Below are 115343 nucleotides of genomic sequence, written 5' to 3' on the forward strand. Positions count from 1 at the left end.
CGGACTGTAAATTTAAGGCAATCACTGCTGGGATAAAACTGGCGAATGCCAGTAAGGCGTTTAGTATCGCAAGAGAAGTTCCCCCTTTGTAGATATCCAAAGTCTTAGCCCATACTTTTGATGAGACCATGACACATATACCCAATACTACATAGAAAAGGTGGATAGAAGTGCTGCTCATCCCTAATTGTTTTAGGAGGGCAACGACAAATGTCATGTAGCCTATATAGCCCATCCCAAAACAGCAGTAACCTAAAACAATTTTTCTATAACTAGATATGGCGGTTGGTTGGCTAGTATTTTGTGTTGATGGCGATAGTGCAATGAATAGACTGGGCTTCATTAATGCTATAGAAAAAAGACAGCCTATCAATGCAAGTGCCCACCATCCCAATTGCCATGTATGTACCCATTGTTGACTGGCTGCCCAGTCAACAGTATTGGGAATAATGAAGCTCGAAAGCACAATGCCAATTCCGGTGCCTCCGTAATAGATGCCGAGAATCAATCCTGATTTTGTCGGATGAATGCTACCGAGTTGGGCGGATAAGATACCCCCGCCAACAAATACAAAAGCGCTACAAATTCCAGCCAGCAGTCTTAAAAGAAATAATTCATAGGTACCTGATACTGCCCCTGAGAATCCGAGTAAAGCAGAAGTTAAAAAAGCAGAAATAACAAATATTTTGGAGGGTGATGCCCATTTAAAGAGCCAAGGACACATCAGCGCCCCTAAGAAATAACCTCCGGCATTTGCTGTGTTCATAATTCCAGCAGTGAGGTATGACCAATCTAAATCTTCACGCATAACGGGTAAAAACAGTGCGTAAGAAAATCTAGCTAAGCCAAGAGAAATTGCTGCACCTAAGGCTAATGCAAAAGCAGTCGCTATGGGCTTGTTTTGCGAGAAGTGAGTATTGTGCAATTAAGGCTGCTTAAAGAAATTTAACTTTTGGTTTCTGGGTAGCTGTTTTAATCTTGCCTCTGCTTTAGATGCCTCGGATCGATCTGGATGTGCCTGGGTGGCCAAAAGAATCACTGGCCGACGAGATCTCGTATAGCGAGCGCCTTGCCCTGAATTATGGGCCTCTAAGCGATGCTCTAGGCGGTTAGTAATGCCAGCATAAAAGCTGCCATCAGAGCATTCAAGAAGGTAAACAAGCCAAGTCAAAATGGGTCAAATAAAGGTTAAAAAGGGCTTTAAATCCCTTGAAATTAGCAAGATTGCCCTTATATTCTATAGATAGATATATATGGAGTTGATGGGATATAAAAATGAGAATAGATAAATTAACAACCAAATTTCAAGAGGCTTTAAGCGAGGCCCAAAGCATCGCTTTAGCTAAAGATAATCAATATATTGAACCTGCCCATGTCTTGTTGGCAATGTTGCGCGATTCAGATGGCGGTGCAAAGAGTTTATTAACTCGTGCGGGTGTCAATGTCGCAGGCCTGGAAAAAGGCGTAGAGAAGATCATTAGTAATTTTCCTGAAGTTCAGGGAACTAGTGGTGAGGTTCAAGTTGGTCGTGATTTAAGTAACTGGCTGAATTTGTGTGAAAAAGAGGCCAATAAGCGTAATGATCAATTTATTGCTGGCGAGCTGTTTTTGCTGGTAGTGGCTGATGACAAAGGCGAGCTTGGCAAGATTGCTCGTGAGAATGGATTAAATCGTAAATCATTAGAGGCGGCTATTGACTTGGTCCGCGGAGGAGAATCGGTGAATAGTGCAGATGCTGAAGGTCAACGCGAGGCCTTAAAGAAATATACCGTCGACTTAACGGAGCGCGCACGTGCTGGTAAGTTGGACCCAGTAATTGGTCGTGATGATGAAATTCGTCGGACCATTCAAATCTTGCAACGTCGAGGTAAGAATAATCCCGTACTCATTGGTGAGCCTGGTGTTGGTAAGACCGCCATTGTTGAAGGTTTGGCGCAGCGTATCGTCAATGGCGAAGTGCCTGAGACTCTTAAAAATAAGCGCGTGTTGGTACTGGATATGGCTCTGTTATTAGCCGGCGCTAAATATCGTGGTGAGTTTGAAGAGCGTTTAAAAGCGGTATTGAGTGATGTCGCTAAGGATGAAGGTCAAACTATTATCTTTATTGATGAGATTCACACTATGGTGGGCGCAGGTAAAGGCGATGGCGCTATGGACGCCGGCAACATGCTCAAGCCTGCATTGGCTCGTGGCGAATTGCATTGCATCGGAGCTACTACGCTTGATGAATACCGCAAGTACATTGAAAAAGATCCAGCGCTAGAGCGTCGTTTCCAAAAAGTCATGGTGGAAGAGCCCAGTGTAGAGGCAACTATTGCCATCTTGCGCGGTTTACAAGAGCGCTATGAGCTACACCATGGTATTGAAATTACTGACCCAGCGATTGTTGCGGCCGCAGAACTATCGCATCGCTATATTACCGATCGTTTTTTGCCTGATAAGGCGATTGACCTGATTGATGAGGCTGGTTCACGTATTCGGATGGAGATTGACTCTAAGCCAGAGGTGATGGATAAACTTGATCGCCGTCTTATTCAGTTGAAGATTGAGCGTGAAGCAGTCAAGAAAGAGAAAGACGAGGCTTCCCAAAAACGTCTTGCATTGATCGAAGATGAAATCAAAAACTTGGGCGCTGAATATGCTGATCTAGAGGAAATCTGGAAGGCAGAGAAAGGCGCTGTACTTGGCGCTGCCAACCTTAAAGAGGAAATCGAGAAAGTTCGTGCAGAGATTGCCAAGTTACAACGTGAAGGCAAGCTTGAAAAAGTGGCTGAGTTGCAATACGGCAAATTACCTGAGCTTGAGGCAAAGCTGAAATCAGCCGCTGCTGCTGAGGCTAAAGGTGATAAAGATGGTGTCGTCAAAAATAAACTATTGCGCACACAGGTTGGTGCAGAAGAAATTGCCGAAGTAGTTTCTCGTGCAACGGGTATTCCAGTATCTAAGATGATGCAAGGTGAGCGTGATAAGTTGCTCAAGATGGAGGAGTTGCTACACAAACGAGTGGTTGGCCAAGAAGAGGCGATACGCGCCGTGTCTGACGCTATCCGCCGTTCCCGTGCTGGATTGGCTGAAGAGAATCGCCCCTATGGCTCATTCTTATTCCTTGGACCAACTGGTGTTGGTAAAACTGAGTTGTGTAAAGCATTGGCTGGTTTCTTGTTTGATAGTGAAGATCATCTCATTCGAATTGATATGAGTGAGTTTATGGAAAAGCATAGTGTTGCTCGTTTAATCGGCGCGCCTCCAGGTTATGTTGGTTACGAAGAGGGCGGCTATCTAACTGAGCAAGTTCGTCGTCATCCATATAGCGTGATCCTGTTTGATGAGATCGAAAAAGCGCATCCAGATGTATTTAATGTGCTCTTACAGGTGCTTGACGATGGTCGCTTAACTGATGGTCAGGGCCGTACAGTGGACTTCAAAAATACCGTTATCGTTATGACCAGTAACATCGGTTCGCACTTGATTCAATCAATGGCCGATAAGAAACAGGCTGAGATTAAAGAAGCGGTGTTTGATGAGCTCAAAAATCATTTCCGCCCTGAATTCTTGAATCGCATTGACGAGATCGTCGTATTCCATGGTTTGGATAAGAGCAATATTGCTAATATTGCAAAAATTTTGCTCAAAAACTTGTCAGACCGCTTGGCCAAAGTCGATATGCAACTCGAAGTTAGCGATGCAGCCTTGAATAAGATTGCTGAAGTAGGTTTTGATCCAGTCTTTGGAGCTAGGCCGCTTAAGAGAGCTATTCAGCAGCATATCGAGAATCCCGTTTCCAAGATGATTTTGGAGGGTAAATTTGGACCTAAAGATGTGGTACCTGTTGACGTAGATAAAAAAGGTGACTTTAGCTTTACTCGTCAGGTGCACTAAGCAGTTTCAAAGCAGTTCAGCAAGAATATTTTTGCCCAAGTAAACTCGGAACATGACTGTTGCGCTTAGTAGGCGTGCCAGTGATGTCCGGGTTATTGGTCTCATTAGCCTAGCTCACGGCAGCTCCCATTTCTTTCATTTAATTCTTCCTCCCATGTTCCCATGGTTGAAGAATGCTTTTGCCTTGAGTTATGCCGAACTTGGATTGCTCATGTCAGTTTTTTTTGTGATCTCATGCATTGCACAAGCTTCATCCGGTTTTTTAGTGGATCGTATTGGGGCAAGACCCGTGTTGTTTGGTGGCATTGGCATGTTAATTCTTGCGGCCCTGATTTATTCGCAAAGTAGCGGTTATGTCACGCTGATACTAGGTGCTGTAGTTGCTGGTTGCGGTAATGGGATTTTTCATCCAGTCGATTACACCTTAATTAATCACAAGGTATCACCTCCTAATCTTCCATACGCTTATTCAATGCATGGCGTGACTGGATATTTAGGTTGGGCTGCTGCACCAGCCTTCATGGTTGCTATTGCTCAATTAGCCGATTGGCGTGTCGCATTCTTGTCAGCCGCTTTACTAGAATCTTGCATTCTTGTAATTCTTTGGCTTAATAAAAAATACCTTCTAGATAATGTCAGGGAGCGTCATGAGCAAACGCATACTAGCTTACAAGCTTCTGATCCTGAAATAACTTCTGAAAGTGCATTTGCATTTTTGAAATTACCTGCTGTTTGGTTGTGCTGGATATTCTTTTTCTTCAGTATGGCCTCTACCTCAAGCCTACAGTCATTCGCTCCTAGTGCACTATTTAGTATCTATCAGGTAGCAATGAACTTGGGAAGTTATTACATTACATTATTGGCTCTCGGTAGCGCTGCTGGTGTTTTGTTTGGTGGTTTTCTTGCTGCAAAATTGCGGGCGCCAGAACGCATTGTGTCTTCCTGCTTGACCATCACTATTTTGATGTGCTTATTACTGGGAACTGGTTTTATACCCGTTAGTTTTATCCCAGTTTTGTTCATGGGCCTAGGTTTCGGTTATGGTGTTGTCGCACCTTCTCGCGATCTTTTGGTGAAAAGAGTAACACCCAAAGGTGTTGCTGGGCGTGTCTATGGAATTGTTTACTCTGGCATTGATTTGGGAGCAGCAGTAGGCCCGTTCATATTTGGTTTCTTTATGGATGCAGGTCTTCCCAAGGCGCTATTTTTTGGAATTGCCCTGTTCCAACTCATGATTATTCCAACAGTCTTTAATGTTTCGGCTAGTACCCCTCTCAAGACTGCCTAGCAGGTATCAAAATTTTCACAATATGAAATGTCATTACACTGCGTAAAATGCAGTGCAATATGAGCTCATGACTTTTATTCCAAAAAGTGAATAACAATTTCATATTACAAAAATTATTATCTAAGTTATTGAATTTAAATAACTAAATATTGTTAAAAATTTCTCAGATTCTGCTTGCTTGATTTTTTGAACTGTCTAAACTCTTATATAAGACATAAGACTTAAATAGTCTAAAAGGTCCTCAAATTTTGAAGTACTTGTTTAACTTAGGGAGAAAAACATGGCAGATCGCAAAGCAGAAATTGCAGCAATTCAAAAAGACTGGGATACCAATCCACGTTGGAAAGGTATTAAGCGTGGTTACACGGCCGAGGACGTTGTACGTCTTCGTGGCTCACTCAAGATTGAGCATACCTTGGCAAAGCATGGCGCTGAAAAATTATGGGATCTCGTAAATAACGAAGCCTATGTAAATTGCTTAGGTGCATTAACAGGTGGCCAAGCAATGCAACAGGTTAAAGCTGGTATTCAAGCAATCTACTTGTCTGGTTGGCAAGTTGCTGCTGACGGCAACTCTTATGCGGCGATGTACCCAGATCAATCTTTGTATCCAGTAGATTCTGTTCCAAAGATGGTTGAGCGTATTAATAACTCATTCCAACGCGCAGATGAAATTCAAACCGAAAAAGGTATCAATCCTGGCGATGCGGGTTATATCGACTACTATGCCCCAATCGTTGCTGATGCTGAAGCAGGATTTGGTGGTGTATTGAACGCATTTGAACTGGCTAAAGCACTTATTAAGCAGGGCGCTGCCGGTGTTCACTTTGAAGACCAACTCTCTTCTGTTAAGAAGTGTGGTCACTTGGGTGGCAAGGTATTGTTGCCTACAACTGAGTCAGTGCAGAAGTTGATCGCAGCTCGTTTGGCTGCTGACGTAATGGGCGTGCCAACGATTATTTTGGCTCGTACCGACGCTGAAGCCGCTGACTTGTTGACATCTGACTATGATGCAAACGACAAGCCATTCTTGACTGGTGAGCGCACCGCAGAAGGTTTCTACAAGACTCGCAAAGGTTTGGATCAAGCGATTTCACGTGGTTTGGCTTACGCTGAATACGCTGATATGGTTTGGTGTGAAACAGGTACACCTGATCTTGAGTTTGCCCGTCAATTCGCTGAAGCAATTCGTGCGAAGTTCCCAGGCAAGATGTTGGCATACAACTGCTCACCTTCTTTCAACTGGAAGAAGAATTTAGATGATGCAACGATTGCTAAATTCCAACGCGAGTTGGGCGCAATGGGTTACAAGTATCAATTTATTACCCTCGCTGGTATTCACTCCATGTGGTACAACATGTACGACTTGGCACAAGATTACTCGCAGCGCGGTATGACTGCTTATGTAGAAAAAGTACAAGAGCCAGAGTTTGCTGCCCGTGATCGTGGATACACATTCGTTTCACATCAGCAAGAAGTTGGTACTGGTTACTTCGACGATGTCACTACTGTTATCCAAGGTGGTAAGTCATCAGTAACAGCATTGACTGGATCTACTGAGGAAGAGCAGTTCCATTAAGAATCCCTAAGTAGCACGTAGTAAGCAGTAGCACCAATACTGCCGCGGCACCTAAATTACCCCACAAGGGTGACTTAGGTGCCGTTTTCGTTTACATTCTTTCCATGACAAATTGCCTACTTTGTAAAGAAGAGCTCGCCCCTGAAGAAGGTCAAATCATTTGGCGTGGTGATGATTGTCGGGTCATCCACGTTAACGATCCTGACTTACCTGGGTATTGCCGTGTTATCTGGAATCGTCACATAGCGGAAATGACTGATCTCACCTATGGCGAGCGTGAACATTTAATGGCACTAGTATTTGCTGTTGAAGAGGCTATGCGGCATGTAATGCACCCAGATAAGATCAATGTTGCTTCTTTGGGCAACATGGTTCCGCACATCCATTGGCATGTCATTCCAAGATTTAAGGATGATGCTTTCTTTCCTGCATCTATTTGGTCCGCTAGAAGTCAGCAAACCCCTGCATCAGTTTTGAGTCAGAGGCAAAAAAGAGCGCAAGACCTTCCGCGCGCTATCCGCGAACAAATTTCTCAGTTATATTAGTAATAATAAAAACAGAAGCAACTAGTTTCATCAGTTTCTCAAAATTCTCACTAGGAGACATAAATGAGTCGTTGGATATTGAATAAGTCCAAGTTTTGGATCGTTGCCCTATTGGGTTTTTCCTCAATTGCTGTAAATGCTCAGACTAAATGGGATTTGGCGAGCGCATATCCCGTAAGTAATTTTCATACTGAAAATCTTCAACAATTAGCTGCGGATGTTGAAAAAGCTACCGGTGGTAAGTTGAAGATTGTGGTTCATCCAAATGGTTCATTATTTCCAGCAAATGGTATTAAGCGTGGTGTTCAAACAGGGCAGGCGCAAATGGGGGAAGTGTTAATTTCTGTATTGGCAAATGAAAACCCTATTTTTGGAGTTGATTCAATTCCTTTTTTAGCAACCAGCTATAAGGATTCTGAAAAGCTGTGGAAGCTTTCCAAAAACGCTACGGAAGCAGCTTTGCAAAAGCAAGGCTTGAAAGTGGTTTATGCGGTACCTTGGCCACCACAGGGTCTTTATTCCAAGAATCCTATTAATTCAGGCGCCGATATGAAGGGTTTGAAATGGAGAGCTTATAACCCAGCTACATCCAAAATTGCTGAGTTAGTGGGTGCGCAGCCAGTGACAGTTCAGGTTGCTGATTTAGCTCAGGCTATGGCTACAGGCACGATTAATTCCATGATGACTTCTGGGGCAACTGGTGTAGATATCAAGGCTTGGGAAAGCTTGAGGTATTACTACGAAGTGGATGCATGGCTACCTAAAAATATTTTGATGGTGAATCAGAAAGCATTTGATGCATTGGATAAGCCAACGCAAACAGCGTTACTAAAAGCCTGTGCTGAAGCTGAAAAGCGTGGGACAAAAGTATCCGAAGAAAAAACCAAGCAATATAACGAGACTTTGGCGAAGAATGGTATGGTTGTTCAAAAACCATCTCCTCAGTTGAAGAATGACTTGGATAGAGTTGGGCGCATCATGGTTGCTGAATGGATCCGCAGTGCCGGTGATGAAGGACAAAAAATCATCGAAGAATTTAAAAAATAAGATTTATGCACGCACCACGAAGTTTATACGGTCGTCTTTTAGATGGCCTGATTCAAGGGGCCGCCGCTTTGGCGGCCTTATGTATTCTCGGTATCTGTATTTTGATGGTTTCCATGTCGCTTTCTCGGGAGTTTGGCATCAACCTACGCGGAGCTGATGACCTAATTGCTTGGTTATGCGCGGCTTCAGCCTTCTTAATACTTGGTCAAACATTTCAACATGGAGGCATTGTCCGCGTTGAAATTTTCTTAAGCACATTGAATGATGTATGGAAAAAGCGCTTGGAGATCGCTGGCCTAGCTGTGATGTCTGTTTTTTGTTTTTACGCCTTAGCTGCTTTTTCATTATTTGTGTATCAAAGTTGGGAATTTAATGATGTTTCACAGGGCCAAATTATTGTACCGCTTTGGATTCCGCAAATTTTTACGGCATTTGGTTGCCTTATCTTTCTCTTAGCGGTGATTGATGAATTAATTCGTGTGATTAAAGGCGGTAAACCTCGTTATCAACAAATGGCAGAAGAGCGCTTATCTGCGGGTGATTTTGGGGAGACCTTGTGAGCATTACGTTAATCGCTCTTATCTTATTGGTCTTGATGTCATTCCTGCTCTTGATGGGTATTTGGATCCCAGCTGGGGTGGCAATTACCGCGTGGTTTGGCTTAGCTTTCTTCTCCGATAAAGATACGATGATGAATTTAGCCAATGTTTGGTGGAATTCCAGCTCATCCTATACCTTAGCTTCTTTGCCATTATTTGTTTGGATGGGCGAGATCTTGTTCAGAACTAAATTATCAGAACAAATGTTTACCGGTTTGTCTCCATGGCTCAATTGGCTACCTGGACGATTAATGCATGTGAATATTTTGGGTTGCGGCATTTTTGGCTCTGTCTCTGGTTCATCCGCGGCTACTTGTGCCACTATTGCGAAATCTGCTTTGCCAGAGCTCACAAAGCGTGGCTACGATGAAAAAATCACCCTCGGCTCTTTGTCATGTGCTGGCACCTTGGGGATATTGATTCCACCTTCAATCACCATGGTGGTGTACGCTGTAGCGGCCGATCAATCCATCATTCGAATCTTCTTGGCGGGATTTATCCCTGGCGCAATTTTGATGGGCTTATTTTCTGGCTACATTATTGTTTGGGCTTTGTTAAATCCCAATAAAACACCTCCAGCAGAAAAGTATTCTTGGCATCAGCGTCTTCATTCCATTGGACAATTGATGCCGTGTACAGCATTAATTATTTTTATTGCCTGGTTGATGTTGGCTGGATACTCTACTGCGACAGAGGCAGCTGCTTATGGGGTTGTGGGTTCTCTGATATTGGCAGCGGTAGGGCGTAATCTTTCCTGGTCTAACTTTTGGCAGAGTTTGCTTTCAGCTACTCGTTTAACAGCCATGATTATGTTTGTCTTAGGAGCAACCTCATTTCTATCGATTGTGATGAGCTATACCGGCATTCCAAGAGGGCTGGCAGAGTGGGTGCAAAGTATGCATCTTTCGCCATGGGCACTCATTTTTGTATTAACCATTATTTATATTTTGTTGGGTACTGCCCTAGATGGTATTTCGATGATCGCCTTAACTACGGTGACGGTGTTACCTATGGTGCAGCAAGCTGGTTTTGATTTAGTGTGGTTTGGAATTTTCATTGTGCTATTGGTAGAGATTGCAGAAGTGACGCCACCCGTTGGATTTAATCTATTTGTCTTGCAGAGCATGACTGGTAAAGATAGTAACTACATTGCCAAAGTTTCTTTACCCTTCTTTGCCATGATGGTTGTGGCAGTTGCGATGATTACCATATGGCCTGAATTGGTCACATGGCTGCCAGATCAATTTTTGCAAAAAGAAATTAAGTAGCCTCAATGCAGTTGAAAAGATCTAGGAAAGTCGCTGGCAAGGTTGACATCCTTGATTTGGGTGATGCTGCTTTATTTGTTGATTTCCGGAGCTATCCAGAGCCTTTAAGCAAGATTCACGAATTATCCGATCTCATATTTTCGTTCTCACCAGAATGGCTTTTAGATTTAATCCCTGGCATTGATAGTCTTTTAGTCGCATTAAAATTTTCAGGACCTAGCTATCAAGATACCCGCCTTACTGCTAAAGCAGAAATTGAATCGCTAATTAAAAAGTTATTGAGTGAAAAAAAGCGAGAGCTGAATAATGAGGCGGTACATCGCATTCGGGTCTGTTATGACCCAGAGCTGGCTCCGGATTTATTAGCAAGTGCAGAGAAATGTAGGTTGACGGTAAGAGAATTTATTAATCGTCATAAAAACTCGGAAATTCGTGTAGATATTTTGGGTTTTATGCCGGGATTTTCATACTGCAGCGGTTTGGATTCTAGCTTAAGGCTGCCCCGCTTAGAATCGCCACGAACTGCTGTGCCTGCAGGGTCTGTGGCTATCGCAGAATTGCAGACTGCGATTTATCCTCAGGCTACTCCAGGGGGCTGGAATATTATCGGCCGCAGCCCCGATGTGTTGTTCGATCCCCATAAGTCTGATCCGAGCTTACTGAGGGCTGGCGATCGTGTTGAGTTTATCGAAATTGATTTAGCCGAATTTAGAAAAATTGAAGCGCAAAACTTGACGAAAGTGGCGCAAAAGACATCAACAGAAAATGTAAGCAATCATGCTGTTGAGGTCATATCTCCGGGTTTGCAAACCACGATTCAAAGCTTGCCTCGATACGGTTTTGCACACTTAGCATTGAGCGCTGGCGGTCCAATGGATCTTGAGGGTGCGCGAATGGCAAACACTTTATTGGGGAATTCAGATGATGCAACAGGGCTCGAAATAACAGGCTCAGGTACAAAATTACTATTTCATGAGGATGTGTGGGTTGCCTGGGTTGGGGCTCAGTGCATAGTTCAAGTGAATGGCAATGTTGTTCCAGGAAATCGACCTGTGCATATGCGTAAAGGTGAAACTTTGAGTTTTGGAACAATGCAGTTAGGGTGCAGAATATTTCTAGCGTTAAGTGGTGGCATTGAAAGTGAGTTTATTTTGGGCGGTCAGGGCTCTCATCTCAGTGCTGGAATTGGTGGCGGTGCCTTGCAAAAGGGGGATGCCTTGTATTTGCCTCGTGCACAAGATATTTATCAAAAACCATTCTTTAGAAAAATGAGGGATGCAGAAATACGTTTTCCAAAATGGTCAATTGCTTCGCCAGCTTTGCCGGGAAGAAAGCTAGAAATTATTAAAGTACTACCTAGTATTCATTTGGGGGTATTGAGTGCAGATGAACAAGATGCTTTATGGAAGACCGTGTGGACTGTATCTTCGCAAAGCAATCGTATGGGAATGCGTTTAGAAAGTGATTTCAAAATATCAAGTTCGATAACAGGAATCCCTTCTCAGGGAATCTGGTTTGGAACAGTTCAGCTGCCCCCATCTGGTCAACCTATTTTGATGATGGCTGAGCACCAAACTACGGGCGGATACCCGAGATTAATGGAAACGCTGAGTTCTGAGCGATCTAAGTTAGGTCAATTAAGGGCGGGCGACAAAATACAGTTTTTGCCGATTACACTAGATGAGGCTGATCAAATTAATGCATCATTTTTTAGTGAGCAGAGAAAAACATTTGATAATGTACGAGCAACTCTTTTGGCGACATCATGAAACAAAAAATTGACCTCAATTGTGATATGGGAGAGGGCTTCGGCGTTTGGGAGATGGGCAATGATCTTGCCCTATTGGACTGTATTGACTCTACCAATATAGCCTGTGGGTGGCATGCGGGCGATCCCGAGCGGATGAAAAAATTAGTATCTGCTGCTTTACAAAAGCAGATACTGATAGGCGCTCATCCCAGTTTGCCAGATCTAGTTGGCTTTGGCAGGAGAGAGATGTCAATTACTCCTAATGATGCATACAACTTTGTTTTGTACCAGGCAGGAGCGCTACAAGCATTTGTTCATGCTCAGGGTGGCAAGCTTCACCATGTCAAACCACACGGTGCTTTTTATAATCAAGCAGCAAGAGATTTGAATCTGGCTCGCGCTATTGCACAAGCCGTCAAGGATCTAGGAAGTGACATTATTTTGTACGGCCTTGCAGGTAGCTGTTTTGTTGAAGCTGCAAACCAGATTGGAATTCCCCTTTGGCAAGAGGTATTTGCAGACCGGCGTTACACATCAGAAGGGTATTTAGTTCCTCGCACTCAGGCTGGAGCTTTAATTGAGAGTGAAGATGAGGCGGCTGCTCAGGCTATACGCATGGCTCAAAAAGGTGAAGTGGTCGCCCTAGATGGAAGTATTGTCAAAGTGAAGGCTGATACCCTATGTATTCATGGGGATAGTCCAACTGCTCTTGATTTTGCGAAAAAGATTAAAGCTTCACTGTAATTATTCTTAACTGAAGATATCAAAATAAGATTGAGCGAACTTAAAAGAGTTGCTCTAAAACCGGTGTTGCCGAGTTTGCCTTGGTAAGTAGAATTAAAAACACATTCCAAACGAGGGAAGAAAAAAATGAACAATACGAGACTCACTTTCAAGGTAATGATTGTTCTTGGACTATGCTTGATATTTGGCCGAGTATATGCCGCAGATCCTTGGCCTGACCATCCCATTAAGTTCGTTGTGGGCTTTGGCCCTGGGGGTGCGAACGATACTGTTGCCAGGGTAGTCGCTGAAGCTGCATCAAAACAATTGGGGCAGCCTATTATTGTTGAGAATAAGCCTGGGGCTGGCTCCGTGTTGGGTGCAGATTTTGTAGCCAAGAGTGCGCCCGATGGTTACACATTCTTTGTTAGCGCTGGCGGAATTATCACCAATCCGATGATCAAGACATCGATGCCTTATAAGGAGGGCGACTTAGTTCCAGTGGGTTTATTGACTATTAGTCCATCAATTATTGTTGTTTCAGCGGATTCAAAAATTAATAATTTGAAGGATCTACTGGTGCTAGCTAAAGAGCCTAAAGGGCTTAACTTTTCTACTGCTGGTACAGGCAGTACCCCGCATTTCGTAGCAGAGATGTTAAAAGTTAAAGCAGGCGGCAAGTATGAAATCATTCCTTATAAGAGTGGTTCAGAAGGAATGGTGGCAGTAATTTCTAATCAAGTCGATGCTACATCTGAGGCAAGTGTTGTGGTCATACCTCAGATTCAAGGAGGAAAATTAAAACCCATCGCCTCAACTTGGAATAAACGGATTAGTGCGTTACCAAATGTGCCAACCACTAAAGAACAGGGTTACCCAGAGGTTTTGATTGGTCACTGGGCGGGGGTATTTGCACCTAAGGGCACGCCGGATGCAATCTTGGAAAAAATGAACCAAGCGATTAATGCAGGGTTAAAGACGCCAGCCGTTCAGGCTCGCCTTACTCCTCAAGGTATTGAGCCATCCCCGGGAACTCGCGCAACATTTAGTAAGTTCTTGGCTGATGAAAAGGCAAGGCTCGAGCCTATCGTCAAACGCGCTAATATGAAAGAGGATTAAACCAATCTCTTTAAGGCTTCCAGATACTTCTCTGGGTTCAGTGGCTGACCTGCACGCTGTGCTTCCCACATGACTTGGCCAAGACATTCCATCATGAGGTGTTGGGCCTCATGCATGGACCCTAATTTTTGAGATAGCTTGTCGGCTATTTCCTTAATGCCAGGTGGTTGATTAATCGATATTTGCTCACTGATGGATAAATGCATCGATAGATGTAGAAATGGATTGGTTTCTCCGCGTTCAGGGGTGTAGTCTTGTTCTAGGGCGCCTTCTGGATTGGTGAGCAGGGAATGGTATTCGGGGTGTTCAACTATCCAATCACTTGCAAGTGTTTCCATGGGGTCGAGAATGTGATTTTCGGTTTTCTTTTTCCAGGTATCACAGAAAAAGCGACGCACTTCTTCACGAGTTGGGTTAAATATCGCCACGAACTTTTCCTTTAGCAGTTTTTTGTTTAAAGCCACATAGAGGCTCAACAATGCATAGCCCGCATTCGGGGTTGCGTGCTTTACAAGTATATCGACCATGCAAAATAAGCCAGTGATGGGCGTCTAATAAGTATTCCTTAGGAACACGCTTTAGTAATTGTTCTTCAACTTTAAGAACATCTTTGCCAGGAGCCAGTCCAGTTCGATTGGAAACTCGAAAGATATGTGTATCAACTGCAATAGTGGGTTGACCAAAAGCAGTATTAAGAATGACGTTGGCAGTTTTTCTACCAACGCCTGGAAGGGCTTCTAATTCTTCGCGAGTTTGGGGAACTTCACCACCATGTTTTTCCAAGAGTAATCGACATGTCTCTTGAATATGCTTGCCTTTGGAGTTAAATAAACCGATGTGTTGAATAAAGGGCCTGACACCCTCTTCGCCCAAATCCAATAAGGCTTGCGGGGTGTTGGCAATCTTAAATAATTTACGTGTCCCTTTGTTGACAGACACATCAGTAGCTTGGGCTGAAAGCAATACTGCGATCAATAACTCAAAAGGCGAGTTGTATTCCAATTCGGTTTTGGGCTTTGGATTATTAGCCTTGAGTTGCTCAAAAAAAGCGCGACGCTTTTCTAGGTTCATCATTTCTTTTGTTGAGCTCGCGCAATTGCAGCTGCAATGATGGCGCGTTTGCGTTCTTGTTCTTTTAGTTCTTCTTCGGAGTGAGGTGTTTCACTATTTACTGCCTTGAGTTTTGCCGCTGCTTTTCTAGCCAAACGTTCATCATTATCTTTTTGCTCTCTATCAAGACGCTGCTTACGATCGTGATATCGCTTACGCGAAATGTTGGCCAGATCCGATGACCAAGCATCCCAACCAGTTTGGTTGCCAGTAACATCAATCATGCTGATGCAATCAACTGGGCACGGCGGAATACAGAGATCACAACCGGTGCACCAGTCAGTTAAAACCACATGCATTTGTTTTGAAGCGCCAACAATGGCATCTACTGGACAGGCCTGTATGCATAAAGTGCAGCCAATGCATTTCTGGGGGTCGATGAATGCAACTGGTCGTGGTCGCTCCACGCCGCACTCGGGATCGATAGTTGGGTGGAGATCAAAGGCATCTTGTGGATAGATGGGTATCAGAGCCTTGCTAAGGCGTTTAATGCCCTCAACGCCCCCTGGAGGACAACGATTGGGTAATGCATCGCCAGCGGCCATCGCTTCTGCGTAACCCCGACAATCGGGGTAGCCACATTTGGTGCATTGGGTTTGAGGGAGGATATCCTCAAGTTGATCAATGAGTTTGTCTTTGCGGCTCATGAAATTGCTTTATGGGTATCCTGTCAAAATTAAAGGCTCCGAAGAGCCCTTAATTTACGATGACTTTGAAGTTCTTGTTGCGGTTTTTTTCGTGTTCTGATGCTCACGTATAAAGGTTTTGATTTTTGGATAAACCTTCTCGCGCCAACGGCGGCCAGAAAAGATGCCATAGTGACCAGCCCCAGCAACCTCATAATGATCTTTATTTGCTTTAGGGATACCTGCACATAAACCATGTGCTGATTGAGTTTGACCACTTCCGGAGATGTCGTCAAGCTCGCCTTCAACAGTCAGAAGCGCAGTTTTCTTAATATCTTGCGGCTTCACTAATTTGCCAGCGACTTTCCAGGTGCCGTTCGGTAATGCATAGTCTTGGAAAACCGTTTTGATGGTATCTAAGTAGAACTTGGAATCCAAGTCCAATACTGCGTTGTACTCATCGTAGAAGCGAATATGCGCTTCAGCATCTCCTTCGTCGCCACGAACTAAGTTAGTGAAATAGTCCCAGTGCGATTGCAAATGGTTCTGTGGGTTCATGGCAATAAAGCCGGTGTGTTGCAAGAAGCCTGGGTAAACTTTGCGACCAGCGCCAGGGTAGTTCGGTGGAACGTTATAAATCACGTGACTCTCAAACCACTCATAAGATTTTTGATCTGCTAAGTTGTTTACGGCAGTAGGTGATTTGCGTGCATCAATGGGGCCGCCCATCATAATCATGGATGCAGGAGTTGCCTCACCCGCAGAGGCAAGTAATGAAATCGCGCCTAAGGTTGGCACTGTCGGTTGGCAAACAGAAATTACATGTAAGTCTTTTGCGCCAATGGTGCGTATGAATTCTTGAACATAGTGAACATAATCATCTAAGCCAAACTCACCATCTTCAATAGGAACTAAACGTGCATCGATCCAATCGGTAATGTAAACCTTATGGTCTTGCAGAAGAGTGCGAACAGTGTCACGCAATAATGTGGAGTGGTGTCCAGATAGAGGCGCAACAACCAAAACAACTGGATCATCTTTTAGTTTTTTAATGACATTAACATCGTCGGAGAATCGTTTGAATCGAACTAAATTGCAAAAAGGTTTTGCAACGATTGTTCTTTCGTGGATAGCAACTTCGCGACCATGGGCCTGTACAGCGCGAATACCAAATTCAGGTTTCTTATAGTTCTTGCCCAATCGGTATAAGAGTTCATAGCTTGCCGCTAAACGCTCTGATCCCGGGACCATTGACGCAGGATTAGAAGCGTTAATAAATGCTTCTGATGCAGCGCGTGCCCAAGAACTAACTGGTTGAAGTAAGGCTTTTTGAAACTCGTGTAACTGATATAGCATGGTACCTCCGGTAATTCCGACTATCCGTTTATTGTGCTTTGTTAAGCCAATACGCGGGCGATTGCTTTAGCCACTTTGTCAATATTTTTGGTATTGAGGGCTGCCACACAAATGCGTCCAGTGGAGAGGGCATAAATGCCATCTTCTTTCTGTAAGCGCTCAACTTGCTCAGCTGTTAGGCCAGAGTAAGAAAACATTCCACGTTGCTTCTCAATAAAAGCAAAATCTTGCTTTACACCAGCAGCAGCGAGTTTTTCGACGAGACCATGACGCATTGCTTTAATGCGATCACGCATTTCTGCCAACTCATCTTCCCAGAGCTTGCGCAATTCTGGGGAATTTAAAACAGCGGCAGCGATTGCTGCACCATGAGTTGGTGGATTGGAATAATTGGTGCGAATCACACGCTTCAACTGCGAAAGCACGCGAGTAGATTCATCTTTGCTTTGCGTGACGATAGAGAGTGCGCCAACACGCTCACCATAAAGTGAGAATGATTTGGAGAAGGAGCTAGAAACAAAGAAAGACATGCCCGATTCAGCGAAGAGGCGCACTGCAATACCGTCTTGCTCAATCCCAGCTGCAAAGCCTTGGTAAGCCATATCCAAGAATGGAATAAGACCCTTGTTCTTGCAGATCTCAATCACCTGACGCCATTGTGCTTCAGTAATGTCCGCGCCAGTTGGGTTGTGGCAACAAGCGTGCAACAACACAGTGGTGTTCTTTGGGAAAGACTCTAATGATTTCACCATGCCGTCAAAATCAACACCGCGCGTTTTGCCGTCAAAGTAGGTGTACTCAACAACATCAAATCCAGCGGATTCAAAAATGCCGCGATGGTTTTCCCAAGTAGGGTTGCTGATGGCGCAAGGTGCATTGAGGTTTAAGCGCTTAATAAAGTCGGCGCCAACACGTAAGGCACCAGTACCACCAAGACATTCAGCGGTAACAACACGACCATCCTTAATTAAGGCGGAATCGTCGCCAAACAGTAAGTTTTGCACTGCACTGTTGTAAGGGTTTGGTCCTTCGATAGGGATATAGCTGCGTGGTGAGTGCTTTGCAACAATTGCTTCTTCTGCTTTGATTACCGCTTTTAAAAGCGGGACCTTGCCTTCATCCGTGTAGTACACGCCAACACCCAAATTCACTTTATCAGCGCGTTGGTCAGCAACGTAGGCTTCTGTGAGGCCAAAAATAGGATCTTTAGGGGCTAATTGGACTGAGGCAAACAGGGTCATTTGAGGTCGAAAGTGGTGGTTTTAGGGTGGTTTTGTTCTTAATTAACGCTAAATTCAGTTTAATTGTCGGTTTTTAAGGTCAGAATCAACTATTTCCAAAGAAAAACGGCAAAATCATTGTTTGTACAAAATTCGCTGTGAATAAATCTCACAGGTGAAATGATAGCCGAGATGCTCCCTAAGTTACCTAAAACTGGATCAAATTCTGAAGTAAATGCTGTGAATAAAACCCCAGCGGCTGATCCCTTGGGCGAGGCTGGTCATGACCTTGATCCAGCAAAATTTGTCACCTTCCCAGACTCCCCTTATCAGCTCTATCAACCTTTTCCGCCGGCTGGAGACCAACCTCAGGCCATTGATGCCCTTGTAGAGGGTATCGAAGATGGTCTGACCTTTCAGACCTTACTGGGGGTTACTGGGTCCGGAAAGACCTACACAATGGCCAATGTCATCGCTAGAACAGGTCGTCCAGCCATTATTTTTGCCCCAAATAAGACTCTAGCTGCCCAGCTTTATAGCGAATTTAGGGAGTTTTTCCCAAAAAATGCTGTTGAATACTTCGTTAGTTATTACGACTATTACCAGCCGGAAGCGTACGTCCCCCAGCGTGACCTCTTTATTGAAAAAGATTCCTCCATAAATGAGCACATCGAGCAGATGCGTTTATCCGCAACCAAGAGTCTATTGGAGCGTCGTGACGTAGTGATTGTTGCAACCGTGTCAGCCATTTACGGTATTGGTAATCCTGGCGACTATCACAGCATGGTGATGACATTACGTCCTGGCGACAAAATGAGTCAACGCGATATTTTGATGCGGCTCATTGCCATGCAATACGACCGCAATGAAACTGATTTCAAACGCGGTGTATTTCGTGTGCGTGGGGACACGATTGATATTTTCCCTGCCGAACATAACGAGTTAGCGGTAAGAGTGGAGTTGTTTGATGATGTCGTAGAGAGTTTGCAATTCTTTGATCCGCTTACTGGAAAAATTCGACAAAAGATTCCACGTTTCACTGTGTATCCAAGTTCGCATTACGTCACGCCACGAGATACCGTTTTAAAAGCAATTGAAACCATCAAAACAGAACTGCGTACCCGCTTAGATGAGTTTGTTAAAGATGGTAAGTTGGTAGAGGCACAAAGACTTGAGCAGCGTACTCGTTTTGATTTAGAGATGCTCAATGAATTAGGCTTCTGTAAAGGGATTGAAAACTACTCTCGCCACCTTTCAGGTGCGGCACCAGGCGAAGCCCCGCCTACGCTGGTGGACTATTTGCCCAACGATGCCTTGATGTTTCTAGATGAGAGTCACGTCTTAATTGGTCAGCTTAATGCGATGTATAACGGAGATAAATCTCGTAAACATACCTTGGTGGAATTTGGTTTTCGTCTACCTTCGGCGATGGATAATCGCCCGCTTAAATTCGCTGAGTTTGAAACCAAAATGCGTCAAACCATTTTTGTTTCCGCTACACCGGCTGATTATGAGAGCGCCCATCAAGGTCAAGTTGTAGAGCAAGTCGCTAGGCCAACTGGATTGGTTGATCCAGAAATTGAAGTCTTACCAGCAAGCACACAGGTTGATGATTTATTAGATCAAATTCATGCGCGCGTCAAAGTTGGAGAGCGTGTATTAGTAACCGTCTTGACTAAGCGCATGGCTGAACAACTCACCGATTATCTTTCTGACAATGGTGTGAAGGTTCGCTATGTTCACTCAGATATCGATACTGTTGAACGTGTCGAGATCTTGCGTGACTTACGTTTGGGTGTCTTCGATGTATTAGTTGGTATTAATTTGTTGCGGGAGGGTTTGGATATTCCAGAGGTTTCTCTGGTAGCAATTTTGGATGCTGATAAAGAAGGTTTCTTGCGTTCCGAAAGAAGTTTGATACAGACGATTGGACGTGCCGCCCGTAACGTGAGGGGTAAGGCCATTCTTTACGCGGACAAGATTACAGACTCTATGCGCAGAGCCATGGGGGAGACTGAAAGACGTCGCACTAAACAAATTACTTTCAATAAATTGCATGGCATTGAGCCTAAAGGGGTCCAAAAACGTATTAAGGACATCATTGATGGTGTTTATGACGTCAAAGAGAAGCGTCAAGAGATGCAGGTGGAGCAGGAGAGGGCGCGCTATGAGGATATGAGCGAGAAGGACCTAGCAGCTGAAATCAAGCGCCTAGAGAAGCAAATGAACGCCGAAGCCAAGAATTTGGAGTTTGAAAAGGCTGCTAGCACCCGCGATAGGCTTACCAAAGTCAAAGAAATGGCGTTTGGAGCCAGGTCTAGAGACTCAATCGGCTAGTTTCCTCGCAGTCCTTGGGGATTTTTGGGATAATTCCCGAGCAGATTGCTAGGGATTATGTTAAAGTTGAGCGGAATGGTCGGGTATTACCCGCCCGACTGTTAGCTGTCCATAACAATCCATTACCAAGGTGACATATGAGACTTACAACCAAAGGTCGTTTTGCAGTAACCGCAATGATTGATTTAGCCCTGCGTGAGGCGCATGGCCCAGTGACTTTGGCTGGAATTAGCCAAAGACAAAAGATTTCCCTTTCTTACCTCGAGCAATTATTCGGTAAATTGCGCCGCTTCAACATTGTGGAGAGTACGCGTGGTCCTGGCGGTGGTTATACCCTAGCGCGCCCCTCATCCGAAGTGAGTGTTGCCGACATTATTGTTGCCGTCGATGAACCCCTTGATGCAACCCAGTGTGGTGGCAAAGGAAACTGTCATACCGATGATGAGAATCATGGACGCTGTATGACCCATGATCTATGGAGCAATCTCAATTCCAAAATGGTTGAGTACCTCAGCTCTGTGAGTTTGAAAGATTTGGTTCAACAGCAAGAAGGACGTGGCATTGTCATTCAGGACATGCGCCAGAAGAAAGTCAAAGTAGAAAGTGTTAAAGCAGATAAACCCGCTCCTGTGCTTTCGGCCAAAAAAGAAATTGCCCCTAAGGTGCCTTTAGTGAATTCCGTATTCAATTTAGCGCGACAAAGTTAATAACAGCATCATCAACTAGTAAATAAACCATGAACGCCCCACAAGATCTTCCACAACAACCGGTACCCATGTTTAGTCCGAAGCACTTTCCTGTGTATATGGACTACTCAGCTACTACGCCGATTGATCCTCGCGTGGTGGACAAAATGTTGCCTTATTTGCGTGAGCAGTTTGGTAACGCCGCTTCACGTAGCCATGCATATGGCTGGGCTGCAGAAGAAGCTGTAGAGTGGGCGCGTTCAGAGGTTGCTCAGCTAGTTCATGCTGATCCAAGAGAAATCATCTTCACCAGTGGCGCTACAGAGAGTATTAATTTGGCATTAAAGGGTGCTGCACATTTTTATAAGGATCGTGGCAATCACATCATCACAGTAAAGACTGAGCACAAGGCAACTCTAGACACTTGTCGTGAGTTGGAGCGCGAAGGCTATGAAGTGACATATCTAGACGTTCTGCCAAACGGTCTGATTGATTTTGCGCAATTAGAAGCCGCCATGAAGCCAGGCACGATTTTAGCTTCGGTAATGTATGTCAATAATGAAATCGGTGTTGTACAAGATATCCCAGCAATTGGTGATTTGTGTCGTTCACGTGGTGTTATTTTTCATGTGGACGCTGCGCAGGCTACAGGTAAAGTAGAAATTGACTTAGAAAAAATCAAAGTGGATTTGATGAGTTTCTCTGCGCATAAGACTTATGGGCCTAAGGGTATTGGCGCTTTGTTTGTGCGTCGTAAACCTCGTATCCGTATTGAGGCACAAATACATGGCGGTGGTCATGAGCGGGGCATGCGTTCTGGAACTTTAGCTGTGCATCAAATTGTTGGTATGGGCGAAGCATTTCGAATTGCACGTATCGATATGGCTGAAGAAAATAAGCGTATCCGTGCTTTGCGTGATCGTTTGTTGAATGGCTTAAAAGATGTTGAAGAGGTTTATGTGAATGGCGACATGGATAAGCGTGTCCCACACAACCTTAATATCAGTTTTAACTATGTTGAAGGCGAATCCATGTTGATGGCTCTGAAGGATTTGGCAATCTCATCTGGATCCGCCTGCACTTCAGCTTCTCTAGAGCCATCCTATGTGTTGCGGGCCCTAGGTCGTAATGACGAGTTGGCGCATAGTTCGATTCGCTTTACCTTGGGTCGCTTTACAACCGAGGAAGAAGTGGATTTCACTATCAAACTAGTAAAAGAAAAAATTGCTAAGTTGCGTGAGTTATCGCCACTCTGGGAAATGTATAAAGATGGAATCGATCTGAGTACGATTCAATGGGCTGCACATTAAAGAAACATTAAGACATAAAGAAATAAAGAGGAAATACCATGGCATATAGCGAGAAAGTCATAGACCACTACGAAAATCCCCGTAACGTTGGCTCATTTGAAAAGGGTGATGATAGCGTTGGTACAGGTATGGTTGGTGCTCCAGCCTGTGGTGATGTTATGAAATTGCAAATTCGTGTGAATGACCAAGGTGTGATCGAGGATGCTAAGTTCAAAACTTATGGTTGTGGTTCTGCGATTGCTTCCTCCTCCCTGGTAACTGAATGGGTTAAAGGTAAGACTTTGGATCAAGCGCTTGAGATTAAAAACTCACTTATCGCTGAAGAATTGGCTTTGCCTCCAGTAAAGATCCATTGCTCTATTTTGGCCGAGGATGCGATAAAAGCCGCTGTCGCGGATTACAAAGAAAAGCACCCAGCGAAATAAAAAACGAAGTAAATAAGAAGATTTAAAACTATGGCAATTACCTTAACTGATAAAGCAGCAGCGCACGTGAATCGCAACTTAGAGAAGCGTGGCAAGGGATGTGGCTTGCGCTTGGGTGTGCGTACAACAGGATGTTCCGGTTTGGCATATCAACTGGAGTATGTAGATGAGCCAGCTGCCGAAGATCAAGTGTTCGAGTCTAATGGCGTTAAGGTGTTTGTGGATCCAAAGAGTTTGGCTTATTTAGATGGGACTGAACTGGACTTTGTACGCGAGGGTTTGAATGAAGGATTTAAATTCCAGAATCCAAACGTAAAAGATGAGTGTGGTTGTGGTGAATCCTTCCGCGTCTGACGATTACTTTCGCTTCTTTGGTTTAAATCAGCAATTCAAAATCGACTTGCCTGCTCTTGACCAGGCATATCTAGCAATTCAGAAGGAAGTGCATCCAGATCGCCATGCTCGCGGTAGCGATACAGAGCAACGTTTGGCAATGCAAATGGCTACCTTAGCAAATACTGCTTTTCAAACACTTAGGAATCCAGTGCAGCGTGGGCTCTATATTTGCCAGCTGCATGGTGTTGATGCCAAGTTGGAAACCAATACTGCAATGCCTGCTGCTTTTCTCATGAAGCAAATGGAGTGGCGTGAGAATTTAGACGAGCAAGCAGAAGATTTGCAGGCACTAGAGAATTTAATGGCCGAAGTAGAGCAATCAAAACAAGATACCCTAGCGGAGATTACGCAGGCGATTGATGGCGCTAAAAATTACACGCGTGCCGCTGAATTACTGCGTGGATTACTCTTTATTGATAAGTTTGCTGTAGAGCTAGATGATGCTATTTCTGCTTTGGTATAGCTCATTTAAATTACACTCAATTATTTATGGCTCTACTACAAATCTCTGAACCTGGTAAATCATTAGCGCCACATCAGCGCAGAATTGCTGTTGGTATAGATTTGGGTACTACCAATTCTTTGGTGGCCATTGTGCGCGATGCTTTACCTAAGGTCTTGCCAGATGCGCAAGGGCGCGAGTTGTTGCCTTCCGTCATTCGTTATTTGCCTAATGGACGAACCCAAGCTGGTTTTGAGGCGTTAGAAAGCGTGGTTATTGATCCAAAGAATACGATTGTTTCTGTGAAGCGTTTCATGGGTCGCGGATTGCTCGATGTCGAGCATATTGAAAGTGCTCCATACGATTTCGTAGATCAACCTGGAATGCTTAAGCTCAGAACAGTCGCTGGCGATAAGAGCCCGATCGAAGTTTCTGCAGAAATCTTGGCACGTTTACGTCAGTTAGCGGAAGACTCTGTCTCTGAAGAAATTGTGGGCGCAGTGATTACAGTGCCAGCATATTTTGATGATGCACAACGTCAGGCAACCAAAGATGCTGCAAAGTTGGCCGGCATTGAAGTGTTGCGTTTATTAAATGAACCTACTGCCGCAGCGATTGCTTATGGCTTAGATAATGCATCTGAAGGCGTTTATGCCGTTTATGACTTAGGCGGTGGCACCTTTGATATCTCAATCTTGCGAATGAGTAGAGGTGTTTTTGAAGTACTCTCAACTGGTGGTGACTCCGCTTTAGGTGGGGATGATTTTGATCATCGTTTGTATTGTTGGGTGATTGAGCAAGCCAAACTTCCGCCGTTGTCCATTCATGATCATCGCACTCTCTTACAAGCCTGCAAGCATGTTAAAGAGCAGCTTAGTCATAACCCTTTAGCGCGGGTGCATGAGGCGCTTGCAGACGGTACAGTAGTAAACGTAGGTATAAGCCAAGCCCAGTTTTTTGAAATTACCCAAAACCTAGTTAGCAAAACTATAGTTGCTTGTAAAAAAGCATTGCGTGATGCCGGACTTAAGGCTGAAGACGTTAAGGGTGTTGTAATGGTTGGCGGATCTACTCGGATGCCTAATGTACAACGAGCTGTTGGCGAATTGTTTGGCACTCAACCATTAAATAATCTCAATCCTGATCAGGTGGTTGCATTGGGTGCGGCAATGCAGGCTGATTTATTAGCGGGTAATCAAAGCAAAGATGATGAGTGGCTTTTATTGGATGTGATTCCATTGTCATTGGGCATTGAAACAATGGGTGGCTTGGTAGAAAAAATCATTCCACGCAATACCCCTATTCCTGTTGCTAGGGCACAGGATTTCACAACCTTCAAGGATGGCCAAACTGCTTTAGCTATTCATGTTGTTCAGGGTGAGCGAGAGTTGGCGCAAGACTGTCGTTCATTAGGTAAATTTGAATTGCGTGGCATTCCGGCGATGGCAGCGGGAGCGGCTCGCATAAGAGTGACTTTCCAAGTCGATGCCGATGGTCTGTTATCAGTAAGTGCTATTGAGCAAGGTTCTGGTGTCAAAGCATCTATTGATATTAAGCCTTCATATGGTTTAACAGATTCTGAAATTGCTCGCATGCTACAAGATGGTTTTGCCTCCGCTAAAGAAGATTTGCTTTCTAGGTCTCTACGTGAAGAACAGGTTAATGCTCAGCGTTTGTTAGATGCTGTGCAGACAGCTTTAGCAAGTGATCGCAGTCTTCTTAATGATGAAGAGCAGGCTGCTATTGATCATGAGATGGCAGTTTTGCAGAAGATTCTGAATGAAGAAAAAGACAGCGATATTGTGCGTAAAGCCGTAGATCACGCAGCTAAAGCTACCGATGAGTTTGCACAAAAACGCATGAACGCTAGTATTCAAAAGGCTTTATCTGGCAAGAATGTTGCTGAGATCTAAGCGAGCTCAATTTAAATAGAAAAGAATCATGACTCAAATTGTTGTCCTGCCACATAGTGAATATTGTCCTGAAGGTGCAGTGGTTGAGGTCGCTCCAGGTACCTCAATTTGTGAGGCGCTCCTAGAAAATGACATTCCAATTGAGCATGCATGCGATATGGTGTGCGCTTGCACCACTTGTCATGTCATCGTGAAAGAAGGCTATCAAAGCCTAAATCCACCTGATGAAAATGAAGAAGACATGTTGGATCGTGCATGGGGTTTAAATCCCCAATCTCGTCTTTCATGTCAGGCTATTATTGCCAAAGAAGATTTAGTAATTGAGATACCAAAATACTCAATCAATCACGCCAAAGAAAATCACTAAGCATTCATCATGAAGTCAGCGATTGTTATTCGCCTCTTTGCTTCTTTAGTAATCACTTATTCAATTACATCTTATGCAGATGAGCATCCAAGCGTTACAACTGACTTGATTATTAGAAGTAGTAATGATTGGACTGGCAGCTCCTTGCCGTCCTATTTATCGGATACTCCTGAGATTGCGGTAATGCGCTATGTCATTCCGCCACAAACTGCTTTGCCAGTTCACAAGCATCCTGCAATTAATGCAGCATATGTGGTTGATGGAGAAATCACCGTGGTTCAAGAGGGTGGCATCCAACGCAACTTTAAGAAGGGTGAAGTCATTATTGAGATGGTAGACAAATGGCATTACGGCGTAAATCAAGGCGTAAAGCCAGTTGAGCTGGTTGTTTTCTATGCGACCACCAAAGAATTGCCTCTAGCGATTAAGAAGCCTGTCCCCTGAATTCGAGCAATTAATGCACCAAAATAAAGCATTTAGGTCTAAAGTCATGCATTTGCCCTAGAACTCCGTCCAAGATGCTATTAATATGAAACTGTAGTTCATTCTTTAGGCAGTACCTCCAAAAAATCTTTTAAGCCATCCTTCGGGGTGGCTTTTTCTTTTGACAATTTCATAAATAATATGTTAAATTACATAATGTAAATATACATAATAAATATGGCCAGTAAAGAACAAAAAATTGATTTGAAGAAGATGAGAAATTCAGCAGAGGCAGCTTGCCGTCTGATGAAGGCCTTGAATCATCGCGATCGCTTAATGCTCTTATGTGAAATCAGTCAGGGCGAAAAGTGTGTCGGGGAATTGGAGGAAATATTGGATATTCATCAACCCATGTTGTCACAGCATTTGACTGGGCTAAGAACAGCAAAATTGGTGAAAACACGCAGAGAGGGTAAGCAGATTTATTACTCACTAGGAAGCGAATCAGCACTTGCTGTTATCGAAGTACTTTATCAACAGTTTTGTCAGAAGTAACTTAAAGGAGAATCACATGAAATGTAACGTTGGCGGAATCGATCGTGTTCTACGTATTGCAGTAGGCCTTCTTTTAATTGGATTAGCAGCAAGTAATGTAGTTGGCTTATGGGGATGGATTGGTATTGTGCCTTTGGCAACCGGTTTATTCAGGTTCTGTCCTTTGTATCCAGTATTAGGAATTAACTCTTGCGGTACTGGTGCGGACTGTAAGGGTGGCCGTTGTTGTAAGTAAGAATTAGATATTTAAGGAGTTTAAAAAATGTCAAAGGACTATAAGCAAATTACTAAAGATATTTCTAGTTCTCTTGCTAAGTTAAGGGCGGATGCGCCTGAAATGATGAAGGGCTTTAGTGATTTAGCAGCAGCTGCTACGAAGGATGGCGTATTAGATAAGAAGACCAAAGAGCTTATTGCATTAGCTTTAGGTGTGGCCGCTAGATGTGATGGTTGTTTGGGGTTTCATACACAAGCATTAGTAAGACTTGGGGCGACAAAGCAGGAAGTAGTTGAAACCTTGGGGATGGCTACCTATATGGGTGGCGGACCATCTTTAATGTATGCGGCAGATGCTTTAAGTGCTTTTGAGCAAGCGCAAGCCTGATAGACTGTCATGTAGTTAGTAATCAAAAGGCCTCGCAATGCGAGGCCTTTTGCAATCTAATCTACGCTGTGACTGTCTATGCAATTGCTTCTCGAATCATCCCCGCAGCTACTGTGTGATTAGTGGCTTCATCAATTAAGATAAAGGCGCCCGTACGCTGGGATTGATCAAACAAGTCGGTGGCGATAGGTTTTTGTAACACAAAATCAACAGTGCCGATTTCATTGGTTGATAGCGCATGTATGTCACTAGCGTGCGACAGGGTTTGAACATCCAGCACTCGCCTTATTACCTTTACTTTTGCAGCAACCATGTTGGTTGTATGGCGTAATGCATATTTACGGCTTAATGAGAGGGGCTCTTCATCTAACCAACATAAGTCAGCAGAAATTTGTTTGCTGAGTACAGGTGGATTTAAGTCTTCAGCGTTGATAAAAATAGATCCACGAGAGACATCAATATCCTCACTTAGCTCAATAGCTACTGCCTGACCAGTTTCAGCTAAGTCGGCAACATTGCTGCCGCTACGTTCTTGGCTGACAGAGACATTGCCAAGATAAATTTCTGATACTGTTGCTTCCGATCCGCCTGGAAGAACTTTTATTTTTTGACCTTTGTGAATCTTGCCAGATTCAACTTCGCCAAGATAGCCACGAAAATCATCCGAGGCACTGCCATCCTGCCGAGCAACATATTGAATTGGCAGGCGCAAGGCTAGTTTTTCTGACTCTGGGCTAGTGTCGAGATCTTCTAGCCATTCTAGAAGGGTGGGGCCTTTATACCAAGAGGTATATTTACTTGGATTAACCACATTTGCCCCTAATAGCGCAGAGATCGGAATTAAAGTCGGTTTTGCTAAACCAATTTTTTCGGTGAGATCTTCAATTGATTCTTTGATGGTGTTGAAGATGTTTTCATCGAATTCATAGAGGTCCATCTTATTAATGGCAAAGACAACATGTTTCAGACCTAATAAATGTACGATTGCCGCGTGACGTTTAGTCTGGGCTAGTAATGTAGCTGGGCTAGTTTTGAGGTCCACCCGAGTAGCATCTACCAATATTACGGCCACATCGGACTGAGATGCGCCTGTTACGAGATTGCGTGTGTATTGCTCATGTCCAGGAGCATCGGCCACAATAAATTTACGTTTAGGGGTAGAGAAGTAGCGATAAGCAACGTCAATTGTGATGCCTTGTTCACGTTCAGCCTCTAAGCCATCTGTGAGGAGTGCTAAGTCAACTCCGGCATCTGAGGAGGTAACGCGCGCATGCTTTGTCTTCGATAGTGACTCTAATTGATCTACTAAGATAGATTTAGTGTCGTAGAGCAGGCGTCCAATTAAGGTGCTTTTTCCATCATCAACGCTACCAGCCGTGATAAATCGCACTACATTTTGATGTTTTTGATTTGTAGTCATTAGAAATAACCTTCTTTCTTACGGCGCTCCATAGAGGCCTCATTGGTTTGATCATCCATGCGGGTAGCCCCACGTTCAGTAATTTCAGTAATGGCAGTTTCCGCAATAATTTCCAGCGGGGTTGATGCAGTGCTTAATACAGGGCAGGTGCAGCTAATGTCACCAACTGTTCTAAAGCGAACACTCAGTATTTCGCTAATGTCACCGGGTACTTTTGGTGTGACATTGGTAACTGGCACTAATAAATTGTTCTTCACCACTACTTCGCGCTGATGCGTGTAATAAATACTTGGAAGTTCTAAGTTTTCACGTGCAATGTATTGCCAGATATCCAATTCTGTCCAATTGGATATTGGAAACACGCGCATATTTTCACCTTTGGCAATAAGGGCGTTGTAGAGATTCCATAACTCAGGACGCTGGGCTTTGGGATCCCATTGACCAAATTCATCGCGGAAGGAGAAGATGCGTTCCTTAGCTCGAGCCTTCTCTTCATCGCGGCGAGCTCCTCCCATCAGGGCATCGAATTCATGTTCTGCGATCGCCTCAAGCAAGGTAACTGCTTGAGCAGCATTGCGCGAATCAGTTTCTTTACGCAATCGAACGGTACCCTTTTTGATTGAATCTTCAACATGACCCACTATCAATTTCACGCCAGTTTTTTTAACCACAGCGTCACGATATGCAATTACTTCTGGGTAGTTGTGACCAGTATCAATATGCAAAATAGGGAAAGGAAGCTTCACGGGGCGATCGCCAAACTGAAATGCTTTTCGAGCCAGATGGAACATGACGATAGAGTCTTTGCCCCCTGAAAAGAGCATTGCTGGATTAGCGCATTGAGCCACTACTTCGCGGATGATGTAAATCGACTCAGCCTCAAGCCAGTCTAAGTGATCATTTAATAATGTTTGTTCTTGCATGCTGTACTTCGTTCTATAGAGGTTAATTATTGATTGACGTGTAAGCCACATTCTTTGCTATCGCTCTGCAGCCACCACCAGCGACCTGCGCGAATGTCTTCTCCTTTTTTCACCTGTCGAGTACAGGGCTCGCAACCAATGCTGGGATAGCCCTTAAGGTGCAGTGGATGAATCGGCACATTTTCTTTTTGAATATAGGCCCAGATATCTGCTTCGGACCAATCAAATAAAGGATTAAATTTAGCGATACCTCTGGCATCGTCATGCTCTTCTAAATTGAGTTCAGTGCGGGTGGTAGATTGCTCACGTCTCTGACCTGATATCCAAGCATCAGCCCCCAACAAGGCTGCGTTAAGCGGCTTGATCTTACGGGCGCCACAGCATGCTTTTTTGGGCTCCTCCCCATCGTAGAAGCCATTCATTCCATATTGATCAACAAATGCCTGCACATCGCTTTCTTGTGGATAAACTCTTTCAATAGCAATTTGGTATTTGTTTTCGGTGGCTTTGATCATATCAATGGTTTCTTGATGTAATCGTCCAGTTGCAAGGGTAAAGAGTTGAATCTTTGCGCCTGATTTACAAATGGCATCTGTTAGTGCCATATCTTCAGCGGCAAGGCTGGTTGCAAAACGCACATCTGAAAAGCGATTTGAAATATTAGTCAAACGCTCCTGGAGTAGAGCAAATTTCTTATTAAGCTCTGCAGACGTTAGATGACGTGGTGGGATAGACCAAAATTCTGGGGAAATCATGACGTAACTAATTTGATACCAACTAAAAATAATGTTGCCGCAAGAGTGGTTCTTGTTGTTCTTTCAGATAGAGCGCTGGAGAGCTTGGCTCCTAACCAAATCGCGGGTACAGAGCCCAACAAGAGGCCGAATAGTAAATCGAAGTGCACATTACCTAACCACCAATGACCCGCACCAGCTAACGCTGTGAGTGGGACGGCATAAGCTATATCAGTGCCTGCAACTTGTGCGGGTTTAAGGTGTGGATAAAGAACCAGAATGAGAGTTGCTCCAATCGCACCTGCTCCAATTGAAGAAACTGTTACTAATACGCCGATTACAGCGCCAACAGTAACTGTTGCAATCCTTAATTTATTTCCACTCGGTAAGAAATTAGGATTGTTTTGAACCCACTTTAGAATTTTTGCCCGATATAAAAGTGATCCAGCGGTAAGCAATACAGAGATGCCAATTGAAATGCTAATTAAATGATTGAAATTCTTAGAAACGGGGCCTACATATTTGAGGGTTAATATTGAAATTACTGCAGTAGTAAGACTCCCAACGCATAGGAGGCGAACAATATCCCATCGTATGTTTCCATGCAATCTATGTGCCGCGGTTCCAAAGCTCTTGGTAATTGCAGCAAAGGCTAAATCTGTTCCTACCGCTGTTGTCGGCGCTACTCCAAATATGATAGTTAGCAAAGGTGTCATGAGTGAGCCGCCACCGACACCTGTCATACCAACTAGTAAGCCAACAAGTGCTCCAGATACTATGAATTGAGAGGAGTCTAAAAAAAATTGAATCATGTTTTATGTTTCCCTTGCTCAGGCAAATGATTGCTCGAACTCTTCGAGTTTGATGGCATTCATGAGAAACAAAATTTGACGTTGAAAACTTTTGCGTTCCTCAATTTGGTCATGAGGCAAGCGATCATGCTTGAGTAATAAATTCCTAATAACTGGGTTTAGGTGGTTTCTAACGTCTGACATTGCAAATCCTTGGTAAATAACTCGTTGAGTAGAATTTACCAATGGGTTCTATATATCCACAAGGAATAAAAAGATATTACTAAATAACTATTAGTAATATAAAGCGATAAGCAGGACCGGTTTAGTGAACTAAAACAGCGCTTATCTCTGTCGGTGGAGCATATTTCTTTAGGCTTAACTCATTGCCTGATGGAATGTTATTAGCCCCATGATGATTTCATTTTTAATGAATCGAAATCACTGATCTAAATCCATCAGCATTGAAAATCGGACAGAAAATTTGCATTTTTACTTAGGTAATTTTTAAGCATTTATTGCGTTGGAATATTTCTTGCCTTAATCACTTTTTCCCAATTAGCTGACTCTACTTGTATTTTGGAATCAACGTCTTTGCTCTTCATCATCATTGGCGTGAGTCCGTTGGTTTCTAGATTGGCTAATAGAGATGGGGCTTTGAATGATTTTTCAGTCGCTACATAAATTTTGTCGATGATCGATTGTGGTGTGCCTGCTGGAACTGCGAGCGCATACCAGCCTGTGTTTTCAAATCCAGGAATAGCTGCTTCAGATACGGTGGGAACATTTGGAAGTTGCTTCAATCTTTTACTGCTAGTAACAGCTAACGCTTTGACTTGACCCGCTTTTGCAAATCCACCGGTAGCAGGAAAGTTTCCAGCCATAAAATCAATTTGTCCGGCAATGAGATCATTTAAAGCGGGGTTCTCTCCCTTATACGGCACATGAGTCGCATGAATACCAGCGGAATAAATAAAATTCTCATTCGCCATGTGAATCTGGCTACCAATACCTGCTGAACCAAAATTTAATTCTTTAGTTTTGGCTAGAGCTATTAATTCTGAAAGAGTATTCACGGGGAGTTTAGGGCTTACCGCAATCACCATCGGTACTGTCGCAATGGTGGTGATGTAAGTTAAATCTTTCACATAGTTGATGGATGACTTTTTGTATATAAATGGGTTGACAGTCATCATGCTTCCAGAGGCTAACAAAATGGTATAGCCATCAGCGGGAGATTTGGCAACCAGTTCTGCTCCAATATTTCCGCCTGCACCACCGCGATTTTCAACAATCACATTCTGACCAAGATTCTTGCTTAGTTCCTGTGAAAGTATTCTGCCTAAAATATCTGCACTACCACCCGCAGCAAATGGCACGATCATCTTGATCGGCTTATCAGGCCAAGTTTGCGCAGCGAGATTGGTAGATCCTAATATGCCTAGTGATATACAAAGCATTACTAGAGATTTGCCGAATTGAATGCGGGCGCTATTAAATATTTGCATATTATTTTTCTCCAACTACTTCGTTAAGAATGTTTTTCGTTAATCAAAGATGCTGTCTTAAATTCATTGGCCCAATTTTTTAGCGTAATCGCAATATTATTGGGCTCTTCATCCCAGCTTAGGCGATGCTTAAAAGCAGGGCATAGTTCGCTGCCGATGCCGCAACCCCACAATTGAAAGTTTGGCTGTTGTTCGCACCAAGCAATTGCCTGTAGTAAATGATTCTTTAGAAACTCTTCTTCGTTTGCTTCTATAGTGGCTCGATCCATCGGGCAGCCATCAGAAAATAGAATTAATGTTTTATGAGTTTGCTTATTGTTATCGTTTCTTTGCAAACGTTCTGTTGCCCAAATGAGCGCTTCTCCATCAATACTTTCAGCATATATCTCGGGTCGTAATAAGGCGGCTATTCCTGCTCTAGATTTGCGCCAACTAGTATCAAAATCTTTAAAAATCCAATGCGCTCGTTCATTTAAGCGTCCAGGATTGGGGGGTTGGCCATTTTTTCGCCACTCTTTGAATGGCCTGCCGCCTTGCCAGCTGCTGGTGCTATATCCAAGCACCTCTGTTTTGATACCCGCCTGCTCCAGTATTTTGGTTAAAGCGTCAGCGCAAGTAGCAATTTTGACGCGCTGTTCTTTCATGGATCCTGAGCAATCAATCAAGAGGGTTACTCTAGTATTTACCTTGCTACTCAGTGCTAGTTGCTTGTAGAGCGCAGGTTGAAGTGGTGAAGTGGCTGCTCGTGTAAGGTAGCGACGATCTAGTAATTCTTCTGTCTCAGTAGTTTGCCAGCGCATGGGCGAGCGACTTGAAAACAATTGTTGGTAAATGCGTGTAAGTTTTGCCCAAGGAATATTTTGGTTGGCAATCTCTATGTTTAGTTGTTCTTGGTAGATCGCTAACTGTGCTGTCCGGATCTTTTTTTTGGCCTCAGACTCAGTGTCATAGCTCGAGTTGTAAACATGATATTTGCTGAGTGAGTTTTTGAGTTGTCGAAGTTTCTCGCTGGGAGAACTTGCTGGACTCTTAAAATCAACCGCGACTTTTCCTGCGTGGGGAGGTATCCATTCAATTTTTAGATGAGTTGAATTTTGTTGTTTACGTTTAGTGCGGATACTAGGATTATTGCGATATTCTTCAGCGATTAAATTGGACACTAGGCTAATAATTTCTAGTGAGGTCTGCGCATAGTCTTCTTGGCGGTAGCGATTGGATTTAAGTTTTACTAGAAGAGGACCCATGTTTTCAGCAATACCAGCCCGGGTCGCTTCGATAATATCTTGCATGAGTTGTGGAGGCGGGCGGCCATTGAGTTTCATCCAAACTGTCGCAAAGATAGTTATCAATAGAAGACCAATGCTGCCTTCAACGCCGCCTGTGGCAATAAATTGCTGCATCCAAGCAATAAATTGTGTTTGTACGTTTTGCTCGCTACCTTTGAGTTCTTCAGGGCAGTTACTTTCTACGCGAATTTGTTCCAAGACTTCAAATATCAAAGACTCGATCATCCCTTCGGGAATGAGGGAGGCATGTAAGGTGGAGTTGGAATATCGCAAACGCAATGCAATACCATCTAATACGCCACGGGGATAAGCCCATGATGATTTTAAGTTTTCCAGATTTAAGTGTGGGGCAATTGCATCAAGGGGTAGTGACTGGTGAAAGAGTTGCCAGTCACGAATCTGCGCACTCGCCTCCCCAGAGAGCGACCGAATCATCGCACCATATTGCTGCTGCTGTTCGAAATCTAGATGGGTTTGGGTTTGCAAGATACTTTTAAGAATCTAGTTTTAGTTTTTATTTATTTCGAGTTCACTAGCAAAGCAGCGTTGGTAATATTCAGCCACCAAGGCTTTCTCCTCTGACTCGCATTTATTTAGAAACGCTAAAGCAAATGCCAGTTGTAAATCTTTAAAGATGCGCCAGTTTTCGCCCCAGGTAATTAATGTTCTGGTGGACATTAGGGTGGAGATGTCGCCTGACGCAAAACCATTTCTTGTTAAATTGGCAAGACCAATCATGGCTTTAGCTTGCGCATCAGAAAGCTCTGGAACTTTGGCTTGCAAAATCTTTTGCTCTTCGGCTGGCTCTAGATAATTTAAGGCGGCGACGATGTCCCAGCGATCCATCTGACCATGATTTAGAAGTTGTGTGCCTTGATACAGTCCATTCCAATTGCCTAGTCCAACCGTATTGCTGGTGGCAAAGATTCGGAAGGCGGGATTAGGATTAATAACTCTATTTTGATCAAGTAAAGTCAGGCAACCTTCGCGTTCCAACATTCTTTGAATCACAAACATCACATCTGGCTGACCTGCATCATATTCATCCAGGATGAGTGCGACTGGTCGTTGCAAACTCCAAGGAATGAGGCCTTCTTGAAAGTGTGTAATTTGTTTGCCATCCTCAAGACTAATTACATCCTTGCCAATCAGATCCATGCGAGTAATTTGGCCATCAAGATTGATGCGTAAGCATGGCCAATTTAATCGCGCAGCAACTTGCTCTATATGGGTTGATTTACCGGTCCCATGCATACCCTGCAACATCACTCTGCGATTAAAGGCAAATCCAGCCAAGATCGCTAAGGTGGCTTCGGGATTGAGTTGGTAACTTGGGTCAATGGCAGGCACCAGCTCGCTTGGGCTTTTAAATGCAGGAATTTGAAAATCGGCAAATCCTTGGCATTCTGGAAAGGCGGTGTGTAGGGAAACCGTCTTATCAGGCTGTAAACCCATTAAATCAATCGAAGAAGTGCTTTCAGCCATTTCCTTGCCTTTATAAGTCTTAATATGTTGTCAAATATATTCCAGATTGGGGTTTATATGCTTGACTTTCCTAAAAATACGCTATTATTATTCATATTGTAGAACAAAATGTTCCGTTTAATTGAATACCTAGGAGAGCTTTATGTCTAAGTCCGGCACTAATTTACCTACTGGCCCACAAAAAATGACGCCATCCGAAGCTTTTGTGGAGACGATGGTTGCCAATAAGGTGAAAGATATATTTGGAATTATGGGATCTGCCTTTATGGATGCGATGGATATTTTTGCTCCAGCAGGTATTCGCTTGATTCCTGTAGTGCATGAACAAGGTGCTGCTCACATGGCCGATGGTTATGCTCGCGTGAGCGGTAATCACGGTGTGGTAATTGGACAAAATGGCCCTGGTATTAGTAACTGCGTTACAGCAATTGCAGCAGCTTACTGGGCGCATAGTCCTGTAGTGATCATTACTCCTGAAACTGGCACGATGGGCATGGGCTTGGGTGGATTCCAAGAGGCAAATCAGCTCCCTATGTTTGAAGAGTTCACAAAGTATCAAGGTCACGTTAACAATCCAAAGCGAATGGCTGAATTTACTGGCCGCTGTTTTGATCGTGCGTTGTCTGAGATGGGTCCGACTCAGCTCAATATCCCACGTGATTACTTCTATGGTGAGATCGAAGTAGAAATTCCACAACCAAATCGTCTTGATCGCGGACCTGGCGGTGAAAAAAGTTTGGATGAAGCAGCAGAGCTCTTAGCCAATGCAAAATTCCCAGTAATTATTTCTGGTGGTGGTGTCGTGATGGGCGATGCGGTTGAGGAGTGCAAAGCATTTGCAGAGCGCCTGGGTGCACCAGTAGTAAATAGTTACTTACATAATGATTCATTCCCTGCAAGCCACCCATTGTGGTGCGGACCTTTAGGTTATCAAGGCTCTAAGGCAGCAATGAAGTTGATTTCTCAGGCGGACGTAGTGGTCGCTTTGGGTTCTCGCTTAGGGCCTTTCGGTACATTGCCACAGCATGGCATGGACTACTGGCCTAAAAATGCAAAGATCATTCAGATTGATGCCGATAACAAAATGCTGGGCTTAGTAAAGAAAATTTCAGTCGGTATTTGTGGTGACGCCAAGGCTGCAGCAGTTGCATTAACTAAGCGTTTAGAAGGCAAGACATTGGCTTGCGATGCCACTAAAGCAGAACGCGCAAAAACGATTGCAGCAGAAAAAGCAGCTTGGGAAAAAGAACTTGATGAGTGGACTCATGAAAAAGACCCATTTAGCTTGGACATGATTGAAGAGCAGAAGAAGGAAGTGACTCCAACAGGTGGTCATTACTTGCATCCACGTCAAGTATTGCGCGAGCTCGAAAAAGCAATGCCTGCTGATGTCATGGTGTCTACTGATATTGGCAACATCAACTCAGTTGCAAATAGCTACCTACGTTTTGAAAAGCCACGTAGCTTCTTCGCTCCAATGAGTTTTGGTAACTGTGGATATGCCTTACCAACCATTATTGGTGCTAAAGCTGCGGCTCCTAACCGTCCGGCGATTGCTTATGCGGGTGATGGTGCTTGGGCCATGAGTATGGTCGAGATTCTGACTGCAGTTCGTCACGATATTCCTGTTACTGCTGTGGTGTTCCATAACCGTCAGTGGGGCGCAGAGAAGAAGAATCAGGTTGACTTCTATAACCGTCGCTTTGTGGCTGGTGAGCTAGAAAGCCCAAGCTTTGCAGGAATTGCGCAATCTATGGGTGCAGAAGGTATTGTGGTTGACCAGTTGGATCAGGTTGGTCCAGCACTCAAGAAAGCCATTGATATGCAGATGAAGGAAGGTAAGACTTGTGTGATCGAGATTATGTGCACTCGAGAACTTGGTGATCCGTTCCGTCGCGATGCCTTATCTAAACCGGTACGTTTCTTGGATAAATATAAAGATTACGTATAAGTAAGTGGGGGCATAAAGAAAGAGTCCGGTTAAGCTGGACTCTTTCTTTTTCGCTAGACTCATTCCATCCATCCTTTGTTGAGGTTTGAAATATGAGCGATCTAGTTAGTAAGATTTTTAAGTATTTGTTGGTTTGCCTTGGCCTCTCTCTGCCATTTGTTAATGCAATTGCAGACACCTATCCAAGCAAGCCAATACGCTTAATTGTTCCCTTCCCTCCAGGGGGACCTACGGATATTGTTGCAAGACCTTTGGCAGTTCTTTTGGGTGACCGACTTAAAGAGCAGGTCATTATCGAAAACAAAGGTGGCGCAGGCGGATCCATTGGTGCAGATCTAGTGGCTAAATCAGCTCCCGATGGTTATACCTTGTTCATGGGTACCGTGGGTACCAATGCGATTAACGGTAGTTTGTACAAACAGTTGTCTTATGACATGACGAGGGATTTCACGCCAATTGCATTAGTTGCTACAGCACCTGTAGTGATTGTGGTTAATTCCAATGATCGCATTAAGACGCTTTCCGAATTAATCACAGAAGCGCGAGCAAAGCCTGACACGATTGCGTACGGAACAGCTGGCAATGGAACACCGGGACATTTAACTGCAGCCTTATTTGAGTCAACTGCTCAAGTGAAGTTCAAGCACATTCCATACAAAGGAAGTGCGCCTGCAGTAACAGATTTGATTGGTGGTCAGATTCCTTTGGTATTTGATCCGATTCAATCAGTTCTTCCACACATTACCTCTGGGAAGCTACGGGCCTTAGCCGTCACTAGTAAAACGCGTTCACCGTTATTGCCTAATGTACCCACAGTTGCCGAACTTGGTTATCCCCAGTTTGAGTCTACAGCCTGGTGGGCATTATTTGGTCCAGCAAAATTGCCCGAGCCCATTACTAAAAAGTTGAGACTCGATACAGAAAAAGTAGCTCAATCTGCTGCCTTTAAAGAGCGTTTGGGAAATTTGGGAGTACAGCCTAATGTGGATTTCAAAGAAAGTTTGGCTAATTTTCAAACTAGTGAAATTGCGAAATGGGCTAGGGTAGTTCGCGACTCTGGTGCCACTGTAGATTAATAGTAGAGAAGAGAAAAAATGAAGCTTAATGCAGAAGAAAAGGCAATGCTAGCTGGGGAGTTTGGTCCAGTCAGACAAACCGCTATCCAGCATCAAATCAAGGTAGGTGAATTTTTTGGTGCCGAAGATTTAGTTCCCGTATCTCAGGCTCATATCATGGCTGACACCGAGAGTCTTGGCGAGGCTGGGGTTGAATGGTTGGAAGGATTAGCAAAAAATTCACCGCAAGATCGTATGGTTCGCATACCAACTATTACCGATCCACGCGGTACGGATTTCACTAAGGCAAAACAGTTAGGTCAAACTGAAAAAATGCTCGAGCTTGAAAGACGAGCAATCGATGCGTTTGTGAAGATGGGTGTATCGATGACAGATACCTGCATTAACTATCAAACTATCATGGCTCCTGTATACGGCGAGCATTTAGCATTCGGTGATACGGGGGTGGTGATTTATTCGAATAGTGTTTGTGGCGCTCGCTCGAATTTCGAAGGTGGACCTTCGGCCTTAGCGGCAGGGTTAACTGGCAGAACCCCACGCTATGGATATCACTTGGATGAGCACCGAAAACCAACTCATCGTTTTAGGACATCGTGGACCCCCCAGACTCTGAATGAGTGGGGCGCATTGGGTGGATTGATCGGAAAAAAATCAGGAAATTATTGGTCGGTTCCAGTTCTAGATGGCATTGAGGGTCATCCTGGGTCTGATGCGATGAAGCATTTCGGGGCGGCGATGGCGAGCTTTGGCTCCACTGCTTTATTTCATGTGCTTGGCATTACACCTGAAGCGCTTCATGCCAGAGATTTGGAGTATTTGCATTTACCTGAAATCCTTATTAGCAAAGAAGAGGTTATGGGATTGCAAAACTCCTATCGAATTGCCGAAGAAATTGATGTGGTGGTATTTTCTGCTCCGCAATTAAGTCTTATGGAGATGAAAAGTATTGCGGAGTTATGTAATGGTAAGAAATTTATTAAGCCTCTATTGGCTATGACAAGTCCACAAGTGAAGCCAGATTCAGATCGAATGGGTTATACCGAAATGATTGAAAGTGCTGGAGGAACGGTGTTTTCTGGAATGTGCTTTTATCAGTCTTATGCCAGAGAAATAGCCGAGACCAATGGATGGAAAGTATTGGCTACCAATAGCGCAAAGATTGTGAATATTTTAGGTGGTTATGGTTATACGCCAATGCTGGCTTCTATGGAAGACTGCGTTCAAGCTGCGGTAACGGGGAGACTAAAGTGAGTACAAAAATTTTTAAGGCAAAACATGCTCAAGGCGAGAGTATCGAGGGCGAATGTCTCAGCGCATCAGATGGGTTTTCAGCTCGCTACGATTTGGATCGTCTGAAGGGTGTGTTCTCACGTCCAGCCCATAAGTTATTCGGGCAATCTTATAAGGATAAGATTTTAGTGTTAGATGCCGCTAAAGGTGGTGTTGCTAGCGCCTGGATGCTGTACGAAATGAAATCCAGAAATCTTTGCCCATCCGCCATTATTTTTAATGCGGTCAACCCAATCTTGGCTCAAGGTGCAGCTCATGCTGGTATACCGATGTTGAGTGGATTTGACTGTGATATTACTCAGGCGATTGCTACTGGTTCTCGTTTGCGGATTGACACTAAAAATCAAACGGTGGAAGTGCTTTAGCTATCACTTAAAAAATTGAGTGATACTCAGATAAGCTCGGGCGAATGCGTCCGGGCTTATTTTTTTGTACGGTACCAATCGTTATAAAACAAATCGGCTCTTCATCTTTTGTAAATCTAAATAGCGTTCGGATGCGATCGCTCTGAAGCGCTCTACCACTGGATAGTCCTGAGCCAAATCCATAAGCATATGCGCTCAGGAGGATATTTTGGATGGCGCATCCAAGTGAAATCAACTTTTCTTGTTTGCTGATATCGTCATTTGGATCTTGGTAGTTCGCTACGGCCAATAAAAGCAAGGGACCACGAAAAGCCTTCTCATAAGCTTCTTGCTGTTGTGCTGCTGTCGCATTCGGGTCTCGATCTAATAATGACAGTTTGAATACTTCTCCTAAGTTTGCACGACTACTGTTTTGTATCTCAATAAAGCGCCATGGAAGCATTCTGCCGTGATCGGGCGCTGCATTGGCAGCCAAGAGTATGGTTTCCTTTTGCGCTTCGGTAGGCCCTGGATCCCCCAGTCTTTTGGGTGAAATATGAGTTCTACCGTGAATCAGTTGTTCGGCAAATTGATCCATGGTTATGCGATGGATTTAAGAGACTCTTTGGTAATACAAATTTTGTGGATGATTTGCCTCAGCAAAGAACATCCATCTTTCGGCTAACAACCCCAAGTAATTAATAAATAAGGCTAAGCCAATCAGCAATACATTTGGAGAGGTAATCGTATATGCCATTAGTACCATTGGAATGACGTAAGCGCAAAGCAAAATAATCTTGCGGATGTTAGCGATGACTCGATCAGTTTGATGATGAAAGAACTCGCGTGTATTAAAACTTCCACCCATTAAACCCATTGAGGTTTGACGAATATTTGAACCTTTAATACCAGTTGCTGAAGAGAGATTGGACTTTGGCTTCAAGTGACGGTTACGTCGCCACATCCAAAGTTTGAGATTAAAGGACAGAAATAACAGAATGAATGCAACGATAGATAAGGGGGCGTCAATCATTTGGAAGGCATCATCGCCCCATAAGGCGATGAGTAGCTCAAGCAATAGCCAGCCTGAAGTCATACCCAAGAGAATAAAGTTCGACAGTGTAGAGGGGTGTGACCATTCCTGAATAAAACGAATGCACTGATAAATTTTTGCAGTACAAATCCAGAGAGCGAATGTGGTGACAAGAAGTGCTAGCCACAGCCATTGCGGAACTTGGCTAGTAGCCGCATAAAAATAAGTGACTAATGTGGCACCCATGAGCGCTGGTAATGCGATGACTTCCCTAGAGAGCCAAGATGTTCTCCACATCATGGCAGCCCGCCAGGCTCTCTCTGGATGACCTAAGTGAAAGAACGATGCCACTAAACCTAAGGCTAATAGTGCAAAAGCTACTGGTAGAGCGAGATGGGTAAGAAAAGCATTTGGGGTTGCTTGGCTATAAAGATTGGATAGGGCTATAAAAAATAGTAGACCTTGTGCCATACCAGCTAAAGTAGTGAAGAAAATAATTGAAAATTGTGGACGCATTATTTGTCATTCCTTGCAGCATCAATAGTTTCCATGATGGAGCGCGGTAAATAGTGATTGGCAGGTTGAGTTTCCCATTCGGGCATGAGTGCATAGCCTGAGCGCTCCTCGATTGCTTTGCTAGCTGCCGATTCAGGATCATGAACATCGCCAAAAATACGTGCGCTTGTAGGGCAGGCGAGAACACATGCTGGTTTTTTCTCGGCTTCGGGCAAAGTCTTGCTGTAGATGCGATCTACGCAAAGCGTGCATTTGGTCATGACTTGACGTTCTTGGTCTAGCTCGCGCGCACCATAAGGACAAGCCCAAGAACAATAACTGCAACCGATACATTTGTCATAATCGACTAAAACAATACCATCTTCTTTGCGCTTATAGCTTGCGCCTGTTGGGCAAACGGGAACACACGGAGGTTCTTCGCAATGTAAGCATGATTTTGGAAAGTGTACGGTTTGGGTATTCGGAAATGTCCCAGCTTCATAAGTTTGGACGCGATTAAAAAAAGTCCCACTTGGATTTGCGCCATAAGCATTGAGATCTGTAAGAGGGCCAGCTGATCCAGAGGTATTCCACTCTTTGCAGGATGTTACACATGCATGACATCCAACACAGACATTTAAATCAATTACGAGAGCGAGTTGTTTATTTTTTTTGCTCACTTTGTCACCCCCGTTTTCTTTAGGGTCATTCCTGGCACTTCAAATGCTTTCACTTGTGGCCACGTTTCTTTTGGCTCGTTTTCATCAGCAGGCGCTAGTCTAACTCTGACGTCATACCATCCAGCTTGTCCAGTGATCGGATCTGAATTACTCACAGTAAAGCCTCCCAACGGAAGCTCTTCTGAGATGAGGTGGTTTAGTAAAAATCCTTTTTTAGATTCATCTGCATCGCTGGTTAAGCTCCATGCGGATTCTGCTTTACCAATCGCATTCCATGTCCAAACTGTGCCTGGGTCAACCGCTTCAGAATGTCTTGCCATGCATCTGACTTTGCCCCATTGAGATTCAATCCACATCCAAGCACCATCAGCAATACCGTTTTTAAGAGCAGTAGCAGTATTGACGTAGAGATAATTGTGGCTATGTATTTGTCTCAACCAGGCATTTTGGGAGTCCCAAGAGTGATACATCGCCATAGGACGTTGAGTGATAGCGTTTAAAGTAAATTTAGTGAGATCAGTAGCCTCATCTTCGAGAGGTGGATACCAGAAAGGCAGCGGATCAAAATATTTATAAATGCGCGCTTTTAAATGCTCTGGGGGTTGCGCGCCAGGGCGCTTACCAGTGGATGCCAGTCTGAAACGTTGCAATACATCGGAGTAAATGGCGATCATGATGGGATCACTCTTTTGCCGCAGGGCATTCTCTTTGGAGAACTCTAAATATCCCTTATTCCAGTTACGCATATATTGATGCTCGGGAGGCATGTGATATTGATGTACGCAATTGTTCTCAGCGTATTTTTGCCATTGATTGGGGTTGGGCTCTCCACGCAAAGGCTTATCACCATCTTTGCCACGCCATCCTGTTAGGAAGCCAATCCCAGAATCGGGAGCTGTCTGAAAACGTGTAATGAAGTCGGGGTAATCCTTAAACTTGCGCTCTCCCTCAGGAGTGGTGAACGCTGGGAACTTTAAGCGAGAAGCGAGTTCAATCAAGACCTCTTGAAAAGGTTTGCATTCTCCAAGTGGCTCAAGAACTGGTATACGAACAGAATCGACTGGACCATCAAATTCGGAAATAGGTCTATCGAGCATACTCATTACATCGTGGCGCTCAAGATAAGTAGTGTCTGGAAGTACTAGGTCAGCAAAGTCAACCATCTCGGATTGGAACGCATCGCAAACAACAAGAAATGGGATCTTGAATTCGCCATCTTCATTTTTAGCATTGAGGTGTTCGCGTACTTCCATGGTATTCATGGTGGAGTTCCATGACATATTGGCCATGAAGATCATGAGTGTATCGATGGAGTAGGGGTCTCCCTTCACAGCATTCGTAATCACGTTATGCATTAAGCCATGGGCCGCTAATGGATGTTCCCATGAATACGCTTTATCAATGCGCAGTGGCTTGCCGTCAGAATCGAGCGCTAAATCTTCTGGCTGAGTTGGCCATCCCAATGGAGGTTTTGCCAAAGGGGTGTTGGGCTTAATGTCGTTTTCTGAAGAAGGCGGTTTTGCGTTTGGAGGAACTTGTCTTGGGTAAGGGGGCTTATGTCTAAAGCCTCCTGGGCGATCGATGGTTCCCAGTAATGACATTAATACTGCTAAGCCACGAGTTGTTTGGAATCCGTTCGAGTGTGCGGATAATCCACGCATCGCATGAAAAGCGACAGGCCTACCCGTTACGGATTGATGTGTTTCACCCCAAGTATCAGTCCACTGAATGGGTAATTCAAACTCTTGCCCAAATGCCGTGTCTGCCATTTCTAATGCAAGTTTGCGAATGCGATCAGCTGGAATGCTTGTAATAGCAGCAGCCCATTCAGGTGTAGTTTCACTGACTTGGCGCTTGAGTAATTCAAATGCTGGAACCACTTTTTTACCTTGATGTGGTCCTGATCCCATGATGTATTCACCTGATAGGGCAGGCGATGTGCCTTGAGCAAAACACGGTTTCGCAGTTTGAGATTTTTCATCCCAAATGTATTTGTTGTGCGGTAAATCTAAATTGAGCGGATCAGAATCGGGGTCATATAAGAATAAGCCTTCCTCTAGACCGGAATCCATACAGACTAGTTGTGCTGAATTACTAAAGCGCTTTAAGAAAGGGGCGTCATATTTTTCTTGGCGAATGAGTTCATGCATCAAGGCCATGAAAAGCGCTCCATCAGTTCCTGGCTTGATAGGTATCCATTCATCAGCAATTGCAGAATATCCAGTTCTTACTGGATTGATGGAGATGAAACGACCGCCTGCGCGCTTAAATTTAGATAGCGCAATCTTCATTGGGTTGCTGTGATGATCTTCAGCTGTACCAATCATGACAAATAATTTGGCTTGATCTAAGTCTGGTCCGCCGAATTCCCAGAAGCTTCCGCCGATTGTGTAAATCATTCCAGCAGCCATATTGACTGAGCAGAAACCTCCGTGGGCGGCATAGTTGGGAGTTCCAAATTGCCGTGCAAACAATCCTGTCAGAGCTTGCATCTGGTCACGACCAGTAAAGAGTGCAAATTTCTTTGGATCAGTAGCCCGTATTTTGGCGAGGCGCTCACTAAGAATATTGAATGCCTTATCCCAACTAATGGCTTCAAATTCACCATTGCCGCGTTCACTCCCTTCTTTGCGTAAGAGTGGTTGCGTAATGCGCGCAGGAGAGTTTTGCTTCATGATTCCTGAAGAGCCTTTGGCGCAAATAACGCCTTGATTTAAAGGGTGTTCAGGATTGCCATCGATATAGACTAATTTTCCATCACGAAGATGTGCTCGAATACCACACCGGCATGCGCACATATAACAAGTAGTCTTTTTTACTTCAGTCGCTGACGCTTGTTTATTGATGGGGTCATGCACGGGTTCGCTAGAAAATTTTTTGAACATAGCCTTCTCAACTATTGAGGATTTTTAGCAAGCAGAATGGCCATCGCAGTCGATGCCACTCTTGAAAAAACAGAATCTGACCGAGAGGTTAAGGTGATCGGAACTTGTGCGCCTAAGATAGTTCCAGCACACTCTGCACCCGCCATATAAACAAAAGATTTGTAGAGAATATTGCCAACTTGTAAATCAGGCATAAGCAAGAGATCAGGATCGCCAGCTACCTTTGAATAAATCCCTTTAGTTCTTGCGGATTGAGCCGATATCGCATTATCAAATCCAAAAGGGCCTTCAATAATTGTGTCTGGAAAAATCGGATGCGCAATATGTTCATCAACAATTTCTTTTGCATCTGTTGTAGATGACATTGCTGGATTGATAACTTCAGTGGCAGCAATAATTGCTACTTTGACGTTGCTAATGCTCAATCTCTTTAAGGCATCTAGACTATTGGCCAGAATTTCTCTTTTGAGTTGGGCATTAGGAGCGATATTGACAACTGCATCAGTCACCCCCAGCAGCTTGTGGTAGCGGGCAAGTTCAAATAAGAAAAGATGGCTTATGCGTTTGTCTGTTCGCAGACCATCGCGACTCACAATCGGCCCCATGAGATCTTCTGTATGCAAAGAACCTTTCATGAGAACTGCGAGCTTTCCTTCTTTCACCATCTCAACCGCCTTTTTAGTGGCTAAGATTGGATCTTTCGGTGTATCCACAATTTGGATGCCATCGAGCGACAGCTCTTCTATGGCGGCAAGTTCTTCAATGTCTTTTTGAGGGCCTATTAGTATCGGAGTGCATAACTGTCTTTTGATAAGATCGAATACAGTTTCTAGAGCTGGTGCACTCAATGGATAGACCACTCCAAGCGGAAGATCACTCTTAGCTTCCTCAATCATTTTTTCTAAGAGCTGGTATTTCACTTTGAGATATGTCCCAATATGGCTGCGTTAACTTACTTACTAGGAAAGTGTTTGAGAAATGCGCTCAGACGCTTCTTTTAACTTGGGAATGTGTTCCATCGCTTGATTTAGTGGGAGTCTAGCGGTAGCGGCATGAACAGCAATAGCTGCAACCACTTCACCCAATGGATCTCTCACTGGAACAGCAACGCAAGAGACGCCTAATACATACTCCTCGTTATCGACTGCATATCCAGTACTCACAATTCTTTCCATTTCTGACTCTAGTAAGTGACGGTCAGTAATTGTTCTGTGAGTAAATTGTTCAAGTGGAAGATTTTCTAAAATCTTTGCACGTTCTTCAGCAGGCTTAAAAGCAAGCAGTAATTTTCCGCTCGCACTACAGTGCGGTGGCAACACTGTGCCAGGTGGTAAATGGAGGCGCAGGGCCCAATTGGCTTCAACGCGGTCTAAATAAAATAACTCTCCACGTTTTAAGACGGCAAGGTTGCAGGTTTCGCCTAAATCAGCAACTAGTTTGCGCAGAATGGTGTGTCTGACAGCTGAAACGGTATCGTGAGTAAGTGTCGACAAAGCTAAATGAGAGAGTCGATCACCGGGAGAATAGGTTCGCCCACCAGGTTCTCTAGCTACTAACCCAGCTTCTTCAAAAATGGCTAAGGTCCTATGCAAGGATGCTTTAGGCATGTTCGTAATTTGCATGAGCTGGGCTAATGTAGCGGGCTGCTGTAAGCCAGCTAAGGCTTCTAATATCACTACCCCTTTAAGCATGGACGAGTTTTCACTTGAGTTATCTCTTTTGGAGGTATCAAGTTGCTCGTTAGTCTCTAATTCAATCATTTGTATTAAATCCCATGAATTGTGCTGTTTTGTTCATTCTAATAGAACAATGTGGTAATTTATAGGAAAAATGTTAGTATTTTTACTTATGCGAAACAACTTGTTCCGTTTAATAAGATCAGTTATGCTGATTCAGGTGGTAAAAAAGGGCTAAAGTAGGTCTGAATGTGGTTTTAACAGGAGATTGGGTATGCGTAGAAGCAATCTATTAGTCGCTGTTTTGTCGATGTTCTTGGCTTTTGCCGGTTCCCTTGGTTGGGCGCAGTTCGCTCTTGGTCAGCCTTATCCCAATAAACCTATTAAATTCATCGTCCCTTATCCTCCTGGTGGCGGTACCGATGTAATTGCGCGCATCATGCAGGAACCATTGGCTCAAGCTCTTGGACAGCAGATCATTATTGATAACCGTGGTGGCGCTGGCGGATCGATTGGAACAGACATTGCTGCTAAGTCACCATCAGATGGCTATACCGTTTTGTTTACGCTGTCTTCACACACGATTAATCCGGCCATTTATCCAAAGCTTGCTTTCGATACTGAGAAAGATTTCTTACCAGTTTCACTAGTCGCATCCTTACCGCAAATATTGGTGGCTAATCCAAACTTTCCAGCAAAAAACGTTAATGAAGTGATCGAGATGGCTAAGGCAAAACCGGATGGCATTGCATACGCCTCAGTTGGTAATGGCTCTCCTGGACATTTAGCTGGCGCCATGATGGCAGGGTCAGCTGGTGTGTCGATGCAACATATCCCATATCGTGGTGGTGGTCCAGCAATCACTGATGTGATCGCCGGTCAGGTTCCTTTGTTGTGGGTTTCGATTCCTGCTGCGGCAAATTATGTCAAGACTGGCAAACTCCGTGCTCTTGCAGTTTCAACGGTAAAGCGCTCCCCAGTTTTTCCTGATGTTCCTACCATGGTTGAGTTGGGTTTTAAAGATTATGAAGTTGATTCTTGGTATGCAATGTTTGTTCCAGCAAAAACACCGCAACCGATTATTGATTCTTTGTATAAGGCTACAGTGAAAGTGCTTGCTGAACCCGCTGTCAAAGAAAAATTATTAGGACAGGGTGCTGAAGCTGTAGGAAGTACGCCTGCACAGTTGGGAGCAATCGTTAAGGCTGAATTGGTGAAATGGAAAAAAGTCACTAAGGAAGCTAGTATCAAAGCGGAATAATCTGAATTAATTCTTTATATATAAGCAAAGATAAGAGTATTTATGACAACGCCAGTCGAAGCCATTATTGAGCGCGGCCGTATCGCTCAAAAGACCTATGAGGCCTATACACAAGCTCAAGTTAATCTGGTGGTTGAAGCGGTAGCTTGGTCGATTCTGGAGCCTAAGCGCAACCAAGAGTTAGCTGAGCTCGCTGTAAAAGATACTGGTCTTGGCGATGTTGCGGATAAATTTAAAAAGAACTTTAGAAAAACTTTAGGATTAGTGCGTGACTTAAGTTATGCAAAAACAGTTGGAATTATTTCTGAGGATTTAAAGACGGGTCTGACAGAATATGCGCGTCCAGTTGGGGTGGTTGCAGCAATTACACCATCAACTAATCCTGGTGCCACACCAATTAATAAGATTTTGAATGCATTGAAATGTCGAAATGCTGTCGTGGTTGCGCCCTCTCCAAAGGGGTATTCCACCTGTGCTCGATTATTAGAATTTGTTCATCAGCAACTCGATCAAGTTAAAGCGCCGAGAGATTTGGTGCAAATGTTGCCATTTCCAATTACCAAAGATTCCACTAATGAATTGATGCGCTTGGCTGACTTAGTTGTAGCCACGGGTTCGCAAGCAAATATTCGTTCTGCATATACCTGTGGCACACCAGCATTTGGTGTCGGCGCAGGCAATGTACTCGTCATTATTGATGAGCATGCTGATGTGGCAAGTGCGGCTAATAAGATTTTGCAATCCAAAACATTTGATAACGCCACGAGTTGTTCTAGCGAAAATGGTGCGGTCATTTGTGGGCAAATTTATGACAAGGCCATTGCTGCGCTTGAGGCAGTTGGTGGCTTAATGCTAGATGCTGCTGACAAGCAACGTTTGCAAGATGTGATGTTCGAAAAGGGCAAGCTTACTTCTGCTTTGACCGCTCAGAGCGCTGCAGTGATAGCTGAAAGGGCTCAATTGCAACACCCAAAAGCAAAATCAGCTAAATTTTTTATGGTGGAAGAGCAGGGGTATGGACCTTCCGCGCCATTTTCTGGGGAGAAATTAAGTCCAGTGCTAACAGTTTGGAAGGTGGAGAACTTTGAAGCCGCCAAAGAGTTGATTTCCAATGTCTACGCTTATCAAGGTGCAGGACATTCGGTTGGATTACATACCGCCCAAAGTGGCGAGGTTCTTGAATCTAGAGCTGCAGCGCTCGCTCAACAATTGCCCGTTGCCAGAATTATTGTGAATCAAGCGCACGCTATTGCTACAGGCGGTAGTTTTGAAAACGGCTTACCTTTCTCTTTATCCATGGGTTGTGGAACATGGGGAAAAAATAACTTCTCAGAGAACATGAATTATCGCCATTATCTAAATATCACGAGAGTGGTAAGACCAATTCCTGAGCATGTTCCGAAAGTAGAGGATTTGCTGAAAGAATATTTCAGTCGCTTTCCGCAGGCTTAATTGATATATGACTGCTTCTTGTAAGAGTTTGGGCGAGGTACTTTCCTATTGGGAATCGGTTCAGCCTAAAAAACCATTTCTATTTGCTCCAGAAATTAAAGCTGAGTTGACTTATGGGCAACTTGCGAAAGAAGCACGTCATTTTTCGACTTGGTTAGAACAGCAGGGTATTTCTGCACAAGGCAATGTTGGTTTGTATATGCAAAATGGACGCCAAACCAGCACCATCTTTTTGGCGACCATGTCATGTGGTCGCGTGATTACGCCTTTAAACCTCTTGGCTCCCACTGATCAATTGGCTTGGGTTTTAGATCATAGCGATATCGAGGTGTTGTTCTACTCTCCAGACAAGAAGCAAAGTTTATTTGCCGCCCTAGAAAAAGCGAAGAGAAAATTCCTATTAATAGAGCTCGATCCAGATGCTGATGCAGGACCTTTTATGCAATGCGATCCTGGCACCCTTCCGGAAGTGGATTCTTCAAGGCCGGCTTTGCTAATGTATACCTCTGGTACAACGGGCACTCCTAAAGGGGTATTGCTTACACATGCCAATTTATTACATGCCGCACGCTCTATGGCGGCTTGGCATTCGTTAACGCAGGCAGATACTGTGCTCAGTTCATTGCCGATCTATCACATTAATGGGCAGGTGATATCCACTATTACTCCATTTGTATCCGGTGGGTCTGTGGTAGCCCCTCATGCCTTTTCAGTCTCAAGTTGGTGGAATTTAGCCATTCATTATCGGTGTACATGGATCAATATGGTGCCAACCATCATTGCGTATTTGATTAATGCTGCAAAGAGCGGTGGCGCATTACCAAGTCGCGAGGAATTAAAGTCCATTCGTTTTGGAAGATCCGCATCTGCACCTTTGCCGCCCGAGCATCATCGCGAGTTTGAAAGTCTTTTCGGAATTACAGTAATTGAAGGCATGGGCATGACAGAATCGGCTTCAATGGTTTTTTGTAATCCACATGATGACAGTAGGCGCTACGGCAGTCCTGGCAAGCCTTGCGGAGTGGAAGCCAAAGTGATTGATCCTGATGGCAATCCTCTTGGAAATAATATTGTTGGAGAAATCTGCTTGCGCGGAGGCAATGTTCTTAATGCCTATTACAAAGCAGAAGCGGAAACTCAGAAGGCTTTTGATAGTGAAGGGTGGCTAAAGACTGGCGATTTGGGTTTGCGTGACGACGATGGTTTTTATTTCATTACTGGACGCCTCAAAGAGCTCATCATTAAAGGTGGAGAAAACATTGCCCCCCGAGAAATTGATGAAGCAGTATTGAAGCATCCCGGTGTACTGGACGCTGCAGCAGTTGGCATTCCTGACTCAAATTATGGCCAAGAGATTATGGTGTGCATCGTACTGAAACCAGGTGCTACATGCTCTGAAGAGGAAATGCGCGCATTCTGTATGAATGAGCTTGGGAAATTTAGAACGCCTAAGATAATTCTTTTTATGGAAGATCTTCCACGTGGACCATCTGGCAAGGTACAGCGCTTAAAGTTGTTAGATGTAGCACCTAAAGTACATTAGACGCTTTATTTATATAGAGTTATCAGCTGAATGAGCGAGCGATAACCCAGATGCCTAAGCTAATCAAATAGCAGCCTAGCAAACGTTGTCGAATTCCATCTTTCATTTTGACTAATTTTCCTGCGGCAAGTGTTTGAGTTAGTGCAGCGCTTACTCCAAGTATCAGTATCAAAATCAGCATGCTGCTGTCAATGCTGTCAGGCCCATGCACACCTACCCAAGCTGTGCTCAAAGTCGCAAGACTCACAATAGATGTAGCCGAGACAAATAGAATTGATATGTCAACGCAAATCGCAATCGGCAAGCCAACCCACATCGTTAATAGTGGCATTAACAAGGTTGCTCCACCAAGACCAAAGAGTGCAGATGAGATCCCAGAGATAGCCCCCACAGTAATCAACTTATAAGTGCTTGGCTTTGTCGATATATTTTCAGATTGGGCAGAGGGAGCTTTGCCAAAAAGAGTCCATAAACCGATTAAGACGATAGTTCCAGAAAAGCCGAGACGCAATGCTTTATCAGCTAGTTGAGTAGCCGCAAAGCTAGCCAAGAGAATAAAAGGCATCGCGCTCAAAATTAGTAGATTGGCGACACCCCGCTCTTTTTTGTCTCCTAATAAAACCTTAATGGCGCGAGGCAAAGCACCAATAACGATAGTGCATAGACTGCCAATAACAATTAATTGGAAAGGGGGGTGAGTATTGTTAGGTACCGCCCAGAATGCTGCATCTAATGCTGGGACAATAAATGCGCCACCACCAATGCCAAAAACGGCCATGAGTAAGCCAGTCATTACTCCAATCAAGGAAAAGATTGCGTAGTGCATTAGTTGGATTGGATCTTTCCTAGAATGAGGTCGGCAGCTCTTTCAGCAAGCATTACTGCGGGCCAGTTGGTATTGCCAGAGGGTAAAGTAGGCATTGCAGAGCAATCCACCACTCGAAGACCTTGCACCCCACGTACGCGTAATGACGAGTCCAAAACAGCCATGGGGTCGTCATCTCTTCCCATTTGACAAGTGCCAGTAGGATGAAAAATGGTTGCGCCATTATTGCGACAGAACTCTAATATCTCCTCATCAGATTGTGGATTATTTGGTTTTACCTCTCGCACTATCAAAGAGCGCAATGGCTCAGTCTGTGCAATTTTTCGAGCATATTTAACGGCAGCAATACTAATCTCACGGTCATATGGTGTCGACAAATAGTTTGCAAACATCTTGGGGGGTATCAAGGGATCAGTAGATTGAATGCGAACATGACCACGAGACTCGGGTCTTAACTGACATACCGACATTGTGAATCCAGAGAAGGGGTGAACTTTACCCCCGGCCATTTCAGCGGAAAGGGTGGCTAGATGAAATTGGATATCAGGTGTTTTCGAGTCCTTCATGACGCGTGTAAAAAGGCCGCCTTGATTGATGCCAATAGATAGGGGGCCACCACGAAAGAGAAGCCAGTCTAAGCCCATCTTCAATTGACCAAACCATGAAGAGAGTTGATCGTTGGTGGAGATAGGTTGGTTTAACTCATAAATGAGGCGATGCTGTAGATGGTCTTGTAGATTTTCTCCAACTCCAGGGAGATCTTGAATAATTGGAATATTAAATTCTTGAAGAAGCTTGGCTGGACCAACTCCGGATAACTGTAGAAGTTGCGGGCTTTGGATGGCTCCTGCGCTTAAGATGACTTCTTTATTAGCGCGCACTACGCTTCTGATGCCATTGCGGGTGTATTCCACGCCAACCGCTTTTTTATTTTCAAATATGACTTTACAGGCTTGGCTATCGGTAAAGATTTCTAAATTTTTTCGTTGCTTGGCTGGTTTCAAATATGCCACAGCAGTGCTACAACGAAAACCTTTATGGGTAGTGAGTTGATAGTAGCCAACCCCCTCTTGAGTCAAATTATTAAAGTCATCTGTTTCGGGTACGCCTAGTGCATTTGCCGTCTTCTTGAATGCCTCCACCAATGGATGTTTTTTTGGAATTGAAGAAGCCTTTAGAGGTCCTTTTTTGGAATGCAATGGTTCATCTAAGCGATCGTTACCTTCCGCTTTTTTAAAGTACGGCAATACATCCTCCCAGCCCCATCCTGTATTACCGAGATCGCGCCAAGTATCGTAATCCTCTTTTTGACCACGGATAAATATCAAACCATTAATTGAGCTAGAGCCACCTAGTGTTTTACCTCTGGGCCAATATATTTGCCGATTGTTTACTCCAGGGTCAGGCTCAGTTTGGAATTTCCAATTGAGCTTGGGATCCCACATTGTCTTTGCATAACCTATTGGAAGATGAATCCAAGGTGAACGATCTTTGGGGCCAGCTTCAATAAGACAGACGGAGTTGCTTGAATCTTCTGAGAGGCGGTTCGCTAATACGCAACCAGATGAACCTCCACCCACAATTACATAATCAAATGAAAGATTAGACATGCTGAATTACTTTCTTAAACCCAAGATTTCTCGGGCTTGCGCTGGTGTTGCTACGGAACGGTTATATGCTGGAGCCATTTCAGCTAAGCGTGCAACCAGCTCAGCATTGTCTTTTGCTAAACGGGTTTTATCAAAGCGGGTATTATCTTCAAGACCCGTCCTTACATGGCCTCCTAATTCTAGAGTCCACTCATTTACCGGCAGTTGATAACGTGCGATTCCAGCTGCAGTCCAGGTGGCATCGGGCATCACTGCTTTTAGTTCTGAAATAAGAAATTCGAGGATCGAGCGTCTAGCGGGCATTGCATTTGGAATGCCCATGACAAATTGCACATGAGCCGGAGCTTTTAAAAGCCCGCGTTCTATTAAATTAGCTGCGTTATAGAGCATGGCTAAATCAAATATCTCAATCTCTGGTTTGATATCGTATTTGAGCATCTCGCTAGCAAGACCATCTACAAATTCAGGTGGATTTTCATAGATGCCTGTTGGGAAGTTGACAGAGCCAGTAGCGAGCGATGCCATGTCTGGTTTATGAAAAAGCATTCCACCTCGGGCGGCTTGATCTCTACCGCGGCCACCAGTAGAAAATTGCACAATCATCCCTGGACAATGTTTTTGGATGCCCGCTTGAACTTGTGCATATAAGTCTGGATCTGAGCTTGGTGTTTCATCTGGATTACGGACATGAATGTGTGCAAGAGATGCCCCTGCTTCATATGCCTTATGCGTTTCTTCAATCTGTTCACTGGTAGTTACTGGTAAACCTGGACAATCCTTCTTGCGAGGTATGGCGCCAGTCATTGCAACTGTGATGATTACGGGGGTGGTCATAAGTATTCCGAGAAATTAATTGCTTGTTTCAGATAGGCTACTTTGAATATCCTTCGCAGCGCGCTTTAAAGGTTTGATATAAAAATCGATGGATTTTTCTTGCATGCGAGGCGCTGGGCCATGAGCGGTAATGGTTGCAAAGGTTTTTTGTTTGGAATTCATCACGGGGACGGCGATACCAATAAACCCCTCTAAAAAGGCGGATTCATCAAGGGCGTAACCGTCATTGCGAATTTTCTCCAACTCAGGAATTAGTTTCTTGTAGGAGGTAATCGTATTTGGTGTGTAGGTCTCGAACGGTTCATCACCAAGGGCGCGTTGTACTTGAAGTTCCGTCATCCCCGAGAGAAATAATTTTCCACTGGCTGTGCAGTGCAGCGGCACTCGCATGCCAAGGTCTACGTGAAGACGGATGGGGGCACTGGTCTCAACACGATCTAGATACATCACTTTATTGCCATCTAAAATATTGAAGTTACAGGTTTCGCCAATTTCTTCAACAAGACGTTTCATGACAGCAACGCGTTGTGAGCGTATGGAATCCACAGAAAGAATATTGATCCCCATTATTCGGAGTTTTGCGCTGGGTTGGAAGCGTCTGCCATTGGGATCGCGTTCTATAAAACCCTGAGCAACTAATGTATTTAATAGCCTAAAGGCTGTGGGTTTTGCCAGTCCAGTGCTAGTGGAAATGGTCTCTAGAGTGAGGGGGAATTCCGATTGAGCAATGGTTTCCAGAATGAGCAGTACCTTCTCCGCCATGCTGGATTTGGAGGATTCTTCCAATAATTCTGTTGGAGGGGTAATGCGCGCGAGCTTTTGTGGCATTTATTCAGGGTTATTTGAAGATTTTTGTGTAATTAAGTGTTTACCCTTAAAGCATTTCATCTGATGATACTTTAAATTTCATTAGAGAAAATATTAACTAAAAATACGAGACAGTGCAAACAAAAAAGAAGGTCGCTTCTAAAGCGAAAGAAAATTTAAAGACGCCAAAAAAAGTGACAGCAAAAAAGGCTGTGACTAAGGTTAAGGTGCCACCTGAGTTCACCATGAAACAGGTGAAAGAGATTGTTGCCCTCATTAAAGATGCGGGCACATTTACTACGTTTGGATATAAGACCGATGAATTCGAAATTGAGATTTCAGTAGGGACGCCAACCACTACTGTACCTGCTGCAAATACAGCCCCTGTATCAGCTGTTTCATCGACGCCTGTTGCCGCAGCTATTCCAAGTCACTCATTGTCGCTCTCTGCATCGGAGCGAGTTATTACCAGCCCAATGATTGGAACTTTTTATCGTCGGCCCAGTCCAAGCTCTCCACCTTTTGTTGAGGTGGGCGATAGTGTTACTCCCACAACTGATGTTTGTATTGTTGAGGTCATGAAATTGCTAAATACTATTGCTGCAGAATGCTCCGGTACGGTAACCCGAATCTTGGTAGAGGATGGAGAAACGATTGAAGTAGGGCAACCCTTAATGGTGATTGAGGTTGCTTGATGGCTAGTAAAAAATCATTCGAGATGATCGATGTCACTTTGCGCGATGCGCATCAGTGCCTTTGGTCTACACGCATGACTACTCCTCACATGTATCCAGCCTTAGCTGATATTGATCAGGCGGGCTATAGCTATATCAATATTTTGGGAGGCGCCGTATTCGATGTAATGGTTCGCTTCCTTCGTGAGGATCCATGGAAGCGCATGGAGTTTTTAAGTAAGCAACTATCAACGCCTACCGATGCATTAACGCGTGGTCAAAGTATTTATACCTTTGAATTATTTCCAGATGATGTAGTTGCTTTAAATATAGAGCTATTAGCTCAATCTGGAATCAGGGTGCTAACTGTATATGATGCGTTAAACGATAACCGTAATGTTGAGTCTTCTGTTAAGGCGGGCAAAAAGAATGGCATGTTGATTAATGCCATGCTGACATATGCTTTAAGTCCGGTTCATGATGACGCTTACTTTATTGCGCGCACTCATGAATTGGTGAAGTTGGGGGTAGATTTCATTTCAGTTAAAGATCCCACTGGATTATTAACTCCTGAGCGTGCTGCAACTCTTTTTCCGGCAGTAGTGTCAGCAGCGGGTGGTATTCCCATTAAATTACATTCGCATTGTCAGTCTGGCTTGGCACCGCTGGTGTATGAGGAAGCTATTAAAGCTGGATTTGCTTATGGTTATGTCGCTACAGATTGTTTGGCAAATGGCGCTTCCTTGCCTTCAGTCTTGGATGTGTATGCCAGTGCAAAAAAATTAAGTAGAGCCCCCAAAATGAATCACTCTGCTTTACAAAAGGTAGATGAATATTTTGATTGGATTTGCGCTCGAGATAATTTTTCGCGCGGAGAGAAGGCGAGTTATGACCCAGCCTTGTACGAACATCAAATTCCTGGCGGGATGATTTCTAATTTGCGCGCTCAACTTGCCACCATGGGTATTTCCCACAAAGAAGCTGAAATTTTGGAGGAGACGGCTAGAGTGCGAGAGGATCTAGGTTATCCCATTTTGGTGAGCCCCTTTGCGCAATACATTGTGACGCAGGCTGTTCTAAATGTTATGCAGGGTGAGCGCTATAAAACGATCCCTGATGAAATTAAGCTTTATCTTAAAGGGCATTACGGAAAATTGGCTGGCACTCCAAGTGCTGAGGTTATGAATCGTGCTAATGTCGACTATGACGCCTCCCGTAGACCTGGCGAGTTAATAGAGTCAGCCCTACCAGGCTTGAGAAAAAAATGGGGGCGCGCAGTAAGTAAAGAGCAGTTGAGTCTGCATGCTTTTTATCCGGAACATTTAGCGCTGGGTTTAAAGGATGGGGCGCAGGTCGCTCTTCAACAAGGACCTACATTGCAGCCTTTTACTGAGTTGGTGAAGTATTTAGTTATGAAAAAAGAATATAGAAAAATTAGGACCAAGTTGGGTGGTATAGAGTTAAGCTTCAGCAGTTAGTTTTTTGGCCTTTGCTTTAGGTATCTGGTACAAGAAATTTCATTCTTAAGGAGATCGTAATGAAACAATTTAGCGCATCACGCCGTATCTTTTCAGTACTCGCTGTCGCAATGCTTTCGGGCGCGCCTATGCTCTCAATGGCACAAAACGCTACCAAGTTCAATGACTATGGATGGCCAGAGGGTGCAGATGAAAAAGTGTCCGAAAAATCGGTAGCTTGGTTAAAGAGCAAGGGTTGGTGGCCATTACAGATCGCCTTCCAGCCACCCTGGTCTGGACAAAATACGATTAACTTGGTGATGGACAAAAAAGGTCTCTTAGCAAAGCGCGGTATTGAGTCTAAGCTGCAAGCTTTCCCATCAGGCCCTGCAATTAATGAAGTCATTATTTCTGGACGCTTCCAGTTTGGTAATGGTGGTAATTTCCCCTTTACTTCTTTAATTGATAAAAATATTCCCGTAAAAACGATTGCGGTAATTAATACCAATTTGATGCATGCAGTGTTGGTTCCTTTGGATTCGAAAATCAAATCCTTCAAGGACTTTAAAGGATCTAATCCTCCAGCAACGATCGGTATCGTCACTGGTTCATCTGCTGAGTTTTATATCCAAGCCGCAGCCAAAGCTAATGGTATTGAGATTGGCAAAGACATTATTTTGAAGAATATGCCTCCAGGCGAGCAAATGGCAATGCCTAAAGGTATTGATGCTGTAGTGCCTTGGGATCCAACTCCAACCATCATGGCTAAAGAGCGTAAGAACGCCAGAATTATTAGCGATAGCTACCCATACAATATTTATGAAGGTACTTTCTATGTACGTCAGGAAGTGATCGATAATGCGCCGGATGTTGTACAGGCATTCACTGATGCTATTGCTGAAGCGACTCTCTGGATTCGAAAAAATCCAGATGCGGCCGTGGATGTCATGCAAGAAGATCCAAACTTGAAGAACTACTCCAAAGAGATCTTGCGTCAACAAATTAGCGCCTATAACCTCTTGTATAAGCCTACCTATATCTATCCAATTCCTGTGTTTTGGGGTCGTGCTAATGAGCCAATCTACACATGGCTTTATGAGAACAAGCGTATTCAGAATAAGTTAACTGGTATCGATTTTGCTCGCGCTGTCGACACTCGTTTTATGGATAAGACGTTTGAAAAATTAGGTTGGGCTACCATCACAAGACCACCATTTTTGCCAGCTGATTGGTCTGCGCCAATGGATAAAACACCTTACCCAACTTACATGAATCCATTGAATACCACTAAGCCTCAGGCATTCCCTGAAAAGGGTGACCTGACTCGGGATTGGTCTTTTGATGGCAAGGTTTACAAGAAATAAAGCACCATGCCAATAATAAATTTTTTCAAGCAATTTCGTAGACTCGCTTTATTAGTTATTTTGCTTGCCGCCTGGGAATACGCTAGTCGGTTTATTCTGGATAAAACAGAAGCCACCTTGTTGCCTCCTCCTTCGGGGGTAGCACAAGGGGGTTTTGAATTAATGCAATCAGGAGAAATCTGGAAGCATTTATTCGATAGCTTATCTAGAGAGTTTGTCGCATTTTGTTATGCCTCTGTTGCTATCCCTTTGGGGATAGTGATGGGTTGCTTTAAATGGGTTAACGAGCAGGTGGATCCGATCGTAGAAATTTTGCGGCCGATTCCACCAATCGCCTGGATTCCATTAAGTATCTTATGGTTTGGTGTTGGTAATACTCAAAACCAATTCATTATTTTCTTGGGCATCTTTTTCCCCATCCTATTAAACACAATTGATGCGGTTAAGAATGTGGAGCCAAATCTAATACGTGCGGCTCGCTGCTTGGGTGCTGGCTCATGGGGTGTGATTACTCGCGTTGTATTGCGTGCTGCCCTTCCGCAGATAGTGACTGGTATTCGTATTGGTCTAGGAGTTGGTTGGATGGCTTTGGTGGCAGCCGAATTGGTTGGCGCCAACTCTGGTCTAGGGTTCTTAATTAATGATGCCCGCACTGTTTTACGGACAGACTATATTTTGGTGGGCATGTTGGCGATCGGATTGATTGGTCTTTGTCTCGATAGATTGATTCGATACACCGCCCAAAAACTCATGCCATGGTCTAGAGCGCTGAATGCGTGAAACCTCAATCGACTAAATATTTGAATAGATAGCCCCATGCTTGCACTCAAAGTAGAAAACGTACAAAAAATTTATCCCTCGATGAACGACGGTGGTCAAGAAGTATTGGCAATCGAAAATGTTTCGTTAGAGGTTCGCAAGAATGAGTTTTGCTCCATCCTCGGACATAGCGGGTGTGGGAAAACTACTTTGCTTAATTTGATTGCTGGTTTTGAAGTTCCCACTTCAGGGCGTATTGAGTGTGCGGGAAAATTGGTTGATGGCCCTGGCGCAGATCGCTCTATGGTATTTCAGGATTACGCTCTGTTTCCTTGGCTTACGGTGTATGACAACATTGCGTTTGGTTTAAAAATCAAAGGCACTAGTGCCGATGAAATTAAGCGAATCGTAACTCGCTTTGCTGCGCTGGTGGGTCTTAGTCAATTTACCAATCACTATCCTCATCAGCTTTCAGGTGGCATGCGTCAGCGTGTATCGATAGCTAGAGCGCTCGTTGTTGATCCAACTGTTTTGTTGATGGATGAGCCATTCGCTGCTTTAGATGCCCAGAATCGAGCCATGATGCAAGCTGAAATGATTCGAATTTTGAATGAAGAAAGTAAGACAGTGCTGTTGGTGACTCATAGTATTGAAGAGGCCATCAATCTGTCGGATGTCATTGTTGTGATGACAAAGCGCCCCGGAAAGGTAAAGGAGATTATTCGCGTTCCAGAACCTCGTCGAATGGTCGAAGATACTCCTGCTTATTTAGCGGTTCGCCGACAGATTCGTGATCTGATTGCGGGGGAACATGATGTCAGTGAGGCTCATTGATTTTTGAAAATTCACTCTCAATTTGTTTGTTGATATTCGCAGCAGTTTTTGGCGGATTCATTAGAAGATTGAGTGGGTTTGGTGGGGCGCTCATCATGACGCCCCTTTTAATGTGGGTGTTCCCCATCCCATTTCTGATTCCGATTGTGATGTGTGCGGAGATCTTTGGGGGTGTCTTGCTCTCTAGGCAATGGAAAATTCATTATGAAGATCGCTCCCGTTTGTGGCGGATGTTATTTTTTGCAGGCATTCTTTTGCCGTTCGGAGTTTGGCTGGGAGGGCACATCGAGCCGATTATGCTCAAGATTGCCACCAGTGCAATAGTTCTCTTTTTCGCCAGCTACCTATTGCTTAAGCCTCATGTGCGATTAAATGCTTCGAGCATCCTTGATGGATTTGCCGCTGGATTATCGGGTCTCTTATTGGGTTCTTGTGGGATAGGGGGGCCTCCAGTTGCTCTGTACCTAAATGCTACTAATCAGGCATTTGATAGATCGCGCTCACTACTATCTCAGTTTGTATCAGGTATTTCGGTATTCGCAATTATCACGACCAGCCTGATGGGGGGTGGTTTGGACTGGCTCCCTTATCTTTTGCTCGCAATTCCTGGCTATTGCCTGGGTCTTAGCATTGCCAAAAGTGTTCTGAGGATGCATGCAGTTTCAGATAGTGCGCTAAAAAGACTCTGTTTATTGATTCTGATTGCCAATGCAGTCTTTAATTTGGTGTTTTTGTTTATATTTAAATAGATATAAGTAAATGAAATATATGTTCTTTTCAAATATAAGAAAACCCCCTATTCTGCAAGCTCATTAATCAAATTTGCTTGTTGGAATCAGATAAGGGAGTGCATGATGGGTTACACAATTGAAAACAAACAAGATGCAGCCATTGAATCAGTTTTGCTAAAAACAGAGAATACCTTCATCCCTTCAAAGAATGCCGATCAAGCTGCCAGTGTGCAAGCAACTCCAGCAAGCACTGAAGTGTATTTTCAAATAGAAGATTAATCATTCTTCATTTAGGGGATTGGTGCTCTAGCTGATCGGAGCGCCAAAATAAAAACCGCCAATTGGCGGTTTTTTTTATTTATTTCTTAATTGATCAGCATTAACTTTGCTTGCTGATATCTAGAAATTTAAGAGAAGGATGTTTCGAACTCCGCTGTTTTGATGGCATTCATCAAGAACAGGATTTGTCTTTGAAAACTTTTTCGCTCTGCAACTTTGTCATGTGGGAGTCGATCATGTTCACGCAGGAGGCTAATGATGGCTGGATTGTAGTGTTCTCTGACGGGTGACATTTCTTGTTCCTTGAAACTAATCTCGTTAGAAAGACTGTATCAAGGACGCTATATATTCACAAGGAATATATAGCGATAACTAAACAACTTTTAGATATATAAATTCCCTTATTTATTTTTCCACAAACGCGCGTTCATATACGTAGTCGCCCAGTTGACCTAGACTTGGGGAAACCTTAAAGCCCTTGGAATCGAGCATCTCAGAGGTTTCTTTAAGCATTGAAGGGCTGCCGCAGATCATTGCACGGTCAACCGCTGGATCTAATGGAGGTAATCCAATATCTTTAAAAAGCTGCCCAGATTCAATCGCTGTTGTTAGACGCCCAGTGTGTTTGAACGCTTCTCTAGTTACGGTTGGATAGTAAATCAGCTTTTCGCGAATGAGTTCACCGAGATATTCATCTTGGGTAAGTTCATTTTTGATGTAGTCGCCGTACGCTAACTCACTCACTAAACGCACGCCATGGATCAAGACCACTTTTTCAAACTTGTCATATGTTTCAGGATCACGAATGATGCTCATGAATGGCGCCAAGCCTGTTCCTGTACTAAAAAGGTAAAGATGTTTTCCAGGATTTAAATCGTCGATGACTAAAGTACCAACCGATTTTTCACTAACCAGAATGGGATCGCCTACTTGTATCTTTTGCAAGCGTGAAGTGAGCGGACCATCCTGAACCTTAATGCTTAAAAATTCGAGATGTTCTTCATAGTTAGGGCTTGCAACACTGTAGGCTCTGACGAGAGGTTTGCCTTCAACCTCAAGACCAATCATCAGGAAATGACCGCTGCGAAAGCGCAGGCCTTTATTGCGCGTGGTGGTAAAGCTAAAAAGAGTGTCATTCCAGTGATGGACGGTTAGGACGGTTTCGGTGTTGTAGGCTGCCATAAAAGCTTAATCTTGATGGGGTTGTCTAAAACCTCAATTATCCTCAATCTTGAGGTGCTTCAGGCGCTAACTAGGCCGTAATGAGCTATTTACTTCTTATAAGTTATGCACTTTTGGTAATAAAACACCCAGTTTAGGGACCCTAGGAGCCAATCTCGTTATCATCTTGGGATGCGCCGCAGTCAATATTTATTCCTCTCATTATTCAGCCTGGGATTGGTTATCTTTGCCGTGATCCTTCAGCAAAAGGGGTATCGAGGGGTCAGTTTTTTGCCGTGCCCCTTGTGCATATTGCAAAGAATTGGATATCTAGGAATTGCGATTAGTTGTTTCTTGGCGGCAGGTATTCCCTTCTTGAGAAAGCTATTTCATTTTTTTGCAGTACTTTCGGCCGGCTTTGGAGTAATTATTGCCGGGAAGCAGGTCTGGTTGTTATCCCACCCAGGATCATCTTGCGGAATTGATCCTCTCGAAGTGTGGATCAATCAATTTCAGTTAGCAAAAGCTTTGCCTTGGATATTTAAGGCTGATGGACTTTGTTCTGCTAAATTGCCTGCGATTTTCGGTTTGCAAGTTCCAGAATGGTCTTTGCTTTGGTTTTTCATCTTGCTAATTTTGCTAACTCTGACTTTCTTTAAAAAGGTCAGGGCAGATTAGCCATCTTTATAAAATTCTCTTTATTTCTCCATGGCAATTCTGACAGTTAATGCTGGCTCTTCTTCTTTAAAGTTTTCAATCTATCCAACCCTCAACGATTCCGTATTGCCTTCTATTTTGGCGGGAAGTTTTGAAGGACTTGAGCCAGGTGGAAAGACTGAATTGCGTTATGGCTATCAGGGTATAGAGCATTCGGAGTATTTTGTGGATGCCGATCAGGATCCATTTATTGCGGCATTAATGCATCTCAAAGAACTATTGTTGGGTATTCCAGATCTTCCGCCCATACAAGCCGTATCTCATCGCGTTGTTCATGGTGGCTCAGAATTTTTTCAGCCGACTATTTCTACTGAAGCTATTTTGCAGAAATTATCTGCCATGAGTGCGTTGGCGCCACTTCATCAGCCGCACAGCTTAGATGGGGTTAAGGCTTTCTCTCAAGTCTTTCCAGGAATTCCTCAAGTTCTTTGTTTTGATACCGCCTTTCACAAAACCATGAGTGCTCTTGAAACTTCTCTTGCTTTACCTAAAGAGATTACGGATCAAGGAGTGCGCCGTTATGGTTTTCATGGAATCTCCTATCAGTACATTATTGGTGAGTTGATGGAAAACTCTGGTAGGGCGAGAGATAAAGTGCTTATGGCTCACCTAGGCAATGGAGCCAGTTTGTGTGCTGCTCTAGATGGTAAGAGTGTTGCAACAACAATGGGATTTTCAGCGCTGGATGGCTTGATGATGGGCACACGGAGCGGCTCTTTAGATGCTGGTGTATTGATGTATTTGGTGGAGCGTGGCTATACGCACGACCAACTTCAGGATCTCCTCTATCGCAAAAGTGGGCTTCTAGGAGTATCTACGATCTCTGCTGATATGAGAAAGTTAAGAAACGACCCCAGTCCTTTGGCAAAAGAAGCGATTGAGCTTTTCATCTACAAAATTATTCGTGAAGGCGGAGCAATGATTGCATGCCTAGGCGGTCTTGATTTGATCTCTTTTAGCGGTGGTATTGGCGAACATGATCCCATCGTCAGATCGGCAGTATGTAAAAAATTATCTTGGCTTGGAGTGGAGTTGGATGAGTCGCTGAATCAGGAAGCAATTCATAACCTCACTTTAAGAATTAGCACCCCCCAAAGTCGGGTAGAGGTTTGGGTTGTGCCGACGGATGAAGGGGTGATGACTGCAAAAGAGGCGCTAAGCTTGCTGCGTTCTCAGGGCTTGGCTAAATAGTTTTTAGTGCTGAGCTAATAACTATCTCTTCTTTTACAAGACTTCCTGTAACCCATAACATCACGATTAATCTACTAGCTTTAAGGAAAGCAAATGACTTACTTTACTGACAACTCCCAAACTATTGGCCGTACACCGCTAGTCCGTCTCAATCGAGTAACCGATGGAGCTAAAGCTACGGTACTCGCGAAAATTGAGGGTCGCAATCCGGCTTATTCAGTGAAGTGCCGTATTGGTGTGGCGATGATTAATGATGCCCAAGAAAAAGGTTTACTTGGTCCTGGCAAAGAAATCGTAGAGCCTACTAGTGGTAATACGGGAATTGCTCTAGCTTTCGTGGCTGCTGCCCGTGGCATTCCGCTGACGCTCACCATGCCAGAAACCATGAGCATTGAACGTCGCAAACTGCTTACTGCCTTAGGCGCAAAGATTGTATTGACCGAAGGCCCTAAAGGGATGAACGGTGCCGTTGCTAAAGCAAAAGAAATTGCCGAGTCAGATCCTAGCAAGTATGTCTTGCTGCAACAGTTTAGTAATCCATCGAATCCAGCTATTCATGAGAAAACTACTGGGCCAGAAATCTGGGAAGACACAGAAGGCAACATTGATGTGTTTGTTGCTGGTGTAGGCACTGGAGGAACTATTTCAGGAGTGGGCCGTTATATTAAAAATACTCAGAAGAAGAATATTGAAGTGGTAGCTGTGGAACCTACTGCAAGTCCAGTTATCACACAGAAGCTTAATGGCGAAGAAATCAAGCCTGCACCACACAAGATTCAGGGAATTGGGGCGGGTTTTATTCCGGATAACTTAGATTTATCGGTAGTCGATAAGGTTGAGCAAGTTTCTAACGAGGAGGCTATTGAATTCGCACGTCGCATTGCCAAGGAGGAGGGTATCTTGGTGGGTATTTCTTGTGGCGCTGCTGCGGCTGTTGCTGTGAGGCTAGCCAAGAAGCCTGAGTACGCTGGTAAAACGATCGTAGTTGTATTGCCGGATGCTGCTGAGCGTTATCTAAGTTCCGCTTTATTTGAAGGCGTATTTGATGAAAAAGGTTTACCAGCTTAAGGCTTGCTGCTTGTAATTAAGCGGATATTAAGAAAACAAAAGGCACCCAAGGGTGCCTTTTGTTTATTTCGGTTATGACTACTCTTCTTCGCGTCGCAGGTGAGGAAAGAGAATCACATCACGAATATTTGGCGCGTCAGTTAGCAGCATCACAAGTCGATCGATACCAATTCCGCAACCACCAGTTGGAGGCATTCCGTATTCGAGGGCGCGAATGAAATCATGATCAAAGTACATAGCTTCTTCGTCACCAGCTTCTTTTTGCTCAACTTGTTTACGGAAGCGATTGGCTTGGTCTTCTGCATCATTTAGCTCAGAGAAGCCGTTGGCAATTTCACGCCCAGTGATAAAGAGCTCAAAGCGCTCAGTAATTCCTGGGCGTGTATCAGATTCCCTTGCAAGGGGGCTAACTTCAATTGGGTAATCAATAATGTATGTTGGTTCCCAGAGATGTTCTTCGGCAACCAATTCAAACAGAGCTAGTTGGAGAGCGCCAATACCAGCATTCTTTAAAGTTGGGGAGTCAGGATTCTCGCCACCTTTTTTGAGTTCGGTACGGATGAAGTTGGCATCTTCTAGTTGGGCTGCATCATAGTTCTTACCTGACTGACCGCAGTATTTGAGTATGGCTTCAGTGATAGTGAGGCGTTGAAATGGTTTGCTCAAATCCAATTCGCGACCTTGATGAGTTAATACCGCAGTTCCCTGAGCATCAATGGCGGCGGCGCGAATCAAGCCTTCTGTGAAGTCCATCAGCCAACGATAGTCTGTATAGGCTGCATAGAATTCCATCATGGTGAATTCTGGATTGTGGCGAGGGCTTACACCTTCATTACGAAAGTTCCGGTTTATTTCAAAAACGCGCTCAAAACCACCGACCACCAAGCGCTTCAGATAAAGCTCTGGAGCAATACGTAAAAACATTTGCATGTCGAGTGCGTTGTGGTGGGTAATAAATGGTTTAGCTGCTGCACCACCTGGGATGGGATGAAGCATCGGAGTTTCAACTTCCATGAAGTCGGCGTCTAGCATATGGCGACGTAATGAAGCAATCGCTTTGCTACGAGCTTTGAAAGTATTGCGACTTTCTGGGTTAACGATTAAATCGACATAACGTTGGCGATATTTAGTTTCAAGATCCGAAAGGCCGTGGAACTTATCTGGCAATGGACGTAAAGATTTGCTGAGTAAGCGTAAGTTGCTGCATTCAACAGAGAGCTCACCCTTATTGGTCTTAAAGAGATTACCTTCAGCAGAGATAAAGTCACCCATATCCCAATGTTTAAAAGCGCCATGAACATCGGCACCGCTGAGTTCATCGTTGATATAAAACTGAATTTGCCCGCTACGATCTTGAATGGTTGCAAAACTTGCTTTACCCATTACACGCTTAAGTACCATGCGTCCAGCGACTTTGACATGAATCTTTTTTGCGGCCAACTCTTCCTTTGTCAAGCTGTCATAGTGTGAGTGCAAATCTGCAGCTAAGTGGGTGGGAACAAAATCATTTGGAAATGCAACGCCACCAGCACGAAGCTTGGCAAGTTTTTCACGGCGCTCCGCAATGATGTGGTTCTCATCAACTACTTCAGTGGCTGGGGCAGTGTCTAAATTGGTTTTATCGTTCATATCTATAGTGACGCGGTAATGGGTGTTAGTTTTATACGCCTTGTTTCAGGCTGGCTTCAATAAAGGCATCGAGATCGCCATCCAATACTTTTTGAGTATTGGAGATCTCAACATTGGTGCGTAAATCTTTAATGCGGCTTTGATCCAATACATAGGAGCGGATCTGATGACCCCAACCTACATCGGTCTTACTAGCCTCTAGTTTGTCCTGCTCAGCGCGACGCTTTTGCATCTCGTGTTCGTAGAGGCGAGACTTCAACATCGTCATGGCTTCAGCACGGTTGCGGTGCTGGCTTCGGTCGTTCTGACACTGCACCACAATCCCGGTGGGGATGTGGGTTAAGCGCACTGCGGAGTCCGTTTTATTAATATGCTGCCCACCCGCACCAGAGGCGCGATAGGTATCGGTACGAATATCGGCGGGATTCACTTCAATCTCAATCGAGTCATCGATCTCTGGATAGACATAAATAGAAGCAAAGGATGTGTGACGTCCATTGGAGGAGTCAAATGGGGATTTGCGTACCAAACGATGCACCCCCGTCTCTGAACGTAAATGGCCGTATGCATATTCGCCATCTACTTTGATGGTTGCACTCTTAATTCCTGCAACGTCACCATCAGATTCTTCGAGAATTTCTGTTTTATAGCCTTTACGCTCGCAATACTTGAGATACTGACGATAGAGCATGCTGGCCCAGTCGCAGGCTTCAGTACCGCCAGCACCTGCTTGAATGTCAATAAAGCAATTGCAAGAATCCATTTCGTTGTGGAACATCCGGCGGAATTCTAGGTCACCAATAATCTTGCTATAACTCTCTACATCTTGTTCGATGGCGGCGATTGTTTCAAAATCACCTTCTTCTTTAGCCATATCAAATAACTCAAGAGCGCTAGTAATGTTCGTGTTGAGATCAGTAAGTGTTGCGACTACGCCATCGAGCAACTTCTTCTCTTTGCCTAGTGCTTGCGCTTTCTTTTGATCATCCCAAATACTGGGATCTTCCAGAATTGAGTTAACTTCAGTAAGGCGACGTGACTTTACGTCGAAGTCAAAGATACCCCCGAAGAGCTTGCTCGCGGGTGAGCAGATCGGACAAGGTATTTGAAATAATGTTTAATTGTTCAGCTTCCATCCCCTAATTATAAGGGGGTTATTGCCTTTGACCTTTAGGCGCCAGCCGTTTCGTCGTGAGCCTCAATCATGAGCTGTACGCGAGCCTGACCTTGATATCGGTCTGTGACTAGACGATAGGCTAATTTGGCTGTGCTTGGGAGGCTTTGGGTGCGATTAAACCAAACCGCGGTGATTGGTTTATTGCCTAAACTCTGGTCGGATCTTACGATAGGCCGAACCATCAGTCGCAAGTGTTTTTCTTTCATGAGGCTTTGCTGGGTAATCTCGAACTCACCATAAAAGATGGGCTGTGGAAATCCTTGACCCCAAATTTCTTCTGCAAGTAGGTCACCTATCTCAGGAGTAAATTCTGAAAGCTCTAGAGCGCCATCATGCGCATGGTGACGTTCAAGCAATTCATCCGTCAGTAGCTCCGAAGCGACCTGCTGAAAGCAAGCGTCAAATTTATCAAAATCACTTTTGCGAATCGTTAAACCCGCAGCCATGGCATGACCACCAAATTTCAATATGAGTCCAGGTTCTTTTTTGGAGACGATATCTAAAGCGTCTCTTAAATGAAATCCTACGAGTGATCGACCAGAGCCACGCAATTCTTCGCTACTAGCGCCATCCGCGGGAGCAAATACAATGGCCGGGCGATTAAAGCGCTCTTTTAGGCGTGATGCAACAATACCCACAACACCCTGGTGCCACTCTGGGTTCCATAAGCAAATGCTGGTGCGCTCTTCCATAGTTCCCGTTAACTGATCTTCGGCAAGGTGGGATAAAGCAGTTTCTTGCATTCCGGTCTCTATGACACGTCGCTCGCGATTAATGCGATCGAGCTCGTGTGCCAGCCTGATGGCTTCATCAGCATCATCGGTAAGCAGTAGGCGAATACCCAAAGTCATATCTGCTAAACGTCCTGCAGCATTGAGTCTTGGTCCAATAGCAAAGCCAAGGTCGAAGGTGTTAGCTTTACGAGGATCTCGTGTGGCTGCTTGAAAAAGTGCTTGTATGCCCGGTTGGGATATACCAGCACGTATACGTTTCAAACCATTGGAAACTAAGACGCGATTATTGCGGTCGAGTTGTGCTACATCTGCAACAGTACCTAATGCAACTAGATCAAGAAGATTCTCTATTTTAGGTTGTGTTTCATTGGTAAATTTACCGCGCTGACGTAACTCGGCACGAAGAGCTACTAGAAGATAAAACATAACGCCAACACCAGCTAATGCTTTGCTTGGGAAGCGACAGCCTGGTTGATTGGGGTTCACAATCGCTAACGCTTGTGGCAGCGTATCTCCAGGTAGGTGATGGTCCGTGATGATGACATCCATACCTAGTTCGCGTGCGCGAATAACACCTGCTTCGCTGGCAATGCCATTATCGACAGTGATGAGGTATTTTGGTTTGGGATTTTGCTGCGCAGCCAATTCAACTACGTCTGGAGTAAGGCCATATCCCATCGTGAAGCGATTGGGAACTAGAAAATGAATGGGGGTATCAGGCCCACCTAGCATACGCAAGCCTCTCACGCCTACAGCGCAAGCCGTAGCGCCATCGCAGTCATAATCAGCGACGATGAGTATGGGGTCTTTTTTCTCCAGAATATCTGCAAGCAAAGAGGCGGTGCTGATGCAATTTTTGAGTTCAACGGGGGAAATTAGTTGTTTTAGATCGAGCGATAGTTCATCAGGAGACTGGAGACCACGAGCAGCATACAGCCTCGCTAATAAGGGATGTAGGCCAGTTTGTGCTAACCAAGTAGCAGTACGTTCTGAGAAGGGCCTTTGAGAAAATATACTCATATGAAGATCATGCTTGCGCAATTTCTTTCCAGGTAAGAGGCTCTGCTTTTTTCCAGAACATCCAAGTGTTTTTATGAAGATCTTTAATAGTGAAGACACGCTCACGGATCTTACCTTTTGGAAAATCAAGGATGAGAACCTCATCTAATTGCTTATCCAATAAAGCAGTACTTAATTGCGGCCATGCTAAATGCGGTTGATCAAGCCAAGCGAAGGCGCCCGCTAAGTCCTGCCCTTCAAAATGAGCGCTGTAACTCAGATTCAAATACTTTGCTAAACCAGCTAACAAGGGATGCTGGCCAATCAGCTGTTTCGATTGCCTTAATACTTCAGGGGTCCGAACATCATTTAGTTTGCCAATACCGCTAATCCAGATCGAGTTAATGCTGGGCAAGCCGCGTTGCTCACGCTCTGCATTGATAGGGTCAATATGCCAAAGCATTTGAATTTCATTTTGGAGTTTGCGCCATTGTTTGGCGACCCCTTCTTCTTGAGAATCACGTGGCATCCACCAGTCAATATTTCGCCCATGGGCTTGATCAACGCTATAGCTTGATAGACTAGAAAATGGCCCCGCATTGATGAACCAGTAATGCTTGTCTTGGAAAAGAATGGGGCTATGAAAGTCTTCTTCAATAAAAGGCAGTGCAACCTTAAGAAGCTGAGCGGATTCTGATGCTGTGAGATCAATCTGATTTTGGCCCATCAAAATGAGATGGTCTCGAGTGGCGTGCAGATGTACCGGTTGTAAGCAGGCAATTACCGCCTCTGGATCCACTGCTTGATCAGATTGACCGAGCAATAAAACCGGGGCAAGAGGTATTTGCTCTCCGAGCAAAAAACGCTCGTGGGGTAAACCTTGGCGAGGCTCATTCCTGCCTTCAAGTTCATCGATAGCATCTTCCCCTGAAATCATCAGGGTAAATCGGCGGATTGCCCTTTTGGGGGAGATCGAAATGGGTGTCATTCCCCTGATTTTAGGTGGCATTTAGGTATTCCATCAGTTTGTCCGCGCGATTCACTAAACTGTGGCTATGTTAAGACTTCCTATAGAGCTAGAAATTGGCCTCCGCTATACCCGATCCAAACGTCGCAAGACTGTTGGGAAACGTGACGGCTTTCTCTCTTTTATCTCCGGCATTTCCACGGCAGGCATTGCTTTGGGTGTGGCCTCATTGATTGTGGTCCTTTCGGTCATGAATGGTTTCCAGAAGGAAGTGCGTGATCGTATGCTCTCGGTACTTTCTCATGTTGAAATTACTTCACCCGATGGCTTGGCAGATTGGGAGCCACTTGCTCTGAAGTTGTCTGCGCAACCTCATGTAGTTGGAGTTGCGCCGATGGTAAGTTCACAAGGCTTGCTGAGCCGTGAAAATATGATGCGCGGTGTGGCGATTCGTGGAATCTTGCCGAGTGAAGAAGGTAAGGTTTCTGATTTGCCAAAACAATTTGTTGCGGGAAATATCAATGATCTCAAGCCGGGAAGTTTTGGGGTTGCATTAGGTGCGCAGCTTGCGGCAATGGTTGGAGCGCATGTTGGAGATCGCATTAATTTAATTGTTCCGGAAAGTGATCTCACGCCAGCAGGCGCAATGCCAAGGATGCGTACTCTGCAGGTGGTAGGCATTGTGGATAGCGGCCATTACGAATACGACAGCTCTTTAGCGATCATGCACTGGAAAGATGCTGCCGCATTGTTGCGCCTCCGAGATCCCTCTGGACTACGTATCAAGGTGGATGATATGCAACGCGCTCCAGAAGTTGCGAATGAGTTGGCTGCCATTGTTCCTCAAGCGCTTTGGGTTACCGACTGGTCAAGATCTAATCGCAATTGGTTCGCTGCAGTCCAGACTGAAAAGAAAATGATGTTCATTATTTTGACTTTGATTATTGCTGTAGCTGCATTCAATTTGGTATCTACATTAGTCATGACTGTGAATGAAAAACAGGCTGATATTGCTATTCTTAGAACGATGGGGGCAAGCCCTGGACTTATCCAGCGAATATTCTTAATTCAGGGTTTAGCTATTGGCTTGCTTGGTTCTTTAACCGGAGTTGCTTTAGGTTTGCTGATTGCATTGAATATCGATGTGATTGTCCCTGTAATTGAGGCAATCTTCCGTGTTCAGTTTTTACCCCGCGAGGTGTATTTCATTAGCGAACTGCCATCTGATGTGCGATCTGGTGATGTCATTACTGTGGGATTGATGGCATTTGGCCTCTCTGTTTTAGCGACGCTTTATCCAAGTCGTCGAGCCGCTAAAGTGCAGCCTGCGGAGGCTTTGCGCTATGAGTAATGTAGATAACTTGGTTTTGAAAGCCAGGGGTTTGGCTAAAACCTATGGTCAAGGCCCTACGTCCGTAGAGGTTCTGAAAGCAATTGATCTGGATGTTGCTCCTTCTGAGAAGGTTGCTATTGTGGGTTCCTCGGGATCTGGCAAAAGTACTTTGTTACATCTCTTGGGCGGCTTGGATACCCCAAGCACAGGCTCAGTGGTTTTGGCAGGTTCTAATTTAAATAACTTATCAGTCAAAAAATTAGATCAGTTGCGCAATCAAAGTCTAGGCTTTATTTACCAGTTCCACCATCTCTTAGATGAATTTAGTGCGGTCGAGAATGTAGCTCTCCCTTTGCGTATTCGTGGTTTGAATAATGATGAGTCGATGGAGCGAGCTAGCGCGATGCTGAAAGCGGTTGGCCTTGCAGCTCGAGAACTGCATACTCCTGGAGAGCTATCTGGGGGCGAGCGTCAAAGGGTTGCCGTAGCGCGTGCTTTAGTTGGTAATCCTGCTTGCGTTCTGGCAGACGAGCCAACTGGTAACCTCGATACTGAGACTGCTGACGCAGTATTTGATTTGATGCTAGACATTGCGCGCGAACAAGGTACTGCTTTTGTAATTGTGACTCATGATCCAGTGCGCGCTAAACGTTGTGATCGCATATTGCATTTAGAGCGTGGAGTATTAAAGCCATTTTTAGAGTGAGTGCCTTTCCTATGTGGATTGATACCCATTGCCATCTTGATGCCCCAGAGTTTGCAGGCGCTTTGCCAGAAATCATTCGTGAGGCTTCAAATAAGAATGTCAAAGCGCTCTTATTGCCTGCTGTTAAGGCTTCCGATTGCTTGTCAGTAAAAAACCTTACTCAACAGCATTCATCTGTCATTCCTGGGCTGGTTTATACGCTAGGAATTCATCCGCTTTATACAAATCAAGCTCAAGAGGGTGATATTGCTATTCTCGAGAAAGAGGTAGTGAGTTCACTTTCTGATCCCCGTTTTGTGGGTGTTGGAGAAATCGGCTTGGATTATTTTGTCGAGGGGCTTGATCCTCGCAAACAAGAATTCTTTTTCAATGCACAACTGGATTTGGCACAACAACATCAGTTACCAGTGATCCTGCATGTCCGTCGCTCACAAGATGTGATTTTGAAAGCATTGCGTCGGCGTAATATTCCTGGCGGAATTGCGCATGCATTTAACGGCAGTTTCCAACAGGCAGAGCAGTTTATTGAGCTTGGATTTAAATTGGGGTTTGGTGGTGCGGCAACTTATGAGCGTGCATTACAAATTCGAAGACTCTTAAAAGACTTGCCACTAGAAAGTATTGTTACAGAAACTGATGCTCCAGATATTCCGCCTGCATGGTTGAGACAAGAGGGTATTGCTTTTAATGAACCTGCATTTCTTCCAAGAATTGTTACAGAGCTGGCAGCAATTAGAGGTATAAGTGATGCGAGCTTTGCCCAAGCGGTATGGGGAAATGCAATGCAAGCATTGCCTAGGTGGTCTACGCTCTGCGCAGACATTCCCAGTTTTAATTTAGCCTCTTAAGTAATTGCGCTTAGCTATTACGGCGTTTATTGCCGGGGGATCGCTCCTTTTCTTTTTGCCGCAGATTCCTGCCAACTGGACTTTGATATGCCTCTGCTTAGGTTTGAGTTGCTTGCTAGTCTTATTCCTTGCACCCCAATTTACCTACTACAACAAAATAGCAATCATTGGATTATTGTTTGTCATTGGATTCGCGTGGAATGCTCGATATGCTGAGAATCGTTTAGAGAATGTCTTGGCGATTGAATTGGAGGGTAAAGAATTTATCCTTGAGGGTAGGGTGGCAGCACTGCCTCAGAGCAATTCATCAGGAGCTAAATTTGCCTTCGAAGTAGAACAAGCAAGCTCTGGAAGCTTGGCTCCAAATCACTTCCCCAAAAGAATTTATTTGAGTTGGCAGCCGGCATGGAGAAATCCGCAGGCGATACCTGAAATCATCCCTGGTCAGCGCTGGAAATTGAGGGCCAAACTGAAACGTCCTTACGGATCTCTCAATCCATATACTTTTGACTTTGAGCGTTGGTCTTATCATCAAGATTTTGGGGCTAGTGGCTCGGTCAGATCTGGTGAGCTATTGCTGAACAAAGTCATTGCATGGCATGAGTTTGAGTTACGTATGGAACTGGCGCGCTGGCAATTGCGCAAAAAGATTCAATCGATGTTGCCAAGTGATGCTCGGTATGTGGGCGTATTGATTGCCTTAGTCATGGGCGATCAAAATGCGATCAATCAAGAAGATTGGCAGGTATTCAATGCGACTGGCATTGGGCACCTAATTTCAATTTCAGGACTTCATGTAACTATGCTGGCTGGTGTTGGCGCCTCACTAGCTGCATTTATTTGGCGAAGACGAAAATTTCCACTGCTTATACCGGTAGGTAAAGTGGCCGCCATTGCTGGATTGATGACTGCATTTCTCTATGCATGGTTGGCTGGTTTTCAGATTCCAGCACAAAGAACGATGTATATGGTTGGGGTGGTGGCATTTGCTTTATGGACAGGTAGAAATCCTAGATCGTTTGATATTTGGTGGTGGGCCTTAGGCTTGGTATTGTTAATTGATCCCATGGCTCCTTATACGCCAGGATTTTGGTTATCTTTTGGTGCGGTTGCTGCGATTTTGTATGCCATGGGAGATTCTTCTAGTTTGTTGGGTATTCCTACTGGAAAAGAGTTGGAAATTCATTGGGCGCAACGAATAATGCAAGCGCTACGTGAAGCATGTCGCGTGCAAGCTGTCGTTACTTTGGCTTTGTTGCCATTGACATTATTTTGGTTTTATCAAGTTTCCATCGTCTCGCCGTTAGCAAATGCATTTGCAATTCCTTTGGTCAGTTATATCGTTACCCCGCTAGCAATCGCAGGCGCCTTGCTTCCAGAATTTGTGGGCCGCTGGTTAATTCTGCCAGCCCATATCTCCATGGAATATCTAGCGAAAACTCTGGAATGGATGGCAGGCTGGAGTTGGTCAGTAGTATGGTCAAGGCAGCCGGCGTGGTGGATGTTACTTCTCTCTGGGGCGGGAATTATTTATTCGATTCGCCCTGGCGTTATCGGTAAAAAATGGCCGTTAAGATTTCTTGGTATTGTTATTAGTGTTGCCTTACTGTTTTACCCAACTTATTTCAGAGGGGATATAAGGCTTGCTCATGGGGAATTTAAGGCTAACGTGTTGGACATCGGCCAAGGCACTGCAGTCCTCATTGAAACCGCAAATCACAAATTGCTTTATGACACAGGTCCAATACAAGGCAAGAATGACGATGCTGGACAAAGAATTATCCTGCCCTATTTACGAGGAAGAGGAATTAATCGAATTGATCGTATGGTGATTAGTCATAGCGACAGCGATCATATTGGCGGGGCGGCAACACTTTTAAAGCATATTCAATTTGATTCGATGATGGGATCTTTGCCTAGCTCCAACCCCTTGTTGCAAAATTTACAATTGAGAAAAGTTCCCGCTATTCCTTGTCGTTTCAGGCAAACATGGGTTTGGGACGGCGTTGAGTTTCTAATTTGGCATCCCCATGAGGAAACGATTTTTACTGAGCAATATTCTGGCAAGCCAAATGAAATGAGTTGTGTGCTCGAGGTGAGAAATCAAAGTAGTTCACTTTGGTTAACAGGTGATGTAGAAAAACACGGTGAGGCTGAGATGGCTGAGCGATTAAGTTCGACGGTGTTAAGAGAGATTGGTGATCGAGAGCTTATTTTTATGGCTCCCCATCATGGTAGCAAAACCTCCTCATCTCTAGAGTTACTAAAGAAGTTAGCGCCAGACCAATCTTTTGCACAAAATGGATATCGCAATCGTTATGGACATCCCCACCCGGATGTAGTGGCGCGCTATCAAGATTTGCAAATCCCCTTTCATCAAACTCCCCAAACGGGCGCCCAGATTTGGTTATTTAAAAACAATGCAAAATCTTCGACACAATTTTGGCGACATGATATAAAACACCTATGGCATCGCTCGATGTGAGTTTTTTAAAAGGATTTCGCATATGAATAAGCTACTTGCTCTCTCTTCCTTAGTTGTCGCAGTAACAGTCGGTTGTGCCGGTGCAAATGTTCGCCCACTCGTGGATATGAAAGGCGTCAATGAGGCCGCATATGAAAATGATTTAAAAGATTGTCAGGCTTATGCTCAACAGCAGTCTGGAATGGGTGCAACCGCCGCCAAGGGAGCGGGTGCTGGAGCCGTTGTAGGTGGATTGTTAGGACTTGTTACAGGTGGAAATGGATCTGGTATTGCGCAGGCGGCAGGAGCAGGCGCAGTGATTGGTGGTGCGGGTGGGGCGTTTACTGGCAACCAAGCTCAAGAGGCAGTAGTCAAGAAATGTTTGAGTGGACGCGGATACAAAGTGCTGAATTAATCTCGCTTGGCAATTAGAAATATAAAAATAATTGAGAGTTAGAAATTAATTGGCTTGCTACTAGTGCTTAGTAGTATTACTGATAAGTGAGCTCAGTTCCTTGTTCTATATAGGTCTAATTTGGCAGTCGATACATTTATATAAAAAGTATAAGTATCTAGTACGTATAGACCATATGCATGTAATGGTTATTGAGGTATAAATAGATTGTGAAAAGCCAATCTAGAACTCGCAAAACAAAAACCCCCGATAGAAGTCCAAGAGTCAATTGCATTTTGCCGGTCGAAGTGGATGGTGCTGATGGTCGCATTAAAGACCTAAGTGCAACAGGCGCTTATCTCGAATTGGATGACTCTTTTGAGCTCAATACTGAAATTAAGTTTTCTCTTGATATGGATACCCCAGGGGGCGTCATTAAGTTTGATTTAACCGGAGAAGTGGTGCGGGTGGTTAAGAAAGATGGAGTGATTGGTGTCGGCGTCAAAATTACCAATCAGATAATTCGCTAAATATCTCTCGCCAATCTCCTATTGGCGTCAATTTCATAAATTAACTTGCTAGGCTTAATTCAGGAAGTGTGAATGAGGGCTTGTGCCAAATGAAAAAGGGACACTGTATCGTATCCCTTTGATTCATATAACATATTTGGTTGCGGGGGCAGGATTTGAACCTACGACCTTCGGGTTATGAGCCCGACGAGCTGCCAGACTGCTCCACCCCGCGTCTGAAGCTGAAATTCTACCATTTTTTGAGGGTCTCTGTCGAGGTATTACTGCAAATAACCTTTAAAAACAGCGTTTTTAAGTAGAAAATCGCTGTATTGATCGTTGCGCTTAAGGAGTAACATATTGCCACGCAACAACACGCTAGGGTTAATAAATGTCAGTTAGCAATCCTGAGTTTTCAGAGTCATCATTATTAAGGCCGGTGGAGATCTCCAGAGGGGATGATCACCATAAGAAGGGTGCTTCCATTTCCCTTATGTTCGCCGCTATTGGTGTGGTCTTTGGTGATATTGGTACTAGCCCTTTGTATGCTTTAAAAGAGTGTTTTAGTTCTGAGCATGGCATTCCGTTCTCACCTGCCGCAGTCTACGGCGTCATCTCAATGGTCTTTTGGGCTTTCACGATTGTTGTATCCCTTAAATATGTATTGTTTGTGATGCGTGCAAACAATCATGGTGAGGGCGGTATTTTGGCTCTCATGGCTCTTGCTTTAAGAACCGTAAAGACTGGTTCAAAGCGCGCTTTAGTAATCATCATGGCCGGAGTGTTTGGTGCCTGTATGTTTTATGGGGATGCAATTATTACACCTGCTATTTCTGTTCTCTCGGCGGTGGAGGGTCTTGAGGTAATTTCGCCAGATCTCACACGCTATGTAGTGCCAATCACTATCATTATTCTGCTAGCTTTATTCTTGATTCAAAAAACAGGTACAGATGTAGTTGGCAGACTTTTTGGTCCCATTATGGTGATCTGGTTTGCGACAATTGGTTTAATGGGCTTACATCAAGTAGTCCAACATCCAGCCATTTTTGCAGCGATTAATCCAATGTATGCCATTCAATTTATGGACGAACATGCATTGCAAGGATTTATTGTTTTGGGTGCTGTCTTCTTGGTGTTGACTGGTGCTGAAGCCTTATATGCAGATATGGGGCATTTCGGTGCTAAGCCCATACGTATGGGCTGGTTCTTTATTGTGATGCCTTGCTTGATCTTGAACTACTTTGGTCAAGGGGCTATGTTCCTTAACAACCCTGAAACTATTACCAATCCATTTTTCTTAATGGTTCCAGATGGTTTTGTATTTCCGCTGGTGATCTTGGCAACCTTAGCGACCGTGATCGCTTCACAAGCTGTTATCTCTGGTGCTTTCTCGATGACAAGCCAAGCAATCTTATTGGGCTTCGTACCGCGCATGAAGGTGCGGCATACATCTGATCGGGAGATCGGGCAAATTTATATGCCGTTTGTAAATTGGATTTTATTGGTCTTGGTGATCGCGGTTGTGTTGGCATTTAAAAAATCCGAGAACTTAGCTGCCGCCTATGGTATTGCTGTTACCACCACCATGATTGTTACTACCTTTTTGGCGGCAATTGTGATGCGCGTTGTATGGCGCTGGAATACTTTATTGGTTACTTTAGTGATTGGTGCATTTCTTGTAGTGGATCTGGCTTTCTTAACCGCCAATCTTCTCAAAATTATGGAAGGTGGATGGTTCCCTTTATTGCTTGGATCTGCCTGTTTCTTATTGTTAATGACTTGGTATCAAGGTCGCAAGATTTTGCGTCACAATGCTATGAACAATGGTATTGCTTTGAAGGGCTTTATTGATGCCTTGATGATGCATCCACCGCATCGCGTAGAAGGTACTGCAGTATTTCTGACGGCACACGTTGACTATGTACCAGTTTCTTTTTTACATAATTTAAAACACAACCATGTGCTTCATGAAAGAGTATTTTTCTTAAAGGTGAGCATTTGGGATGTGCCTTATGTAAAAGATAGTGAGCGCATTACATTGCGTGATCTTGGTAATGGCATCTATGTGGTGAGAGCGGTTTACGGCTTCAATGAAACCCCTGACATGGGTCAGATTATTGACTTGCTCGAGAAATCATCAGACCTTAAGTTTGACATGATGAATACCTCATTCTTTTTATCCCGCGATACGATTGTTTCTACTGAAATTCCGGGTATGGCGATGTGGCGTGAAAAATTGTTTTGCTGGATGTATCAAAACGCTGGGCGACAATCTGACTTCTTCAAAATTCCAGCAAACCGCTTGGTTGAGCTTGGCGCAAAGGTTGAGATTTGAGAAAAGGTCTTTCTATTCGCTCAAAAATATTTATTTCAATATTTTTATTCATTACCGCTTGCAGCGGGGTTGCATTAGCTACCCCAGCTGAGGAGGCTGAGCTTGAGCAGTTAGATAAGATCGAGCAGGAGCTAGAGCTTCAGCGTGAGTGGGCCAAATATCGTTGGGGCAAAGCAGTTTCTGAGTGTTATCAAAACTATTGGGTTAATTACTGCATCAAAAGTGCTCGGGCTGAGTATCGCAAAGAGATTGATCCCATTCGTGAACAAGAAGTGGCTTTGCATGAAGTTCAACGAAAACTTCGTGAGAGCTTGAAAAACCAAGAAGATATTAAGCGGGCAGCAGAACGTGCTTCGCCAGAAAAAGCAGCTGAACGAGCGGCGAATCAGCGCGAGTTTGAGCAAAAGCAAAAAGATGCAGCTGCTAGGGCAGCCGATTTAGAGCAGCGACGCAAAGATGCACCCAAGCGTGCGCAAGAAAATAAATCTGGCACGCAGCTCGATTAATTTTTTTCAATTTACATTTTCATTTATTGGGTAACTCTTGGCCAAAGTCAAAACGATCTATATCTGTCAATCTTGTGGAGGCACATCTGCTAAATGGCAAGGTCAGTGCCCATCCTGTCAGGCTTGGAACACGATGGAGGAGGGTCTACCAGAGACTACAAGCTCCAATGCTCGCTTTCAGGGTTTGGCCCAATCACTACCTAGGCAAAAACTATCAGCAATTACTGCCGAAGATTTACCAAGATTTAGCACTGGCGTAGAAGAGTTTGATCGCGTTCTAGGAGGCGGTTTGGTGCCTGGGGGTGTTGTTTTGTTAGGTGGCGATCCTGGGATCGGAAAATCAACCTTACTTTTACAAGCCCTAGCTGAGATGAGTTCTGCTGGCATGAATGTGCTCTACAGTAGTGGTGAAGAATCTGCTGCACAAATTGCATTGCGCGCAAAGCGGATTGCCTTAAATGCGCCTCAGCTTGAAGTCTTAGCTGAGATCCAACTAGAAAAACTGATTTCCATTATGGATACAGTTAAGCCACAAGTATTGGTAGTGGATTCAATACAGACCTTGTACTCAGAAGTGCTGAGCTCTGCACCTGGATCAGTGGCTCAAGTACGAGAGTGTGCAGCTCAATTAACCAGAGCTGCTAAAGCCAGCGGTATCTGCGTATTAATGGTGGGGCACGTTACTAAGGATGGACACCTCGCAGGACCGAGAGTCTTGGAGCATATCGTAGATACTGTTTTATATTTTGAGGGTGATACGCATTCTTCTTTCCGATTGGTGCGATCGATTAAAAATCGTTTTGGCGCAGTGAACGAGCTCGGTGTATTCGCGATGACTGAGAAGGGCTTGCGTGGCGTTACAAATCCATCGGCTATTTTCTTGTCACAGCATGAACAGATGGTCCCCGGTGCTTGTGTATTGGTCACCCAAGAGGGTAGTAGACCTTTACTGGTTGAGATTCAGGCTCTTGTAGATACTGCACATGTACCAAACCCCCGACGTTTGGCAGTTGGCTTGGAGCAAGCACGTTTAGCCATGTTATTGGCGGTATTACATCGTCATGCTGGCGTTGCTTGTTTTGATCAAGATGTATTTTTAAATGCGGTTGGTGGGGTGAAGATTTCAGAACCCGCAGCGGACCTTGCGGTTTTATTAGCAATTCAGTCATCGATTCGTAATCGGGCGCTACCAAAAGAATTAATCGTATTTGGTGAAGTAGGTTTGGCTGGAGAGATACGTCCATGTCCACGAGGCCAAGAGCGTCTAAAAGAAGCAGCCAAGTTGGGTTTTACAGTGGCGATTCTTCCGAAAGCGAATATGCCTAAGACAAAGATTCCGGGGCTGAAGGTTATTCCAGTGGAGCGAATTGATCAGGCAATCGCTGCCGCTGCTGAGCTTAGTTAAGCTTTAAAACTTCTTTACTTATCGCAAGTCTTCCGCTTGTATTAGCAAGACTTGCTCTTCACCAGCGGACACTTCCATCCAGATTGCTGGTATTTGCGGAAACGCCTTTTTGAAGTTCTCATACTCATTGCCAATTTCAAGCAAGATAGCGCCACGCTCTGATAAATAATCTGGAGCATAGGCAAGGATCCGCCTAATTAAGTCCATGCCATCATCCCCTCCAGCCAGTGCTAACTCAGGTTCGGCTTGGTATTCAGCAGGCAGTGCAGCCATTGAGGTCGCATTTACATAAGGTGGGTTGCAAATGATGAGATCAAATAGGTTATCTTCATTCGGCTCCGGCAAGGCATCCCATAAATCTCCATCAAGTAGCTCGACCTGAGAATTTAGTCCATGACGATCCAAGTTGCGAGCCGCGATGGAAAGAGCGGGCATGCTGATATCACAAGCACTCACATGAATATCAGGGCATGTAAGTGCTAAGAGAATTGCTAAGGATCCATTTCCAGTGCAGAGATCTAGTGCCTTACCATCTGCTGGTAGCCATGGCTCTAGGGAGCCATCGACAATCAGTTCGGCAATCCAAGAGCGCGGGACAATGCTTTGTTCACTACAGAAGAATGGCACCCCCATAAGCCAAGCTTCACCCAAAATGTAGGCAAGTGGTTTGCGTGTGGAAATTCTGGTGTCTGCAATGGTGAAGGCTTTTTGCTGAAGATTCTGCGTGATCGCATCTTCTAGATGATCCAGGGCTTCTGCTGGACTTAGATCGAGTTGTTTGCTAACAATCCACAGCGCTTCACTGTGCGCATCAATTGCTCCATGCCCGTAGTGCAAGTCTGCACCTTCCAGTTTTTGCGCGATCTGTTCGATGCACTGATTTACGGTAAGTGGTTGTTGAGGCTCAGGGTCCATGATGGAGGGATTCTAAAGAGAAAAGGGTGGGTGTGAAAAGTGCGCTCAGGCAAAGATCAAGCGATAAGCTGCTCGAGGGTCTTGCGATAGATATTTTTGAGCGGGACAACATCATCCACAATGACACACTCATCAATTTTGTGGCTGGTGGCATTAAGAGGGCCAAACTCCACAACTTCTTTGCAGATCTTGGCAATGAAACGGCCATCGCTAGTTCCGCCAGTGGTGGAGAGCTCTGTATCGATATTGGTTTCTGCTTTGATGGCTTTGCGTAATGCCCCTGCTAAGTCGCCATCACCAGTAATAAATGGGCTTCCGCCTAATACCCAATCAATTTCAAATTCGAGACCTGCGTCTTTTAGAATTTTTTCTAATCGCTCCCGCAATTGCTCTGGCTTACTCTCAGTAGAGAATCGGAAGTTAAAGTCAATCACCAATTCACCTGGAATGACATTATTTGCACCAGTACCAGCATGGACATTAGAAATTTGAAAACTAGTAGGCTGAAAGTATTCGTTTCCTTTATCCCATTCGGTTTCGACTAGGGTGGAAATAGCTGGTGCTGAGAGGTGAATCGGGTTCTTGCCTAAATGAGGATAGGCAATGTGCGCCTGGATTCCTTTTACTTTGAGCTTGCCAGAGAGGGAGCCGCGACGACCATTTTTAATCATGTCGCCGAGTTGGTCGACCGATGTAGGTTCACCGATTACACAATAATCTAAGCGTTGCCCCTGTTTTTGAAGACGTTCGCACATGATGACCGTGCCGTCGTTGGCGGGGCCTTCTTCATCGCTAGTGAGTAGGAACGCAATTGAACCTTGGTGATCTGGATGTGCTGTTACAAATTCTTCTGTGGCAACCACAAAGCCAGCTAGCGAGGTTTTCATATCTGCTGCGCCTCGGCCATAAAGCTTGCCATCACGAATAGTTGGTGTGAAAGGATTATTAGTCCATTTTTCTAAAGGTCCTGTAGGGACTACATCAGTATGTCCAGCAAATACCAAGACTTTTCCGTCATTACCAGCTTTGCCCTTTTTAATCGCCCACAGGTTGGTGACCCGAAAATTCTCGGGACCGCTAACTACGCTTTCAGTATGAAACCCGATTGCCTGAAGGCGCTTGGTAATTAAGTCTTGGCAGCCACCATCAGCCGGAGTAACGGAATGACAGGCGATAAGAGCTTCTGTAAGCTCAAGAGTGGCGCTCATGGATTTAGTTTAGTCGCGGAGTAATTCGTTGATAGCGGTCTTTGCTCGAGTTTGGGCATCTACCTTTTTCACGATGACTGCGGCATACAAGCTGTACTTACCGCATGCTGAAGGTAGCGACCCTGGAACAACGACTGAACCAGCAGGAACGCGACCATAGTGAACCTCACCAGTTTCACGATCGTAGATCTTGGTACTTTGACCAATATAGACACCCATCGATAAAACAGCGTTTTCTTCAATGACAACCCCTTCAACGACTTCTGAACGGGCGCCGATAAAGCAGTTATCTTCAATAATCACTGGTCCAGCTTGGATCGGCTCTAAAACGCCTCCAATGCCAACTCCGCCAGAAAGGTGTACGTTCTTACCAATTTGAGCGCAGGAACCTACGGTTGCCCAAGTATCAACCATGGTGCCTTCGCCTACATACGCACCAATATTGACGTAGGAAGGCATTAAAACAGCATTTTTCCCGATAAATGAGCCACGGCGAGCTACGGCAGGGGGTACTACGCGGAAACCGCCAGCGGCAAAATCGGCAGCAGTGTAATTTTCAAATTTGCTTGGAACCTTGTCGTAGAACTGGGTATAGCCACCAGCGCTCATAGGCTGGTTATCTTCAAGACGAAATGACAGCAATACCGCCTTTTTAACCCATTGATTTACTTCCCATTTACCAACATCGCGACGCTCAGCCACGCGGATAGTGCCAGCATTAAGACCCTCTAAAACGGCATTTACGGCATTTCGGACATCTCCGGGGGCGCTGTCTGGGGATAGGTTTGCGCGGTTTTCCCAGGCTTGTTCAATGATGTTTTGTGGTGATTGGCTCATGCTTTTTAGTTAACTATCAGATTGTTAAGGGATTTTGTCCCGAAGGGTAGATTTATCATTATATAGATGGGGCAAAAACGCGTCTAAGAGCCTCCAAGCTTGCTATCATCTTCCCACTTTAGCTTTAATTTTTACCCCTTAATTCGAACCTTTTTCCCTGCAAAGTACGCCGTGCAACTGAAATCCATCAAACTTTCCGGCTTTAAGTCTTTCGTAGACCCAACCCATTTTGAAATGCCTGGCCAATTGATTGGCGTTGTTGGTCCCAACGGTTGCGGAAAGTCGAACATTATTGACGCCGTTCGTTGGGTATTGGGTGAGTCCCGCGCTAGTGAATTGCGTGGCGAATCTATGCAAGACGTTATCTTTAATGGTTCAGGTTTGCGCAAACCATCTGGTCGTGCCAGTGTGGAACTTATTTTTGATAATTCCGAGGGGCGCGCTCAAGGTCAGTGGAGTGCTTTCACAGAATTAGGTATTAAGCGTGTGCTCACGCGAGATGGAAACTCAAGTTACTACGTAAACAATCAAGTAGTACGACGTAAAGATATTCAAGATATTTTCTTGGGTACAGGTATGGGTCCAAGAGGTTACGCCATTATTGGACAGGGCACCATCAATCGTATTTTGGAAGCCAAGCCTGAAGAGTTGCGCGTGTTCTTGGAAGAGGCTGCTGGTGTCTCTAAATATAAAGAGCGTCGCAAAGAAACTGCCGCTCGTTTAGAGGACACAGTAGAGAACTTAACTCGCGTAGAAGATATTCTGCGAGAGCTCGAGCAACAGTTAACTCGTCTAGAAAAACAAGCTACGGTTGCAGAACGCCATGCTGAACTTTCTAGTCAAATGAAGTCTCAGCAACAGTTGCTATGGTTTGTGCGTCAGACTGAAGCAGGCAAAGAACAAGAACGCCATGCCAATGGTATTCGCGATACGCAAGTTAGCCTTGAAGAGCAGACCGCTAAGTTACGTCATGCCGAGGCTGAACTAGAAACCATGCGTACAGAGCAGTACGCATTACAAGATAAAGTTTCTCAAGCACAGGGTGACCTATATCAAACCAATGCTGATGTTAGTCAGGTCGAATCACAAATTCATTATGTGCAAGAGGCGCGTCAACGCCTACAACAGCAAACTCAAGATTTGCAAGTCCAATTGCAACGCTGGACTGTTCAGGAAACAGATGCGGCGCAAGCACAGCGAACTACTGAGCATGATCTAGCATTAGCTGCTGAAAAAGAGCAGGCGTTATTGGCGGATTTAAATGGCTTGCAAGAGCAAATGCCGGGTCGTGAAGATGCTTATCAAAACGCTACCCGTGAATTGAATCAAGCGCGTGATGCTTTGGCTTCTATTGAGCAGCGCTTAGCAAGTTTAGGTGAGCGTATCCGTTCCATGTCAGCTCAATCTGATGAGTTAAAAGGGCGCGAGACTCGTCTGGTTGGTGAGTTTGACGGTTTGCGCAGACCAGATGCTGAGGCTTTGCAAATGGCGATTGATCGCCAAGCGATGGCTGCACGTAAAGTTGATGAAGCTAAGCAGCGTGCGATTGAAACTCAACAGCGAGTTCCTGCTGCTGATGAGGCTCGCAATGCCGCACAACAGCAGATACAGGTGGCAAATCAAGATTTGGCGCAGACTGAAGCGAAATTGACGGCTCTGACAGCTTTACAGGCTAGCGTTCAAGCGCAAGGCAAGATTGGTCCTTGGTTAGAAAGTAAAGGTCTCAAAGAGAGTAAGCGTCTTTGGCAAGAACTCAAAGTAGAAAGTGGCTGGGAAGCTGCGCTTGAGTCTGTATTGCGTGAGCGTTTGGCTGCAGTTACTGCCAAGAGCGTTCAAGAAACTTTGGCTTTGGCTAATGATGCGCCTCCAAGCCGTTTAGCCATTTTGCTCACAGAAGAAATTACGCCTGCACATACATCTGCTCCCGCTGATTTCACGCCATTATTAAGTCGCGTTCAAAGCGCTGGGGCGCCTAAACTCACTTCAGTTTTGCAAGAGTGGTTAGACAATATTTATATTGCGAGCAGTCTAGAAGATGCATTGCATCGTCGTGAAAAATTACCTGCAGGCGGTGCTTTTGTTACACAACAAGGTCATCTAGTTAGCCGTGTTGGCGTGCAGCTGTATGCAGCAGATTCTGAGCAAGCAGGTATGTTGGCGCGTGCTCAGGAGATGGAGAGTCTTGAAAAGCAATTGCGTGCTCAACAACTCATGCAAAGCGAACTCAAGGGCGAGTTGGATCAATGTATTGCTAACTATCAAGCTGCTCATCAAGCAGCAGAGCAAGCTCGTGAAAATGCTGAGCATGCCGTTCAAGAAGCGCATGGCTTTGAAGTAGAGAGAATGCAATTGACTCAGGCTGAAGAGCAATACAGTCAACGTGCTGCTCAAATACAGGGTGAATTGAGTGAACTGCGTCAGCAGATGGAGCAATTAAGTCAGTCGCAAGAACAGTCTGCCGCTGAATTGCTGGAGTCGGAAGAATCCAAGCAAGGTTTGCAAGAGGCTTTGCAAGCTGCGCAAGAAACATTAGAGCTTACAACTGAGGAACGTGATCGATTACGCGAGTCACTGCGCGCTGCTGAAATGGCTGCTCAAGAAGCCGCTTTTGCTACACGTTCTTTGCAGCAACGTATTAGTGACTTACAGCGCGACCAAAGCACAGCTCGCACTCAGATCATGGAGATCCAAGATAAGCATGACTCCGCCACTCAAGAGCTCGAAACTTTGAGTGATGAAGAGGCGCAAGATAAATTGCAAGGTTTATTGCTAGCGCGTAGTGCTCGTGAAGCGGCTTTAGCGAATGCGCGAACTGAGCAAGACGCGTTATTGCATCAATTGCGTGAAGCCGATGAGTCTCGCATGCAAATTGAGCGTAGCTTGCAGCCAATGCGTGACAAGGTAGTTGATTTGCAATTACGTGAACAAGCTGCCCGCTTGAATTATGAACAATTCGCTACTTTATTAGCTGATGCAGAAGCTGATCTAAGTGCGCTTGAGGCTAACTTCAGCGCAGACTTGAAAGTGGGCGCGCTGCAGAGCGAAGTCAATCGTTTAAATACTGAGATTCAGTCTTTGGGTCCGGTGAATATGGCGGCCCTCGATGAGTTATCTAGCTCTCGTGAGCGCAAGCAGTTCTTAGATGCGCAATCAGCCGACTTGAATGAAGCAATGCAAACTTTGACTGATGCTATTGCGAAGATTGACGCTGAAACTCGTGATTTATTGCAGGGTACATTTGACCAGGTCAATATGCACTTCGGCAAACTCTTCCCGGAATTGTTTGGTGGAGGTCATGCAGAGCTAGTAATGACAGGTGAAGAAATTTTGGATGCAGGCGTGCAAGTCATGGCCCAGCCTCCTGGAAAGAAAAATAGCTCTATCTATCTTCTCTCTGGTGGTGAGAAGGCATTGACTGCAATTGCTTTGGTGTTCTCTCTCTTCCTCTTAAACCCAGCCCCATTCTGTCTGCTCGATGAGGTGGATGCACCATTGGATGATGCAAATACCTTGCGCTATGCGCAGCTAGTTGCCAAAATGTCAGATAAGACACAGTTCTTATTTATTTCTCATAACAAGATTACGATGGAAATCGCTCATCAACTGATTGGTGTCACGATGCAAGAGCAGGGCGTATCCCGCATTGTTGCGGTTGACATCTCTTCTGCTGTATCAATGGTAGAGGCTGCTTAAGTGTATATAGAACAAATCATGACGATGTTGGGTCTGTCTGATTTGCAATTCGCATTGGCTGTTATCGGGCTCTTGATTTTGGTTTTAGTGGCGATATTAAATTTCAAATATTCCCGAGCCCGTCGGAAAGCGAAAGAGCAAAATGAGTATTCAGATGATCGTTTTGCTCGTGAACCTAGCTTTACACAGGGGTTTGCTGATTCTGAGCAATCTGGTCGTTCCGAGCCTAGTTTTGGGGAGGCGTTTTCAAAAACCATTTCAGCCCCCGAGAAGTTTGCTATTGATCCGCGGATCGATTGCGTCATAACACTACGCTTTGATCAAAGTATTTCTGGCGCAGAAATATTGGAAGAAATTAATGCCTGGACAGATATTGAGGCTCAATCGACTGCGCGTTGGATGTGCGAAGGTCTGAATGCTGATATTGATGCAGCTGAAGATTGGGAAGAATTAAGGCCTGAGGCAAGTTACTCAGAATTGCAGCTAGCGATTCAGCTTGCTAGCCGCAAGGGTGCAATTGGCGTTTTAGAGTTATCTGATTTCTGCTCTCGCTCGCAAGCATTGGCTGAAACTCTTGGCTCCCAAATTGATATGCCAAGTGTGAGCGCTATGTTGGAAAGCGCAAAAGAATTAGATGTAATGGCTGCCGAGAGTGATATTCAGTTAAGCATTAACGTGGTATTTGATGAGCCATGCCCATGGGGTAATTTTGATGCATTAATGCGTCAGCGTGGTTTTAAGTTGGCTCGCAATGGACGCCAGTATGAGTTTCTGAGTAAGGGCGTATTAATTTTCAATAGTACTGATCTTGATCCCAATAAGTCCGTTCCTCAATTGACTCTATTGTTGGAGGTTCCGTTGGTTCCGCAAGAAGAACGTGCATTTGAAAGAATGTTATCCGAGGGTGTTGAGATTGCTCAGGCCGCTCACGGACGCCTGGTGGATGACAATGGTATTAACTTGAGTGGTGCAGCAGTTATTAGTATTCGTCAGCACCTCGATGTTCTCTACGCCAATCTTGAGAAATCTGGCGTTCCTGCTGGATCTTCTACAGCTAGCAGATTATTTAGCTAGGAAATCATTTTGTCGACCAATCGTCCGACAGACTTAGCGGAGCGGTACGTATTTTTGCAAGCTGAGCTTGCGCGTTTAGAGCATGCTTATTATGTTCTTGATAATCCTCTGTTACCTGATATTGAATATGACCGCTTGTATCGCGAGTTACTTGATATTGAGTCAGCCCATCCAGAGTGGATTACACCAAATTCGCTATCGCAACGAGTAGGTGGGGCAGCTCTAAAGGAATTTGATTCAGTCGTACATGCAGTCCCAATGCTTTCTTTGAATAATGCATTTGAAGACGCTGAGTTAATTGCATTTGATCGACGCTGTCGTGAGGCGTTGCACACAGATCGTGTGACTTATGCAGGTGAGCTTAAATTTGATGGTTTGGCGATTTCCCTTCGTTATGAAAATGGCCTGCTCGTTACTGCGGCCACTCGTGGTGATGGCGCTACTGGTGAAGATGTCACGGCAAACATTAGAACGATTCGCGCTATTCCATTAAAGCTAACAGGAAGCAATATTCCAAAAGTTTTGGAAGTGCGTGGTGAAGTCTTTATGTATCTCAAAGATTTCGAGAAGATGAATCGACATGCCGCAGAATTGGGCGAGAAGGAGTTTGCCAATCCTCGCAATGCTGCTGCGGGCAGCTTGCGTCAACTCGATTCAAAGATTACCGCTAAGCGGCCGTTGTCCTTCTTTGCTTATGGCTTGGGCGCTCTTGAACCTCAGTCTTGGTTGCCAAATACCCATGAAGAATTACTAAATGCCTATGTAGACTTGGGTTTGCCTGTTTGTTCAGAGCGGAGAGTGTTGCATTCTGTAGATGAGATTTTGGCTTTCTATAACGAGATAGGTGCCAAACGAGATTCATTGCCTTACGACATAGATGGTGTTGTGTATAAGGTGAACTCTTTTGCCGAGCAAACTAAGCTTGGATTTGTTTCCAGAGCACCCAGATTTGCATTGGCGCATAAATATCCCGCCCAAGAGGCCTTAACTACGGTTTTGGGTATTGATGTCCAGGTCGGGCGCACTGGCGCAATAACGCCTGTAGCAAGACTTGCACCAGTGGAGGTTGGTGGGGTAACCGTTACCAATGCTACGTTACACAATGAGGATGAAGTCAGGCGAAAAGATGTTCGTATCGGAGATATCGTTTCAGTACGTAGAGCGGGGGATGTGATTCCTGAAGTTGTATCTGTGATCAAAGATAGACGCCCCCCAAATACTCAAGAGTTTCAAATGCCTACTCGCTGCCCTGTATGCGACTCTCACATTGAGCGATTGGCGGATGAGGCAGTTGCGCGTTGCAGTGGTGGATTATTCTGTGGTGCCCAGCGCAAGCAAGCTTTAATTCACTTTGCCCACAGAAGGGCGCTAGACATAGAAGGTCTTGGTGAGAAGATTGTGGATCAGTTGGTTGATAACAATCTAGTCCGGACTCCTGCTGATCTTTATCGCTTGGGCTTTACTGCTCTCGCTAATTTGGAGCGTATGGGAGAGAAGTCGGCAGACAATCTCATTCAGGCTATTAATCAATCTAGAAATACCACCTTAGCCAGATTTATCTTTGCCTTAGGTATTCGTCATGTGGGCGAGACTACCGCAAAAGATCTCGCCAATCATTACCGTACGATGCATGCTTTAATGGACGCATCGATGGAAGACTTGCTATCGGTAAAAGATGTCGGCCCAGTGGTTGCTGATTCCATTATTAGCTTTATGCAAGAAGCCCACAATCGTGAAGTGATCGAACAACTTTTGGCGTCAGGCATGCAACTCGCTGTAGATGAAAAGAAAATAAGCGCTGCCGTTGAAGGCAAGACGTTTGTATTAACGGGTACTTTTCCAACACTGACGAGGGATGAAGCTAAGGATCTCTTAGAAAAAGCAGGTGCAAAGGTGGCTGGATCTGTTTCCAAGAAAACTGACTATGTTGTTGCTGGGGCAGATGCAGGTAGCAAACTTTCCAAGGCCGAAGAATTGGGTATACCAGTAATCGATGAGGCGTCTATGTTAGGGTTATTAAAGTAAGATGGGCTGGTTGCCAATAGCTGTCCAATTTTGAAAGGTTTGCATGGATAAGTCTCAAAGCGTATTGAATTTAATTGGGCGTATCGCAATTGCTACTTTGTTTTTGCCGGCTGGAATTCTGAAGTTAGCTGGAATAGAGGATACGGGTTCCTATTTTGGATCTTTACATCGTCCAGTTGTTGCAATTCTTGTATGGCTGGTTATGACCATTGAAATATTGGGAGGCCTAGCTCTCATTGCTGGCTATCGAACACGTCTTGCCGCCATTGTTTTGGCAACATACACCCTGGGTGCGAGCTTGATTGGGCATTCGTTTTGGTCTGCTCCTGAAGATGCGGCCCTGATTGCTCAATTGATATTCGTTAGGAATATGGCGATTTTGGGTGGCTTGTTAGTTCTAGCTGCATCTGGCGGTGGCGCCTATAGTTTGGATGCTCGCAACAAAAAGGTTGAGTGAAAACTTCTAGGCTGCCACCATGAGTAAGGCATTAGATCAAAAAAGCCCTTGTGGTGGAGACAACATCTACTTCGCCTTGAATTATTGGGTTGATTTTAAGAACCCAAAATAATTTATCTACTTAAAGTTCTGCTGTTGAAAATTAATAAAGGTATCGGGCTCAATTCGCATGCTTCCTTGGTAGGGGTGTGCGAATATCACAATTAAAAATAAAGTGGCTGACAGTGATGCGGTAATAAATCCCGTTGAAATCATATGCATTGTGAATGTTTCAGCTGTGTACAGATAGCTAACTCCAACAGTCAAAAAGGCGGATAAGAACATCACTAGCCAAATCACCATTGGGATGTGTTCTTTGGTGGAAAGAATTCGATCGCGCCGCGCATCAAATAAAGTGCTTAGTTGATCAATCGCTTTAGAGTGAATTCTGGATACTACTGGATCATGAGTCTTGAATTTGAGTAACGTATCGTAGCTATCGAGCAAAATTAATCTTCCCTTATCACCTATGGGTTGATTCGAGTTCATTTTGGGCCACTCTTCTTTGATAACTACTTCCATATATTTTTTGACATCATTCATTAACAATGATTTCGTGGGCTCGGTCATTCCTTGTGCGGAGCGATAGAAATCCTCTACAGCATGAGCTTCTTGATTGACGATCTGTTCAACACTGGTATAGAAGTTCCAAGTATTCACGACAATTAATGAAATCAGGACCGAACTAAATAGACCAACAGTACTTAGTGAGAGGCTAATGAAATCGTTATTAGCTTTATTTAATGAATCTGGAAGTAATTTTCTAAAAATCAGCAGTCCAAGCAATGCAACCGCAATTGAAAAACTCATAGCAATTAAACAGATGATCCAAGCGGGCGTATTGATATGATTAACATAGAGTAAGTTAACAAAATACATTTGTTAAGCCCCCAGAGCTTCAAGTAGTTCGGTTTCTAGTTGAATTTGTAATTTTGGATTTTTGCCTAGATTAGCTGCATCTAAGAGCAGGACGTCTTCCACTCTTTCACCAAGCGTATTGATCCTAGCGGAATGAATGGATACCTGATGCTTGGCCAATACTCTGGAGATGGTATAGAGCAGGCCAGTTCGGTCACTGGCAGAAAGTGCGAGAGTGTAATACCTGCCGCGATCATCCGGAACCATATGAACCCGTGGTTGGATTGGGAAGGTACGCGATTGTCTTGATAGGCGTCCCATGCTGGGGGCTGGGAGTGGTTCAGCATTCGTTAAGGCTGCAGTGAGTTCAAATTCGACCAACTGAATGATGTCACGGTAGCTACCGCCTTCATCAACGAGATTGCTTCCGGAGATTTGGAAAGTGTCTAATGCATAACCATGGCGGGTTGTATGAATGCGCGCATCCCAAATAGAAAAGCCATGTCTCTCAAAGTAAGCGCAAATTCTGGCAAATAAATCCTCCTGATCTTTTACGTAGACAGCTACTTGCAGTCCTTCGCCTATAGGAGAAAGTCTTGCTCTCACAATGGGTTGTTCGCTTTTGACTTTGTTGAAGAGATGACGTGTAAGCCATGCAATGTCAGAAGAATCTTGCCTCAAGAAGAAGGCAACATCTAACTGCTTCCACAAATCTTCGTAGGCATTATCGTTAATGCCATAAAGACGCAACTTCGCTCTAGACTCTTCTTGGTGTTGTGCCAGTTCAGAGGAGGCATCAGGCTTAGCTCCGCCGAGTACGCGCAAGGTTGCGCGATAGAGATCTTCGAGAAGCTTGCCTTTCCAGGCATTCCATACCTTAGGACTGGTGCCACGAACGTCCGCCACAGTTAATAAATAGAGGGCGGTAAGATGACGTTCATCTCCCATCTTTTTCGCAAAGGCTCTGACCACATCCGGGTCGGTAATGTCTTGCTTTTGGGCTACTTGGCTCATATTGAGATGTTCGGCTACCAGCCAGACCAGTAACTCAGTATCTTTTTTATCTAAACCATGATCCTTGGCAAACTTACGCATATCTGCTTTGCCTAGTTGAGAATGATCGCCGCCACGTCCCTTAGCTATGTCATGAAAGAGTGCTGCAATTACGAGTAACCAAGGCTTCTCAAAGTGGGCAATTAAGCTGCTACAGAAGGGAAATTCATGAGTGTGCTCAACCACCATAAAGCGTCTTACATTACGTAAAACCATCAGGATGTGTTGATCAACGGTATATATGTGAAATAAGTCATGCTGCATTTGCCCGACAATCTTTCTGAAGGCGGGGAGGTAGCGTCCTAGTACGCTAGTGCGATTCATGAGGTGGAAGGCGCGACTTACACCCTCAGGTTGCTTCAAGATCTCGATAAAAAGCGCTCGGTTAATGGGGTCGGCGCGCCACTTGCTGTCCATCTTTTGCCTGGCGTTATACAAGGCTCTGAAAATAGTAGCCGATAGACTTTTGACATTGGATGTTTGAGCAAAGACCAAAAAGGTTCTCAGAATTTGCTCGGGGTGTTTTTGAAAGAGTTGCGGGTCGGTAATGTCCAGCACCCCTTGTCTTTCAATGAAGTGTTCGTTTCCTTCGCCGGGAATTGACAGAATCGTCTTTGATTCTTGTGGAAAGAGAAGTGCTTCGATGTTTTGTAAAAGCACATCATTTAATTGGGTGACTGCTTTTGCTGCCCAGTAATAGCGACGCATTATTGCTTCGCTAGCCTGTCTGGAGGAATCTTCTTTAACGCCCATAGATGCTGCCAGCGCGGCTTGCAAGTCAAAGGCGAGCACATCTTGTCTTCGTCCCGCAAGTAAATGCAAATTTGCACGTAGCGTTTCTAGGAAACGTTGATTGCGGTTGAGTTCGGTGAGTTCGCGCTGAGTAACAAGGCCAGCCTCGTTGAGATCTTTAAATGTATCGCCCAATAATGCCGCCTTACTAACCCAAGAAATGACTTGCAAGTCACGCAAGCCACCTGGGCTCTCTTTGCAGTTAGGCTCCAGAGAGTAGGGGGTATTTTGATATTTGTAATGACGCTGAATTTGCTCTGCTAGCTTTGCTTGGAAGAAGGCTTTGGGATCCATTGCTGCTTCATAGGCTTTGGCAAAGTCTTTGAACAATTGTTTCTTGCCATAGATAAGTCGCGCCTCTAATAGTGATGTCCGAACAGTGATATCTTGCTCGGATTCTGAGATGCATTCAGCAACACTTCTTACAGATGAACCAATTTCTAGACCAGTATCCCAACAACTGGCAACAAATTGTTCAACTTGCTTTGATAGTGCTTGGGCTTTTTTCTCGTCTGCGGGCAACAGAATCAGAATATCAATATCTGAGTATGGAAATAGTGCGCCTCTACCAAAGCCGCCAACGGCAACTAGGGTTGCCTCCTGATTTAAGCCGCATAAGTTCCAAAGATGAGTGAGCAGTTGATCACTCAGTTTGGAAAGCTGCTTGGTTAATTTGCTAACCGATTGTGTTTTTCTAAACTCCTCATAAGCAATTTCGCGAGCAGCACGCAGACTGGCTGCATCAATAATGTTGCTAACTGCCTGCGACTTATTCATAGCTTAGGCATTTGCTGTTGCGGGTCTAAACGACAGGCCTTTGACGCAATCAGGAGGAGGGTTGCTACCTTCTGACCAGGTGAGCACTTCAACACCAGTTGGGGTGACTAACAAGGTATGCTCCCATTGGGCTGACAAACTACGATCTTTAGTTTTGACAGTCCACTGATCAGGCATGGTGCGAATATCTCGTTTGCCTGCATTAATCATCGGCTCTATTGTGAATGTCATGCCTGCTTCTAGTTTTTCACCAGTACCCGGTTTGCCGTAGTGAAGAATTTGTGGGTCTTGATGGAATACTTTGCCGATTCCATGTCCACAGTATTCACGGACTACTGAATAACCAGCGTTTTCTGCATGCGTTTGAATGACATGTCCAATATCGCCTAGTGAAGCACCTGGTTTTACTTGAGCGATGCCAAGCCACATGCATTCAAAAGTAATTTGAGTAAGACGTTTTGCCATAACGGAAACTTCGCCCACCATGAACATGCGGCTAGTGTCACCGTAGTAGCCATCTGGAGTAATTACTGTGATATCAAGATTTACTACATCCCCAGTCTTCAAAACCTTTTCGCCGGGGATTCCATGACAAATCACATCGTTTACCGAAGTGCAGATAGATGCTGGATAAGGAGGGTAGCCTGGTGGTTGATAGTTCAATGGGGCAGGAATGGTCTTTTGGACATCGCGCATGTAGGCATGGCAAATCCGATCTAACTCACCAGTAGTTACTCCTGCCTTAACGTGAGGAGTTACATGGTCAAGAACTTCACTGGCTAAACGGCCAGCTTCGCGCATCCCAAGGATGTCTTTTTCGGCTGTAAATACACTATTCATGCCTTGATTATCAACGACTTGGATAGTTTTGGTTTGAGGGTTATGCCTAAAAATTAGGCAAATATCCCGTTTTTAGGGCTTCAGAGAGCCATTTTGGGCTTAGATCTCCCTTGTTGAGAAAGGGCGGGGGTGTCTAGGCCATTGATATTTAAGCTATAATTTGGCACTCAGGTCTATTTTGGACTTGAAATCGCGAGTTGAGCCTTCCGGGGTGGCGTTTTTTAGCGCAGCTAGGACTCAACTTTAGAACCAACCCTTAGGAGAAGTTATGTCAGTAACGATGCGTCAAATGCTGGAAGCTGGTTGCCATTTTGGTCACCAAACTCGCTTCTGGTCCCCAAAGATGGCCCCTTATATTTTCGGTCATCGCAACAAAATCCACATCATCAACTTGGAAAAAACATTGCCGATGTTTCAGGACGCCCTGAAATTTGCAAAACAAGTTGCTGCTAATCGTGGCACGATTTTATTTGTCGGTACTAAGCGTCAATCACGCGAGATCATTGCTGAAGAAGCGACTCGTGCTGGTATGCCTTACATCGACAGCCGTTGGTTGGGTGGCACACTCACCAACTTTAAAACTGTTAAAGGCTCCCTCAAACGTTTGAAAGACATGGAAGTTGCTAAAGAAGCTGGCGACTGGGAAAAGCTTTCTAAGAAAGAGGCTTTGACTAATGACCGTGATCTCGACAAATTGCAAAAAGCACTAGGCGGTATCAAAGATTTGAATGGCGTTCCAGATGCGATTTTCGTAGTGGACGTTGGCTATCACAAGATTGCTATTACTGAAGCAAATAAGCTTGGTATTCCGGTAATCGCTGTTGTGGATACCAACCACTCACCAGAAGGTGTTGATTACATCATTCCTGGTAACGATGACTCAAGTAAAGCAGTAACACTCTATGCACGTGGCATTGCTGACGCAATCCTCGAAGGCAAAGCGAACTCTGTTCAAGAAATTTTGACAGCAGTTAAAGAGGGTGAAGAAGAGTTTGTTGAAGAAGGGAATGCTGAATAATGGCTGCTATTACCGCTGCAATGGTTGGCGAGTTACGCGCCAAGACTGATGCTCCGATGATGGAGTGCAAAAAAGCATTGACTGAAGCCGATGGTGATATGGCTCGTGCTGAAGAGATTCTGCGCGTAAAGCTGGGTAGCAAAGCTGGTAAAGCTGCTTCTCGAGTAACTGCTGAAGGTATCGTTGCTTCTTCTATTGACGGCACTACTGGTGCATTACTAGAAGTGAATTGCGAAACTGATTTCGTTTCTAAGAATGATGATTTCTTGGCATTTGCTAACGAGTGCGTCAAGTTGATTGCTGAAAAGAATCCAGCTGACGTTGCTGCTTTATTGGCATTGCCTTTAAATGGTCAAACTGTGGATGAAGTACGTAGCGCATTGATCGGTAAGATCGGCGAGAACATCATGCCACGTCGCTTTAAGCGTTTTGCTGGAAGCAGCAAATTGGTTTCATACCTCCACGGTACTCGCATTGGTGTGGTTGTTGAATTTGAAGGCGATGACACCGCCGCTAAAGACGTCGCAATGCACATTGCTGCGATGAAGCCAGTGGCTTTGTCGATGGCTGATGTTCCTGCTGAAGCCATTGCTGTTGAGCGTAGTGTTGCTGTTCAAAAAGCTGCTGAATCTGGTAAACCACCAGAAATCGTTGAAAAGATGGTTGAAGGTTCTATTCAGAAGTACCTCAAAGAGGTTTCTTTGCTGAATCAAACTTTCGTTAAAAACGATAAGCAAACAGTTGAACAAATGCTCAAGGCTGCTAATACAACAATCAAAGGTTTCACCATGTTTGTTGTAGGCGAAGGCATTGAAAAGCGTCAAGATGACTTTGCCGCAGAAGTGGCTGCACAAGTGGCGGCTGCCTCAAAAGCAACTGCTTAATTAGTCATTACCTGGTTTTGGGCTTGCCCAGCCAGTAGGCAATACCCAAAAGGGCATAGAAACCTTAGTTTCTGTGCCCTTTTCTTTGATCCCCTCTAAGCCCTTTATAATTTGCGTGAGATATTAAAAAGTGCTTAAAGATCAATAAGCTAAGTAAATTAATTACTTGGCAAATTACGGAAAACAAAAAACATGCCAGCCTACAAACGTGTCCTCCTAAAACTATCTGGTGAAGCCCTTATGGGTGATGATGCTTTCGGCATCAATCCAGTCACTATTGATTCAATGGTCAAAGAAATTGCCGAAGTTGTAAATAGCGGAGTAGAGCTAGCAATCGTGATTGGTGGAGGAAATATTTTCCGCGGTGTTGCTGGTGGGGCTGCCGGTATGGATCGCGCAACAGCCGATTACATGGGTATGTTAGCAACGATGATGAATTCCTTGGCCTTGCAAGATGCATTGCGTCAAAAAGGAGTTGAAGCGCGAGTGCAATCAGCATTACGTATGGACCAAGTAGTTGAGCCATACATTCGTCCACGCGCAATACGTGCGATGGGGGAAGGTAAAGTGGTGATCTTCGCAGCAGGCACTGGTAATCCATTCTTTACTACCGATACAGCAGCTGCTTTGCGCGGTGCTGAGATGGGCGTTGAGGTCATGCTTAAGGCAACGAAAGTAGATGGCATCTATAGTGCTGACCCAGCAAAAGATCCGTCTGCTACTTTATATAAAACAATCACATTTGATGAAGCTTTAATTAAGAATCTTCAGGTCATGGATGCAACTGCATTTGCATTGTGTCGTGATCGTAAATTACCCATCAAAGTATTTTCGATTCTCAAGCCAGGCGCTCTAATGCGTGTAGTGCAAGGTGAACCAGAAGGTACTTTAGTACACGTTTAATAGGAGGTCTGATGTCTGCAGCAGAAATTAAAACCAATACCGATCAAAAGATGCAAAAGTCTCTTGAGGCTTTGAAGACCAATTTAGCGAAGATTCGCTCTGGTCGTGCTAACCCAGGAATCTTGGAGCATATTCATGTAGATTATTACGGTAATCCAACACCCTTAAGTCAGGTTGCTAGTTTGGGTTTGGCTGATGCGCGCACTATTAATGTTCAGCCATTTGAAAAGTCCATGGTTGCGGTAATTGAGAAGGCAATTCGGGATTCTGATTTGGGTCTCAATCCTGCGTCCCAAGGTACTGTGATTCGGGTGCCAATGCCCGCGTTGACTGAAGAGCGCCGTCGTGAACTGACTAAGGTTGTTAAGAGTGAGGGCGAGGATGCCAAGATCGCCGTCAGAAATTTGCGCCGTGATGCTAATGAACACCTCAAGCGTTTAACTAAGGACAAAGAGATTTCTGAGGATGATGAGCGTCGTGCTACCGATGATATTCAGAAGATGACTGACAAGGCAGTGGTAGATATTGACAAAATCATTGCTGAAAAAGAAAAAGAGATTATGACGGTTTAAAGCCGGCATGAATTCCACTTTCTGATGACTCAACACTCTAGCTCAACCCTAACTATCCCCGAGGTAAGTGCCTTACCACGCCATGTGGCAATCATCATGGATGGTAATGGTCGTTGGGCTAGTAAGCGTATGATGCCCCGCGTGGCGGGGCACTCAGAAGGTTTAAGTGCGGTTCGAAAGATTGTTCAAGAATGTCGTAAGCTTGGCGTCGAGTACCTAACGGTATTTGCTTTTAGTTCTGAGAATTGGCGTCGTCCTCCTGAGGAAGTTGGTTTTTTAATGAAGCTATTCCTCAAATCCTTAAAAGGTGAAGTATCGCGCCTTGCTGAAAATGATATCGCGTTGCGATTGATTGGTGATTTGAGTCGATTTGATACTGCCATCCAAGAGATGGTGCAGTTCTCTGAACAAAAGACGGCAGATTGCAAAGCGCTCACGTTTACGATTGCTGCGAACTATGGTGGTCGCTGGGACATCTTGCAAGCAATGCGTCAATGTCTCGCTGCTAATCCAAATTTAAAGCCGGAGCAAGTAACGGAAGAGTTGTTGCAACCGCATCTCTCTATGGCTTACGCTCCAGAGCCAGACTTATTTATTCGTACAGGTGGTGAGCAACGCGTGAGTAATTTCTTGTTATGGCAATTGGCGTATACCGAGTTGTATTTCACGGATGTCTTATGGCCTGACTTTGATGAGAAAGAGTTACATAAAGCATTTGACTGGTTTAGTCAGCGTGAGCGTCGTTTTGGTCGCACAAGCGCCCAGCTTGCTTCTCAAGCGATGAGTGATGCTGTTTGACGTAGTACTTTTCAAGACCTTTTTATGTTAAGAACCCGAGTCATTACCGCCCTAGTACTGCTGGCGGTATTACTGCCCACTTTATTTTTGCTACCCCCGATTTATATTGGCGGTTTCTTTCTGCTTGCCTTAATAGCCGCCGCTTGGGAGTGGAGTCGTTTGCTTTCTCCAGGTGCTGAGCGTGCGGCTTGGTTGTATGCCTTATTTTGTTTAGGAATTATTTTATTTTTGCTTGGCATGCAAAATGCTTCTTGGCAATTCGCACTATTACTTCTGGCTGTTATCTTTTGGTTTTTTATCGCACCTTTTATTTTGGCGAAGGGTATGAATCTTGTCTTACAAAAGCTTCGCCCATTTTATGTAGTACTCGGATTAATTTTATTGCCCGCCACTTGGTTCGCTTTAGTGTTCTTGCGAGAACTGGGTCTGATCTTTTTGCTTACCACCATGGCATTGGTATGGGTTGCAGATATTGGCGCTTACTTTGTTGGTAGGGCATTTGGCAAGCGCAAGCTTGCAGTACAAATTAGTCCAGGAAAATCGATTGAGGGTGCGATAGGCGGGTTGATACTTTGTTATGTTTATGCATTTACATGCGTTTACTTCCTGACTTTTGAATCTACATTATTTGGTGCTTGGGCAATTCGGTTTGGTTGGGTTCCAATGTTCATGATGGTGACAGTATTAGTTGCCTTCAGTATTTTTGGCGACCTGTTTGAGTCTCAGCTCAAGCGTTTGGCGGGTGTTAAAGACTCTAGCCATCTGTTGCCAGGTCATGGTGGTGTATTGGATCGAGTGGATGCATTAATTCCGACGATGCCTATCGCTGCATTATTGGCAGGATTTGTGTAATGCCAATGAAGCGAGTTGCTATCCTAGGCTCAACTGGATCGATTGGCGTCAATACATTAGATGTCATTCGGGCGCATCCAGATCGTTTTAAGGTTGTTGCTTTAACTGCAGCAAAACAAGTTGACCTACTGGCAGAGCAGTCTCTCGAATTCAATCCCTCTATAGCCGTAGTGGCTGATCCTGATGGTGCGCTTCGTTTAAAAAAGCTTTTGCTTGAGAAAAAAATCAGTACTGAGGTTTTGTGTGGACCTCAGGGTTTAGTGACTGCCGTTACTGAATCGGGTTGCGATACTGTGATGGCTGCGATAGTGGGGGCTGCTGGCTTAGTTCCTGCATTAGCTGCTGCCCAAGCTGGAAAAAGAGTTTTACTGGCAAATAAAGAAGCCTTGGTAATGTCGGGCGACTTATTTATGTTGGCCATGAAGCAGGGCGGTGGAGAGCTCTTGCCTATCGACAGTGAACATAACGCGATTTTTCAGTGTCTTCCAAGTCAATTTACTAAAGATCCTAGCTCAAGTTTAGGGGTTGAGGAGCTCTGGTTAACAGCCTCAGGAGGACCATTCAGAAATACACCATTAGAGCAATTGGAAAGTATTACCCCAGCCCAGGCTTGTGCTCACCCAAATTGGGTAATGGGTAGAAAAATATCAGTTGATTCTGCAACGATGATGAACAAAGGTCTTGAGGTCATTGAGGCATTTTGGTTATTTGGATTGTCTTTGGAAAAAATTAAGGTATTGATTCATCCGCAAAGCGTTGTGCATTCGATGGTGCGTTATCGGGATGGCTCAGTATTGGCTCAGTTGGGTCAGCCTGATATGCGCACACCGATTGCCTATGGTTTGGCATGGCCGGAGCGGATTGATGCGGGGGTTGCTCCCCTGAGTTTGACTCAGATGGCCGCCCTAAGCTTCACTGAACCTGATCTTAAACGCTTTCCTTGCCTGTCTCTGGCCTTTGCGGCTGCCAAAACTGGCGGTACCGCGCCAACGGTTTTAAATGCCGCCAATGAAGTTGCAGTCGCAGCATTCTTGGATGAAGATTTGCCCTATTTACAAATTCCAGTGCTTGTCGAGAAAGTGCTAAATTCCACTTCCTTTATGAAGGCTGATTCACTGGAGTTGATTTTGGATGTCGATGCGCGTGCTCGTCAATCGGCGCAAGAGGTGGTAAAGGAAATTCTTTGCAAGCTATAGTAACTCTTGCTGCATTTCTGTTGGCCTTGGGCGTGTTAGTCAGCTTTCATGAGTTTGGACATTTTTTAGCCGCTCGCTTTTGCGGAGTTCGTGTACTTCGTTTTGCGATTGGTTTTGGTAAGCCTTTATTTACTTACCGCGCACAAAATAAAACAGAATGGGTGCTAGCCACAATCCCCTTGGGTGGCTATGTCAAATTATTGGATAGGCGCAATAGCAAAGAAGTGGTTGAGCCAGTTGAAGCGCTCCAGGCTTTTGATGGCAAGCCCTTGTGGCAACGATCGTTCATTGTGGCTGCAGGACCTTTAGCCAATTTTCTGTTGGCCATCATTTTCTTTGCCTTTATTTATGTAACTGGCGCCCCTCAGTTACCAGCAGTTATCAAAGCCCCACCCGAAAATTCAGTAGCCGCCAAAATTGGCTTGAATCAAGGGGATAAAGTGGTTGGTTGGCGATATTTAGATGCTAAAGAAGACAATATGCCCCTTTTTGGGGAATTTGAGCCTGTTCCGAGCTGGAATTCATTACGTTGGAGCTTAATGGATGCCATTACTGGGGAGAGTGGGTTTGCCTTGGATGTGCAAAATCCTGCAGGTGTCAGTTCTGTAAAGACCTTTTATGCCAAGGATTTACCAAAAATTAGCCCAGAAAGTGACCCCATTTTGGCGCTTGGGATCTTGCCAATGCTTAGTCCCCTAGGGCAATGGGATGAGCTTAAATTAGGGCCCTTAGATGCATTGGCATTTGCTTCTAAAAGGGTATGGGTTATCACTAAGGTCTCCACAAGGTTAATGTTGGGCTTGTTTACTGGAAATACCTCCATAAAGCAGCTCGGCGGACCCCTAAGCATCGCTGACATGGCTGGGAAAACGGCTCGAGTAGGTTGGCAACCATATTTGGCATTTTTAGCCATGATGAGTATTAGTGTCGGATTACTCAATTTGCTCCCTTTTCCCATGCTTGATGGGGGTCAGCTACTGTATGATGCATGGGAGTTGGTTGCTGGTAAGCCGATTACGACATCAATGCAGGAGCAGCTCCAAAAAGTGGGCTTTATTTTGCTGATTTCTTTGTCATTACTGGCCTTGTTTAACGATTTACAACGCTATATTTCGCCTTGAATTCTCTGACACATTCTTCCCGTTTTTTTGCTCGTTTTATTGCTCAAATCCTCACGATTATTGCTTTGGGTTTGAGCTTGAATGCACTAGCAGCAGATTCTTTTGTGGTGAAAGATATTCGTGTTGAAGGTTTGCAACGTGTCGAGCCAGGCACAGTGTTTAGTTATTTGCCAGTCCAGGTAGGTGAAACATTTACCGATGAAAAAGGTGCTGAGGCTATTAAAGTACTTTATGGCACGGGCTTTTTCAGAGACGTTCAGATTCAAGCGCAAGGCAATGTTTTGATTGTGATTGTTGAAGAGCGTCCGACAATATCTCGCATTGAATTTACAGGCATGAAAGAATTTGAGCCCGATGTAGTACGCAAGTCCTTGAAAGCGGTTGGCGTGGCAGAGGCGCGTTTTTATGACAAGGCTTTAATTGATAAGGCTGAGCAGGAGCTAAAGCGTTCATACGTCGGTAAAGGAATGTATGCCGCTGAAGTTGTTGCCACAGTTACCCCTTTAGAGCGTAATCAAGTGGCCGTTTACTTTAACGTTGATGAGGGTCCAATTGCCAAAATTCAAGAAATCAATTTTATTGGCAATGAAGAATTTAGTGAGAGCACCTTAAGAAGCGAGATGCAATTAAAGACAGGTGGCTGGTTGTCTTGGTATAGCAAAGATAATCTCTACTCAAAACAAAAGCTCACTGCAGACCTAGAAACTATTCGTTCTTATTATCTGAATCGTGGCTATCTTGAGTTCGTCATTGAATCTACTCAAGTGTCGATTACTCCCGATAAAAAAGGTATCTATCTCACGATCAGTATTCGTGAGGGTAAAAAGTTTACGGTTAAAGATGTGCGATTGGCTGGTGAAACCCTCGGCAAAGAAGCCGAGTTAATGCAGTTGGTCACTATAAAGCCCGGTGATACTTTCTCATCTGCCCGCTTGACTGAGAGTACCAAATCAATTGCCGAGGTTTTGGGTTCTTATGGATACGCTTTCGCAACAATTAATCCACAACCTGACATTCGAAGAGATATTGCTGAGGTAGACCTCACATTAGTGGTTGACCCAGGTCGTCGTATTTATGTTCGACAGGTGGCTATTAGCGGAAATGCTAAGACGCGAGACGTCGTTATTCGTCGTGAGATGCGCCAATTTGAAAGTTCATGGTTTGATAGCGACAAGATCGATCTTTCTAAAAAGCGCTTGGGACGACTTGGTTATTTCACTGAAACAGATATCACTACTGAGGATGTTCCAGGGTCTCCAGATCAAGTAGATGTCAATGTGAAGGTGACCGAGAAGCCGACGGGCGCAATCACTTTGGGCGCAGGCTTTTCATCAACTGAAAAACTGATCTTATCGGCTGGTGTTAATCAAGATAATGCCTTTGGTACAGGCACATCGATTGGATTGAATGCAGCTTTAGGTAAGGTAAATCAAAATCTAACTTTATCTAATTATGATCCCTATTTCACCGAAGAGGGTATAAGTCGCTACACTGATTTTTACTATCGCTCTTCCAAGCCTCTTTATTACATTGGCGATCCTGACTATCAAATTAAATCCGTAGGTTCCAATATTAAGTTTGGTGTTCCGTACACCGAGGTCGATCGCGTCTTCTTCGGAACTGGTATTGAAGTATTTAGTATCTACGCCACCACGAATACACCAATTCCTTATCAAAATTATGTTACAAGTTACGGGGGAACGGTACCTGGTCGTTTGCAAACCTATAACGTTCCTCTTACAGTAGGCTGGGCTCGTGATGGTCGTGATAGCGCTTTAATTCCATCAGAGGGCTCTTTGCAACAACTATCGGCTGAAGTTGGAACCCCTATTGGCGACCTTACTTTCTACCGAGTTTATGGCCAGTACCAAAAATACCATTCTTTCTCTAAAGGCAATATCTTGTCATTTAATGGAGAAGTTGGTTATGGCGAAGCATATGGCAATAAGCTTTTTCCTATTACCAAAAACTATTTCGTAGGCGGCATTGGATCAGTGCGGGGCTACTCTCCAGGTTCCTTGGGTCCTCAGTACTACAACACGGTTACTAATTCTTATCAGCCAACAGGCGGTCAATCTAAGATTGTGGCGAACGTAGAGTACACCTTCCCCGTACCTGGTTCAGGGGTCGATAAAACATTGCGTATGTTTACTTTCGTTGACGGTGGTAACGCTTTTGGAGAAAACATTAATTTAGTCCTAAGGTACTCATATGGATTGGGTATATCATGGATATCACCGCTAGGACCTCTAAAATTTAGTTATGGTATTCCGTATAAGTCGCAGCCAACGGATAATATTCAACGTTTACAGTTCCAAGTCGGTACAGCGTTTTAATTGTTTAAGGAAAGTTTTATGAAGCTTTATCAATCTTCTAAATGGATTAAGGTGGGTATATTTGCTGCAGTGTCAGTTATATCTGCTCCACAAGTTTTTGCGCAAGATGCAGGCACACGTGTTGCTGTGGTCAACTCTGAGAAAGTATTCAACGAATCCAATCTTGCAAAAGCTATGCAAACTCGTTTGCAAAATGAATTTACTAAGCGCCAGAATGATTTACGAGATAGCGCTCAAAAAATTAAGTCAGCGGCTGAAAAGTTAGATCGTGATGCGGCTGTGATGAATGAAGCAGAACGCGTTCGTCGTCAGCGTGAGTTGGCCGATCAAGACCGTGAACTCCAACGCAAACAACGTGAATTTACAGAAGATCTTAATCAACGTACATTTGAAGAGCGTGCCAAGATTGCTGAAAAAGCGAATGCGGTCCTCAAACAAATTGCCGAACAAAGAAAAATCGACATTATTGTTCAAGAGGCGGCTTATGTGAGTCCCAAGGCTGATGTAACTGATGATGTCATCAAGGCTTTAAACAGCTTAAAGTAATCTTATGCCGACCGCCATCAAGCTGGCCGAACAGTTTCAAGTAAGCTTGATGGGGCAAGCGCCTCACGATTTCAGTGGCCTCGCTCCTTTAGAGCGAGCGCAATCTAATCAGATTTCCTTTCTTTCTAATCCGCTTTATAGGCAACAAGCCAGCGCTAGTAATGCTGGGGCTCTAATTGTCAGCCAATCTGATTTTGAGTTTTTGCAAGCCAACCCTGGCGCAAATTCAGAAAAGCGGGTGTACTTTGTTTCTAAAAATCCCTATGCCACCTTTGCTAGGATGGCTCAATATTTTGCTAAAGAAAATGGCCCAATTTATACCGCTGGAATTCATCCTAATGCGGTAGTTCATCCTACCGCTATAGTGCCAACTTCATGTCATATTGGGCCCTTTGTTCAAATTGGCGCAGGTGTGACTTTGGGCGAGCGCGTTGTCATTCTGGGTAATACCAGCATTGCTCAGAACAGTGTTATCGGAAATGATTCGCTCATCTATCCATCAGCCTCAATTTATAGCCATAGCCAAATTGGTGAGCGTTGCATTATCCATAGCGGCGCTGTAATAGGTGCGGATGGATTTGGTTTTGCTCCTGATTTTTCAGCAACTGGTGGGGAATGGGTCAAGATCCCTCAAACTGGTCGGGTGGTAATTGGAGATGATGTTGAGATTGGCGCTTCTACCACGATTGATCGTGGCGCTATGACCGATACGGTAATTGGTTCTGGAACAAAAATCGATAATCAGGTACAAATTGCGCACAATGTCATTGTCGGAAATTGTTGCGTTATTGCTGGATGTGCCGGTATATCAGGTAGTACAAAAATTGGAAATTTCTGCATTATTGGCGGTTCAGCAAACTTTGCGGGTCATCTTACGATTGCTGATAGAACTACGGTTTCTGGCAATACGTCCATTATTCGCTCTATTACGGAGCCAGGACAGCATTTCACGGGCGTTTACCCCTCTATGCTCCATGCTGCTTGGGAGAAAAACGCGGCGATTTTGCGCGGCCTAGATAAAATACGTCAACGCTTGCGTTTACTGGATAAAAACAAATCTACAGATTCGTAAAAATCTGTAAACCTACATTCATTCTACTTTTTAGCAGGTTATTTATGAGCACTCCAATTGCAATTGACATCAACAAGATCCTGAAGTTGCTACCACATCGCTACCCATTTCTATTGGTTGACCGCGTGCTGGAAATCGCTCCTCGTGAAAGTATTACGGCATTAAAAAATGTCACCATGAATGAACCGTTCTTTCAAGGTCACTTTCCAGATTTTCCTGTGATGCCAGGGGTATTAATCATTGAAGCGTTGGCTCAAACGGCCGCTTTACTAACTTTTTCAGAAGAGCGCGCTGAAGATGCGATTTACTATTTCGCAGGTATTGATGGTGCCCGTTTTAAAAAACCAGTATTACCTGGCGATCAGTTGATTATGACTGCTAAGTTAGAGCGTGGGCGAGCTGGCATCTACAAGTTTGCAGTGCAGGCAACTGTCGACGGTGAGATTGCCGCTGAAGCTAATATCACTTGTGCGGTTCGTACGAAAGGCGCGTAATGACTCGGATTCATGCATCTGCTGTTGTGGATAGTAAGGCTGAGCTAGCTGGTGATGTTGAAGTTGGTCCATATTCCGTAATTGGCCCAAATGTAAAAATTGGTGCTGGTACTAAGGTAGGCTCTCACACTGTTATTGAGGGTTACACCACTATCGGGAAAGATAATCACTTTGCTCACTTTGCTGCTATTGGTGGACCTCCGCAAGATATGAAATACCGTGGAGAGCCAACGCAATTAATTATTGGTGATCGTAATACCGTTCGAGAATTCACAACGATACATACTGGTACATCTCAAGATGAGGGTGTCACTCGTATTGGAAATGACAACTGGATTATGGCTTATGTGCATATTGCCCATGACTGCCAAGTTGGTAATCACACTATTTTCTCCAGCAATGCGCAAATCGCTGGACATGTTCAGGTAGCGGACTGGGCCATCATGGGTGGCATGTCTGGTGTGCATCAGTTTGTTCGTATTGGCCAGCATGCAATGTTGGGCGGGGCATCTGCATTGGTGCAAGACATACCTCCTTTTGTGATTGCTGCTGGAGATAAGGCTTCTCCTCATGGCATCAATGTAGAGGGTTTAAAGCGCCGTGGATTTTCAACGGAAACCATATCCGCACTACGTCAAGCATATAAAGTTCTCTATAAAGACGGACTGAGTTTTGAAGACGCTAAAGTAGAAATTCAGAAGATGGTCGTTGCGTCGGCGGCAGATCCTGCTACTGCTGAGAAGCTTGCGCAGTTTCATGACTTTATTGCTGCCTCTACGCGCGGCATTATACGGTAACGGAACTACTTTGCCAAAGTTAGCTTGTGTAGCAGGCGAACCTTCCGGTGATTTGTTGGCTGCACCAGTACTGAGTGCGCTCAATCAGATTCCAGATATGGCTGGTCTTGAGGTGTATGGAGTTGGTGGTCCACGTATGCAGGCAGAAGGTATGCGTTCCATTTGGCCAATGGAAACATTAAGTGTACGCGGTTATGTGGAAGCCATTAAACAACTTCCCGCCATCCTAAGATTGCGTAAAGAGCTCATCCATCACCTGTTAAATGAAGGGCGACCCGATGTTTATTTGGGTATTGATGCTCCGGACTTTAATTTAGGCGTTGAGCTGCAATTGCGTAAAGCGGGTATTCCTACTTTGCATTTAGTTTCACCATCAATTTGGGCCTGGAGAGCAGGGCGTATTAAGAAGATTTCACAAGCAGTGGAGCGTATGCTGTGTATCTTTCCTTTTGAAACTGAAATCTACGATCGTGCGGGAGTTGCATCTACTTATGTGGGGCACCCATTAGCAAGTGATATTCCATTGGAGCCAAATACAACCAATGCAAGACAAGCTATTGCAAATACACTGAATCTCGCACCAGTCTCACTTGATGGAATTGTGGTTGCGGTTTTGCCTGGTAGTCGTAGCTCCGAGATTGAATTAATTGCCCCAGTCTTTTTTAAAACAATGCAGCTATTAAGCGAAAGATTAAAGGGTCAGAAGCTTCACTTTTTAATTCCGGTAGCGACACCCCGATTGCGCGAGCCGCTTGAACAACTCTTGCTTCAAACTCAGAGTATTAATCCAGGGATTCAGATTCATTTGCTTGATGGTATGGCTGATGAGGTTCTAGAAGCATCTGATGTTGTCTTAATCGCGAGTGGTACAGCGACCTTGCAGGCAGCGCTATGGAAAAAACCTATGGTGATTTCATATAAGGTGCCTTGGCTAACGGCGCAAATTATGAAACGCCAAGGTTATTTGCCTTATGTCGGCTTGCCGAATATCTTGTGTGGTGAGTTTGTAGTCCCTGAGTATCTGCAGGATGATGCAACCCCAGAAAAATTAGTGAATGCCCTTCAAGACTGGTTGGATCACCCAGCTAAAGTTGCCGAACTAAAAGAGCGCTTCTCCAAAATGCATGAAACCTTGCGCCGTCCTACTGGTCTTCTAGTTGCTCAAGCGGTAGCTCAGACTATCGCAAATAACCGTAAAGCCTAATTAATATGAATATGATTTGGGTCTGCGGAGTCGATGAAGCTGGGCGTGGCCCTTTAGTTGGCGCTGTAGTTGCAGGTGCAGTAGTGCTCGATCCCAATAATCCGATTGAGGGCTTAAAGGACTCCAAAAAATTAAGCGCTGCTCGCCGTGAATTTTTATACAAACAGATTCTAGAGAAAGCAAAAGCTTGGGGTGTGGGTGAGGCTAGCCCTGCTGAAATTGATGAAATTAATATTTTGCAAGCGACGATGCTGGCAATGCGTCGTGCTATTGAGGATATGACCATTCGATTAGGAGCTTGGCCAGATAAAGCTTTAATTGATGGTAATCGGTGTCCAGAGTTACCGATTGCAGCGGAGGCGATTGTGAAGGGTGATGCTAAAGAGCCTGCTATTTCTGCGGCATCAATCATTGCTAAAGTCACGCGTGATCGTCAGATGATGTCCTTGCACGAGAAATATCCGGAGTATGGTTTTGCCCAACATATGGGTTACCCAACAGAGGCTCATTTTGCTGCTCTTGAGCAATATGGTGCATGTGAGCAACATCGACGTAGCTTTTCACCGGTGCGTAAGGTTCTGGAATTCAGAGCAAGTTAAGCCATGAACTTTGATCTCATTACCTCCAAAGAGAATTCTTTATTCAAAGAGATTCGAAATTTACAAGCCACAGGTTCTAAAGGTCAGAAGGCTAGGTTGGCAAGTGGCCATGCATTATTAGAAGGTATCCATCTAGTTCAAACTTGGGTTGGCGACCCCGCTCTAAAAACACTGTTTACTTCAGAGCTTGGATTAAAGAATTTAGAAATCTCTCAAGCAGTTTATGAGCATTTAGAAATTTGCCCTGAGACTAAAGTCTTTCAATTGGATAGTGCGCTGTGGGATTTATTATCGGATTTGGTTAATGCACCGCACATTGCTGGATTCCTTAACCTTCCAAAATCAACCCTCACCCCACCGCAATCCATTGCTACTCTAGAAGGCGATGTGGTGATATTGGATCGCGTACAAGATGCGGGTAATGTGGGCTCTATTTTGCGCACAGCAGCCGCAGCAGGCTTCTCTCAAGTAATTGCTTTATCGGGTTGTGCGCATTTATGGTCCAACAAAGTATTGCGAGCAGGCATGGGGGCACATCGCTTACTAGATTTATATGAGGGCTGGACTAACCAGCAAGTTTTAAGTGCAATTACTGCTCCACTGCTGGCTGCCACAGCAGATGCAGATCAAGATCTCTACACTCTAAAAGAAAAGCTTCTCCATCCTGTTGCTTGGGTGATGGGCAGCGAGGGGCAGGGCGTTTCTGAAGATCTGCTTGCGCAATCCAAAGGCGTATCCATTCCTATTGACCCAAGGGTAGAGTCATTGAATGTTTCTACTGCAGCAGCTATTTGTTTATTTGAGACAGTGCGGATTAGACGTACTTAACCTAGAAACCTCTAAAGCTTTTGAAATTACTTGAGATAGATCAAGTAAAGAATGTTTATATTTCTGAATAACCAGTTCTTAAATGGCGATTATTCGATGCGCTCATTTAAAATGACCACATTCACTCTAATTTATAAAGGCTAATTCAAGTAATGCATGTTTCTAAGGGTGACAAGTCCGCAGAGTCATTTCATTGCAGCGGATTTCATAATTAATGGTTGTTCTCGAATCCTACGGCGTTGCTAGACGCAACCTTCGTATTATTAAAGCCATTGCTATAGCTCTGGCGATTGTTTTGGTTGGTAATGCATTTGTTTCTATTTACCTCCTTCGTAAAAGTAGTATTGAAGATCGATCAGCGCAATTATCCAATCTCACATCTATATTGGCCGAGCATACAGCTCAAACGATATTTTCAGCTAATACCGCGTTAGAGAGTATTTTTGATGCTATTGAAATGGCTCATATTCAAACTGAAATGAGCTATCAAAAATTTGCTTCTCAAAAAGATCTTTATGAATTACTAAAAGAAAAAACTAGTACCAATCCAGTTTTGGATGTCAGCACTTTTGTGGCATCGGATGGCAAGGTATTGAATTTTTCTAGAGAGTATCCTCCTCCCAATATCAATTTGAATGATCGCGATTACTTTAAATACCTAAGTACTCATGATGACCCAGCAATTTTTTATAGCGTGCCAGTGCAAAATAAAGGAACTGGAAAATGGGTTTTTTATCTAGCAAAACGCATTAATGGAAAAAATCATGAATTTTTGGGTGTGGTGCTTGTTGGCGTTTCGGTTGAGATGATTTCTTCGTTTTATAAGGGGGTTAGTTCCAGCTTGGGCGATGGTACTTCAATTATTTTGTATCGAAGCGACAATACCTTGTTAACTCGTTGGCCTTTAGTTACAAGGCAAATTGGCACAGTCAATTCATTGGGTCTGATCGAGCAGTCATTAGCTCATGCAGACCTCAAAAATGGGGTGGTTTTCTCATCCGATCCTGCGTTTACCAACCCTGATGAGAGGGGTGTCACCAGAATGCTTTCCTATAAGAAAGTAAATGGCTATCCATTTATTGTTGGGGCAACACTGCCAGAATCAGTTTATTTATCTAATTGGTACAAGAATGCTATCGGCGTATTGTTGGCTACTACGCTTAGCTTGATTGCTTTAATCATTGGCACATATTATTTGATTAGGTCCTACAGTAAGGGTGCGGAGCATTACTATCGTGCTAATCACGATATTTTGACTGGACTTCCAAATCGTGGCTTATTTTTTGATCGTTGTAGTCAGGCGATTAATCAGGCTAAACGCAACAACACTAATTTAGCAATTTTATTTATTGATCTTGATAATCTCAAAACAGTGAATGACTCCTACAGTCATGATGCTGGTGATGCTTTGCTCATTGAGGTTGCCAATAGATTGAAGTCGAGTGTGCGTATATCCGATACAGTCGGGCGTATTGGTGGTGATGAGTTTGTAGTCTTATTGCTGGGATCGGATACGGATGCCCATGTTTTACAGATAGCTGAAAATATTCGCCAAGCGCTCATGAAGCCTGTGAAATATGAGGGTGTGGAGCTGGCCTCAAGTGCGAGTATCGGTATTGCTTTGCATCCCACCCATGGAGAGGATGTAACGGAATTATTGCGTCGAGCTGATGAAGCAATGTATTTGGCTAAAAGTAGCGGTCGAAATAGTATTATTTTCGCCGGCTAATCTCACTATAAGGGTAATTTCTAGCCCCTTCTTTAGCCCAAAATTGTTTTATCTGACTTGATGGCTTGCAGTACAGTAGTCGCAATCTCTTCAATTGATTTGCTGGTTGTTAGAACCCAAGGAATAGACTGCTTTTTCATCATTGCCGTTGCTTCATTAATTTCATAGCGACAGTTTTCTAGCTTTGCATAATTGCTGCCTGGTCTGCGTTCATTGCGAATTTCAGAGAGACGCTCAGCATCGATCATGAGGCCAAAAATTTTGTGGCGATAGGGTACCAAGTCTTTTGGCAATTGTCCGCGCTCAAAGTCTTCCGGAATAAGTGGGTAGTTTGCTGCTTTGAGCCCATATTGCATCGCTAAATAAAGGCTAGTTGGGGTTTTACCAACCCGCGAGATCCCAATCAGAATCACATCCGCCTCGGCTAGATTTTGGTTGGACTGACCATCATCATGAGCTAGTGAATAGTTAATTGCCTCAATTCGGTTTTTGTATGCCTCAGTATCCGCATTGTGGTGCAGACGGTTCATGGCATGGGTGGATTTCATGCCTAGAGCGGCCTCTAAAGGGGCTACGAAAGTCTGGAACATATCGAGAATGAGGCCATTTGCCTTACTCACAATTGAATTGAGCTCAGAATTCACTAGGGTCGTAAAAACAATGGGTTGCACACCATATTTGCTGGCCGCCTGATTAATGCTGCTGACGGCATCATGGGCTTTGTCAACGCTGTCTACAAAAGGCACCCGAATATGCTTAAAAGTAGCCTCAAATTGAGCCAAAATGGATTGGCTGAAGTTCTCGGCGGTAATGCCGGTACCGTCAGAAACAATAAAAACAATGCGGGTTTCAGTAGACATGGATTTAGCTTAAAAGTCAGGGTCAGCACTACAATAGAATCATATTAAAGCATGCCCTATTTTGAGTGGCCGCTAGACCAGTTTCCTTATCTTTTGAGAGTATTTTATGTCCAACCAACAGCAACAAAATAGCAATATGGCAGACGCCTACGTTTTACCATTTGAGCAACTTCGTATGACTGATGTTGAATCAGTTGGCGGTAAGAATGCCTCCCTTGGCGAAATGATTTCTCAGCTAGCGTCCACTGGAGTTCGTGTACCAACTGGTTTTGCTACTACTGCATTAGCCTTCCGTGATTTTCTAAAGCACAACAACCTCACTGAGCGAATTCAACAGCGTTTGGATGGCTTGAATATTGATGATGTGCGCGCATTGGCCGAGGCTGGTGCGGAGATTCGTAATTGGATAGAAACTGCGCCATTTCAGCCTAGGCTTGAAGAAGAAATTCGTAAAGCATTTGCGGTTTTGGATGATTCAGGCAAAGGATCTTTTGCGGTCCGTTCCTCGGCTACTGCTGAAGACTTGCCAGACGCTTCCTTTGCTGGTCAGCAAGAGACTTTTTTGAATGTCGAAGGTATTGAAGATGTTCTCAAGAAAATTCGCGAAGTGTTTGCTTCTTTATATAACGATCGCGCCATCTCCTACCGTGTTCATAAGGGCTTTGCCCATGCTGAAGTAGCTTTATCTGCTGGTATTCAGCGCATGGTTCGTTCCGATCTTGGCGCTGCAGGCGTGATGTTTACTCTAGATACAGAGTCTGGATTTGAGGATGTTGTTTTCATTACATCAAGCTATGGCTTAGGCGAGACAGTTGTTCAAGGCGCCGTGAACCCAGACGAGTTTTATGTTTTCAAAACAACCTTGGCTCAAGGCAAAAAAGCGATTATTCGTCGCTCTTTAGGTTCCAAGTTAATTCAGATGCAATTTGCGCCGAAAGGTTCTGCTGAAAAAGTGCAGACCGTGGACGTATCTCCAGAAAAGCGGAATCGTTTCTCGTTGGAAGATGCTGACATTACTGAACTGGCTAAATATGCCATGATCATCGAGAAGCACTACGGTCGCCCAATGGACATTGAGTGGGGTAAAGACGGTCAAGATGGTCGTATTTATATTCTTCAGGCACGTCCTGAGACTGTAAAGAGTCAAGCTGCTGGACAAGTAGAGATGCGCTACAAGCTCAAAGGCAGTTCTAAAGTGCTGGCAAAAGGTCGCGCTATTGGTCAAAAGATTGGTGCTGGTCCAGTGCG

Annotated in this window: 108 protein-coding genes and 1 tRNA gene (2 of these 109 only partly in view); 70 read left to right on the plus strand and 39 right to left on the minus strand. The window is 44.5% G+C overall.

Annotated features, from left to right (window positions below; all coding sequences use genetic code 11):
* On the minus strand, positions 1–925 hold the 5' portion of the coding sequence (locus FD973_RS02450; protein ID WP_215324060.1) for a YbfB/YjiJ family MFS transporter. It extends 332 nt beyond the left edge of the window; 925 of the gene's 1257 nt are visible here — the first part of the coding sequence; its start codon is at positions 923–925; its stop codon lies beyond the left edge, outside the window.
* Complete coding sequence (locus tag FD973_RS02455; protein WP_215324061.1) at positions 926–1171, minus strand: GIY-YIG nuclease family protein; 246 nt, start codon at positions 1169–1171, stop codon at positions 926–928. It lies immediately after the preceding gene.
* A gap of 104 nt (positions 1172–1275) precedes the next feature.
* On the opposite strand from FD973_RS02455, the gene clpB reads away from it, so the two are divergent.
* The 10 genes from clpB to FD973_RS02505 all read left to right on the plus strand — a co-directional run bounded on the left by clpB (position 1276) and on the right by FD973_RS02505 (position 13797).
* Positions 1276–3879 carry an ATP-dependent chaperone ClpB gene (gene clpB, locus FD973_RS02460; protein WP_215324062.1) on the plus strand — a complete coding sequence of 868 codons (2604 nt, stop codon included), beginning with the start codon at positions 1276–1278 and terminating at the stop codon, positions 3877–3879.
* A gap of 52 nt (positions 3880–3931) precedes the next feature.
* Positions 3932–5167: an MFS transporter gene (locus tag FD973_RS02465; protein ID WP_215324063.1), complete on the plus strand. Its 1236-nt coding sequence runs from the start codon at positions 3932–3934 to the stop codon at positions 5165–5167.
* 280 nt (positions 5168–5447) lie between these two features.
* Entirely contained in the window at positions 5448–6746 is a 1299-nt protein-coding gene (aceA, locus tag FD973_RS02470; RefSeq protein ID WP_215324064.1) for an isocitrate lyase, read from the plus strand.
* A 104-nt stretch (positions 6747–6850) separates the two neighbouring features.
* Positions 6851–7291, plus strand: a complete 441-nt coding sequence (locus FD973_RS02475) for an HIT family protein (protein WP_215324065.1) — start codon at positions 6851–6853, stop codon at positions 7289–7291.
* Between the two features lie 63 nt (positions 7292–7354).
* Positions 7355–8338 (plus strand): TRAP transporter substrate-binding protein, encoded by a 984-nt coding sequence (locus FD973_RS02480; RefSeq protein ID WP_215324066.1) that lies wholly within the window; start codon positions 7355–7357, stop codon positions 8336–8338.
* A 5-nt stretch (positions 8339–8343) separates the two neighbouring features.
* Positions 8344–8898, plus strand: coding sequence for a TRAP transporter small permease subunit (locus tag FD973_RS02485; protein ID WP_215324067.1), 555 nt, complete (start codon positions 8344–8346; stop codon positions 8896–8898).
* On the plus strand, positions 8895–10205 hold the full coding sequence (locus FD973_RS02490; RefSeq protein ID WP_215324068.1) for a TRAP transporter large permease: 1311 nt from the start codon (positions 8895–8897) through the stop codon (positions 10203–10205). The genes FD973_RS02485 and FD973_RS02490 overlap by 4 nt, the downstream gene beginning before the upstream one ends.
* A 5-nt stretch (positions 10206–10210) precedes the next feature.
* A complete protein-coding gene (locus FD973_RS02495) occupies positions 10211–11974 on the plus strand; it encodes a carboxyltransferase domain-containing protein (protein WP_215324069.1) in 1764 nt (587 codons plus the stop codon).
* Positions 11971–12699, plus strand: coding sequence for a 5-oxoprolinase subunit PxpA (locus tag FD973_RS02500; protein ID WP_215324070.1), 729 nt, complete (start codon positions 11971–11973; stop codon positions 12697–12699). Before FD973_RS02495 ends, FD973_RS02500 begins: the two co-directional genes overlap by 4 nt.
* Before the next feature lie 156 nt (positions 12700–12855).
* A complete protein-coding gene (locus FD973_RS02505; protein ID WP_215324677.1) occupies positions 12856–13797 on the plus strand; it encodes a tripartite tricarboxylate transporter substrate binding protein in 942 nt (313 codons plus the stop codon).
* On the opposite strand, the gene FD973_RS02510 is transcribed toward FD973_RS02505, so the two are convergent.
* From FD973_RS02510 to FD973_RS02530, 5 genes are read right to left on the minus strand one after another with little or no spacing between them, the layout of a single operon-like run.
* On the minus strand, positions 13794–14225 hold the full coding sequence (locus FD973_RS02510) for a DUF1841 family protein (protein ID WP_215324071.1): 432 nt from the start codon (positions 14223–14225) through the stop codon (positions 13794–13796). The two genes, FD973_RS02505 and FD973_RS02510, sit on opposite strands and share 4 nt — an antisense overlap.
* The gene (nth, locus tag FD973_RS02515; protein ID WP_215324678.1) at positions 14212–14868 is read right to left on the minus strand and encodes an endonuclease III; all 657 of its coding nucleotides are present in this window, start codon (positions 14866–14868) and stop codon (positions 14212–14214) included. The genes FD973_RS02510 and nth overlap by 14 nt, the downstream gene beginning before the upstream one ends.
* Positions 14868–15554: an electron transport complex subunit RsxB gene (gene rsxB / locus FD973_RS02520; protein ID WP_215324072.1), complete on the minus strand. Its 687-nt coding sequence runs from the start codon at positions 15552–15554 to the stop codon at positions 14868–14870. The genes nth and rsxB overlap by 1 nt, the downstream gene beginning before the upstream one ends.
* 54 nt (positions 15555–15608) lie before the next feature.
* Entirely contained in the window at positions 15609–16889 is a 1281-nt protein-coding gene (locus FD973_RS02525) for a polyhydroxyalkanoate depolymerase (RefSeq protein WP_215324073.1), read from the minus strand.
* A 41-nt stretch (positions 16890–16930) separates the two neighbouring features.
* Entirely contained in the window at positions 16931–18130 is a 1200-nt protein-coding gene (locus tag FD973_RS02530) for an amino acid aminotransferase (protein WP_215324074.1), read from the minus strand.
* Between the two features lie 159 nt (positions 18131–18289).
* Here FD973_RS02530 and uvrB point away from each other — a divergent pair, with 159 nt between their 5' ends.
* The 12 genes from uvrB to FD973_RS02590 all read left to right on the plus strand — a co-directional run bounded on the left by uvrB (position 18290) and on the right by FD973_RS02590 (position 27567).
* On the plus strand, positions 18290–20446 hold the full coding sequence (gene uvrB, locus FD973_RS02535; RefSeq protein ID WP_251368812.1) for an excinuclease ABC subunit UvrB: 2157 nt from the start codon (positions 18290–18292) through the stop codon (positions 20444–20446).
* A gap of 137 nt (positions 20447–20583) precedes the next feature.
* Positions 20584–21153, plus strand: coding sequence for a Fe-S cluster assembly transcription factor (locus tag FD973_RS02540; RefSeq protein WP_215324075.1), 570 nt, complete (start codon positions 20584–20586; stop codon positions 21151–21153).
* 29 nt (positions 21154–21182) lie between these two features.
* Positions 21183–22442 carry an IscS subfamily cysteine desulfurase gene (locus tag FD973_RS02545; RefSeq protein WP_371816868.1) on the plus strand — a complete coding sequence of 420 codons (1260 nt, stop codon included), beginning with the start codon at positions 21183–21185 and terminating at the stop codon, positions 22440–22442.
* Between the two features lie 38 nt (positions 22443–22480).
* Positions 22481–22867, plus strand: coding sequence for a Fe-S cluster assembly scaffold IscU (gene iscU, locus FD973_RS02550; RefSeq protein ID WP_068322308.1), 387 nt, complete (start codon positions 22481–22483; stop codon positions 22865–22867).
* A gap of 30 nt (positions 22868–22897) precedes the next feature.
* The gene (gene iscA, locus FD973_RS02555) at positions 22898–23221 is read left to right on the plus strand and encodes an iron-sulfur cluster assembly protein IscA (RefSeq protein WP_215324076.1); all 324 of its coding nucleotides are present in this window, start codon (positions 22898–22900) and stop codon (positions 23219–23221) included.
* Positions 23187–23726, plus strand: coding sequence for a Fe-S protein assembly co-chaperone HscB (hscB, locus tag FD973_RS02560; RefSeq protein WP_215324077.1), 540 nt, complete (start codon positions 23187–23189; stop codon positions 23724–23726). The genes iscA and hscB overlap by 35 nt, the downstream gene beginning before the upstream one ends.
* 26 nt (positions 23727–23752) lie before the next feature.
* A complete protein-coding gene (gene hscA, locus FD973_RS02565; RefSeq protein ID WP_215324078.1) occupies positions 23753–25618 on the plus strand; it encodes a Fe-S protein assembly chaperone HscA in 1866 nt (621 codons plus the stop codon).
* A gap of 28 nt (positions 25619–25646) precedes the next feature.
* Complete coding sequence (gene fdx / locus FD973_RS02570; protein WP_215324079.1) at positions 25647–25985, plus strand: ISC system 2Fe-2S type ferredoxin; 339 nt, start codon at positions 25647–25649, stop codon at positions 25983–25985.
* 9 nt (positions 25986–25994) lie between these two features.
* Positions 25995–26429 (plus strand): cupin domain-containing protein, encoded by a 435-nt coding sequence (locus FD973_RS02575; RefSeq protein ID WP_215324080.1) that lies wholly within the window; start codon positions 25995–25997, stop codon positions 26427–26429.
* A 216-nt stretch (positions 26430–26645) separates the two neighbouring features.
* The gene (locus tag FD973_RS02580; protein WP_215324081.1) at positions 26646–26963 is read left to right on the plus strand and encodes a metalloregulator ArsR/SmtB family transcription factor; all 318 of its coding nucleotides are present in this window, start codon (positions 26646–26648) and stop codon (positions 26961–26963) included.
* 16 nt (positions 26964–26979) lie between these two features.
* Entirely contained in the window at positions 26980–27198 is a 219-nt protein-coding gene (locus FD973_RS02585) for a DUF2892 domain-containing protein (RefSeq protein WP_215324082.1), read from the plus strand.
* A 27-nt stretch (positions 27199–27225) separates the two neighbouring features.
* Positions 27226–27567 (plus strand): carboxymuconolactone decarboxylase family protein, encoded by a 342-nt coding sequence (locus tag FD973_RS02590; protein WP_215324083.1) that lies wholly within the window; start codon positions 27226–27228, stop codon positions 27565–27567.
* A gap of 76 nt (positions 27568–27643) precedes the next feature.
* On the opposite strand, the gene FD973_RS02595 is transcribed toward FD973_RS02590, so the two are convergent.
* From FD973_RS02595 to FD973_RS02630, 8 genes are all read right to left on the minus strand, one after another.
* Entirely contained in the window at positions 27644–28987 is a 1344-nt protein-coding gene (locus FD973_RS02595) for a sulfate adenylyltransferase subunit 1 (protein WP_215324084.1), read from the minus strand.
* On the minus strand, positions 28987–29910 hold the full coding sequence (gene cysD, locus FD973_RS02600) for a sulfate adenylyltransferase subunit CysD (RefSeq protein WP_215324085.1): 924 nt from the start codon (positions 29908–29910) through the stop codon (positions 28987–28989). Before cysD ends, FD973_RS02595 begins: the two co-directional genes overlap by 1 nt.
* A gap of 26 nt (positions 29911–29936) precedes the next feature.
* Positions 29937–30665, minus strand: a complete 729-nt coding sequence (locus FD973_RS02605) for a phosphoadenylyl-sulfate reductase (RefSeq protein WP_215324086.1) — start codon at positions 30663–30665, stop codon at positions 29937–29939.
* Positions 30662–31456, minus strand: a complete 795-nt coding sequence (locus FD973_RS02610; RefSeq protein WP_215324087.1) for a sulfite exporter TauE/SafE family protein — start codon at positions 31454–31456, stop codon at positions 30662–30664. The genes FD973_RS02605 and FD973_RS02610 overlap by 4 nt, the downstream gene beginning before the upstream one ends.
* An 18-nt stretch (positions 31457–31474) precedes the next feature.
* A complete protein-coding gene (locus tag FD973_RS02615) occupies positions 31475–31639 on the minus strand; it encodes a hypothetical protein (protein ID WP_215324088.1) in 165 nt (54 codons plus the stop codon).
* A 311-nt stretch (positions 31640–31950) separates the two neighbouring features.
* Complete coding sequence (locus tag FD973_RS02620; protein ID WP_215324089.1) at positions 31951–32943, minus strand: tripartite tricarboxylate transporter substrate binding protein; 993 nt, start codon at positions 32941–32943, stop codon at positions 31951–31953.
* Positions 32944–32966: 23 nt separating this feature from the next.
* A complete protein-coding gene (locus tag FD973_RS02625) occupies positions 32967–34715 on the minus strand; it encodes a hypothetical protein (RefSeq protein ID WP_215324090.1) in 1749 nt (582 codons plus the stop codon).
* 21 nt (positions 34716–34736) lie between these two features.
* A complete protein-coding gene (locus FD973_RS02630) occupies positions 34737–35714 on the minus strand; it encodes an AAA family ATPase (RefSeq protein WP_251368813.1) in 978 nt (325 codons plus the stop codon).
* 142 nt (positions 35715–35856) lie between these two features.
* Here FD973_RS02630 and xsc point away from each other — a divergent pair, with 142 nt between their 5' ends.
* The 4 genes from xsc (at position 35857) to FD973_RS02650 (ending at position 40396) form a co-directional block, all read left to right on the plus strand.
* On the plus strand, positions 35857–37665 hold the full coding sequence (xsc, locus tag FD973_RS02635; protein ID WP_215324091.1) for a sulfoacetaldehyde acetyltransferase: 1809 nt from the start codon (positions 35857–35859) through the stop codon (positions 37663–37665).
* 92 nt (positions 37666–37757) lie between these two features.
* Positions 37758–38741, plus strand: a complete 984-nt coding sequence (locus tag FD973_RS02640; RefSeq protein WP_215324092.1) for a tripartite tricarboxylate transporter substrate binding protein — start codon at positions 37758–37760, stop codon at positions 38739–38741.
* Positions 38742–38759: 18 nt separating this feature from the next.
* A complete protein-coding gene (locus tag FD973_RS02645) occupies positions 38760–39992 on the plus strand; it encodes an aconitase X catalytic domain-containing protein (protein ID WP_215324093.1) in 1233 nt (410 codons plus the stop codon).
* Positions 39989–40396, plus strand: a complete 408-nt coding sequence (locus tag FD973_RS02650; protein ID WP_215324094.1) for an aconitase X swivel domain-containing protein — start codon at positions 39989–39991, stop codon at positions 40394–40396. Before FD973_RS02645 ends, FD973_RS02650 begins: the two co-directional genes overlap by 4 nt.
* A 7-nt stretch (positions 40397–40403) precedes the next feature.
* Here FD973_RS02650 and FD973_RS02655 read toward each other — a convergent pair whose 3' ends face one another.
* The 6 genes from FD973_RS02655 to FD973_RS02680 form a co-directional block, all read right to left on the minus strand.
* Positions 40404–40973, minus strand: coding sequence for a nitroreductase (locus FD973_RS02655; protein ID WP_215324095.1), 570 nt, complete (start codon positions 40971–40973; stop codon positions 40404–40406).
* 15 nt (positions 40974–40988) lie between these two features.
* Positions 40989–41924 (minus strand): DmsC/YnfH family molybdoenzyme membrane anchor subunit, encoded by a 936-nt coding sequence (locus tag FD973_RS02660; protein ID WP_215324096.1) that lies wholly within the window; start codon positions 41922–41924, stop codon positions 40989–40991.
* The gene (locus FD973_RS02665; protein ID WP_215324097.1) at positions 41924–42583 is read right to left on the minus strand and encodes a 4Fe-4S dicluster domain-containing protein; all 660 of its coding nucleotides are present in this window, start codon (positions 42581–42583) and stop codon (positions 41924–41926) included. Before FD973_RS02665 ends, FD973_RS02660 begins: the two co-directional genes overlap by 1 nt.
* Complete coding sequence (locus FD973_RS02670; protein WP_215324098.1) at positions 42580–45468, minus strand: molybdopterin oxidoreductase family protein; 2889 nt, start codon at positions 45466–45468, stop codon at positions 42580–42582. The genes FD973_RS02665 and FD973_RS02670 overlap by 4 nt, the downstream gene beginning before the upstream one ends.
* 11 nt (positions 45469–45479) lie before the next feature.
* The gene (locus FD973_RS02675; RefSeq protein ID WP_215324099.1) at positions 45480–46364 is read right to left on the minus strand and encodes a bifunctional enoyl-CoA hydratase/phosphate acetyltransferase; all 885 of its coding nucleotides are present in this window, start codon (positions 46362–46364) and stop codon (positions 45480–45482) included.
* Between the two features lie 63 nt (positions 46365–46427).
* Positions 46428–47228, minus strand: a complete 801-nt coding sequence (locus tag FD973_RS02680; RefSeq protein WP_215324100.1) for an IclR family transcriptional regulator — start codon at positions 47226–47228, stop codon at positions 46428–46430.
* A gap of 190 nt (positions 47229–47418) precedes the next feature.
* Here FD973_RS02680 and FD973_RS02685 point away from each other — a divergent pair, with 190 nt between their 5' ends.
* From FD973_RS02685 to FD973_RS02695, 3 genes are read left to right on the plus strand one after another with little or no spacing between them, the layout of a single operon-like run.
* Positions 47419–48405 (plus strand): tripartite tricarboxylate transporter substrate binding protein, encoded by a 987-nt coding sequence (locus tag FD973_RS02685; protein WP_215324101.1) that lies wholly within the window; start codon positions 47419–47421, stop codon positions 48403–48405.
* 42 nt (positions 48406–48447) lie between these two features.
* Positions 48448–49857, plus strand: coding sequence for an aldehyde dehydrogenase family protein (locus tag FD973_RS02690; protein WP_215324102.1), 1410 nt, complete (start codon positions 48448–48450; stop codon positions 49855–49857).
* 7 nt (positions 49858–49864) lie between these two features.
* Positions 49865–51400, plus strand: coding sequence for an AMP-binding protein (locus FD973_RS02695; RefSeq protein ID WP_215324103.1), 1536 nt, complete (start codon positions 49865–49867; stop codon positions 51398–51400).
* A gap of 22 nt (positions 51401–51422) precedes the next feature.
* Here FD973_RS02695 and FD973_RS02700 read toward each other — a convergent pair whose 3' ends face one another.
* Genes FD973_RS02700 through FD973_RS02715 form a run of 4 tightly spaced genes read right to left on the minus strand, consistent with a single transcriptional unit; the run spans position 51423 to position 55498 of the window.
* Positions 51423–52226 (minus strand): sulfite exporter TauE/SafE family protein, encoded by an 804-nt coding sequence (locus FD973_RS02700; RefSeq protein WP_215324104.1) that lies wholly within the window; start codon positions 52224–52226, stop codon positions 51423–51425.
* The gene (locus tag FD973_RS02705) at positions 52226–53836 is read right to left on the minus strand and encodes a GMC family oxidoreductase (RefSeq protein WP_215324105.1); all 1611 of its coding nucleotides are present in this window, start codon (positions 53834–53836) and stop codon (positions 52226–52228) included. The genes FD973_RS02700 and FD973_RS02705 overlap by 1 nt, the downstream gene beginning before the upstream one ends.
* A gap of 6 nt (positions 53837–53842) precedes the next feature.
* A complete protein-coding gene (locus FD973_RS02710) occupies positions 53843–54670 on the minus strand; it encodes a 3-keto-5-aminohexanoate cleavage protein (RefSeq protein WP_215324106.1) in 828 nt (275 codons plus the stop codon).
* Positions 54671–54685: 15 nt separating this feature from the next.
* Complete coding sequence (locus FD973_RS02715) at positions 54686–55498, minus strand: IclR family transcriptional regulator (protein ID WP_215324107.1); 813 nt, start codon at positions 55496–55498, stop codon at positions 54686–54688.
* Between the two features lie 113 nt (positions 55499–55611).
* Here FD973_RS02715 and accB point away from each other — a divergent pair, with 113 nt between their 5' ends.
* The 7 genes from accB to FD973_RS02750 all read left to right on the plus strand — a co-directional run bounded on the left by accB (position 55612) and on the right by FD973_RS02750 (position 61575).
* Complete coding sequence (gene accB, locus FD973_RS02720; protein ID WP_251368814.1) at positions 55612–56172, plus strand: acetyl-CoA carboxylase biotin carboxyl carrier protein; 561 nt, start codon at positions 55612–55614, stop codon at positions 56170–56172.
* Positions 56172–57629 (plus strand): pyruvate carboxylase subunit B, encoded by a 1458-nt coding sequence (locus FD973_RS02725; protein ID WP_215324108.1) that lies wholly within the window; start codon positions 56172–56174, stop codon positions 57627–57629. The genes accB and FD973_RS02725 overlap by 1 nt, the downstream gene beginning before the upstream one ends.
* A gap of 59 nt (positions 57630–57688) precedes the next feature.
* Positions 57689–58972, plus strand: a complete 1284-nt coding sequence (locus FD973_RS02730) for an ABC transporter substrate-binding protein (protein WP_215324109.1) — start codon at positions 57689–57691, stop codon at positions 58970–58972.
* A 6-nt stretch (positions 58973–58978) separates the two neighbouring features.
* Positions 58979–59752, plus strand: a complete 774-nt coding sequence (locus FD973_RS02735; protein ID WP_215324110.1) for an ABC transporter permease — start codon at positions 58979–58981, stop codon at positions 59750–59752.
* Positions 59753–59788: 36 nt separating this feature from the next.
* Positions 59789–60565: an ABC transporter ATP-binding protein gene (locus FD973_RS02740; protein ID WP_215324111.1), complete on the plus strand. Its 777-nt coding sequence runs from the start codon at positions 59789–59791 to the stop codon at positions 60563–60565.
* A 29-nt stretch (positions 60566–60594) separates the two neighbouring features.
* On the plus strand, positions 60595–61314 hold the full coding sequence (locus FD973_RS02745; protein WP_256442847.1) for a sulfite exporter TauE/SafE family protein: 720 nt from the start codon (positions 60595–60597) through the stop codon (positions 61312–61314).
* A 102-nt stretch (positions 61315–61416) separates the two neighbouring features.
* Positions 61417–61575 carry a hypothetical protein gene (locus FD973_RS02750; RefSeq protein WP_215324113.1) on the plus strand — a complete coding sequence of 53 codons (159 nt, stop codon included), beginning with the start codon at positions 61417–61419 and terminating at the stop codon, positions 61573–61575.
* Between the two features lie 128 nt (positions 61576–61703).
* On the opposite strand, the gene FD973_RS02755 is transcribed toward FD973_RS02750, so the two are convergent.
* Positions 61704–61868, minus strand: coding sequence for a hypothetical protein (locus FD973_RS02755; RefSeq protein ID WP_215324809.1), 165 nt, complete (start codon positions 61866–61868; stop codon positions 61704–61706).
* A gap of 112 nt (positions 61869–61980) precedes the next feature.
* Positions 61981–62757, minus strand: a complete 777-nt coding sequence (locus FD973_RS02760; RefSeq protein WP_215324114.1) for a ferredoxin--NADP reductase — start codon at positions 62755–62757, stop codon at positions 61981–61983.
* A 171-nt stretch (positions 62758–62928) separates the two neighbouring features.
* Here FD973_RS02760 and FD973_RS02765 point away from each other — a divergent pair, with 171 nt between their 5' ends.
* From FD973_RS02765 to cysK, 3 genes are all read left to right on the plus strand, one after another.
* Positions 62929–63414, plus strand: a complete 486-nt coding sequence (locus tag FD973_RS02765; protein ID WP_215324115.1) for a disulfide bond formation protein B — start codon at positions 62929–62931, stop codon at positions 63412–63414.
* Positions 63415–63444: 30 nt separating this feature from the next.
* Entirely contained in the window at positions 63445–64644 is a 1200-nt protein-coding gene (locus tag FD973_RS02770) for an acetate/propionate family kinase (RefSeq protein WP_215324116.1), read from the plus strand.
* Between the two features lie 93 nt (positions 64645–64737).
* Entirely contained in the window at positions 64738–65712 is a 975-nt protein-coding gene (cysK, locus tag FD973_RS02775) for a cysteine synthase A (protein ID WP_215324117.1), read from the plus strand.
* Positions 65713–65790: 78 nt separating this feature from the next.
* Here cysK and lysS read toward each other — a convergent pair whose 3' ends face one another.
* The 4 genes from lysS to FD973_RS02795 form a co-directional block, all read right to left on the minus strand.
* Entirely contained in the window at positions 65791–67341 is a 1551-nt protein-coding gene (gene lysS, locus FD973_RS02780) for a lysine--tRNA ligase (RefSeq protein ID WP_215324118.1), read from the minus strand.
* Between the two features lie 31 nt (positions 67342–67372).
* Positions 67373–68477 (minus strand): peptide chain release factor 2 gene (prfB, locus tag FD973_RS02785; protein ID WP_215324119.1). Its coding sequence is split into 2 segments (ribosomal slippage): positions 67373–68395 and positions 68397–68477, totalling 1104 coding nucleotides; the frame shifts between segments, so codons are not numbered across the junction.
* 34 nt (positions 68478–68511) lie between these two features.
* Positions 68512–70272, minus strand: coding sequence for a single-stranded-DNA-specific exonuclease RecJ (recJ, locus tag FD973_RS02790; RefSeq protein WP_215324120.1), 1761 nt, complete (start codon positions 70270–70272; stop codon positions 68512–68514).
* Positions 70273–70279: 7 nt separating this feature from the next.
* On the minus strand, positions 70280–71260 hold the full coding sequence (locus FD973_RS02795) for a hypothetical protein (RefSeq protein WP_215324121.1): 981 nt from the start codon (positions 71258–71260) through the stop codon (positions 70280–70282).
* A gap of 46 nt (positions 71261–71306) precedes the next feature.
* On the opposite strand from FD973_RS02795, the gene FD973_RS02800 reads away from it, so the two are divergent.
* The 6 genes from FD973_RS02800 to FD973_RS02825 all read left to right on the plus strand — a co-directional run bounded on the left by FD973_RS02800 (position 71307) and on the right by FD973_RS02825 (position 77493).
* Entirely contained in the window at positions 71307–72569 is a 1263-nt protein-coding gene (locus FD973_RS02800) for a lipoprotein-releasing ABC transporter permease subunit (protein WP_215324122.1), read from the plus strand.
* Entirely contained in the window at positions 72562–73257 is a 696-nt protein-coding gene (locus tag FD973_RS02805; protein WP_215324123.1) for an ABC transporter ATP-binding protein, read from the plus strand. Before FD973_RS02800 ends, FD973_RS02805 begins: the two co-directional genes overlap by 8 nt.
* Positions 73258–73268: 11 nt before the next feature.
* Positions 73269–74105 carry a TatD family hydrolase gene (locus FD973_RS02810; protein ID WP_215324683.1) on the plus strand — a complete coding sequence of 279 codons (837 nt, stop codon included), beginning with the start codon at positions 73269–73271 and terminating at the stop codon, positions 74103–74105.
* Positions 74106–74217: 112 nt separating this feature from the next.
* Positions 74218–76590, plus strand: a complete 2373-nt coding sequence (locus tag FD973_RS02815) for a DNA internalization-related competence protein ComEC/Rec2 (RefSeq protein WP_251368815.1) — start codon at positions 74218–74220, stop codon at positions 76588–76590.
* 22 nt (positions 76591–76612) lie between these two features.
* Positions 76613–76984: a glycine zipper family protein gene (locus FD973_RS02820; protein WP_215324124.1), complete on the plus strand. Its 372-nt coding sequence runs from the start codon at positions 76613–76615 to the stop codon at positions 76982–76984.
* Between the two features lie 209 nt (positions 76985–77193).
* Positions 77194–77493 carry a PilZ domain-containing protein gene (locus tag FD973_RS02825; protein ID WP_215324125.1) on the plus strand — a complete coding sequence of 100 codons (300 nt, stop codon included), beginning with the start codon at positions 77194–77196 and terminating at the stop codon, positions 77491–77493.
* 137 nt (positions 77494–77630) lie between these two features.
* Here FD973_RS02825 and FD973_RS02830 read toward each other — a convergent pair.
* A tRNA-Met gene (locus tag FD973_RS02830) sits at positions 77631–77707 on the minus strand.
* 258 nt (positions 77708–77965) lie between these two features.
* Between FD973_RS02830 and FD973_RS02835 the strand changes: the two genes are divergently transcribed.
* From FD973_RS02835 to radA, 3 genes are read left to right on the plus strand one after another with little or no spacing between them, the layout of a single operon-like run.
* Positions 77966–79807 carry a potassium transporter Kup gene (locus tag FD973_RS02835; RefSeq protein WP_251368860.1) on the plus strand — a complete coding sequence of 614 codons (1842 nt, stop codon included), beginning with the start codon at positions 77966–77968 and terminating at the stop codon, positions 79805–79807.
* Positions 79804–80313, plus strand: a complete 510-nt coding sequence (locus FD973_RS02840) for a hypothetical protein (RefSeq protein ID WP_215324127.1) — start codon at positions 79804–79806, stop codon at positions 80311–80313. Before FD973_RS02835 ends, FD973_RS02840 begins: the two co-directional genes overlap by 4 nt.
* Before the next feature lie 37 nt (positions 80314–80350).
* Positions 80351–81718 (plus strand): DNA repair protein RadA, encoded by a 1368-nt coding sequence (gene radA, locus FD973_RS02845; protein ID WP_215324128.1) that lies wholly within the window; start codon positions 80351–80353, stop codon positions 81716–81718.
* An 18-nt stretch (positions 81719–81736) separates the two neighbouring features.
* On the opposite strand, the gene prmB is transcribed toward radA, so the two are convergent.
* The 3 genes from prmB to dapD are packed head-to-tail and all read right to left on the minus strand — an operon-like array spanning position 81737 to position 84678.
* Positions 81737–82633 carry a 50S ribosomal protein L3 N(5)-glutamine methyltransferase gene (gene prmB, locus FD973_RS02850; RefSeq protein ID WP_215324129.1) on the minus strand — a complete coding sequence of 299 codons (897 nt, stop codon included), beginning with the start codon at positions 82631–82633 and terminating at the stop codon, positions 81737–81739.
* A 56-nt stretch (positions 82634–82689) separates the two neighbouring features.
* Positions 82690–83841, minus strand: coding sequence for a succinyl-diaminopimelate desuccinylase (dapE, locus tag FD973_RS02855; RefSeq protein WP_215324130.1), 1152 nt, complete (start codon positions 83839–83841; stop codon positions 82690–82692).
* A 9-nt stretch (positions 83842–83850) separates the two neighbouring features.
* Positions 83851–84678, minus strand: coding sequence for a 2,3,4,5-tetrahydropyridine-2,6-dicarboxylate N-succinyltransferase (gene dapD / locus FD973_RS02860; RefSeq protein WP_215324131.1), 828 nt, complete (start codon positions 84676–84678; stop codon positions 83851–83853).
* Between the two features lie 171 nt (positions 84679–84849).
* On the opposite strand from dapD, the gene smc reads away from it, so the two are divergent.
* The 4 genes from smc to FD973_RS02880 are packed head-to-tail and all read left to right on the plus strand — an operon-like array spanning position 84850 to position 91927.
* Positions 84850–88371, plus strand: coding sequence for a chromosome segregation protein SMC (smc, locus tag FD973_RS02865; protein WP_215324132.1), 3522 nt, complete (start codon positions 84850–84852; stop codon positions 88369–88371).
* Positions 88372–89445, plus strand: a complete 1074-nt coding sequence (locus FD973_RS02870) for a cell division protein ZipA C-terminal FtsZ-binding domain-containing protein (protein ID WP_251368816.1) — start codon at positions 88372–88374, stop codon at positions 89443–89445. It abuts the gene before it with no gap.
* A 9-nt stretch (positions 89446–89454) separates the two neighbouring features.
* Positions 89455–91470 carry an NAD-dependent DNA ligase LigA gene (gene ligA / locus FD973_RS02875; RefSeq protein WP_215324133.1) on the plus strand — a complete coding sequence of 672 codons (2016 nt, stop codon included), beginning with the start codon at positions 89455–89457 and terminating at the stop codon, positions 91468–91470.
* A gap of 43 nt (positions 91471–91513) precedes the next feature.
* Entirely contained in the window at positions 91514–91927 is a 414-nt protein-coding gene (locus tag FD973_RS02880; RefSeq protein ID WP_215324134.1) for a DoxX family protein, read from the plus strand.
* Positions 91928–92044: 117 nt separating this feature from the next.
* On the opposite strand, the gene FD973_RS02885 is transcribed toward FD973_RS02880, so the two are convergent.
* Genes FD973_RS02885 through map form a run of 3 tightly spaced genes read right to left on the minus strand, consistent with a single transcriptional unit; the run spans position 92045 to position 96286 of the window.
* The gene (locus tag FD973_RS02885) at positions 92045–92845 is read right to left on the minus strand and encodes a DUF4239 domain-containing protein (protein WP_215324135.1); all 801 of its coding nucleotides are present in this window, start codon (positions 92843–92845) and stop codon (positions 92045–92047) included.
* Positions 92846–92848: 3 nt separating this feature from the next.
* On the minus strand, positions 92849–95446 hold the full coding sequence (locus FD973_RS02890) for a [protein-PII] uridylyltransferase (protein WP_215324136.1): 2598 nt from the start codon (positions 95444–95446) through the stop codon (positions 92849–92851).
* A 3-nt stretch (positions 95447–95449) separates the two neighbouring features.
* Positions 95450–96286, minus strand: a complete 837-nt coding sequence (gene map, locus FD973_RS02895; protein ID WP_215324137.1) for a type I methionyl aminopeptidase — start codon at positions 96284–96286, stop codon at positions 95450–95452.
* Positions 96287–96554: 268 nt separating this feature from the next.
* Here map and rpsB point away from each other — a divergent pair, with 268 nt between their 5' ends.
* The 17 genes from rpsB (at position 96555) to FD973_RS02980 (ending at position 113235) form a co-directional block, all read left to right on the plus strand.
* Positions 96555–97304, plus strand: coding sequence for a 30S ribosomal protein S2 (rpsB, locus tag FD973_RS02900; RefSeq protein ID WP_215324138.1), 750 nt, complete (start codon positions 96555–96557; stop codon positions 97302–97304).
* Positions 97304–98188 carry a translation elongation factor Ts gene (gene tsf / locus FD973_RS02905; RefSeq protein WP_215324139.1) on the plus strand — a complete coding sequence of 295 codons (885 nt, stop codon included), beginning with the start codon at positions 97304–97306 and terminating at the stop codon, positions 98186–98188. Before rpsB ends, tsf begins: the two co-directional genes overlap by 1 nt.
* 192 nt (positions 98189–98380) lie before the next feature.
* Positions 98381–99091 carry a UMP kinase gene (gene pyrH, locus FD973_RS02910; protein ID WP_215324140.1) on the plus strand — a complete coding sequence of 237 codons (711 nt, stop codon included), beginning with the start codon at positions 98381–98383 and terminating at the stop codon, positions 99089–99091.
* 11 nt (positions 99092–99102) lie between these two features.
* Positions 99103–99663: a ribosome recycling factor gene (gene frr / locus FD973_RS02915; protein WP_215324141.1), complete on the plus strand. Its 561-nt coding sequence runs from the start codon at positions 99103–99105 to the stop codon at positions 99661–99663.
* 24 nt (positions 99664–99687) lie between these two features.
* Positions 99688–100461 (plus strand): isoprenyl transferase, encoded by a 774-nt coding sequence (locus FD973_RS02920; protein ID WP_215324142.1) that lies wholly within the window; start codon positions 99688–99690, stop codon positions 100459–100461.
* A gap of 24 nt (positions 100462–100485) precedes the next feature.
* Complete coding sequence (locus FD973_RS02925) at positions 100486–101313, plus strand: phosphatidate cytidylyltransferase (RefSeq protein ID WP_215324143.1); 828 nt, start codon at positions 100486–100488, stop codon at positions 101311–101313.
* A gap of 5 nt (positions 101314–101318) precedes the next feature.
* Positions 101319–102509, plus strand: a complete 1191-nt coding sequence (gene ispC / locus FD973_RS02930) for a 1-deoxy-D-xylulose-5-phosphate reductoisomerase (RefSeq protein ID WP_215324686.1) — start codon at positions 101319–101321, stop codon at positions 102507–102509.
* A complete protein-coding gene (rseP, locus tag FD973_RS02935) occupies positions 102497–103630 on the plus strand; it encodes an RIP metalloprotease RseP (RefSeq protein ID WP_215324144.1) in 1134 nt (377 codons plus the stop codon). The genes ispC and rseP overlap by 13 nt, the downstream gene beginning before the upstream one ends.
* 5 nt (positions 103631–103635) lie before the next feature.
* Positions 103636–105966 (plus strand): outer membrane protein assembly factor BamA, encoded by a 2331-nt coding sequence (gene bamA / locus FD973_RS02940; protein ID WP_371816877.1) that lies wholly within the window; start codon positions 103636–103638, stop codon positions 105964–105966.
* 18 nt (positions 105967–105984) lie between these two features.
* Positions 105985–106512: an OmpH family outer membrane protein gene (locus tag FD973_RS02945; RefSeq protein WP_215324146.1), complete on the plus strand. Its 528-nt coding sequence runs from the start codon at positions 105985–105987 to the stop codon at positions 106510–106512.
* A 4-nt stretch (positions 106513–106516) separates the two neighbouring features.
* Entirely contained in the window at positions 106517–107584 is a 1068-nt protein-coding gene (gene lpxD, locus FD973_RS02950) for a UDP-3-O-(3-hydroxymyristoyl)glucosamine N-acyltransferase (protein WP_215324147.1), read from the plus strand.
* Positions 107585–107628: 44 nt separating this feature from the next.
* A complete protein-coding gene (fabZ, locus tag FD973_RS02955; protein WP_215324148.1) occupies positions 107629–108078 on the plus strand; it encodes a 3-hydroxyacyl-ACP dehydratase FabZ in 450 nt (149 codons plus the stop codon).
* Positions 108078–108875 (plus strand): acyl-ACP--UDP-N-acetylglucosamine O-acyltransferase, encoded by a 798-nt coding sequence (gene lpxA, locus FD973_RS02960; RefSeq protein ID WP_215324149.1) that lies wholly within the window; start codon positions 108078–108080, stop codon positions 108873–108875. The genes fabZ and lpxA overlap by 1 nt, the downstream gene beginning before the upstream one ends.
* Positions 108835–110079, plus strand: coding sequence for a lipid-A-disaccharide synthase (gene lpxB / locus FD973_RS02965; RefSeq protein ID WP_215324150.1), 1245 nt, complete (start codon positions 108835–108837; stop codon positions 110077–110079). Before lpxA ends, lpxB begins: the two co-directional genes overlap by 41 nt.
* A gap of 5 nt (positions 110080–110084) precedes the next feature.
* Positions 110085–110678, plus strand: a complete 594-nt coding sequence (gene rnhB / locus FD973_RS02970) for a ribonuclease HII (protein WP_215324151.1) — start codon at positions 110085–110087, stop codon at positions 110676–110678.
* Positions 110679–110681: 3 nt separating this feature from the next.
* The gene (locus FD973_RS02975) at positions 110682–111506 is read left to right on the plus strand and encodes an RNA methyltransferase (protein ID WP_215324152.1); all 825 of its coding nucleotides are present in this window, start codon (positions 110682–110684) and stop codon (positions 111504–111506) included.
* Between the two features lie 214 nt (positions 111507–111720).
* On the plus strand, positions 111721–113235 hold the full coding sequence (locus FD973_RS02980; protein ID WP_215324153.1) for a sensor domain-containing diguanylate cyclase: 1515 nt from the start codon (positions 111721–111723) through the stop codon (positions 113233–113235).
* A 32-nt stretch (positions 113236–113267) separates the two neighbouring features.
* Here FD973_RS02980 and FD973_RS02985 read toward each other — a convergent pair whose 3' ends face one another.
* Positions 113268–114095, minus strand: coding sequence for a pyruvate, water dikinase regulatory protein (locus tag FD973_RS02985; RefSeq protein ID WP_215324154.1), 828 nt, complete (start codon positions 114093–114095; stop codon positions 113268–113270).
* Positions 114096–114201: 106 nt separating this feature from the next.
* Between FD973_RS02985 and ppsA the strand changes: the two genes are divergently transcribed.
* A protein-coding gene (gene ppsA / locus FD973_RS02990) for a phosphoenolpyruvate synthase (RefSeq protein WP_251368817.1) crosses the window boundary here: on the plus strand, positions 114202–115343 show its 5' portion. The gene runs 1264 nt beyond the window's last position; the window shows 1142 of its 2406 coding nt (coding positions 1–1142); the start codon lies at positions 114202–114204; its stop codon lies off the right edge, out of view.

Source organism: Polynucleobacter sp. MWH-Braz-FAM2G (genome assembly GCF_018687635.1).
Lineage (GTDB): Bacteria > Pseudomonadota > Gammaproteobacteria > Burkholderiales > Burkholderiaceae > Polynucleobacter.

Coding starts and splice junctions, on each gene's coding strand:
- clpB (WP_215324062.1), top strand. CDS start 1,276: ATGAGAATAGATAAATTAACAACCAAATTTCAAGAGGCTTTAAGCGAG.
- FD973_RS02465 (WP_215324063.1), top strand. CDS start 3,932: ATGACTGTTGCGCTTAGTAGGCGTGCCAGTGATGTCCGGGTTATTGGT.
- aceA (WP_215324064.1), top strand. CDS start 5,448: ATGGCAGATCGCAAAGCAGAAATTGCAGCAATTCAAAAAGACTGGGAT.
- FD973_RS02475 (WP_215324065.1), top strand. CDS start 6,851: ATGACAAATTGCCTACTTTGTAAAGAAGAGCTCGCCCCTGAAGAAGGT.
- FD973_RS02480 (WP_215324066.1), top strand. CDS start 7,355: ATGAGTCGTTGGATATTGAATAAGTCCAAGTTTTGGATCGTTGCCCTA.
- FD973_RS02485 (WP_215324067.1), top strand. CDS start 8,344: ATGCACGCACCACGAAGTTTATACGGTCGTCTTTTAGATGGCCTGATT.
- FD973_RS02495 (WP_215324069.1), top strand. CDS start 10,211: ATGCAGTTGAAAAGATCTAGGAAAGTCGCTGGCAAGGTTGACATCCTT.
- FD973_RS02500 (WP_215324070.1), top strand. CDS start 11,971: ATGAAACAAAAAATTGACCTCAATTGTGATATGGGAGAGGGCTTCGGC.
- FD973_RS02505 (WP_215324677.1), top strand. CDS start 12,856: ATGATTGTTCTTGGACTATGCTTGATATTTGGCCGAGTATATGCCGCA.
- nth (WP_215324678.1), bottom strand. CDS start 14,868: ATGAACCTAGAAAAGCGTCGCGCTTTTTTTGAGCAACTCAAGGCTAAT.
- rsxB (WP_215324072.1), bottom strand. CDS start 15,554: ATGAGCCGCAAAGACAAACTCATTGATCAACTTGAGGATATCCTCCCT.
- FD973_RS02525 (WP_215324073.1), bottom strand. CDS start 16,889: ATGCTATATCAGTTACACGAGTTTCAAAAAGCCTTACTTCAACCAGTT.
- FD973_RS02530 (WP_215324074.1), bottom strand. CDS start 18,130: ATGACCCTGTTTGCCTCAGTCCAATTAGCCCCTAAAGATCCTATTTTT.
- uvrB (WP_251368812.1), top strand. CDS start 18,290: ATGATAGCCGAGATGCTCCCTAAGTTACCTAAAACTGGATCAAATTCT.
- FD973_RS02540 (WP_215324075.1), top strand. CDS start 20,584: ATGAGACTTACAACCAAAGGTCGTTTTGCAGTAACCGCAATGATTGAT.
- FD973_RS02545 (WP_371816868.1), top strand. CDS start 21,183: ATGAACGCCCCACAAGATCTTCCACAACAACCGGTACCCATGTTTAGT.
- iscU (WP_068322308.1), top strand. CDS start 22,481: ATGGCATATAGCGAGAAAGTCATAGACCACTACGAAAATCCCCGTAAC.
- iscA (WP_215324076.1), top strand. CDS start 22,898: ATGGCAATTACCTTAACTGATAAAGCAGCAGCGCACGTGAATCGCAAC.
- hscB (WP_215324077.1), top strand. CDS start 23,187: ATGAGTGTGGTTGTGGTGAATCCTTCCGCGTCTGACGATTACTTTCGC.
- hscA (WP_215324078.1), top strand. CDS start 23,753: ATGGCTCTACTACAAATCTCTGAACCTGGTAAATCATTAGCGCCACAT.
- fdx (WP_215324079.1), top strand. CDS start 25,647: ATGACTCAAATTGTTGTCCTGCCACATAGTGAATATTGTCCTGAAGGT.
- FD973_RS02575 (WP_215324080.1), top strand. CDS start 25,995: ATGAAGTCAGCGATTGTTATTCGCCTCTTTGCTTCTTTAGTAATCACT.
- FD973_RS02580 (WP_215324081.1), top strand. CDS start 26,646: ATGGCCAGTAAAGAACAAAAAATTGATTTGAAGAAGATGAGAAATTCA.
- FD973_RS02585 (WP_215324082.1), top strand. CDS start 26,980: ATGAAATGTAACGTTGGCGGAATCGATCGTGTTCTACGTATTGCAGTA.
- FD973_RS02590 (WP_215324083.1), top strand. CDS start 27,226: ATGTCAAAGGACTATAAGCAAATTACTAAAGATATTTCTAGTTCTCTT.
- FD973_RS02595 (WP_215324084.1), bottom strand. CDS start 28,987: ATGACTACAAATCAAAAACATCAAAATGTAGTGCGATTTATCACGGCT.
- cysD (WP_215324085.1), bottom strand. CDS start 29,910: ATGCAAGAACAAACATTATTAAATGATCACTTAGACTGGCTTGAGGCT.
- FD973_RS02605 (WP_215324086.1), bottom strand. CDS start 30,665: ATGATTTCCCCAGAATTTTGGTCTATCCCACCACGTCATCTAACGTCT.
- FD973_RS02610 (WP_215324087.1), bottom strand. CDS start 31,456: ATGATTCAATTTTTTTTAGACTCCTCTCAATTCATAGTATCTGGAGCA.
- FD973_RS02615 (WP_215324088.1), bottom strand. CDS start 31,639: ATGTCAGACGTTAGAAACCACCTAAACCCAGTTATTAGGAATTTATTA.
- FD973_RS02620 (WP_215324089.1), bottom strand. CDS start 32,943: ATGCAAATATTTAATAGCGCCCGCATTCAATTCGGCAAATCTCTAGTA.
- FD973_RS02630 (WP_251368813.1), bottom strand. CDS start 35,714: ATGGCTGAAAGCACTTCTTCGATTGATTTAATGGGTTTACAGCCTGAT.
- xsc (WP_215324091.1), top strand. CDS start 35,857: ATGTCTAAGTCCGGCACTAATTTACCTACTGGCCCACAAAAAATGACG.
- FD973_RS02640 (WP_215324092.1), top strand. CDS start 37,758: ATGAGCGATCTAGTTAGTAAGATTTTTAAGTATTTGTTGGTTTGCCTT.
- FD973_RS02645 (WP_215324093.1), top strand. CDS start 38,760: ATGAAGCTTAATGCAGAAGAAAAGGCAATGCTAGCTGGGGAGTTTGGT.
- FD973_RS02655 (WP_215324095.1), bottom strand. CDS start 40,973: ATGGATCAATTTGCCGAACAACTGATTCACGGTAGAACTCATATTTCA.
- FD973_RS02660 (WP_215324096.1), bottom strand. CDS start 41,924: ATGCGTCCACAATTTTCAATTATTTTCTTCACTACTTTAGCTGGTATG.
- FD973_RS02670 (WP_215324098.1), bottom strand. CDS start 45,468: ATGTTCAAAAAATTTTCTAGCGAACCCGTGCATGACCCCATCAATAAA.
- FD973_RS02675 (WP_215324099.1), bottom strand. CDS start 46,364: ATGATTGAGGAAGCTAAGAGTGATCTTCCGCTTGGAGTGGTCTATCCA.
- FD973_RS02680 (WP_215324100.1), bottom strand. CDS start 47,228: ATGATTGAATTAGAGACTAACGAGCAACTTGATACCTCCAAAAGAGAT.
- FD973_RS02685 (WP_215324101.1), top strand. CDS start 47,419: ATGCGTAGAAGCAATCTATTAGTCGCTGTTTTGTCGATGTTCTTGGCT.
- FD973_RS02690 (WP_215324102.1), top strand. CDS start 48,448: ATGACAACGCCAGTCGAAGCCATTATTGAGCGCGGCCGTATCGCTCAA.
- FD973_RS02695 (WP_215324103.1), top strand. CDS start 49,865: ATGACTGCTTCTTGTAAGAGTTTGGGCGAGGTACTTTCCTATTGGGAA.
- FD973_RS02700 (WP_215324104.1), bottom strand. CDS start 52,226: ATGCACTACGCAATCTTTTCCTTGATTGGAGTAATGACTGGCTTACTC.
- FD973_RS02705 (WP_215324105.1), bottom strand. CDS start 53,836: ATGTCTAATCTTTCATTTGATTATGTAATTGTGGGTGGAGGTTCATCT.
- FD973_RS02710 (WP_215324106.1), bottom strand. CDS start 54,670: ATGACCACCCCCGTAATCATCACAGTTGCAATGACTGGCGCCATACCT.
- FD973_RS02715 (WP_215324107.1), bottom strand. CDS start 55,498: ATGCCACAAAAGCTCGCGCGCATTACCCCTCCAACAGAATTATTGGAA.
- FD973_RS02725 (WP_215324108.1), top strand. CDS start 56,172: ATGGCTAGTAAAAAATCATTCGAGATGATCGATGTCACTTTGCGCGAT.
- FD973_RS02730 (WP_215324109.1), top strand. CDS start 57,689: ATGAAACAATTTAGCGCATCACGCCGTATCTTTTCAGTACTCGCTGTC.
- FD973_RS02735 (WP_215324110.1), top strand. CDS start 58,979: ATGCCAATAATAAATTTTTTCAAGCAATTTCGTAGACTCGCTTTATTA.
- FD973_RS02740 (WP_215324111.1), top strand. CDS start 59,789: ATGCTTGCACTCAAAGTAGAAAACGTACAAAAAATTTATCCCTCGATG.
- FD973_RS02750 (WP_215324113.1), top strand. CDS start 61,417: ATGATGGGTTACACAATTGAAAACAAACAAGATGCAGCCATTGAATCA.
- FD973_RS02755 (WP_215324809.1), bottom strand. CDS start 61,868: ATGTCACCCGTCAGAGAACACTACAATCCAGCCATCATTAGCCTCCTG.
- FD973_RS02760 (WP_215324114.1), bottom strand. CDS start 62,757: ATGGCAGCCTACAACACCGAAACCGTCCTAACCGTCCATCACTGGAAT.
- FD973_RS02765 (WP_215324115.1), top strand. CDS start 62,929: ATGCGCCGCAGTCAATATTTATTCCTCTCATTATTCAGCCTGGGATTG.
- FD973_RS02770 (WP_215324116.1), top strand. CDS start 63,445: ATGGCAATTCTGACAGTTAATGCTGGCTCTTCTTCTTTAAAGTTTTCA.
- cysK (WP_215324117.1), top strand. CDS start 64,738: ATGACTTACTTTACTGACAACTCCCAAACTATTGGCCGTACACCGCTA.
- lysS (WP_215324118.1), bottom strand. CDS start 67,341: ATGAACGATAAAACCAATTTAGACACTGCCCCAGCCACTGAAGTAGTT.
- recJ (WP_215324120.1), bottom strand. CDS start 70,272: ATGAGTATATTTTCTCAAAGGCCCTTCTCAGAACGTACTGCTACTTGG.
- FD973_RS02795 (WP_215324121.1), bottom strand. CDS start 71,260: ATGCCACCTAAAATCAGGGGAATGACACCCATTTCGATCTCCCCCAAA.
- FD973_RS02800 (WP_215324122.1), top strand. CDS start 71,307: ATGTTAAGACTTCCTATAGAGCTAGAAATTGGCCTCCGCTATACCCGA.
- FD973_RS02805 (WP_215324123.1), top strand. CDS start 72,562: ATGAGTAATGTAGATAACTTGGTTTTGAAAGCCAGGGGTTTGGCTAAA.
- FD973_RS02810 (WP_215324683.1), top strand. CDS start 73,269: ATGTGGATTGATACCCATTGCCATCTTGATGCCCCAGAGTTTGCAGGC.
- FD973_RS02820 (WP_215324124.1), top strand. CDS start 76,613: ATGAATAAGCTACTTGCTCTCTCTTCCTTAGTTGTCGCAGTAACAGTC.
- FD973_RS02835 (WP_251368860.1), top strand. CDS start 77,966: ATGTTCGCCGCTATTGGTGTGGTCTTTGGTGATATTGGTACTAGCCCT.
- prmB (WP_215324129.1), bottom strand. CDS start 82,633: ATGGACCCTGAGCCTCAACAACCACTTACCGTAAATCAGTGCATCGAA.
- dapE (WP_215324130.1), bottom strand. CDS start 83,841: ATGAGCGCCACTCTTGAGCTTACAGAAGCTCTTATCGCCTGTCATTCC.
- dapD (WP_215324131.1), bottom strand. CDS start 84,678: ATGAGCCAATCACCACAAAACATCATTGAACAAGCCTGGGAAAACCGC.
- FD973_RS02880 (WP_215324134.1), top strand. CDS start 91,514: ATGGATAAGTCTCAAAGCGTATTGAATTTAATTGGGCGTATCGCAATT.
- FD973_RS02885 (WP_215324135.1), bottom strand. CDS start 92,845: ATGTATTTTGTTAACTTACTCTATGTTAATCATATCAATACGCCCGCT.
- FD973_RS02890 (WP_215324136.1), bottom strand. CDS start 95,446: ATGAATAAGTCGCAGGCAGTTAGCAACATTATTGATGCAGCCAGTCTG.
- map (WP_215324137.1), bottom strand. CDS start 96,286: ATGAATAGTGTATTTACAGCCGAAAAAGACATCCTTGGGATGCGCGAA.
- rpsB (WP_215324138.1), top strand. CDS start 96,555: ATGTCAGTAACGATGCGTCAAATGCTGGAAGCTGGTTGCCATTTTGGT.
- tsf (WP_215324139.1), top strand. CDS start 97,304: ATGGCTGCTATTACCGCTGCAATGGTTGGCGAGTTACGCGCCAAGACT.
- pyrH (WP_215324140.1), top strand. CDS start 98,381: ATGCCAGCCTACAAACGTGTCCTCCTAAAACTATCTGGTGAAGCCCTT.
- frr (WP_215324141.1), top strand. CDS start 99,103: ATGTCTGCAGCAGAAATTAAAACCAATACCGATCAAAAGATGCAAAAG.
- FD973_RS02920 (WP_215324142.1), top strand. CDS start 99,688: ATGACTCAACACTCTAGCTCAACCCTAACTATCCCCGAGGTAAGTGCC.
- FD973_RS02925 (WP_215324143.1), top strand. CDS start 100,486: ATGTTAAGAACCCGAGTCATTACCGCCCTAGTACTGCTGGCGGTATTA.
- ispC (WP_215324686.1), top strand. CDS start 101,319: ATGAAGCGAGTTGCTATCCTAGGCTCAACTGGATCGATTGGCGTCAAT.
- FD973_RS02945 (WP_215324146.1), top strand. CDS start 105,985: ATGAAGCTTTATCAATCTTCTAAATGGATTAAGGTGGGTATATTTGCT.
- lpxD (WP_215324147.1), top strand. CDS start 106,517: ATGCCGACCGCCATCAAGCTGGCCGAACAGTTTCAAGTAAGCTTGATG.
- fabZ (WP_215324148.1), top strand. CDS start 107,629: ATGAGCACTCCAATTGCAATTGACATCAACAAGATCCTGAAGTTGCTA.
- lpxA (WP_215324149.1), top strand. CDS start 108,078: ATGACTCGGATTCATGCATCTGCTGTTGTGGATAGTAAGGCTGAGCTA.
- lpxB (WP_215324150.1), top strand. CDS start 108,835: ATGACTTTATTGCTGCCTCTACGCGCGGCATTATACGGTAACGGAACT.
- rnhB (WP_215324151.1), top strand. CDS start 110,085: ATGAATATGATTTGGGTCTGCGGAGTCGATGAAGCTGGGCGTGGCCCT.
- FD973_RS02975 (WP_215324152.1), top strand. CDS start 110,682: ATGAACTTTGATCTCATTACCTCCAAAGAGAATTCTTTATTCAAAGAG.
- FD973_RS02980 (WP_215324153.1), top strand. CDS start 111,721: ATGGTTGTTCTCGAATCCTACGGCGTTGCTAGACGCAACCTTCGTATT.
- FD973_RS02985 (WP_215324154.1), bottom strand. CDS start 114,095: ATGTCTACTGAAACCCGCATTGTTTTTATTGTTTCTGACGGTACCGGC.